This window comes from Erwinia sp. MMLR14_017, assembly GCF_033657285.1.
Classification (GTDB): domain Bacteria; phylum Pseudomonadota; class Gammaproteobacteria; order Enterobacterales; family Enterobacteriaceae; genus Erwinia.
In genome coordinates this window covers 57,166-170,948 of the sequence record NZ_JAWVWP010000004.1, presented here as the reverse complement: position 1 = coordinate 170,948, position 113,783 = coordinate 57,166, and the positions used below count along the sequence as shown (strand labels likewise).

Below are 113,783 nucleotides of genomic sequence, written 5' to 3'. Positions count from 1 at the left end.
TCACTCTGTTTAGCGCTGGGACGCCCCAGGGCGATATTATTGGCAATCGTATCTGAGAAGAGAAATGGTGTCTGGCTCACTACCGCCAGCCGACTGCGCCAGCTATCCAGGCGAAGCTGCGTCAGCGGAATGCCGTGATAGCGGATATCCCCCTGTGCAATGTCGAAATGGCGCTGGATCAGGCTCAGCAGCGTGCTCTTTCCGGAACCTGTTGGTCCGCAAAGGCCGAGCATCTGGCCCGGCTTCAGGCTGACATTAACGTGGCGAAGGGAAGGATGCTGAGCGCCAGGATAACAGAACTCCCGGATAGCGATCTGCAGCGGGCCGCGCGCTTCAGGCAGCACTTTCGTGCCATCCTCAACGGCAGGCGCTTCAGAGAGCAGGGAACGGATCCGGCTCCAGGCTGCGCTGCCGCGCTCGACAATATTAAACATCCAGGCCAGCGCCAGCATTGGCCAGATCATCAGGCCAAGGTACATCACAAAGCTGGTCAGCTGGCCCAGCGTCATCTGATCGTGCCAGACCAGCCAGCTGCCGCCGCCAATCGCCAGCAGGTTTGACATGCCAATAGCGATATAGATAGTGGGATCGAAACGGGCATCCACTCTCGCCACCCGCAGATTTTTTTTGCCGGTATCGCGGGCGATGCTGGCGAACTGACCTGACTGATGATCTTCCAGGCCAAACGCTTTAATCATGCGGATGCTGGTCAGGCTTTCCTGAGCCTGATCGTTCAAAGAGGAGAAAGCCGCCTGGGCAACCTTGAAGCGGCTATGCAGCTGGTCGCCATAACGTTTGATAACCAGCGCCATAATGGGCATCGGCAGCAGCGCCAGCAGGGTTAACTGCCAGCTGATCTGCGTACTCATCACAAACAGCACAACCAGCCCCATCACCAGCGAGTCCACCAGTGTCAGCACGCCCTCTCCGGCGGCAAAAACCACGCGGTCAACATCGTTGGTCGCGCGCGCTATCAGGTCGCCGGTACGGTGACGAAGGTAAAACTCAGGGTGCTGGCGGCTGAGCTGACGATAGAAATCCTGCCGCAGCTCCACCGCAAGCTGGTATGAGGCGCCGAACAGCAGTACGCGCCAGACGTAACGCAGCAGATAAACCACCACGGCTGTCAGCAGCATTACGCCAACCCATATCATCAGCTGTGAGGTGCTCATTTGCTGCCGGGAAAAACCGTCAACGATCGTGCCGACCACTTTTGGCGGCACCAGTTGTAAAACAGCAATGACGATTAACAGGAAAACCGCCCCAAGGTAGCGGCGCCACTCGCGAATAAAATACCAGCTTAATTGGCTAAACAGTCGCACTGAAAACGTCCCGGTTATGATTGAGCAAGGTCAAAGCAGGCGTCCACCTCATTTCAACGGCAGCGCAGTAGTGTACTTTATCTCTTCCATCGCAAAGCTCGAAGTGACATCCAGTAAACCTGGAACCCCGTTCACTAAACGTTTATAGAAAGCGTCATAGGTTTTCATATCTGCGACCTGAAGGCGTAAAAGATAATCATATTCTCCCGCCATGCGGTAACAGCCCATCACTTCCGGCATTGCCTGCACCACCTCAACGAACTGTTGATACCAGTTGCTGCTGTGCTGTTGGGTTTTGATCAGCATAAACGCCGTCAGTGACAGATCAAGTTTATCGGCGTCCAGCAGCGCAACACGGGCGCGAATATAGCCCTCATCCTCCAGCCTTTTCAACCGTTTCCAGCAGGGTGTGGTGGTGAGGTGCACTGCATCTGCCAGCGCCTGAAGTGACAGGGTGCAATCCTGCTGCAGTAAAGCCAGCAGTTTCAGGTCTGTTTTATCTGTCATTACTCGCTCCGGGAGAAAATCATTCTCTTATTCAGCCATTTTACAGGAAAGAGAGTAAGCCTTTTTTCCGATTAATGCCGTACTCTTAACCAAATTTTGCCGGGGAAACACTATGTCAGATCCATGGGTATCACATGCCATTGCAGAGATTAACGCCGATATACAGCGATCGGCAGACACGCATCTTATTCGCCTGCCGCTGAAAGCGTTTCCGGGCATCTGGCTCTACCTGAAAGATGAGAGCACGCATCCCAGCGGCAGCCTCAAGCACCGCCTGGCAAGATCGCTGTTTCTTTACGGCTTATGCAATGGCTGGATTAAAGAGGGAACGCCAATTATTGAAGCGTCTTCCGGCAGTACCGCCGTTTCAGAAGCCTACTTTGCCCGTTTACTGGGGCTGCCTTTTATTGCGGTGATGCCTGCCACCACGGCAAAACGCAAAGTCGAACAGATCGCCCTCTATGGCGGACGCTGTCATTTTGTCGCCGATCCCTGTCAGATGTATGCAGAGTCTGAACGGCTCGCCCGTGAACTGAACGGCCATTTTATGGATCAGTTTACTTTTGCTGAGCGGGCGACAGACTGGCGTGGCAACAATAATATTGCGGACAGTATTTTTCAGCAGATGAAAAATGAACCGTTCCCGGTGCCTGAAAGCATCGTCATGAGTGCCGGCACCGGCGGTACATCAGCGACTATTGGGCGCTACCTGCGCTATCAGGGCTATGCCACAAGGCTTACGGTGGTCGATCCGGAAAACTCAGTCTTCTATGACTACTGGCATCAGCGGGATAAGTCGCTGCGCAATACGCGTGGCGGGAAAATTGAAGGCATTGGCCGTCCCCGCGTAGAGCCTTCGTTTATCGCCGATGTGGTTGATGAAATCATTCAGGTACCGGATGCGGCAAGCATCGCCACCATGCTCTGGCTGGAAAAACAGCTTGGCCGTAAGCCTGGCGCGTCAACAGGAACCAACGTCTGGGGGGCTTTGCAGGTTGCCAAAAGAATGGTGGAAGAGAAACGGTCGGGTGCGATTGTAACGTTGCTCTGCGACAGTGGAGAACGCTATCTGGAGAGTTACTACCATCCTGAATGGGTCGCTGAACAGATTGGCGATATCACGCCCTGGCAGCAGATGCTGGAATAAAATGCCGGACCATCCTGTCCGGCAGACTGCAAAAAGCAGCAGTATCCAAACGCCGGGCTTCCTGCCCGGCACTAAGGCCTCAATATTCGGGGGAATAGTCGAGGTGGGGGGTGGTAAGCCAGTGATTCAGATAGTGCGAAACGCCCTGCGTCTCGCAATGGCCGATAACAGGTAAATGAGGCAACAGCGACTTCAGCTGATTCATCGCATTTCCCATGATGAAGCCCCGACCTACGGTTTCAAGCATTTCGCGGTCATTCATCGCATCACCAAACGCCATGCACTCCGCCAGCGTAAAGCCCAGTGAAATGGCTAATGAATCAAGAGCCGTGCCTTTGTTACAGCCCGGCGGCAGCACTTCCAGACAGTCCCGGGCAGAAAAACAGAGATGAGCACGGTCGCCCAGCGCATCCCTGAGTTCACCCTGAAGCCGGCACAGCTCGTTGTGCTCAGCTATAAAACAGATCTTGGTCACCTGATGGGCAGGAATACGCTTGAGATCGGTCAGCGTATAGCGAAACCCACTCATCTGATGTGCCTGAAGAATATGCGGTACGTCCTGCCCCGTCAGCCAGCCCTGATCGTTAAAAACGTGCAGGCTTGCCGTCGTGTTCCAACGGGTATGGATTACCTCTTCAGCCACCTGGGGAGAGAGATCGCTTGCCGCCAGCAGGTTCCCCTGCTGGTCATGTACGCGGGTGCCGTTACCGGAGATAAGCCAGGCACTCAATTGGAAATCGGCAATCAGCGGCTGCATCTCCAGCCAGTGCCGGCCGGTGGCAAAGGTCAGCAGTACGCCTTTCTCGTTTAGCGCCCGCAAGGCGGTAACCGTTTTCTCACCAAGCTGATGATTGGGCATCAGCAAAGTGCCATCCATATCAAATGCCGCCAGACGTGCCATGATCTCTCCAGTGCCTGTTTTTTCGTCAGGTCAGAGTATCACCTGGTATTTACGGAACTAATAGTGAATACTTTTGCAAAACTATTCCGGGTTTAGAGATGCGCCAGCTTAACCGACTCAATCAGTATCAACGACTCTGGCAGGCCAGCATGGGTGAGAAGCAGCTGACCAACGTGGCAGAAATTGCGTTGCGCTGTATTTGCAGTGAACGCCATGTCCGGACGTTAATGAATCAGTGGCAGCAGTTGGGTTGGCTGAGCTGGCAGGCAGAGTCGGGCCGGGGAAAACGGGGAGAACTTATCTTTTTACAGACGCCGGCCCAGCTCAGGGCGGCGTTGCTTCAGCAGCAGCTGGAGCAGGGGCTTTCCCATCAGGCGCTGGAACTGGTCCAGCTCGCTCCGGATCAGCTCAACCATCTGCTAAAGCCCTATATGGGCGGACAGTGGCTGGATGACCGTCCCACGCTGCGTATTCCTTATTATCGCCCGCTTGAAGGCCTGAACCCGCTTGAACTGCCCGGAAGAGCGGAGCAGCATCTTGCAAGCCAGATATTTTCCGGCCTCACCCGCTTCAAAGATGATCGGGTGTTACCCGATCTTGCTCACCACTGGCAGTGCAGTGCCGACGGCCTGAGCTGGTTCTTCTTTCTGCGTCCACAGCTTTTCTGGCATGACGGCGAACGCGTCTCTTCGTTACAGTTGATGAAAAGTCTGCAACGTATTGTGGCAAGCCCGGCAGGAGAACGACTGCTTGCCAGCGTGAAGTCGGTGTCGCTGCCACAGGCTCTCTGCCTGCGAATCGATCTGCATCAGCCTGACTACTGGCTTAGCTGGCGCCTCGCCACCGTTCCCTGTCTGTTAACCCATCCGGACGATCCCCACTCCGGGACCGGGCCGTGGCGGCTGAGCCACTGGTCAGCAGAGCTGGTCAGGCTGGAAAATCATGTGCGTTATCATGGCGTGCAGCCTTTGATGCAGATGATTGAGTACTGGATAACCCCGCAGCTTTTTGACAAAACCCTGGGAACCAGCTGCCGGCATCCGGTACAGATAGCCATTGGCGAACAGCATGAGTTTGCCCTGCTGCGCCCGGTAAGCCGGAGAATTAGCCTGGGTTTTTGTTATCTGGCCCTGAAGCATGACGCCCTCTCCTCTCCTCAGGCCGAAAAAATAGTGGCATTAATCCGCAGTAAAAAGCTTATTGAGGAGCTACCCCTCGATGAAGGGCTGATTACGCCAAGCCAGGGGATGCTGCCGGAATGGCCCGTACCAGAGGCTAAAGAGCGGCAGGATGTCACACTACCCGCCACCTTGAATCTCCATTATCACCTGCCGGTTGAACTGCATGCCATGGCAGAGAAATTGCGTGAGATGCTGGCCGGAGAAAGTTGCCAGCTTACTCTGCATTTTCATCCGGCTAAAAACTGGCTGGGTTACACGGCGCTTGATAAGGCTGACATTATTATGGGCGATCGTCTGATTGGCGAAGCGCCTGAGTTTACGTTGGAAAGCTGGATAAGGCTGGACCCCTTATGGCCCACGGTGTTAGGGAAGGAGGCCTGGTCGCTGCTACTGAATGAGCTTGACCGCATCCAGCGTTACAGCGAAGAGAGCAAACGTTCAGCAGGACTTCAGGAAACGTTTCATCAACTTATGGCGCAGCCTGCCATTACGCCCCTGTTTAATTATCGCTATCAGGTGAGCGCACCGCCGGATGTGGAAGGCATCACGCTGAATGCCTGGGGATGGTTCGATTTTTCCCGAGCGTGGATCCCTCCTCCCCTGCCGCTTGCCTGAGCAGAACTACCTTTCTGCCACCGCAGGCAGTACCATAGGTTGTAACAGATCAATAAGGTGAAAAAATGAAACGTGCAGTGGTGGTTTTCAGCGGTGGACAGGATTCAACAACCTGTCTGATTCAGGCTTTGCAACAGTATGATGAGGTGCATTGCGTCACCTTCGATTATGGTCAACGCCATCGTGCAGAAATCGATATTGCCCGGCAGCTCGCCCTTTCTCTTGGCGCCCGCGCGCATAAAGTGCTGGACGTGACGATGCTCAATGAGCTGGCCGTCAGTAGTCTGACCAGAGACAGTATTCCGGTTCCGGCGTACGATCCCGAAGCCAGCGGCCTGCCCAGCACTTTTGTGCCGGGACGCAATATTCTGTTCCTGACGCTGGCCTCCGTTTACGCTTATCAGGTTGAAGCGGAAGCAGTGATCACTGGCGTATGTGAAACCGATTTTTCTGGCTACCCCGACTGCCGCGATGAGTTTGTTAAGGCTCTGAATCATGCAGTGAGCCTTGGAATGGCGCGGGAAGTCCGTTTCGAAACGCCGCTAATGTGGCTGAATAAAGCGGAAACCTGGGCGCTGGCTGACTACTGGCAGCAGTTGCCACTGGTACGCAATGAGACGCTGACCTGCTATAACGGCATCAAAGGGGACGGCTGTGGCGAATGCGCTGCCTGCCATCTTCGTGCCAATGGCCTTAACGACTATCAGGCTGACACTGCCCGCGTGATGGCTGAAATGCAGCGCAAGACCGGATTACGCTGACGCGACTCTTCTGCTTAAAAGCGCGGGTCAGGCTGACAGCATCTCCTCCATCCGGCTTTTAAGCTCTCCTTCCATCGGCTGCGCCTTTTGCGTGCGTAGATCGATACAGACAAAGGTCAGCGTGGCATCGGCAATGGCTTCTCCGCCGGGAGCCAGCGTCACCGTCTGACCTATCACGCCACTTTTTCCGCCCAACTGCACCAGACTGCTGTGAACATTCAGCACATCCCCCATTACCGCTGGTCGTCGGTAATTAATATTGATGTTAACCACCACAAACGCCAGATGATTCTCTTTCATCCAGTCGAACGACGGCAGCCGCTCTAACCATTCCCACCGCGCCTCCTCCAGAAACTCCAGATAGCGGGCATTATTCACGTGCTGATAAACATCCAGATGGTAGCCACGGACCTTGATAGTAGTGAACATAACGGCATTGCCCCTTAAAGTGAGAGGTCACACCAACTGGTATGACCTCTACAGGTTAGCAGCGGTTATTGCCCTGAGGCGATCAACGACTCAAACTCGCGAAGGCAGTCACAATTTGAGCCTTGAAAGATTCCGCTCCACCAGCGCATTGCCAATGCCGGGGACCTCCTTTAGCTGCTCTATCTCCGTAAAATCGCCGTACTGTTCCCGGTAGCTGACAATCGCTTCCGCTTTTTTTATGCCAACACCATTGAGTGCCGCAGCTAACTCTTCCGCGCTGGCCTGATTAAGGCTGACTTGCGCAGCCGCCTCTTTATCCGCAGTGATGGCAACCTGTGCCGCAGCGGGGGCAGGTTCGGCTGACTTCACCGGCAGTGCAGCCAGGGTGCCTGCACTCATTATCATCGTGAAACATAATGCTTTAAGTTTATTTTGCATGCTGTAATCCTCCATGTGTTTGACAGCATGGCTACCCTACTGCAGAGAGAAAAAGGAGACAAAGGGAGGAATACAAAACTGGAAAAGGCCGCATAAGCGGCCTTTCGGGATGCAAATCGTTGCAGGATTTTTGCGAGGCTTACTGAGCCTGTGCAGCTGCACCATATTTGATTTTAGCTTCTTTACGCAGGTTGCTCAGCAGCGCTTCAAAAGCAATTTGCGCGTTATTCTGCGTCACGCCCTGGACCATCGCTTTTTTCTGCGCATCCGGCAGGGTGCCACTGCGAACTTCATCAAGCGCCAGCAGCAGCACGTTACCTTCACCATCTTCACTGATGCCATAAGAAGGTTTGCCCTTCGCAGGCTGGCTCAGGGTAAAGGCCGCCTGTGTTGCGGCATCCTGGCCGTTACGCGTCAGCGTCTTCTGGCTACCGAAGCTCAGATTAGCGGCTTTCATCGCCTCATCTTTGCCCGCTTTCAGATCGGCCAGCAGTTTTTCAGCCTGTGCTTTGGCTTGCTGCTGCGCCTTCTGCATTTTCAGCGTATCGGTAATCTGTGCCGTCACTTCATCCTGCGGCTTGACGGCTTCAGGTTTGTGAGCGCTGACGCGCAGTACAAAGGCCCGATCGCCATCAACGGTAATGATGTCCGAGTTATTGCCCGGCGCGCCGTTCTCACCCACTAAACCGCCGTTGAAAATAGCCTGCTCAACCTGCTTAAAATTAAGCTCGGCTGGCGGGTTATCATGGCTGAACCAGCCCGTTTCTACCGCTTTCACGCCAGCAGCCTGTTCAGCGCCAACCAGTGATTCGTTGTCGTTGCTCGCTGCATCGCTGACTTTCTGCTGCAGTTTGTAGTAAGCATCAACGGCTTTTTCCTGCTTCACTTTCGCAGCAATATCATCATGCACAGTAGCCAGAGGTTTTATCTGCTGCGGCTGAACATCATCCAGACGAGCAACCAGGAAACCAACGGAAGATTTGATTACGCCAGAGAGCTGACCTTTCTCCTTCAGCCCGGCATTTTTCAACTCGTCCGGCGTGGTGTCCGGCTCCAGCCAGCCCATGTCGCCGCCATGACGGGCAGAGATAGGATCGACAGACTTCGCTTTGGCCAGTGCGGTAAAATCTCCGCCTTTTTTCAGCGCATCCAGAACAGCCTGCGCATCCGCTTCCGTTTTGGTCTGAATGATGCTGTAACGGCTGCGCTGAGGTTGGGTGTAATCTCCCTGATGCTGATCGTACCAGCTCTGAATATCCCCTTCGCTCACCGTTTCCTGCATGGATGCGGCATCCAGTTTGATGTAGCTCACGCGGAACTGCTCAGGCGACATAAAACTGTTTTTATTTTGTTCGTAGTAGTTTTTGATCTCTTCCGGAGTGACGCTCTGCTTAGCAGCCAGGGCAGCGACGTTGATCGTAGCCTGACGAACCAGACGCTCCTGAGAAACCAGAGCAGCCAGCGAATCCGTTTCACCGCTGAGCATAAAGTCAGTGCCTGTTACGGCTGCAATCAGCTGCTGGGTCGTCAACTGCTTACGCAGAGCTTCGGCATACTGATCGGCAGAAAAGCCCATCTGATTAATCAGGCCAAGGTATTTAGCATTATCAAATTTACCGTTGGTCTGGAAAGCAGGCTGGCTGAAGATGGCCTGTTTGATTTGGTCGTCACTGATAGCCAGTTTCAGATCTTTGGCATAGCCCGTCAGCAGCGCTTCATCAACCAGCTGAGAGAGCGCCTGCTGGCGGATTTGCTGCATCCAGGCAGGGTTGCCAGCGAGCTGTGAGAACTGCTCACCTAACTGCTGCTGTTGACGTGACCGTTCGTTAGAGAAGGCGTTCTCGAGCTGTGCCCGGCTGATTTCCTGTCCGTTAACCTTGGCGGCATAATCTCCGTTTCCCCCAATCAGGTAGTTGCCCACCCCGGTTAACACGAAAGACAGAATGATCAAAGCCAATATAATTTTGAGCACGACATGGTTCGACGCCGCGCGTAAATTGTCCATCATGGTGTGACAACACTCCGCTGTAGTATGAATGTAAACCTTTGCGCTTTCATCCCCATTTCCCGGGAACATTATACGCCTGCGTTGCAAACCGCACGCCGTTAACCGCAACTCGCAAATGCCATTGAAACATAAAAAAAGGCACATCTGTAGTGATGTGCCCCGTATGGTACATGAGAACGCTCAGACAATCCTCACTCCACCGAAGAAATTGCCGCGGTGGAAGCATACCGCCCTTAGTTTACGGCGTCTTTCAGCGCTTTACCGGCACGGAAGCCTGGTACTTTACCCGCTGGGATAGTGATCTCTTTACCGGTTTGTGGGTTGCGACCGGTACGCTCAGAACGCTCGCGCACGGAGAACGTGCCAAAGCCAACCAATGCCACTTCATCGCCTTCTTTCAGTGAATCTGACACCGAGCCCATAAAAGCATCAAGTACACGTCCCGCTGCTGCTTTAGAAATATCGGCGTTTGCAGCAATTTTGTCGATCAACTGTGACTTATTCACTCAATAATCCCCTATTTTATTATTCACCTCGTAACCGGGCTTCCCACCCGATACGAACGCGCATCAATTATCTGGATTCAGTCTTGTCACGCCTTACACGGCAGAGCCGTCACTGGCTTAACAGCACTCTAAATTAACGGCACAAAAAAAAGCTGGCAAGTCCCAATTTACCTGCCAGCTCTGGTTTTGGCGTCTTTTTGTCTTATATCACTATTTTGCGGTGGCTACCTGCATCCCGTAAGGGGCATTTTGCAGCGCAAGCGTCAGCACTTCCTCGATGCGCTTCACCGGATGAATATCCAGATCGGCAATCACGTTATCCGGGATCTCTTCCAGATCGCGCTTGTTTTCATCAGGGATCAACACCGTTTTAATACCACCACGGTGGGCTGCCAGCAGCTTCTCTTTAAGACCGCCGATTGGCAGAACCTGGCCGCGCAGGGTGATCTCACCCGTCATTGCCACGTCTGCACGCACCGGGTTACCGGTCAGGCAGGAAACCAGGGCAGTACACATAGCGATACCCGCACTTGGGCCATCTTTCGGCGTAGCGCCTTCCGGAACGTGAACGTGAATATCACGTTTTTCGTAGAAGTCACCATTGATGCCCAGCTTCTCTGCACGGGCGCGCACAACGGTCAGTGCCGCCTGGATAGATTCCTGCATCACTTCGCCCAGCGAACCGGTATAAGTGAGCTTGCCTTTACCCGGCACGCAGGCGGTTTCAATGGTCAGCAGATCGCCACCCACTTCCGTCCACGCCAGCCCCGTTACCTGACCTACGCGGTTTTCGTTATCAGCGCGACCGTAGTCGTAGCGCTGCACGCCGAGATAATCCTTCAGGTTATCGGCGTTGATCACGATATGCTTGACGGTTTTATCCATCAGCAGCGTTTTGACCGCTTTACGGCACAGCTTGGAGAGCTCACGCTCAAGGCTACGCACACCCGCTTCACGCGTATAGTAACGAATGATACTGACAATCGCGCTGTCTTCAACAGTGATTTCATTGTCTTTCAATGCGTTACGCTCAATTTGCTTGGAGAGCAGGTGCTGCTTGGCAATGTTAAGCTTTTCATCTTCGGTGTAACCAGAAAGACGAATTACTTCCATACGATCCAGCAGTGGCGCAGGGATGTTCATGGAGTTAGAGGTCGCCACGAACATTACGTCGGAGAGATCGTAATCCACTTCCAGGTAATGGTCGTTAAAGGCGATATTCTGTTCCGGGTCCAGCACTTCCAGCAGCGCTGAAGCGGGATCGCCACGCATGTCAGAAGACATTTTGTCAATTTCATCCAGCAGGAACAGCGGGTTTTTTACGCCTACTTTTGCCATTTTCTGGATCAGTTTGCCCGGCATAGAGCCGATGTAAGTCCGGCGGTGACCACGGATTTCCGCTTCATCACGCACGCCGCCCAGCGCCATACGGACATATTTACGTCCGGTCGCTTTAGCGATGGACTGTCCCAGCGAGGTTTTACCCACGCCTGGCGGTCCTACCAGACACAGGATAGGGCCTTTGATTTTGCTTACACGGCTCTGGACTGCCAAATATTCCAGGATGCGGTCTTTAACGCGTTCCAGACCAAAGTGGTCGGTATCCAGGGTTTCCTGCGCTTTCACCAGATCTTTCTTGACCTTGCTACGCGCGTTCCACGGAACCTGAACCATCCAGTCGATATAGCCACGCACCACGGTTGCTTCTGCCGACATCGGGGACATCATCTTCAGCTTCTGTAGCTCAGCTTCCGTTTTGTCGCGCGCCTCTTTCGGCATTTTCGCCGCATCAATTTTGCGTTTCAGCGCTTCGTTTTCGTCAGGCGCATCGTCCATTTCGCCCAGCTCTTTCTGAATCGCCTTCATTTGCTCGTTCAGATAGTATTCGCGCTGACTCTTTTCCATCTGTTTTTTAACGCGATTGCGGATACGCTTTTCCACCTGGAGCAGATCAATCTCTGACTCCATCATCGCCATCAAATACTCGAGACGTTCGTTGACGTCTGACATCTCCAGCACAGACTGCTTGTCCGCCAGCTTCAGCGGCATATGCGCCGCAACGGTATCAGCCAGACGCGCAGCATCTTCAATGCTGTTCAGCGAGGTCAGGACTTCAGGCGGGATCTTTTTGTTCAGCTTGATATAGCCTTCAAACTGATTGATCGCGGTACGCACCAGCACTTCCTGCTCGCGCTCATCAATATCAGGTGAAGCCAGGTATTCCGCCTGGGCAGTAAAATGATCGCCATTGTCCGCAAGCGTCGTGATATGCGCACGCTGCAGGCCTTCTACCAGCACTTTTACCGTACCGTCCGGCAGCTTCAGCATTTGCAGAATAGAGGCCACAGTGCCTACAGAGAAGAGATCGTTAATGCCTGGCTCATCCGTTGAAGCTTCTTTCTGAGCGACCAGCATGATTTTTTTATCATGATCCATGGCGGCTTCAAGGCAGCGAATCGATTTCTCACGACCGACGAACAACGGAATTACCATGTGCGGATAAACCACTACGTCACGCAACGGCAACACAGGGATTTCAATGCGTTCAGAACGCTCAGGATTCATAGAGCTCTCTCTTAGTTTAATTTCCGCCAGGGTGATGGGAACCGCAACAGGCGAGTAGCAGTTTTACCCACAGGTAGTTGAGTATATGGGGATGAATGTAAGAGATTCAATGTTATCTGCGAGAGAAAAACAAAAGGGGGAATAAATTCCCCCTTTTAATGTTAACTGACTGGAAAGATGTGGTTATTTATTCACCAGAAGCCTGTTGCGCTTCCTGTTTTCCGTAGATCAGCATCGGTTCGGTTTGACCGTCGATCACTGAATCGTCAATCACCACTTTTTCCACATCATCCATGGAAGGAAGGTCGTACATGGTATTCAGCAGCGCGCCTTCAACGATAGAACGCAGGCCACGGGCACCCGTTTTACGTGACATCGCTTTTTTGGCAATCGCCGTCAATGCTTCGTCACGGAACTCCAGGTCTACCCCTTCCAGATTGAACAACGCCTGATATTGCTTGGTCAGGGCGTTTTTCGGCTCGCGTAAGATCTGGATCAGCGCTTCTTCACTCAATTCGTTCAGCGTTGCCACAACGGGCAGACGGCCGATGAACTCAGGGATCAGGCCAAACTTGATCAGATCTTCTGGCTCAACCTGCTCCAGCAGCTGACCTTCGGTGGCCTTCTCTGCCTTGCCCTTCACCGTGGCACCAAAACCGATACCCGATCCGGTTTCAACGCGCTGAGAAATAACCTTGTCCAGTCCGGCAAACGCTCCCCCACAGATAAACAGGATCTTGGAGGTATCAACCTGCAGGAATTCCTGCTGCGGATGCTTACGTCCACCCTGCGGAGGCACAGCCGCCACGGTCCCTTCAATCAGCTTCAGCAAAGCCTGCTGAACGCCTTCGCCCGACACATCACGGGTGATGGATGGGTTATCGGACTTACGAGAAATCTTATCAATTTCATCGATATAGACGATGCCGCGCTGCGCTTTTTGCACATCATAATCACATTTTTGCAGCAGCTTTTGAATGATGTTTTCAACATCTTCACCCACATAACCCGCTTCGGTCAGCGTGGTGGCATCTGCCATTGTAAACGGCACGTCCAGCAGGCGAGCCAGCGTTTCCGCCAGCAATGTTTTACCGCTACCGGTTGGACCGATCAGCAAGATGTTACTTTTGCCCAGTTCAATACCGTTGCTGGTATCGCCATTGCGCAGGCGCTTGTAGTGGTTATAAACCGCCACGGCGAGCACCTTTTTCGCCCTCTCCTGGCCGATTACATAATCGTCGAGGTGATGGCGGATTTCATGCGGCGTCGGCAGTGCGCTACGCTCACGATGCGGGGCGACTTCTTTAATCTCTTCGCGAATAATGTCATTGCATAAATCGACACACTCATCGCAGATATACACTGACGGGCCGGCGATCAGCTTGCGCACTTCATGCTGGCTTTTGCCGCAGAAAGAGCAGTACAGCAGCTTTCCTGAACCGTCTTTGCGCTTATCTGTCATCAGTTAACCTCTTCTATTATCTTCGTCCGCACTCTGTTGCGGCGATGATGCCGCCTTGCGGCACCCTCATTCGTAGCTCAATCCCATCCTTTACTATAGACGACGGATGGGCATCGGGCTTACGTGCGATGCGTCAGGATGGAATCTACCAGCCCATACTCTACAGCTTCGCTCGCAGACAGGAAACGATCGCGTTCCGTGTCTCTCTCTATTTCTTCAAGAGTTTTGCCCGTATGCTCAGCCATCAGCTCATTCATACGCTGCTTCACTTTAAGAATTTCACGCGCGTGGATTTCGATATCCGTCGCCTGGCCCTGATAGCCACCCAGCGGCTGGTGAATCATCACGCGGGAGTTCGGCAGGCAGTAACGCTTACCTTTGGCGCCCGCCGTTAGCAGGAACGCACCCATTGAGCACGCCTGGCCCATACAGATAGTGCTGACGTCTGGCTTGATAAACTTCATGGTGTCGTAAATCGACATTCCTGCGGTGATCACGCCACCAGGAGAGTTGATATAAAGGTGAATATCTTTTTCCGGGTTCTCAGCTTCCAGAAACAGCATCTGAGCGACGATCAGGTTCGCCATATGATCCTCGACCTGGCCGGTCAGGAAAATAATACGCTCTTTAAGCAGGCGAGAAAAAATGTCGTAAGAACGCTCTCCGCGAGAGGTTTGTTCGACCACCATCGGCACTAAAGCCATATGAGGTGCAGTTTGTTCACGTTCGCCACTGTAGGACATTACCTTCTCCTGGGTTTTTCATTAGGCAACACTCCGTACCAATTCTACTTGAGTGCGATCCGGAACACTATGTTTCCATTACACTCCCCCACTTTTTAGGGGGACATTCAAGACAGAGGCTGATACGCCATAACGTTCTATTTGGGGATGCTGCCCCGCTGATTCAAGCATAACAACGTTTTAAGCAACTGCTAACCAGGAAAAATAGCTTAGTCGATATTTTGCCGGTTTAATGAGCGAACAGACGTCAAATGGCACATCCGGGCAACGGATAAAATAGAAAAGCCCGCGGTCATGATGAGCGCGGGCTTGCAATTAACTTTCAGGCTCAGTAAATCAGGCTGGTTGCGCCTGGTTCATCAGTTCCTGGAAGTTAGTGGCTTTTTCGGTCACTTTGGCTTTCTCCAGCACGGCTTCAACAGCCTGCTCTTCCAGCGCAACGTTACGCATGTTGTTCATCAGCTCATTGTTCTTGCTGTAGAACTCAACCACTTCTGACGGATCTTCGTAAGCGGAAGCCATCTCTTCGATCAGCTCTTTTACGCGATCTTCGTCAGCTTTCAGTTCGTGGGTACGAATAACTTCGCCCAGCAGAAGGCCAACTACCACACGGCGCTTAGCCTGCTCTTCGAACAGCTCACGAGGCAGCTCTAAAGCCTGCTTCTCGTTGCCGCCAAAGCGCTGTGCAGCCTGACGACGCAGTACGTCGATTTCGCCGTCGATCAGTGCCGCTGGCACATCGATGTCGTTAGCGCTGACCAGGCCGTCAATAGCCTGAGTCTTCACACGGTTACGCACGGCGCCTTTCAGCTCGCGCTCCATGTTTTTACGCACTTCGGCACGCAGACCCGCAACCGAACCATCTTCCACGCCGAAACGCTTGATAAACTCTTCGGTGAATTCTGGCAGCTCACGCTCTTCCACTTTCTTCAGAACGATTTCAAACTTCGCTGCTTTCCCTTTCAGGTTTTCAGCGTGGTAATCGTCCGGGAAGTTAACGTCGATAGTGAAGGTCTCGCCCGCTTTGTGGCCGACAACACCCTCTTCGAAGCCTGGGATCATACGACCCTGGCCCATAGCCAGTACGAAGTCAGACGCTTTGCCGCCTTCGAACTCTTCACCGTCTACAGAACCGTTGAAATCGATAGTGATACGGTCTTCTGCTTCTGCTGCGCGGTCAGTCTCTTTCCAGGTGGCCTGCTGCTTGCGCAGGGTATCCAGCATGGTGTCAACGTCGGCGTCAGTCACTTCTACAACCGGTTTTTCAACTTCGATTGCGTCCAGACCTTTCAGCTCAACTTCCGGGTACACTTCAAACTCAACCGTAAAGGTAAAGTCTTCACCCACTTTGTATTCGCCTGGCATGTAGCTTGGTGCGCCAGCCGGATTAATTTTCTCTTTGATGATGGCGTCAACGAAGTTGCGCTGCATCAGGTCGCCCAGAACGTCCTGGCGAACAGAGGCACCGTAGCGCTGAGCTACGACAGTCATCGGCACTTTCCCTTTGCGGAAACCGTCGATACGTACCTTTTTCGATACGTTGACCAGCTCACTTTTCACCGCATTTTCAATCACGTCTTTATCAACGGTAATCGTAACGCGACGGCCCAGGCCCTGAGTTGTTTCTACTGAAGCTTGCATCTTATTACCTCAAAAAATCACGTGCTCGGTCAACTTCAGACCCTCCCTGCTCCGCAAGAAACAGGGTAGAGACTAAGAACCGGGACGGCTTCTGATGCCAGAACCGCATTCCCTGTTACCAAAAGCGTCCCGAAGACATTCCGGAAAAATAGACGCAGCATTATAGCGGCATCATCAGGGCTAGTCGAGGCTGCTTACCTCCGACATTTCGTCTGGTTCACACCTTTTAGCGGATTAACGGCAGAAAAGTGGATGCCTGGGATGATTTGCCCTAAAAATGACAAAGCGGCCCGCAGGCCGCTTCAGGTGAAAATTGTGCCTCAGGCCAGCATTCCTGCTCCACGGCAGTTTGGCGATGAAGGAACGGTATCCTGCAATCCTTCCCACTCCTTGACGGTGTAGGTATGTAAAGCCAGCGCGTGCACGCTTCCAGCCAGCTCATCCGCCAGAGCACTATAAATAGTACGATGACGCATAAGAAAGCGCTGGTTGATAAAGCTATCGCTGACAATAATCACTTTAAAGTGGCTTTCTGCACCCGCTGGGACGTTATGACGATAGCTTTCGTCATGCACTTCCAGATGAACAGGCGTAAACGCCATTCTTAACTTTTCTTCTATTTCTTCGCGGATCATATCTGGACTCCTTTGCGACCATGAGCTTTGCCCCATCCCACTAAATATTAGCTGGTTTATTATCTTTTCCGACACATTTTGATAAAAATAACCCGCACCGGATCTCCGTTACCCTGCATTTTCACCCCCTCAATAGCAACTGCGGATGTCGTCTGGCGCTAACATTTTTTGCCGGGCTGGCGTAAAAAAAGTGCAAGGCGATGAATTTACGCGCTATCAGGGCTTCCTCTTGATACAGGCGATGATATGATGACCGCAGTTTTGTCAGCATCACACCTTTTGTCATCGAGAAAATAAGCATGTTAAAAAAAATAATTTTCCCTCTGCTGGCCCTGTTTGTTCTGGCTGGCTGTGCAAGCAACAGCAATACAATCACCGTTTCCCCTAAAATCCAGCTTCCGCAGCAGGACCCAAGCCTGACTGGCATCACCGTCAGCATCAACGGCGCCGATCAGCGCAGCGATCAGGCGCTGGCAAAAGTTAACCGTGACGGTCAGTTAGTAACCCTGACGCCTTCCCGCGACCTGCGCTTCTTGTTACAGGAAGTGCTGGAGAAGCAAATGGGCGCTCGCGGTTATATGATTGGGCCGAATGGCGCAGTTGATCTGCAGATCATCGTTAATAACCTCTATGCCGACGTGACGCAGGGCAGCGTGCGCTACAGCATTACGACCAAAGCTGATATCTCTATCGTCGCTACGGCTAAGAACGGTAATAAGCAGGTGAAGAACTACCGTCAGACCTACAGTGTTGAAGGCGCTTTTTCAGCAACCAACGCGAAAATCACCAACGCGGTTAATTCAACCGTTAGCGACGTGATTGCCGATATGGCTCAGGACACCAGTATTCACGAGTTTATCAAGCAAAACGCCCGTTAATTGGCCTGTGCCCGTCGGCATCCCGGCGGGCTATGTTTTAAGGTTTGTATGCCCAGCCACTACCTCCAGATCTTTACCCAACGTAATGCCGCCCTTCTTCTTATTCTTGGCTTCGCATCCGGTTTACCGCTGGCGCTCACCTCCGGCACGTTGCAGGCCTGGATGGCAGTTGAAAATGTTGATATCAAAACAATAGGTTTCTTCTCGCTGGTCGGTCAGGCTTACGTCTTCAAATTCCTCTGGTCTCCGCTGATGGACCGCTACACGCCCCCATTTTTGGGACGTCGCCGCGGCTGGCTGCTGATCACCCAGATTCTGCTGATCGTTGGCATCGCTTTAATGGGCTTTATGCAGCCTTCTGAAGATCTGACGCTGCTGGCGGCCCTGGCGGTGCTTGTTGCATTCTGTTCCGCTTCGCAGGATATCGTTTTTGACGCGTGGAAAACGGATGTGCTGCCTGCGGAAGAGCGGGGAAGCGGCGCGGCGGTGAGCGTCCTGGGTTACCGTCTGGCGATGCTGGTTTCAGGTGGGCTGGCACTCTGGCTGGCCGATCGGTATCTGGGCTGGCAGGCGATCTGGTGGCTGATGGCTGCCATGATGCTTCCTGGCGTGATAGCTACGCTGTTAGCGAAAGAGCCTTCTGATGCGCTCAACCGGCCGCACACTCTGGAGGAAGCGGTAATCGCCCCGCTTCGCGACTTTTTCAACCGCAATAACGCATGGCTTATTCTCTCTCTGATCGTTCTTTATAAGCTTGGCGATGCCTTTGCCGCCAGTCTGACCACGATCTTCCTGATTCGGGGAGTGGGGTTTGATGCCGGCGACGTAGGCCTGGTCAACAAAACGCTGGGGTTAATCGCTACGATCATTGGTGCCCTCTACGGCGGTATAGTGATGCAGCGCCTGAGTCTGTTCAGAGCGTTAATGCTGTTTGGTATTTTGCAGGCCATTTCCAATCTCGGCTACTGGATACTGGCCGTAACGGATAAACATCTCTACAGCATGGCGGCAGCCGTATTTGTGGAGAATCTTTGCGGCGGTATGGGGACCGCAGCGTTTGTGGCGCTGTTGATGACGCTCTGCAATAAGTCTTTCTCCGCAACTCAGTTTGCCCTGCTCTCTGCACTCTCAGCCGTTGGCCGCGTCTATGTCGGACCGGTAGCCGGCTGGTTTGTTGAGGGATGGGGATGGCCAACTTTTTACGCGTTTTCCGTCGTGGCGGCATTGCCTGGGCTACTTCTCCTTGCGGGCTGCCGCAGAACACTGGAGCATGCGCAAACGCATCAATCCTTCCTGCCGCGTACCCGTTTCGAGGCAGGTTATCGTTGGGCATTAAGGGCGTTAAAATCCGGGGCCGTTCTGCTTATCTCCGGGCTGCTTCTGTTGGCTTTACGCGCAATAAATGTGCTGGATGCAGGTGCACTCATTAGCGTTCTGCTTGAATCAGGTACTTTTTTGGCCCTGTCAGGGATTGTGGCCGGAAGCCTGCTGGACTTTTTAGCGCAGCGAAACGGGGAGCAGGAAAATTAAAATTATTTTTTGTCACCCATTAAAATTATCCCGCTACGTAAGCACAATTTTTTAACAATCGCATCCTTTAACAGCCCTGAAAAAACGGCGTTCGCGCACGATATACCGCCGTTTTTTAACAATCAGCCGATTGCACATTTACACCTTTTTCATTATTTCCCTGAACGTTTTCATCTTTACATTAGAATCTCTGTCTATATTAAAAACCGGTGCGTTATTAGTATTGTTTAAAGTAAATCTCACAAATGATGCACAGATGTTAAATATTTGAATGACAGATTCGCTGTTTATAGCAGAGGCCATGGCAAATACGGGGTTATCATTGTTTTTTGTTATATTGGCAGCAAACCCTTGCCAGGATTCATAATTTGTCACCTCCAGCAACATCTGTGACAGTGTTTGCAAAAGGTGTCAACACGGCGCTGACACAAGATGTTGCTGGTTTACAGTACTGAAACGTTCCCGTAAAATGCCGCCACACTTAAACGACAATAGAGCCCTTGTCATTGAGGTCGTTAAATGAGACTCATGAAATACAATAAAAGTTTGGGGATTTTGTCATTAATTGCAGGCACTTTATTGTTAAGTGGCTGTGATAGTGCGTTATTGAATCCCAAAGGACAGATTGCACTGGAGCAACGCTCGCTGATCCTGACAGCCTTCGGCTTGATGATGATCGTCGTTATTCCCGCAGTCTTAATGGCCGTGGTGTTCGCCTGGAAATATCGGGCATCCAATACCAATGCAAAATACAGCCCTAACTGGTCACACTCGAATAAAGTGGAAGCCGTGGTCTGGACTGTTCCCATCTTAATTATTCTTTTCCTGGCTATCCTGACGTGGAAATCTACCCACGCGCTGGAACCGGGTAAGCCTCTGGCCTCCGATGTGAAGCCGATTGAGATTGATGTGGTTGCACTGGACTGGAAGTGGTTGTTCATTTACCCGGAACAGGGTATTGCAACCGTGAACCAGATCGCCTTCCCGGCCAACACGCCGGTGAGCTTCAAGATCACGTCTAACTCCGTAATGAACTCCTTCTTCATTCCAACCCTTGGTAGCCAGATTTACGCTATGGCGGGGATGCAGACTAAACTGCACCTGATTGCGAATGAACCAGGTACGTTTGACGGCATTTCCTCCAACTTCAGTGGTCGCGGCTTCTCTGGTATGAAGTTCAAAGCGATTGCTACCCCTGACAATGCCGCTTTTGAGCAGTGGGTAGCGAAAGCAAAACAATCACCTAACACGCTGACGACTATGGATGATTTCGAGAAACTGGCAGCGCCAAGCGAAAACCATCCGGTGCAGTTCTTCTCAACGGCGAATCCTGAATTGTTCAAGCAAGTGATTGGCAAATTCAAAATGAGCCACGGGAAAATGGACATGTCTGAACATGAAGGCATGGACATGAGCGAAGCTTCTAAAGCGGGAGCTGAGGAATAATACGATGCTGGGAAAATTAACCCTTGATGCAGTACCGTATCACGAGCCGATTCTCGTGGTCACCATTGCAGCCATCCTTCTTGGTGGTATGGCATTGGTCGGAGCAATCACTTACTTCGGTAAGTGGAAATATCTGTGGTCAGAATGGCTGACGTCTGTTGACCACAAAAGACTCGGTATCATGTATATCATTGTGGCTTTCGTCATGTTGCTGCGCGGCTTTGCCGATGCGGTGATGATGCGTAGCCAACAGGTGCTGGCTTCGGCTGGCGAGGCCGGATTCTTACCGCCCCATCACTACGACCAGATCTTCACCGCCCACGGCGTGATCATGATCTTCTTCGTGGCGATGCCGTTTGTTATTGGTCTGATGAACATTGCTGTTCCTCTGCAGATCGGTGCACGCGATGTGGCCTTCCCGTTCCTGAACAACCTGAGCTTCTGGTTCACGGCTGTGGGTGTGGTGCTGGTTAACCTGTCACTGGGCGTGGGCGAATTTGCTCAGACCGGCTGGCTGGCCTATCCGCCACTTTCCGGCGCGGAATACAGTCCGGGGGTCGGCGTTGACTACTGGATATGGAGTCTGCAGCTTTCGGGTATTGGTACGACATTAACTGGTATTAACTTCTTCGTTACTATCCTGAGAATGCGTGCGCCTGGCATGACCATGTTCAAAATGCCGGTGTTCACCTGGGCTTCGCTTTGTACGAACGTGCTGATCATTGTCTCCTTCCCGGTTCTGACCGTGACGCTGGCACTGTTGACTCTGGATCGTTATCTGGGCTTCCATTTCTTCACCAATGAAATGGGCGGCAACATGATGATGTACGTAAACCTGATTTGGGTTTGGGGACATCCGGAAGTATACATCCTGGTTCTGCCAGTCTTCGGTGTCTTCTCCGAAGTGGTGGCTACCTTCTCTAAAAAGCGTCTGTTTGGTTATACCTCACTGGTATGGGCGACGGTTGTTATTACCGTTCTCTCCTTTGTGGTCTGGCTGCACCACTTCTTCACCATGGGCGCCGGTGCGAACGTTAACGCCTTCTTCGGTATCATGACGATGATTATCGCCATCCCGACCGGTGTTAAAATCTTCAACTGGCTGTTCACCATGTACCAGGGCCGCATTCAGATGCACTCTGCTATGTTGTGGACCGTAGGCTTCCTGGTCACCTTCTCTGTAGGTGGTATGACCGGTGTTCTGCTGGCGGTGCCGGGTGCGGACTTCGTGCTGCACAACAGTCTGTTCCTGATTGCACACTTCCATAACGTGATTATCGGTGGTGTGGTGTTTGGTTGCTTCGCTGGTGTGACTTACTGGTTCCCGAAAGCGTTCGGCTTCTGCCTGAACGAAAAATGGGGTATCCGTGCCTTCTGGTTCTGGATTATTGGTTTCTTCGTTGCCTTTATGCCGCTGTACGCACTGGGCTTCATGGGGATGACCCGTCGTCTTAGCCAGGATATCGATCCACAGTTCCACGCTCTGCTGGTGGTTGCTGCGGGCGGTGCCGCGCTGATTGCTTGTGGTGTGCTGTGCCAGATTACGCAGTTCTGGGTCTCTGTACGTGACCGTGAGCAGCTGCGTGATGTGACCGGTGACCCATGGGGCGGTCGTACGCTGGAGTGGGCAACCTCTTCACCACCACCGTTCTATAACTTTGCTAAAGTGCCTGTCATTCACGAGCGCGATGCGTTCTGGGAAATGAAAGAGAAAGGCGAAGCGTACAAACAGCCTGAGCGTTACGAAGAGATCCACATGCCGAAAAACAGCGGCGCTGGTGTGGTTATCGGGGCCTTCAGCCTGGTGTTTGGTTTCGCGGCTATCTGGCACATCTGGTGGCTGGTAGGTCTGACGTTCCTCGGTATGATCTTAACCTGGATCATCAAGAGCTTTGACGAAGACGTTGACTACTACGTTCCCGTTGCCGAGATCGAAAAAATCGAGAATCAGCACTTTGATGAAATTAGCAAAGCAGGTCTGAAAAATGTCGACTGAAACTCTGACTAAACACCACGACGCCCATGCGGAGCATGGGCATCACGATGCAGGAGCCAATAAACTCTTTGGCTTCTGGATCTACCTGATGAGCGACTGCATTATCTTCGCAACGCTGTTTGCGACCTATGCAGTGATGGTCAACAGCACAGCTGGCGGCCCTGCAGGTAAAGATATCTTTGAGTTACCGTTTGTTTTGGGCGAAACAGCGCTGCTGCTGTTCAGCTCCATCACCTACGGGTTTGCCGTAATCAGCATGGAAAAAGGCACCAAATCAACCGTACTGGGTTGGCTGGCGGTGACCTTCCTGCTGGGTGCAGGCTTTATCTCAATGGAAATCTATGAGTTCCATCATCTGATTACCGAAGGCTTCGGTCCACAGCGTAGCGGCTTCCTTTCAGGATTCTTTACGCTGGTAGGTACGCACGGTCTGCACGTGACCTGCGGTTTGATCTGGATGCTGGTACTGATGTATCAGGTTGCCACTAAAGGTCTGACCTCTACCAACCATACGCGCGTGATGTGCCTGAGCATGTTCTGGCACTTCCTGGACGTTGTCTGGATTTGTGTATTCACCATCGTATATCTGCTGGGGGCCATGTAATGAGCAAGACATTAAGCGATCATGGTACCTCGCACGGTAGCGTGAAGACCTACATGATCGGTTTTATTCTGTCGATCATTCTGACTGCTATTCCTTTCTGGATGGTCATGAGCGGCGGCGCGTCTAAGGGAACTATCCTGGCCGTTGTCATCGTGACGGCAGTCATTCAGGTGCTGGTGCATCTTTATTACTTCCTGCACCTCAGCACCTCTACCGACCAGCGTTGGAATCTGGTGGCAATTGTCTTCTCTGCCGTCATCATTCTGATCGTTGTAGTGGGCTCTATATGGATTATGTGGAACCTCAATTACAACATGATGGTCCACTAAAGAGCTGCCCGTGATGATGAAGCAATACCTGCAAGTAACGAAACCAGGAATTATTTTCGGAAATTTAATTTCTGTAATCGGGGGATTTCTGCTGGCCTCTAAAGGCAGTATCGACTATCCCCTGTTTCTCTCCACCTTGGTTGGTGTCTCGTTGGTGGTCGCATCAGGTTGTGTCTATAACAACTTTATCGACCGTGACATCGACGTAAAAATGGAGAGGACCAGAAATCGAGTGCTGGTAAAAGGCCTCATTTCTCCGACAGTCTCTCTGGTTTATGCAACCGTTCTGGGTATTGCTGGATTCGCGTTGCTGTATTTCGGAGCAAATCCGCTGGCCATGTGGCTGGCGGTGATGGGCTTTGTGGTTTATGTGGGCGTTTACAGCCTCTATATGAAGCGCAAGTCTGTGTATGGCACGTTGATTGGTAGTCTTTCCGGCGCTGCGCCGCCAGTCATTGGCTACTGTGCTGTCACCAACCAGTTTGATGCTGGCGCATTAATCCTGCTGGCTATCTTTAGCCTGTGGCAGATGCCGCATTCCTATGCGATTGCTATCTTCCGCTTTAAAGATTACCAGGCCGCGAATATCCCGGTTCTGCCGGTGGTAAAAGGTATTTCGGTAGCAAAAAATCATATTACGCTCTATATCCTGGCGTTTATGATTGCCACCCTGATGCTGACGCTGGGGGGATATGCGGGCTACAAATATCTGATTGTTGCTGCAGCGGTTAGCGTGTGGTGGTTGGGCATGGCGCTTTCGGGCTATAAAACGCAGAATGACCGCGTTTGGGCTCGTAAGCTGTTTGTCTTCTCCATTGTGGCCATCACGGCGCTCAGCGTCATGATGTCAGTAGACTTTATGGCTCCGGCCTCGAAAGACCTGCTGACGATGGTCAGATAGCACAGACCTCATCACAAAGGGCGCGATTATCGCGCCCTTTCTTTTTGTTACCACTTCGCGATAAGTATTATTTTACCCGCCCTGCCCCGCCGCCTAAAATACGTCGACCAGATAAACTGAGGTAGTAATGAACGATAATAAAATGACTCCAGTCGAGCTGCGTGCGACATGGGGTTTGGGGACGGTCTTTTCCCTGCGCATGCTGGGCATGTTTATGGTGCTGCCGGTCCTGACGACTTATGGCATGGCATTACAGGGAGCAACAGAAGCATTAATTGGACTCGCGATTGGCATCTACGGTTTAACGCAGGCCGTATTCCAGATCCCCTTTGGGCTGTTATCGGACCGTATTGGCCGTAAGCCTCTTATTGTTGGTGGATTACTTATTTTCGTTCTCGGCAGCGTGATTGCCGCCTGCACCACCTCCATCTGGGGCGTCATTCTGGGCAGAGCCTTGCAGGGATCGGGCGCTATCGCTGCGGCGGTAATGGCTTTGCTCTCCGATCTGACCAGGGAGCAGAATCGCACTAAAGCGATGGCATTTATTGGCATCAGCTTCGGCGTGACCTTCGCCATCGCTATGGTGTTGGGGCCGATCATCACCCACGCTTTAGGTCTGCATGCGCTGTTCTGGATGATTGCGATTCTGGCGAGCTGTGGGATCGTTATCACGCTTCTGGTGGTACCTGCTGCGCCGAATCATATTCTTAACCGTGAATCGGGCATGGTTAAAGGTTCTATCAAAGATGTGCTGGCAAACAGCCGTCTGGTAAAACTGAACTTCGGCATTATGTGCCTGCATATTTTATTGATGTCGAGCTTTGTTGCCCTGCCGGGCGAGTTCGAACGGGCCGGCTTCCCGGCAGAGCAACACTGGAAAGTTTATCTGGTCACCATGCTTGTCGCCTTCTGCGGCGTTATCCCGTTTATTATTTATGCCGAAGTGAAGCGTCGCATGAAGCGGGTATTTGTCTGCTGCGTGGCGCTGATGCTGATTGCTGAAATTGTCCTCTGGGGCGCAGGCAACCACTTCTGGACGCTGGTGGTTGGCGTGCAGCTCTTCTTTATTGGTTTCAATTTGATGGAAGCTATTCTGCCTTCATTAGTGAGTAAGGAATCCCCTCCGGGTTATAAAGGCACCGCGATGGGGCTCTATTCCACCAGCCAGTTTATTGGTGTGGCCATCGGCGGCAGCATGGGCGGTTGGGTCTTTGGTCATTTTGACGCGCAGAGTGTGTTCCTGGTGGGCACCCTGGTCGCGGCGCTCTGGCTGATCGTTAGCTGTACGATGAAAGAGCCGCCTTATGTCAGCAGCCTGCGAATCATGCTGAATAACAGTCCGCTGGAAAAAGCGGAGCTTGAACAGCGTATTAAAGCGCAACCGGGCGTGGCCGCAGTGTTTATCGTACCGGAAGAGAAAAGCGCCTATGTGAAGATCGACAGCAAGGTGACTAACCGGGCGGAGATCGAGAAGCTGGTGGCTGACGCGGTTTAATAGTTAATGTGAGTAAGGGATTACTCAAGAGCGACTTATCCGGGTGTTGTTATACACTGCCCGGTCAAAATCGGGTGCGATGGCAAGGTGTCCCGATATTGCTCCTTTTCAGTATGTTGTAATTAAACTCCCTGTCAGAAGCGGGTTCGGTGACATGGCGTCAATATGGGACTCGTTATCCGAGACGTTGTGAATCCATCCCTGCGGCAGACACTTGGCTAATGTGCTCTTGGGTGTCATCCAGGAGATTCGTCGTTGTCTTTGATTTCAGCGCTTGCACAGGTTAAGACCGGCTGCGGTGCAAAGGCACCCCCGTTAAATTCTGTATTGTTGATTGGCTTAGTGTCTACACAGGTCCAAACCAGCTTTGCTGCTGGGTTTGGAAGTTGGTTTTGGCTTTATCTGACAGGCGACACCAGTACTGAGGGGAAGGGAGAGGAGGCTGCTAAGCAAAAACTAAGCGGCATGGACGCCGCTTCGCAGCCCCCACGGAGGGGTTTACGGCGTTTTTGTGTTCAGCCCCCTCTTCCTGAGCAGATTAATCATTCCGCAAACGACGCGCCCTTCCCACTGCGTGAAGTGAGCAGCGAATCTGCAAAAAACGCCCCTTTCCTCTGCCTGTCTGGAGTCGCGAATTTTCAGACAATAAATCTTTCACTGACCCGAAGTACTAATCTTCAGAGAGCATGCCCTTGTGCTTCTGCTGATTGCACACGTCAATCAGTCGCGGAAGTTCTTAAACTGGAAAGGCTGACCCAAATCACCGCCGCGCACCAGCGCCATTGCGCCCTGCAGATCATCGCGTGATTTACCCGTTACCCGGATTTCATCGCCCTGAATCTGCGTCTGCACTTTCATTTTGCTCTCTTTGATAAGCTTAATCAGCTTCTTCGCCACGTCAGCGGGAATACCTTTTTTCATTTTAGCTTCCACGCTCCAGGTCTTGCCGCTGTGCTCAATCTCTTCCGGGATCTCCAGCGCTGCGCCTTCAATGCCACGCTTAAGCAGTTTTTCACGCAGAATATCTACCAGCTGCTTAACCTGAAAATCAGATTCGCTGAGCACCTTGATCGACTCATTGTTTTCAATCAGCTCGTAGCTGGCCGTTACGTTACGGAAATCGAAGCGCGTGGCCAGTTCACGGTTGGCATTTTCTACCGCATTTCGAACTTCCTGCATGTCAATTTCTGAAACGATATCGAAAGATGGCATGATGTATTCTCCTGATCGTAAAGTGACATGCATAATACCCACTTAGGCCCGGTAAAAAAACCATCGTTGATGAAAGCTATAATAAGAATATCGGCCTGCGGGTTTCCAGTAAAAGTCGGCAGCCTGGTTGAACTCACGCAACCCGTAAGCGGGGAGGATGAATGAAAATTACCGTATTGGGATGCGGTGCATTAGGGCAAATCTGGTTAGCTGCCCTCGACGCTCAGGGCCACGAGGTCCAGGGGTGGTTGCGTGTCCCCCAGCCCTATTGTTCGGTAAACGTCATCGACCTGAGTGGCACCGTCATTAATAAGACCTGCATTGCCAACGATCCGAAATTTCTCGCCGAAAGTGATCTGCTGCTTGTGACGCTGAAAGCCTGGCAGGTGTCAGAAGCAGTGAAAAACCTGCAGGGTACGATGCGCGATGAGTGTCCGGTCCTGCTGCTGCACAACGGAATGGGCACGCTGGATGAGCTAAAAGCGCTTCCTCAACCTTTACTCAGGGGCATCACCACACATGCCGCCAAACGTGATGGCACGGTTATCGTGCATGTTGCAGCAGGCATCACCCATATTGGCCCCACCTCCCCTGCTGCGGCTGCTCTTACCGATTTTGCAGAGGTGCTTCAGCACGCGTTACCGGATGTGGCCTGGCATAACAATGTGGCCTCAGCGGCATGGCAGAAACTGGCGGTAAACTGCGTGATTAACCCGCTAACCGTCGTGTACGACTGCCCCAACGGCGAGCTGCTAAACCATCTACCGGAAGTGTCCGCTTTGTGCAGTGAACTGGCAATGGTGATGGAGCGGGAGGGCCAGCACACTTCACTTGAGGCGCTGCTCGACTATGTGCTGGACGTGATCAACAGCACCGCCGCTAACACTTCTTCCATGCTGCAGGATATTCGCTCCGAACGCAGGACAGAGATTGATTACATCACGGGCTACGTGATCCGCCGGGCGCGGGCACAGGGTCTGGCGACGCCTGAAAACAACCGGCTTTACGAAATGATTAAGCGAAAGGAACAAGATTATGAGCGAGAACGTATCGGTACTGGTTTGCCTGGCACCTGGGAGTGAAGAGACTGAGGCCGTCACCACTATCGATCTGTTGGTACGCGCAGGAATAGAGGTCACAACCGCCAGCGTCACTGACGATGGCAGCCGCGAGATCCGCTGCTCACGCGGCGTACGGCTTCTGGCCGATGCGCCATTAGTTGCCGTAGCCGATAATGATTTTGCCGCTATCGTGTTGCCGGGTGGTCTGAAAGGCGCAGAAGCCTTCCGGGATAGTCCCTTACTGATTGAAACCGTGCGTCAGTTCCATCTTTCTGGAAGAATTGTTGCGGCGATTTGCGCCGCCCCTGGCACTGTACTCATCCCGCACAATCTGTTTCCCGTAGGGAACATGACCGGCTTTCCCGGCCTGAAAGAGACAATTCCCGCAGAAAAATGGATGGATAAACGCGTGGTCTGGGACCCGCGTGTGAATTTACTGACCAGTCAGGCACCCGGCACCTCTGTCGACTTCGCGCTGAAGCTGATAGATCTGATCCTGGGTAAGGATAAAGCGCATGAGGTGGCAAAAGAGCTGGTACTGGCAGCGGGAATTTATGATTACCGGGAGTGGATTGAATAAGCTGGAACATTCGGGGCGTTTCACTCGCCTTAGTGAGTCCGTACAAACAGGATATGTTGCCAGGGCCACTAAAAAATAGCCGCTGACAACTAAAAGGTTTGCACAAGAAATTGTGCAAACCCTCTCAAGCTAGGGGCGATAAACTTTGACGTTTTTAAAGCCCTGCTCGTGCAGATAGAGCGCCTGCAACCGGCTCATTACGCCACGCTCGCAGTAGAGCAGCCAGGTTTTGCTCTGGTCCAGATTGCCAAACTGTGTGCTCAGCTTGTAGAACGGCAACCCTTTGACCTCCACGCCTTCGAGATCAAGCGGACGATCGTCCTGCTCATCTGGCGAACGGATATCCAGCACCACATCATTCTCAGCGAAAGAGACCACCGTCTCTACTTCCACCACTTCCTGCTCGGTTTCTTCCGCAATCTGGCGAATATCAACGTTAGTGGCTTCAGCTATCATCTGGTCCAGGATAGCGAAATCGAAGTTCTGCTCTTCCGCTTCAATTTTCGCTTTCACCGCTTTCACGGTCGGGCTTTTTGAAATCACGCCGCAATATTCCGGCATGGTGCGGGCAAAATCTTCCGTGCCGATATGGCGCGCCAGATTGATGATGTGCTCTTTATCATGGGAAATCAGCGGACGCAGGATCAGCGTATCGCTGGCATTATCGATCAGACGCAGGTTGGTCAGCGTCTGGCTGGATACCTGCCCCAGCGCTTCACCTGTGACCAGCGCCTGTACGTCGTAACGCTCGGCAATTCTGGAGGCGGCACGCACCATCATCCGCTTCAGCACCACGCCCATCTGGCCATCTTCCACCTTCTCCAGGATCTCGCCGACTACTGGCTCGAAATTGATCGCCACAAAACGTACTTTGTGCGAGCGGCCAAAGCGGTTCCAGAGATAGTGCGCGACCTGACGCACGCCAATTTCATGCGCCGCGCCGCCCAGATTAAAGAAGCAGTAGTGCACGCGGCAGCCGCGACGCATCAGCATATAACTGGAAACGCCGGAATCAAAGCCGCCGGAAATCAGCGAGAGCACATCTTCCTGCGTGCCAATCGGGAAACCGCCAATGCCTTCATAGCGTCCGGTAACCAGAATCAGACGATCGTCTTCAATCTCCAGATTCACCGTTACCTGCGGGTGGTTAAGCTTCACCTGGGCGCTTTCAACGTGTTGGTTTAACCCGCCGCCCACATAACGCTCAACGTCCTGAGAGCTGAAATCATGCTTTCCACGACGCTTCACGCGTACGGAGAAGGTTTTCCCTGCAATACGATCGCGGTTCAGCTCCAGCGTCTGCTCAAAGATATTGTGCATATCCGTGTAGACGCGATCTTCCACCGCCAGCACGTGGTGAATGCCGGGGATGCGCTGCAGCTCGTCGACAATCACGGCTCGCTTGCTTTCATCCTTTGAACGCACTTCGATATGATCCCAATGACGTACAACGGCCAGCGTTTCGTCGCTATACTTGAGGACATTACGGATGTTCGTCGTCAGGATTTTGATAAAGCGCAGGCGAACGCTCTGGCTTTTGATAGTAATTTCGGGGAATAACTTAATGATAAACTTCATGGCGGCATGGGTTCGTTGAGCAATTAAGTGCTGAAATGAAGCGCACTTAGCTGGTAAAATCATCGTATTGCAAAGCAGCCTTCGCCCCTTTACATCCAGGGCTGGAGTGTATCACATCTGTCCGGTGACTGCTTCTTCATCCGTTAGCAGCATCATTATTTTGCTAATCATTTCGAGTCGGCTACCATGAGCGACTACATGGTAAAAACCGACTGAGCAGAAAGCCATTATGCCAAAAAAAGCCGAACCGCCAGCCAGCTTCGAAACCTCCCTTGCGCAGCTGGAACAGATTGTTTCCCGTCTTGAAAGCGGCGACCTGCCGCTGGAAGAGGCGCTCAATGAATTTGAACGCGGCGTGCAGCTGGCACGCGCAGGCCAGCAGAAATTGCAGGCTGCGGAGCAGCGTGTGCAGATCCTGTTAAGCGACGATAAAGAAGCTGAGCTGCAGCCCTTCACGCCGGAAAATGATTAATGGATTTTAGCGCCCTTCTCACCGCCCACCATGCGCGGGTAAACCAGGCTTTACAACGATTTATCGCGCCGCTGCCGTTTCAGAATTCCCCGCTGGTGGAAGCGATGGCATATGGGGCATTATTAGGGGGTAAACGCCTGCGTCCTTTCCTGGTATACGCCACCGGCGAAATGCTCCGTGCCAATAACGAGGCGCTGGATGCCCCAGCGGCGGCGGTGGAATGTATTCACGCCTATTCACTGATCCATGACGATCTGCCCGCAATGGATGATGATAGTCTGCGCCGCGGCCAGCCGACCTGCCATATTAAGTTTGGTGAGGATACGGCTATTTTAGCGGGTGATGCGTTACAAACGCTGGCCTTCTCTATACTGGCTGATACGCCAATGCCGGGCGTAAGCGCTGAATACCGCGTTGCGATGATTTCTGAACTGGCGCAGGCCAGCGGCGTAGCGGGCATGTGCGGCGGCCAGGCGCTTGATCTCGCGGCGGAAGGCCAGCAGGTTAACCTTGCGGCGCTGGAACAGATCCACCGTCATAAAACAGGGGCATTAATCCGCTCCGCCGTGCGCCTTGGTGCGCTGGCAGCGGGTGAACGCGGCCGTGAAGCATTACCTGCGCTGGATCGCTATGCCAATGCAATAGGATTGGCGTTTCAGGTTCAGGACGATATTCTTGACGTGGTAGGCGATACCGCCATCCTCGGCAAACGGCAGGGAGCCGATCAGGATTTAGGCAAGAGCACCTACCCGGCCCTGATGGGACTTGAGAGTGCGCGGGCCAAAGCGTGGGACCTCTATCAGGAGTCACTCAGCGCATTAGATACACTTGCAGCGCAATCCTTTACTACAACATCACTACAAGCGCTTGCAAGTTACATAATTGAACGCAATAAATAACTTTCACAATGAGTCTCTGATGAGTTTTGATACTGCAAAATATCCGACGCTGGCGCTTGCCAGCACGGTAAAAGAATTACGTTCGCTTCCCAAAGAGAGCCTGCCGACACTTTGTGATGAACTACGCCAGTATTTACTCGACAGCGTAAGCCGCTCCAGCGGCCACTTTGCCTCCGGGCTGGGCGTGGTGGAACTCACCGTCGCGCTGCATTATGTCTATAACACGCCATTTGATCATCTGGTGTGGGATGTGGGCCATCAGGCCTACCCTCATAAGATCCTGACCGGACGTCGTGACCGCATTGGTACCATTCGCCAGAAAAATGGACTGCACCCGTTTCCGTGGCGCGATGAGAGCGAGTTTGATGTGTTGAACGTCGGGCACTCCTCCACCTCAATCAGCGCCGGTCTGGGCATGGCTGTTGCCGCAGATAAAGAAGGAAAAGGTCGCCGTACCGCCTGTGTGATTGGCGATGGCGCGATCACCGCCGGAATGGCGTTTGAGGCGATGAACCACGCCGGTGATATCAAATCCGATCTGCTGGTGGTGCTGAATGACAATGAAATGTCGATTTCCGAAAACGTCGGCGCGCTGAACAATCGCCTGGCGCAGATCCTGTCGGGCAAAACCTATTCGCGCCTGCGTGAAGGGGGCAAAAAAGTGCTCGGTGGTCTGCCTCCTATCAAAGAGCTGGTGAAAAGAACGGAAGAGCACCTGAAAGGGATGGTTGTTCCCGGCACGCTGTTTGAAGAGCTTGGCTTTAACTATATCGGCCCGGTTGATGGCCATGATGTGCTCTCTCTGGTGCATACGCTGAAAAATATGCGCGACCTGAAAGGGCCGCAGTTCCTGCATATCATGACCAAAAAGGGCAAAGGTTACGCCCCGGCTGAAAAGGATCCTATTGCCTGGCACGCCGTTCCTAAATTTGATGCCGCCAGCGGCCTGTTGCCGAAAGCCGTTGAGGGTCTGCCGAGCTACTCCAAGGTGTTTGGTCAGTGGCTGAGCGAAACGGCGAAAGATGACGCTAAGCTGATGGCCGTCACGCCCGCTATGCGCGAAGGTTCGGGCATGGTGAGCTTCTCACGCGACTATCCGGCACAATATTTTGACGTGGCGATTGCCGAGCAACATGCTGTGACGTTTGCCGCAGGTCTGGCAATTGGCGGCTATAAGCCTGTGGTTGCCATCTACTCCACCTTCCTGCAGCGCGCCTACGATCAGTTGATCCACGATGTGGCTATCCAGAAGCTGCCGGTGCTGTTCGCTATCGATCGTGGTGGCATTGTTGGCGCTGACGGACAGACGCATCAGGGCGCTTTTGATATCTCCTTCCTGCGCTGCATCCCCAATATGGTGATCATGACGCCAAGTGATGAGAACGAGTGCCGTCAGATGCTCTATACCGGCTATCACTACTCGCAGGGGCCGAGCGCGGTGCGCTACCCTCGCGGAACAGGGACAGGTGCAGAACTGAAGCCGCTCTCCTCGCTGCCGTTAGGTAAAGGCGTGGTGAAACGTGAAGGTGAGAAGCTGGCGATCCTGAACTTCGGCACTCTGCTGCCAGAAGCGGCAGCAGTAGCCGACGCCCTTAATGCCACGCTGGTTGATATGCGATTTGTGAAGCCGCTGGACGAGGCGCTTATCGTCGAACTGGCCGCCAGCCACGAAGCCTTGATTACCCTGGAAGAGGGCGCCATCAAAGGCGGCGCGGGCAGCGGCGTTATCGAATTACTGATGGCGAAGCGGGTGCTGGTTCCGGTGCTGAATATCGGTCTGCCCGATGAGTTTATTCCGCAGGGCACTCAGGATGAGATCCGCCATGATTATCAGCTGGATGCTGAAGGAATCGAACAGCAAATCAGCCGCTGGCTTGCGTAGTAATACCGCACAATGCTCCCCGTCCGGGGAGCTTTTCTCCTGCTATGCTTAATTCTCTTAACCGGCTGGAAAGCCGTTAACCGACTGGCAGGAGCGCTTATGAAGACCACTCAACTGGGAACCACGGATCTTACCGTTTCCCGCCTTTGCCTCGGCTGTATGACGTTCGGTGAGCCAGATCGCGGCCGTCACGCCTGGACGTTACCCGAAGAGAGTAGTCGCCCGCTGATAAAGCAGGCGCTGGAAGCTGGCATCAACTTTTTTGATACGGCTAATAGCTACTCCGACGGCAGTAGCGAAGAGATCGTAGGCCGCGCGCTGAAAGAGTTCGCCCGCCGCGATGAAATTGTCGTCGCTACCAAAGTCTATTTCCCGATGAGCAATCTTTCCGGCGGCCTGTCGCGCGCCAACATTATGCAGTCCATCGATGACAGTCTGGGCCGTCTGGGTATGGATCATGTTGATCTGCTGCAAATCCACCGCTGGGATTACAACACGCCGCTGGAAGAGACGCTGGAAGCGCTGCATGACGTGGTGAAGTCTGGCAAGGCGCGTTACATCGGCGCGTCATCTATGTTCGCCTGGCAGTTCGCTAAAGCGCTCTATACCGCGGATAAACATGGCTGGACGCGCTTTGTCAGCATGCAGGATCAGTACAACCTGATCCAGCGTGAAGAGGAGCGTGAGATGCACCCGCTGTGTCAGGCTGAAAATATCGCCGTTCTGCCGTGGAGCCCGCTGGCGCGCGGCCGTCTGACTCGTCCATGGGGTGAAACCACGGCGCGTTCCGTTTCAGATGAGTTTGGCAGCACGCTGTATGACAAAACGGAAGAGAATGATGGCGCAATAGCGGCACGCGTGGCCGCTATTGCAGAAGATAAAGGCGTCAGCCGGGCGCAGATTGCCCTCGCCTGGATGCTGGCGAAACCGGCCGTTACCGCGCCGATTATTGGGGCATCGCGAGCTGAACAGCTGAACGACCTGGTAAAAGCCACTGAAGTTACGCTGACCCAGGAAGAGATTATCGAACTGGAGAGCGCCTATCAGCCGCATGCAGTGGTAGGATTTGAATAGCTGAAGAGTGCTGTTTACATAAAAAAGGGCGACCTGCGTCGCCCTGATTATCGCTTCCCGTCCGGCAGATAAAGCCCGATGATAATCAGGCTTACTCTCTGCGAAGCTACATGCAACGCCGCTACCACGCCATATGATGCCCGACATAGTAGAGAATACCGGCTGAAAGGATACCGGCAATAATATCATCCACCATGATCCCCATGCCGCCATGCACGTTGCGGTCAAACCAGCGGATTGGCCACGGCTTCCACATATCCAGAATACGGAAGATAACAAACCCTGCCAGCACCCACTGCCAGCTGTTCACCGGGATTGCCATCAGCGTTATCCACATGCCGATAAATTCGTCCCAGACGATGCTGCCATGATCGTGTACGCCCATATCCTTCGCAGTACGATGACAGAGATAGACGCCAATACAGATACCGAACATCACCAGCAGCGAGTAAATATCCTGCGGCAAAAAGGTCATCAGGTACCAGAAAGGAATAGCCGCCAGCGATCCCATCGTTCCCGGCACATAAGGGCTTAACCCACTGCCAAAACCCGTTGCCAGCAGATGCCAGGGATTGCTCATTTTCAGGCGACTTTTCGCCACGTCTTTATTTCGCGTCAAAATGATCAAATCCTTTCAGGCTGTTCTCCACGGGCTTGCCGTCCTGCAACAGCATCAGCCCTTCCGACTGGGGCGCCATCTGTCCGATGCAGGTAAACGGCACGCCGTAGTGGCCCAGCGCCACATCCAGCGCGCCGCGGTTAATTTCCGGCACCGTGAAGCAGAGTTCATAGTCTTCACCACCGCTCAGCGCCCATTTCAGCGCCTGCTCTGGCGCAAAATTGAGTTTCATCACTTCTGAAAGCGGGAGCGCATCCAGATTCAGCCGTGCCCCGCAGTCGCTCGCCTTGAGGATATGGCTCAGGTCGGAGATCAACCCGTCAGAGAGATCGATCGCCGCGCTGGCGAGATCGCGCAGCGCCTGTCCCTGCAAAATACGCGGCATCGGGCGCAGATGACGTTTGATCAACATCTCATGGGCCACAGGGTCGTTAATCTTCATGTGGTGCTGTAACAGGGCTAAACCGGCAGCGCTGTCGCCAAGCGTGCCGGTAACGTATATCCAGTCGCCGGGACGGGCGCCAGAGCGCTTCAGCGCCCTGCCCTGCGGCACCAGACCGTGGATGCCAAGCGTCAGGCTGAGCGGCCCGCGCGTGGTATCCCCCCCGATCAGCTGCATATCGTAGTAGTCCAGCAGCTCAAACAGGCTGTCGCTGAATGCCTTCAGCCAGGCTTCATCCACCGTGGGGAGCGTAATCGCCAGCGTCAGCCACGCCGGATCGGCACCCATGGCTGCCAGGTCGCTGAGGTTAACCGCCAGTGCTTTATAGCCGAGATCGGCAGGATGGATATCACGAAGGAAATGAACGCCTTCCACCAGCGTGTCGGTGCTGATAGCCAGGGTCTGTTTTTCAGAGAGCGCCAGTAGTGCGCAGTCATCGCCGATGCCCTTTTCCACATCGCGACGGGAGCTGGTCACACGATCAAAATAGCGTGTGATAAGTTCAAATTCGCCACATGCCATACTATGCATTCCGGGTTTGAAAAAAAAGAAGGCCGGAAAAACCGGCCTGGGAGGATTACTTCTTGTTGGGGCGGATATAGGGAGCGGCTTTATCCAGTACGCCGTTGACAAATTTATGGCTGTCTTCGGCACCAAATATTTTCGCCAGCTCGATGCCCTCATTGATGGCCACCTTGTAGGGAACATCGGCACGCTTGCTCAGTTCATATAAAGAAATGCGCAGGATAGCCCTTTCTACCTGGCCCAGCTCTTCCAGCTGACGGGACAGGTAAGGCTTCATCAGGCCGTCGAGATACGCGCTGTTGGTTGCAACGCCGCCCAGCAGCTCGCGGAAATAGCTGATATCGACGTCCTTGACGTCTTGCTCCGCCAGAAACTGGTATTCGACATCAGCGATGTCGTTTTTAGACAACTGCCAGGAGTAAAGCGCCTGGACAGCACATTCACGGGCGCGGCGACGAGCAGCAGGTTTCACGAAATTCCCCTTAAAATCAGGCTTTGATGGCTTTCAATACGTTAATCATTTCAAGTGCGGTCAGGGCAGCTTCTGCGCCTTTGTTTCCCGCTTTGGTACCGGCACGTTCGATGGCCTGTTCGATGTTTTCTGTCGTCAGGACACCAAATGCAACCGGGATATCGCTGTTCATAGCGACACTGGCCAGGCCAGAGCTGGCTTCGCCAGCCACATATTCGAAGTGGGCAGTTCCGCCACGAATAACGGTTCCCAGAGCGACAACGGCATCATGCTTACCGGCTTTCGCCAGCGCACGAGCGGTCATTGGCATTTCATAAGCGCCCGGTACCCAAACCACGGTGATGTTTTCATCTTTCACCTGGCCGATGCGTTTTAACGCATCCAGGGCACCGCTCAGCAGGCTGTCGTTGATAAAGTTGTTGAAGCGCGCAATGACAATGGCAACACGCGCATCAGGAGTAGCAACAGCAGCTTCAATAACGTTCATAATCTTCCTTTCAGGGTTCAGTTATGGCCCCGCAGGGGGGCGGATTCTATCATACTCTTTCCGGGTCTGCTCCGCTTTTAAGCAGCCCCTTGCTTCACGCCGCGCATTGCCGTCAGGCTGCATCCTCCCGACATGAAGGAGAAAAAATTAAGCTTTAAGCGTCAGGCGTAAATCAGGCCCAACCTGACGAATATCGCTGAAGGTGAAGGCTGGCGCTTCAGCAAGTTGTGCTATGCCGGGTAAATGACACAAACCACGCGCCGCATCACCCAGCAATTTTGGCGCAAGGTAGAGAATAAGTTCATCAACCACGCCAGCCGCCAGCAGCGCGCCGGCAAGCGTCGCACCCGCTTCAACCCAGACGCTGTTAATCTGCTTACGTCCCAGCAGCATCATCAGTGAGACCAGATCCGCCTGGCCCTTATGCCGGGGAACAGTAAACTGCTCTACATTCTCTGGCCACTTCAGGCTGTCGGCCTGCTGACGAGCCAGCCAGGTAACGCCAGGCTGTGAAATCAAACGATGATCCGGAGTCACCTGATTATGGCTGTCGATAATTACCCGTACCGGCTGACGCAACGCCTCCTGGGGATACGCCGCCTGGGTATCCGCATCAAGTTCCTGCCAGCGAACGGTAAGAGAAGGATCGTCCGCCAGCACAGTGGCGCTGCTGCTCAAAATAGCGGAACTTTGCGCCCGCAGCCGCTGCACATCGCGGCGCGCTTCAGGCGAGGTGATCCACTGGCTCTCTCCGCTGGCCATTGCCGTGCGGCCATCCAGAGAGGCGCCCATTTTCAGCTGCACCCACGGGAAACCAGTGCGCATCCGTTTTAAAAAGCCCCGGTTGAGCGCTTCCGCTTCCTGCATCATCAACCCGTGGCTGACTTCAATCCCAGCCTGCTGCAAACGGTACAAGCCGCGCCCGGCGACTTCAGGATTAGGGTCCTGCATGGCTGCCACGACACGGCTTACGCCGGCAGCAATTAACGCATCGCAGCAGGGCGGCGTGCGGCCATGATGACTACAAGGCTCAAGGGTGACGTAGGCCGTTGCGCCTTTCGCCTTTTCGCCCGCCATGCGCAGGGCATGAACTTCAGCGTGCGGTTCGCCTGCACGGAAATGATACCCTTCACCTACCATTTTCCCGTCGCGGACAATGACGCAGCCTACCTCAGGATTGGGCGTAGTGGTAAAGCGCCCACGTCGCGCAAGCTCAAGCGCACGCGCCATCCAGATTTCATCAACCATGATTTAGTCCTGTAAACGGGCGATCTCTTCGCCAAACTCACGAATATCTTCAAAGCTGCGGTAAACCGATGCAAAGCGAATGTAGGCTACTTTATCCAGCTTTTTCAGCTCATCCATCACCAGGTTGCCGATCATCTTGCTGGGAACCTCACGCTCGCCCGTCGAGCGAAGCTGGCTTTTGATATGACTGATGGCCGTTTCCACATCATCTGAACTAACCGGACGCTTCTCCAGCGCTTTCATCAGCCCGCGACAGAGTTTGTCTTCATTAAAGGGTTCCCTGACATCATTGCTTTTCACCACTCTGGGCATTACCAGCTCAGCCACTTCAAAAGTGGTAAAGCGCTCGTGGCAGACCAGACACTGGCGACGACGGCGCACCGAAGTTCCCTCCCCGACCAGGCGGGAGTCAATGACTTTGGTATCCACTGCAGAACAGAACGGGCAATGCATGATGCTTCCTGATAAGTCTGGAAATTGATTCACAGTGTAGCGCGAAGTGGCGGGCAACAAAATATCGCGTTGCCCATTTGGCCGCCTTTATGGCTTTTCCCCCTCTGGCGTGATTAAACCGGGTTCGTAACAGTAAAAATCGACTTAAGCGCTATAATCAGGAGGCAGTTAAGCGAAATTTTTTCTTTAAACAAGGATTAACCGGAGGATATATGGGTTTGTTTAACTTTGTGAAAGAAGCGGGCGAAAAGCTGTGGGACTCCGTGACCGGTGGCGATGGCGATGACCAGAGTAAAAAGCTGAAAGAGTATATCGATAAGCTGGGTCTGCCGGGCAGCGATAAGGTTGATGTCAACGTGAAAGATGGCAAAGCCAGCATCAGCGGCGACACTCTCTCACAAGAGCTGAAAGAAAAAATCCTGGTCGCGGCGGGTAACGTTGCTGGCATCACGGCGGTGGAAGATAACGTCAAAGTGCAGCAGGCGGCTACAGAATCAAAATTCTATACCGTAAAGAAAGGCGACACGCTCAGCGCCATTTCCAAAGAAGTATATGGCGATGCCGGCAAGTACAACAAAATATTTGAAGCTAACAAGCCTATGCTCAGCCATCCGGACAAAATTTATCCGGGTCAGACACTGCGCATCCCTGAGTAAAAGGCGGGCAAGGAGCTGCATCAGATATGGCAATTAAAGTGAAGATGAAACCGCTGTGGGTCATGGTAGCGGTGATGCTGGCAGGCTGTACGGCTCCGGCACAGCAGCCTGAGCTGAACAAGCTGCATAATCAGGTAGGCAAGCTAAATAGCGAAATGCGTCAGCTGACGACGCAGGCGGCCAGCCTTGAACAGCAGAACATGCTGAACAGCAGCTCGGAAAACGGTGCCTGGCTGTTGCCTGCCACCAATACCGCAGTGCCCCTAAAGAGCCAGCTGGGCGAGGTTCGTCTTTCCCTGAGTCATGTTGAAAGTGAAGCGAACGGCACGCGGGCTATGCTGCATATCCGTTCAGCTGCGGAGAACACCCTGCCCGCCTTCAGTTTCCAGGTTGAGTGGGGAGAGATGGACGCCACTACCGGTAAACCGCTTCAGGCAGCCAGCCAGAGCCAGGCAATCAGCATTGCTGACTCTCTGCTGCCACGCAGCGAAATTACCGTGCCTTTACGTCTCAGTAATATCAGCCCCGAGCAGTTGGGCTACCTCAGAGTGCATGACATTGTGGCAAAAAACGCGCCACCTGCCTCAGCACCATAAAAAAAGGGCCGCTTTCGCGGCCCTTTTTACCCACTTTCACCATTAAGGCAGAATGGAAGGCTGATCTGCACCCTCTTTTTCCACTTTTTGCTGGATCATGTGTTCACGCTTCATCCCCAGTTTCAGCGCCAGCGCTGAAGCGACGTAAATAGATGAAACCGTACCGATAGAGACACCGATAAGCATGGTCAGCGAGAAGCCTTCCAGCAGCGCGCCGCCGAAGATAAACAGCATCAGTACCACCACCAGCGTAGTCGCGGAGGTCATGATGGTTCGGCTCAGCGTCTGCGTCAGCGAAACGTTAACGATATCGTAAGGCGTACCGCGACGGATCTTGCGGAAGTTCTCACGGATACGGTCCGAAACCACAATACTGTCGTTCAGCGAGTAGCCGATAACCGACATCAGCGACGCCACAATGGTCAGATCGATCTCAATATGGAACAGAGAAAGAATGCCCATGGTGATGATTACGTCGTGCGCCAGAGCCAGTACCGCCCCCAGCGCCAGTCGCCACTCAAAGCGGAAACCGACGTAGATCAGGATCGCAATCAGCGCCACCAGCAGCGCCATGCCGCCAGCCTGCGCCAGATCGCTCCCCACGCTTGGGCCGACAAACTCAATACGCTTGACCGTGGCGTTCTGCTGGCTGGCCTGGTTGATGATGGTCACCACCTTGTTGCCCAGCTCCTGGCCCGCATTACCCTCGTTAGGGGACATACGTACCAGCACGTCACGGCTGCTGCCGAAGTTCTGCACCTGAGGGTCCACGAAGCCGGACTTCTCCAGCGCACCGCGCAGGCTGTCCAGTTCCGCTGGTTTCTCCAGGGTGATTTCAATGACGGTACCGCCGGTGAAATCCAGACCCCAGTTAAACCCTTTTACGCCCATCACCAGAAAAGAGGCGATCAGCAACAGGCCAGAAAGAGTAAAAGCCAGTTTGTCCCAGCGCATAAAGTCATGAACTTTACGCCCGTAGTTTAGTTGTTCAACGCTATAGTCCTGTGCCACAACGCACTCCTCAGATAGACAGCTTGTTGATGCGTTTGCCGCCGTACAACAGGTTGACGATGGCACGGGTACCGACGATGGCGGTAAACATAGAAGTCACAACGCCAATAGCGGTGGTGATAGCAAAGCCTTTGATCGAACCGGTGCCTACCGCATAGAGAATGATTGCGGTAATCAGCGTGGTGACGTTGGCGTCGATAATACTGGAGAACGCGCCTTTATAGCCCTCATGGATAGCCTGCTGAACAGAACGTCCATTCTTCAGCTCCTCCTTGATACGTTCATTAATCAGTACGTTCGCATCCACCGCAACCGCAAGCGTCAGGACGATACCGGCAATTCCCGGCATGGTCAGCGTGGCGCCAGGCAGCAGCGACATGATGCCGACAATCATCACCAGGTTAGCCACCAGCGCCGTGGTCGCAATCACCCCGAACTTACGGTAGTAAACCACCATAAATACGATAGAGGCGATCAGTCCCCACAGGCAGGCTTCCAGGCCCTGAGTAATGTTTTGCTGACCCATTGTCGGGCCAATTGTCCGCTCTTCCACGATCTGGATAGGGGCAATCAGCGCACCGGCACGCAGCAGCAGAGAGAGCTGGCGGGCTTCATTCGGGTTGTTGATACCGGTGATACGGAAGCTGTTACCCAGACGAGACTGGATATTTGCAACGTTTATCACCTCTTCCTGCTTCGCCAGGATCGCCCGGCCGTTGGCATCTTTCTTGCCGCTGTCTTTATATTCGACAAACAGCGTAGCCATCGGCTTACCGATATTATCCTTGGTGAAGTTGGACATGATGTTGCCACCCGCGCTGTCCAGCGAGATGTTCACCTGTGCCTGGTTGTACTCATCCTGGCTCGACGTGGAGTCCGTGATATGGTCACCCGTCAGGATCACTCGCTTGTACAAGGTGACAGGCTGACCATCACGGGTATTTTTCACTTCTGAATCACCCGGAACGCGACCATTAGCCGCCGCAGTAGGATCGACCGTGGTGTTCACCAGACGGAATTCCAGCGTGGCCGTTGCACCCAGAATCTCTTTCGCACGGGCCGTATCCTGAATACCAGGCAGTTCAACCACAATGCGATCTGAACCCTGGCGCTGAACCAGCGGTTCCGCAACGCCGAGTTGATTAACGCGGTTACGCAGGATATTGATGTTCTGCTGAACCGCGTATTCACGGGCTTCACGCAGACGCTCATCAGTCATCACCGCTCGCAGGGCCGTGTCGCCGGTGCCGTTAATGACCAGATCGCGATGGCGCCCTGACAGATAACTGACGGCATCATCGCGCGCTGCGGCATCACGGAAACGAATTTCCATACCGTAGTTGTCGGTTTTGCGAACGTTAGTATAAGGAATATTTTTGTCACGCAGATCGCTTCTGAGGTTATCGATGTTCTGCTCCTGGAGTTTACCCAGAGCGGTATCCATATCGACTTCCATCAGGAAGTGTACGCCGCCACGCAAATCAAGACCGAGTTTCATCGGCTCTGCGGCCAGCATGCTCAGCCAGCCTGGGGTGGCCGGGGCAAGGTTAAGCGCCACGACGTAATCTTCGCCAAGCACTTTTGTTATGGCATCACGGGCGCGTAACTGCACGTCACCGTTAGCAAAGCGCGCCATAATAGCGCCATTTTCCAGAGCAATTGATTTGCTCTGAATATTCTCTTGTTTCAAGGCATTTTGGATCTGAACCAGCGTCTGCTCACTGGCGGCGCTTCCGCGCGCGCCAGTGATCTGAACAGCCGGATCCTCACCATAAAGGTTGGGAAGCGCGTACAGCAGACCGACGAGTAATACGACGATCAGCATGATGTACTTCCACAAAGGATAACGGTTTAACACGGCAGTTCCCTTAGGGAAAACAAAAAATTAAAGCGCCTTCATCGTACCTTTCGGCAGAACGGCAGCCACGAAATCACGTTTAACCACAACTTCCGTTGTGTCGTTCAGCGCGATAGCTACGTAGCCAGTTTCAGCCACTTTAGTGACGCGACCTACCAGGCCGCCCGTGGTCAGCACTTCATCACCTTTGGAAATGGAATCCATCAGTTTTTTGTGCTCTTTAGCGCGTTTCTGCTGTGGACGCAGGATCATGAAGTAGAAAATCAGACCAAAAACCACCAGCATAATGACCAGTGAATAGGGGCTTCCCTGAGATGGCGCCGCTGCTGCCACTGCGTCAGAAATGAACAAGCTCATTAAATTTCCCTCATTGTTTAATTATCAGACGTTTAACGGCGGTACCGCCTTGCCCGTCCGTTCATAGAATTCCGTCACAAACTGCTCTAATTTACCTTCTTCGATAGCCTGGCGTAAACCGGCCATCAGTCGCTGGTAATAGCGCAGATTATGAATAGTGTTCAGACGTGCACCCAGTATTTCGTTACAACGGTCGAGATGATGCAAGTAAGCACGGCTGTAATTGCGACAGGTGTAGCAATCACACTCCGCATCCAGCGTTGCGGTGTCATCTTTATACTTCGCGTTGCGGATTTTCACGACGCCGTCCGTGACAAAAAGATGGCCATTACGGGCGTTACGGGTTGGCATCACGCAGTCAAACATATCGATGCCGCGACGTACCCCTTCAACCAGATCCTGAGGTTTCCCCACGCCCATCAGGTAACGCGGTTTGTCCTCCGGGATCTGCGGGCAGACGTGCTCCAGAATACGGTGCATATCTTCTTTCGGCTCGCCGACCGCCAGGCCGCCCACAGCGTAACCATCAAAGCCGATCTCTACCAGTCCTTTTACCGAGACATCTCGTAAATCTTCGTAAACCCCACCCTGGATAATGCCGAAAAGCGCATTTTTATTCTCAAGGGAATCAAAGCGATCGCGGCTACGCTGCGCCCAGCGCAGCGACATCTCCATCGAGCGTTTGGCGTAATCCCAGTCCGCCGGGTAAGGCGTACATTCGTCGAAGATCATCACGATATCGGAGCCCAGGTCATACTGGATCTCCATCGATTTTTCCGGGTCCAGGAAGATCGCATCGCCGTTGATCGGGTTGCGGAAGTGAACGCCCGCTTCGGTGATCTTACGAATGTCGCCCAGGCTGAACACCTGGAAGCCGCCGGAGTCAGTCAGAATGGGACCTTTCCAGTTCATAAAATCATGCAAGTCGCCATGCAGCTTCATAATCTCCTGGCCCGGACGCAGCCAGAGATGGAAGGTGTTGCCCAGAATGATCTGCGCGCCGGTATCGATAACTTCTTCCGGCGTCATGCCCTTCACGGTGCCATAGGTGCCCACAGGCATAAACGCAGGCGTTTCAACCACGCCGCGATCGAAGATCAGGCGGCCACGACGTGCGCGCCCATCAGTAGTGTCTAATTCGAACTTCACAATGCCTCCACCAGAGATACAGTCTGATGTTAAGTGTTAACAGCCGCACACCATGTGCGGCCGCGTTTCAGCAGGCCCATGGGCCAACGGAAAAAATTATTCGCCCACTTTCTCGCTGACAGCTTCCGGATTATGGGTGATGAACATCGCATCCCCGTAGCTGAAGAAGCGGTACTGCTCTGCTACCGCCTGCTGGTAGGCGTGCATCGTATTACGATAGCCAGCAAAGGCGGAGACCAGCATGATTAGCGTCGATTCCGGCAGGTGGAAATTGGTGACCAGCGCATCAATTACCTGATAGTGATAGCCCGGATAGATAAAGATTTTGGTATCGTCAAAAAACGGGGCGATAAGCGCCTCTTTTGCCGCCTGGGCCGCGCTTTCCAGCGATCGCACCGATGTTGTGCCCACGGCCACAACACGATTACCACGCGCTTTACAGGCGAGCACCGCATCCACAACCTCCTGCGGCACTTCCGCATATTCGGCGTGCATAATATGATCTTCAATGCTTTCAACCCTGACCGGCTGGAAAGTCCCTGCGCCGACATGCAGCGTGACGAAAGCCGTCTCGATGCCTTTTGCCCGCAGCGCAGCCAGCAGCGGCTCGTCGAAGTGCAGCCCGGCAGTTGGCGCGGCAACGGCGCCAGGCTTCTCGCTATAAACCGTTTGATAGAGTTCGCGGTCAGCATCCTCATCCGGGCGATCGATATAAGGCGGCAGCGGCATATGCCCTACGGCGTTAAGAATGTCCAGCACGGCGCGCTCGTCCTCAAAACGCAGCTCAAACAGCGCGTCATGACGAGCGACCATGGTGGCCTTTACGCTTTCGTCGTCCCCCAGCAGCAGTTCTGCGCCAGGTTTGGGTGCTTTTGAGGCGCGAACATGCGCCAGCACACGGTGCTCATCCAGCATACGTTCGACCAGCACTTCAATCTTGCCACCGCTGACTTTGCGGCCAAATATGCGAGCCGGGATCACCCGCGTATTGTTGAAGACCAGCAGATCGCCCGGATTGAGTTTCTCCAACAAATCAGTAAAGACCCCGTGCGACAGCGCCCCATCCGGCCCGTTAAGGGAAAGAAGGCGGCATCCGCTACGCTGAGCTTGCGGATAGTGGGCAATCAAAGATTCGGGCAACTCAAAAGTAAAATCGGCAACGCGCATGGTCATTCACAGTCAGGGAAATCAGGGCGCACATTCTAGCTGAAAACCGCCCATAGCTAAACAACTCCCCGCAATAATGGATAAGACGATATACTGCACTTATGAATTTTCTTGCGCATTTACACCTGGCCTCGCTGGCCCAAAGCTCCCTTCTGGGTAACCTGATGGCCGATTTCGTGCGGGGGAATCCGCACAATGAGTGGCCTGCAACGGTTGCAGAAGGCATTCTGCATCATCGACGCATTGACGTGATGACCGACTCCCTGCCTGAAGTGCGCGCGGCAAGGGACTTTTTCCGTCCCGAAACCCGTCGCGTTTCCCCCATAACCCTTGATGTGATTTGGGATCATTTTTTGTCACGACACTGGGGGAGTATTCAGCCGGAAATTTCTCTGCCAACTTTTCTGGCACAGGCAAAATCTGTGATCGAACCCGATTTAGCCTCTACCCCGGAGCGGTTCCAGAATCTTAACCGTTATTTATGGAGTGAGCGTTGGATGGAGAAGTATGCCGAGGCGGATTATCTGCAACCGGTGCTGCGCGGCATGGCAAGCCGCCGTCCTCGTCTGGCGGCGCTGGAGGACTCCTGGCAGGATTTCATCACAAACTATCAGCAATTTAACGACTTTTTCTGGCAGTTCTATCCGGTTATGATGGAAAAGGCTTCACGTCAGGCGCTTTGATAGCGCCAGCGGCAATACCGCTTGTCCTTTTGCTGAAAAGGGCTATTGTATGGAGCTGCTTTAGTAATTTTAATTTTTTGATAGGTTTAACCTATCTGAATAATCGGCGTATAACGCTGGTGCCTCTACAGGCATCGCTTTTATACTCCGCGTTGTCTCTTTAATCTAACTACTTCTACAGGAGTGAACATGGTCCTGGTAACTCGTCAAGCCCCAGATTTTACCGCTGCAGCCGTACTGGGCAACGGTGAAATTGTTGAGAACTTCAACTTCAAAAAACACACTGCTGGTAAAGCTACCGTTGTGTTCTTCTGGCCAATGGACTTCACCTTCGTTTGCCCTTCTGAACTGATTGCCTTCGACAAGCGTTACGAAGAGTTCCAGAAGCGCGGCGTGGAAGTTGTCGGCGTATCTTTCGATTCTGAGTTTGTGCATAACGCATGGCGCAAAACCCCAATCGAAAAAGGCGGCATCGGCGAAGTGAAATATGCCATGGTTGCTGATATCAAGCGTGAAGTGCAGAAAGCTTACGGTATTGAACATCCGGATGCAGGCGTTGCGCTGCGTGGTTCATTCCTGATCGACAAAGCCGGTGTGGTTCGCCACCAGGTTGTTAACGACCTGCCACTGGGTCGTAACGTTGACGAAATGCTGCGCATGGTTGACGCGCTGCAGTTCCACGAAGAGCACGGCGAAGTGTGCCCGGCTCAGTGGGAAAAAGGTAAAGAAGGTATGGGCGCATCGCCAGACGGCGTGGCTAAGTACCTCTCTGAGAACGCGGCTAAGCTGTAACAGCCCCGATTCTGAAAGGCTCGCTTCGGCGGGCCTTTTTTATTTATATCTTATTTCACCGCGCCCTTCTTTTCAGGTCCATTTATTTCTATTATTTATTCTCCTCACGAAGATATATGGTTATTGCCCTCTGAGAATAATCCTTGCGGATCTTCCGTTTTATCTATTTTTGTATTGGAAAAGTTCGCTTCCCCTATTACTCTGTCAAAAATACCTTCCCGCAGCGTTGGCAGTGATTAAGGTTCTTTCTCAGCAGAAGGCGTTGAGAGGATTTTACCGTTGCCTTGCAATTTTCACCTGTTACGCATTACGGAAAGAGTCACTATGTCTCAAATTCACGCATTCTCTTATCGCAAAGATATTGATGGCCTACGTGCTCTCGCTATTTTGTTGGTGGTGCTTTTCCATTCCGGTGTGGCTGAGTTAAGCGGCGGCTTTATCGGGGTAGATGTTTTTTTCGTTATCTCCGGTTTTTTGATTGGCAGCATTATCTCTCGCGAGATCGGTAATAATACCTTTACCTTTCAACAATTTTACGTCCGCCGTATTCGTCGTATTGCCCCTGCGCTGTTTTTTATGTTGTTTTGCATCACTGCATTAAGCTACAGCATTCTTTCTCCGCTGGAATTTCGCGATCTGGCAAAATATATCACCTCGGTGCTGCTGTTTGTTCCCAATGTGATGTTATTAAAAGGCATTGATTATTTTAATCCGAATGCCGATCTCAACCCGATGCTGATGACCTGGTCGCTGGGTATTGAAGAGCAGTTCTATTTCGTGCTGCCTGCTTTAATGATTCTGGCCCACAAACTGCGCTTCTCCCCTAAAGCTGTGATTACGGTACTGAGTCTCGCCTCGCTGGCAGCGGGTATATTCATCACCCCGATTAACGGCAACAGCGCCTTCTACCTCTTGCATACGCGGGCCTGGGAGTTAGGCGCAGGCGTGCTGCTGGCTCTCTGGCGCAGCCAGCCGCTCACGGGTGGCAGAAGCCTGCCGCTGGCAGTGGCGGGGCTTCTGCTGATACTGATCCCCGTATTTCTGCTGGATAAAGAGAGCGCGTTTCCTGGCTATCTTGCGCTGTTGCCCGTAGCGGGTGCCGTACTGCTTATTTTGACCCACACTCCGTTGCACCAGCGGCTGCTGGAAAATCGTGTGATGGTCTTTATCGGCAAGGTTTCATACTCATGGTATCTCTGGCACTGGCCATTACTCAGCCTCGCCCGCATCAGTGCAGATGCTCCATTGACCGCCATACAGGGGCTTGCTATCAGTGCAGGTGCGCTGGTTATCGCCACGCTCTCCTGGTATTTCGTGGAAAAACCGTTTCGCCGCCCTGCTCAGCCAAAACAACGGATCATCACCTCTTATACCATCCTGTGCGTAGTGGGCATTTTCTCCTTTGTCTCTATCTATATGGCCGGTGGACTCAAGTATCGCGTCGACGATCTGGTCAATAACGGCGAGCTGTTTAAAGTTGAGGCGGAAAAAAATCCCTGCCTGATGACCTACGGGGAAAACCTGCCCTCCTCCAACAGCCTCTGTATGCCGAAAATGGCCGTTCCGGCGGTAGCGCTAATAGGCGACAGCCATGCTGCTGCGCTGCGCGCTGCCGTTGCCCAATATGCTTTAAGAAAGCAGAAGCCGATGTTTGAACTGACGAAATCATCCTGCCCTTTCTTAGTTGGCGTCAGCCGTTATATGGTTGAGCACCCGCAACAGGGGGAGCAATGTACTGCCTTTAATAAAGAAGTGATGAAAACGTTACTTAGCGATAAAGTGGATGAAGTGATTATTACTGCCTTCTGGTCTTCAGGTTTTTCGTTAGTTCCGGGTTATGGCTATCGCTCTGTTGATGGCAAGGTCACGGATAATTACTTGGCGCTGAATGCTGGCATGAGTAACGTAGTAAAAGAATTACTCGCTGCGAATAAAAAGGTGGCGTTAATTGAAGATGCCCCCAGTCTTGATATAGATCCTCTGAGATTCAATAATACGCAGCACATCCCTCTGCGTAAAAAGATTAATGCGTGGCTCAGCGACAGCAGCCAGACCGTTGCAGACCGTACCCTGCGCTTTCATCTGACGGAAGATAAGGTGAATACGATCCTGGCGAGCTTTGCCCAGCCTGGCGTTAAGGTTATTCGCCTGAGAGATAATTTATGCAGTCAGCAAGGCTGCCTGATCGCCAGTAAAGGCTTACCGCTCTATTACGATAAGCACCATCTGACCGATCTCGGCAGCACTATCGCTCTTGGCAATAATTTGTAATGCACTCCTCTGATCCTGGCGGTTTCATTGCCGCCAGGATTACGTTACTGTCTGGGAAACGGGAGCCGTCAGGTTTCGCCCCGCACGTTATTCAAGGCAATAAAAGAACATGGATGCAAGAGTGCCCTTTCTCACCGCGCTGTTAATGCTGTTTCTCTCCCTGCCCTTCAGCCACCCTACACAAGCTGCTCAACCTGATTACACGCTGGAAAAGGTGGTGGAAATCAGCCGTCATGGCGTGCGTGCGCCGACCGCTGGCGATCGTAAGCTGATTGAAGCCGGAAGCCAGCGCGCCTGGCCTCGCTGGCTGACAGAGGAGGGCAGGTTAACCGGACATGGCTACACCGCTGCCTGGCTGAAGGCCCGCTATGAAAGCCAGCGTTATCGTCAGCTTGGGCTACTCCCTTCTGGCTGCCCTGGCCCGCAGGATGTTTATCTTCGTGCCAGCACGCTGCAACGTACCCAGGCTACCGCAGAAGCCTGGTCTGCCGCTGCCTTTCCTGGCTGCGGCGTGCCGGTTTATGCGCTGAGCCATGAAGATCCGCTCTTTTCTTTCCCTGCCGGTAAAGCAACCAGGGCAGAAAAAGAGCATAACAGGCAGGAGGCGCTGGCTGCATTGGGCGGGGATTTACAGCAGGCCGAAAAGCGTTTGCAGCCGCAGATTGCCGCGCTAAAAAAAGCAGTTTGCCGCGAAAATCAGCCCTGCCCGGTTTTTGAACAACCCTGGGCGCTTAAGGTCTGGTCAAACGGCGGCGTGGCGATAGAGGGGCTGGATACGCTGGCCGCGATGGCAGAAACGCTCAGGCTGGCCTGGAACGAAAACCAGCCTGCCGCCCTTGTTGCATTTGACCACGCCCACTCTTCTGCTGAACTCAGTCAGCTCCTGCCGTTACTGACGGCTAAATATGACTACACCAACGATTTACCTGCCGCCGCACGCAAGGGAGGATCGGTGCTGCTGGACCAGATTGTGAAGGCGCTGAAGCGGGAGGGTCAGCCAGCTTCAGCTAACGGCCAGCATCAGGCAGCCGTCCTGCCACCAGATGTTCGCTGGCTGCTGTATGTGGCGAGCGATATCAACATCGCTTATCTGCGTACCCTGATCAACTTCAGCTGGCAGCAGGGAGAGTACCCGCGCGGAAACATACCGCCCGCCAGTAGCCTGGTGTTTGAACGCTGGCGGAGCAGTAATGGCGAGCGCTTTCTCAGGATCTACTTTCAGTCACAAAGTCTCGATCAAATTCGTCAGCTGACGCCGCCTTCCCCGACTGAGCCGCTTTCGGTAACCGAGTGGCAGGGTAAAGGCTGTCGCGTTACCTCAGTGGGAACCCTCTGTCCGTTTGACACAGCGCTGCAACTTATTGAGAAGAATATAGATCCGCCAAAGGTAGCAGTCAGCTATCCGCACAGTTAAAGCGGGCTATGACTTGTACATCTGACTCGCTCAGCCTGAACCGGCCTTTGTCATGAAGTAAGCCGGATGAAAAAGAATGATCGTGTGGCTGAAGCTGGCTCTATCGTTACGGGCAAAAGCCAGTTGCCAGGCATAAAAAAGCCGCCCGCCAGGGTCAACCTGAAGGGCGGCTCTTTTCACAGTGAAGCCGTTAAGCGCTGGCGATCTTCTTTTTCACAAATCCCCAGCTCACCAACAGCAGCACTATCCAGCCGGCTCCCACATACAGCGAGATGCGGGTATCGGGGAAGTAGCCAATCAGACCGATGATAAAGATCAGGAACAGAATGCCCACCAGCGCGGTAAAAACGCCGCCTGGCATGGCAAACTTCAGGGCCTTAGCCTGCTCTTTGCTCAAGGTGCGGCGGAAACCAATCTGCGCGAAGAGGATCATTATCCACACCCAGACGGTGGCAAAGGTCGCCAGCGAAGCGATCACCAGGAACACTTTTTCCGGCATCAGGTAGTTAAGGTAAACCGCGACCAGCATTGCCGCCATCATCACCAGCACCGTCACCCACGGAATACCTCGACGTGAAACAGTGGCAAACATTTTTGGTGCGTGTCCCTGCTCCGCCATACCGTGCAGCATGCGCCCTACGCCAAAGACATCGCTGTTGATAGCGGAGAGGGAGGCGGTGATCACCACAAAATTAAGGATAGTAGCTGCTGCCGCAATGCCCATATGCTGGAAGGTCAGCACAAACGGGCTGCCGTTGGTGCCTACCTGGTTCCACGGGTAAACAGACATAATCACAAACAGCGTGCCGACGTAAAACACCAGAATACGCAGAGGTACGGTGTTAATGGCTTTCGGAATAGAGGTTTCCGGATCTTTTGCTTCCCCGGCGGTAATACCGATAATCTCAATGCCGCCATAGGCAAACATCACGATTTGCAGTGACAGCACCATGCCAACCACGCCGTGGGCAAAGAAGCCGCCGTTGGTCCACAGATTATGGATGCCGGTTGGCTGGCCGCCATTGCCGATACCCCAGAAGATGATACCGATGCCGGCTACGATCATAATGATAATAGTCGCGACTTTAAACAGAGAGAGCCAGAACTCCACTTCGCCAAACACCTTCACCGTGGCCATATTGATGGCACCGATGATCAGCACCACGCTGAGCACCCAGATCCAGTGCGGGACATCCGGGAACCAGACGCCCATATAGATGCCGAATGCAGTGACGTCCGCGATTGCGACAATCAGAATTTCGAAACAGTAAGTCCAGCCGGTAATGTAACCCGCCAGTGGGCCAAGATAGTCCTGTGCATAGCGGGAAAAAGAGCTGGCCTGAGGGTTATTGACCGACATTTCCCCCAGCGCACGCATAATGATATAGGCGATAGCGCCGCCGATAATATAGGCGAGGATCACGCTCGGCCCGGCCATTTTCATGGCATCTGCCGAACCGTAAAAAAGCCCGGTGCCGATAGCCGAGCCGAGTGCCATAAAGCGGATGTGGCGGGTACTCAGTCCCTTTTTGAGCGTATTTTTTGTCATTTTCTACTTCTGTTTTTACTCTGTCGGCCTTCTCTGCCGCGTGGCAGAGAAGGCGTGCTGAAAGGTTACTCTCCAGGCTTACTGCTGATGCGCATTCACCTGCTGACGGGCATAAACGCGGTCACAGATCGCCACCAGCACCAGCATCGCCAGAGAAGGCGGCAGCCAGGCCAGACCCTGCTCTGCCAGCGGCAGATGCTGAGTGAAAGCGGGCAGCGATGTTTTCCAGTCGGTAGTTTTCACCGCATCAATCATACCAAACAGCAGGCTGACCAGCATGGTGGGGGCAATAATGCGGCTGCTTTTCTTCCACCAGCTCAGCGTAAAGCTCAGCAGGATCAGCACAATGCAAGGTGGATAAATAGCCGTCAGAACCGGGATTGAGATTTGAATCAGGTGGCTCAGTCCAAGGTTAGAAACCAGCATGGAGAACAGGCCCAGCACAAATACCAGCTGGCGGTAAGAGAGCGGCAGATACTGTTCAAAGAACTCTGCACAGGCGCAAGTCAGGCCGACCGCCGTCACCATGCAGGCGACGAAAATCAGCGCGGCCAGGAAGAGGCTGCCCATACCGCCAAAGGTCTGCTGCACATAGGCATGCAAAATGGCTGCGCCATTGGCATTTTGATCCACGATAGAGGAGCTGTCTGAACCCAGTTTAAACAGCGCCAGGTAGACCAGCGTCAGCCCCACGCCGGCAATTAATCCCGCCAGCACGGTATAGCGGGTAAGCAGTTTCGCATCGCTGACCCCGCGTGAACGAGCTGCATTGACAATAACAATACCAAAGACCAGCGCCCCTAATGTATCCATGGTCAGATAGCCATTAACGAAGCCGCTGGAGAAGGCTGCATGCTGATACGCTTCGGTGGCGGGTGCCAGGCCGCCAGCAGGCCAGATCAGTGCCGCCACGCCCAGTACGGCCAGCGCAATAATTTTCAGCGGCGCAAGGAAATGACCGACGGTGTCCAGCAGTTTGCCCGGATAGAGAGAGATGCCGATCACCAGTGAAAAGTAGACCAGGCTGTAAATAAGCAGCGGCAGAGGGCCGTCACCCGTTAAAGGGGCGAGGCCAACTTCAAAAGAGACGGTGGCCGTACGTGGCGTGGCGAAGAGCGGGCCGACGGCAAGGTAACAGACGGTCGCCAGCACAATACCGGCAGCTTTGCCGACTGGCGTGCTCAGCGCATCAATACCGCCGCCAACGCGCGCCAGAGCAATCACGGTAATAACCGGCAGGCCGACCGCAGTAATCAGAAAGCCCAGCGCGGCAATCCACACGTGTTCGCCAGACTGAATGCCCACCATTGGAGGGAAAATAATATTGCCTGCACCCACAAACAGCGCAAAGGTCATAAAGCCCAGCGCAAGGATGTCTTTGGAAGTTAAACGATTAGTCATAAGCAGAAAATTAACCCGTACTGGTGTTCAGTGAAGTCGCGATGTCAGCTTTATCACCCTGCCCGCACTAAAAACGCCAGAATCGCCGCGTGATACGGAGAAATGTTTTTCCTGCTGTCGTTCTGGTAGCGGATTTGCGCTGGTTTTTGATCTTTTAACAGGGGGATAACGTAAAAACGGCGCTAAGTAAACCGTTTATAGGGGAGAAAGGCAAGGTGCGATCGGAAAAGCAGAGTGATATGTTGTAAAAATTACTGCATCCAGTGATTCACTTCAGTTTATCCGCTGGATGCCTTACATGATTTGTATTTTTTTTGCGCGACGCGGGGTTATTTTCTGCATAGATGGGACTAAAGATGCACGAAAGGCGCGAATAGTCGCGCCTTTTGCACATTCTGACGCAGCGTTACCAGACTTCTTTAGCGATATCCACTACCAGACGCAGCTTCGCCCACTGCTGTTCTTCACTCAGGCTGTTGCCCTCTTCCGTTGAGGCGAAACCACACTGAGGACTGAGGCAGATCTGATCAAGACTGACATACTGCGCCGCTTCAGCAATACGCTGCTTCACGGTTTCAGGGTTTTCCAGCTCGCCGTTTTTGGTAGTGATCAGACCCAATACCACCTGCTGTTTGCCAGGCTTGATGAAACGCAACGGTTCGAAACCGCCAGAACGCTCGTTATCATATTCCAGGAAGAAGGCATCAATGTTAACGGTGCCAAACAGAATTTCCGCTACAGGCTCATAGCCGCCTTCAGAGATCCAGGTGGAACGGAAGTTGCCGCGGCAGACATGGAGCCCAATAGTCAGATCGTCCGGCTTCCCTTCGATCGCTTTGTTCAGCACCTGGGCATAGATATGCGCCAGCTCTTGCGGATCCTCGCCACGTTCGCGGATCTGGTTTTTCTGATCTTCCGAGCAGAGATAGGCCCAGACGGTATCATCCAGCTGCAGATAGCGGCACCCTGCGGCGTAAAAGGCCTGAATGGCGTCGCGGTAAGTCTGCGCCAGATCGTCAAAATAGAGGTTAAGATCGGGATAAACGTTAGCGTCGATAGCTTTACGTCCGCCACGGAAGTGCAGCACGCTTGGGCTGGGAATGGTCATTTTCGGCACGGCGTCGCCGCTGATGCTTTTCAGGTAACGGAAATCTTGCAGCATTGGATGATCGCCAAACCCGAGTTTGCCAGTGACGCGGATGCTGTGCGCTTTGGTCTGCACACCGTTGAACTGAATGCCCTGCTCAGACTCGTAGCGCTCCACCCCTTGCAGGCCGTCGAAGAAGTCGAAGTGCCACCAGGCGCGGCGGAATTCACCGTCCGTTACCACTTTCAGCCCGCAGGCGCGCTGGTGCGTGACCACATCACGAATGGCTTCGTCTTCGATGCGCTTAAGCGCAACAGCATCTATCTCACCGGCCTGGAACTGCTCGCGAGCCTGTTTGATGGCCGCAGGACGAAGGAAGCTGCCGACCACTTCGGCACGATACTGGGCTGAATCTCTCTGCATGGTATGTCACTCCTGGCCGCCGATTGTAATTTACCGGCGAAATTATCACAATTCGTTATATACAGACTTCCGGATGTCTATATGGCTGTGAACAGAGTGTCATGAGAAAGATTCAGCTGCAACCGAGGAAATTTCATCAGGCATGAAGAAATTTCATGTTAGTGCTTACTCAGCCATTATTCAGCAGCAGACGGGCTTGTTGGCGCTGCTCTTCAGAGAGAGGCAGATAACCAGCCTGGGTTACCCACGCCTGGCCCCGATCAGACAACACATGCCGCAGGAAAACGGCAGTGAGCGGTTCCAGCGGTTTACCCGGTGGTTTATTAACATAGAGATAGAGTTTACGCGCATAGGGATAGCTGCCGCTGCGAATCGTCTCTGCATTGGGTGGGACCCACGCCGTTCCGTCCCGGGAAACGGGCAGCGTTTTCACGCCCGAGAGGTGGCTCCCCATACTGGCATAACCAATGGCATTAAGCGTGTCGGCCACGGCCTGCACTACGGCGGAAGAGCCGGGATATTCGCTTACATCATTGCGAAAATCCCCGTTACAGAGCGCCTGCTGCTTGAAGAACCCCCAGGTGCCAGAAGCGGAATTACGGCCAAAACGTTGCAGAGGACGCCCAGGCCAGCCGGGTTGTGTCAGGTTAAGATCGCCCCAGTGGTTTACGGCGGCAACGGCTCCGCAGCGGCGGGTCACGGAGAAAATAGCATCAAGCTGTCTGGTGTTCAGCCCCTGTAGCGGATTGTCCTGATTAACTACCACCACCAGCGCATCCATAGCCACCGGCACGGCCAGCGGTGGATAACCATATCGGGCTTCAAACAACTGACGTTCCACAGCCTGCATGGGACGGCTCATTGCGCCGATTTGTGCTGCGCCTGCGGCCAGTGCCGTAGGCGCAGTAGAGGAGCCGGCCGCCTGAACCTGCACATTCACGCCGGGATATTGTCGGTTGAAACTTTCGCCCCACAGCGTCATCAGATTGCCGAGCGTATCGGAGCCGACGCTGGTGAGATTCCCGGCCAGCATCCCCTCTTTGGCCTGCGCCATCAGGCTGAAACAGGTCAGGGCGATCAGAAACAGCTTTTTCATCTCAGGTATCCGGTTCGATCAACGAACCGCATTCTGTGCCAACTCGCGGCTGACAATCAACCTTGGCGGCAGGATGAAGCTGAAACAGGTCGCCACGCCCGGCTCGCTGGTGATATCCAGACGGGCGTTATGATGGCTCAACGCATGCTTCACTATCGCCAGGCCCAGTCCGCTCCCGCCGGTCTGCCTTGAGCGCGCTTTATCCACGCGATAAAAACGTTCTGTCAGGCGGGGAATATGTTCAGGCGAAATGCCCGGACCATTATCCTTTACCTTAAACAGCGCGCCCTGTGCGGTTTCCTGCCAGCTGATATCAATGCGCGTGCCGGGCGGCGTGTGGTTAACCGAGTTATAAACGAGGTTGGAGATGGCGCTTCGCAACTGCTCGTCGTTGCCGAAAACCCGCAGATGCTGGTCGCTGTGGAAATGAATTTCGTGCCGTCCCTGACTCAAGGTTTCCGCTTCACGCTGTAACAGCTTCAGCATTAACGGCACCTCGACTTTTTCCTGCAGATCGAGCGCTGGCGCGGCTTCAATGCGTGACAGCGTCAGCAGTTGTTTCACCAGTCCATCCATACGACGGGTCTGCTCCTGCATCGTATGCAGCGCTTTATCCCGCAGCGGCCCTTCCATTCCGGAATCATTCATCATTTCCAGATAACCCTGCAGCACCGTTAACGGCGTGCGCAGCTCATGGCTGACGTTAGCGAAAAAGTTACGGCGGGCGCCTTCCAGCTGATGCATCTGCGTCACGTCACGCGCCACCAGCAGCCATTGTCCTTCTGAATAAGGCATTACGCGGAATTCCAGATGGCGATGGCTGTTATGCACCAGGGTCAATGGCCGGGAAAAATCCCGCTGGCGAAGATAGCGGGTAAATTCCGGGTAACGAAGCAGGTTAAGGATGTTCTGACCATTATCCTCCGGCCAGCGCAGCCCCAGCATCTGTTGCGCCAGGCCGTTGCACCAGAAGATGGTTCCCTCTTCTGTGGTAAGTACCACGGCATCGGGCAGGGACTCCGCTCCGCTCCGAAAACGCTTAATCAGGTGGCCAAGCTCGCGCCGACGCCGACGATTTCTCGCCTGCATCTGGTAAAGGCCATAAAAGAGAGGCTCCCAACTGCCGCGACCGGCCGGTGGTGTCATACTGCGATCGATCCAGAGCCAGTGGGATAAACGCAGTAAATTAGCGAAGTGCCAGCCCATTACGGCCAACACGGCGATCAGCAGCAGCCAGGGCAGGTAGCCGACCAGTAGCCCCAAAATCAGGGCAGGCAGGCAGGCCAGCACCAGCTCCAGCAGCAGTCTCTTCCAGGAGAGGCGTTCCAACACGGTAGAGGCTCCAGTGCGAACGATCAGTAACGTGCAGAGAAACGGTAACCTGTTCCGCGAACCGTCTGCACCATGCGATCGTGCCCGGTCAGTTCCAGCGCCTTGCGTAAGCGGCGAATATGAACGTCAACGGTACGATCTTCGACGTACACGTTAGTGCCCCACACATGATTAAGCAACTGCTCACGGCTGTAGACCCGCTCCGGGTGCGTCATAAAGAAGTGCAGCAGCTTATACTCTGTTGGCCCCATTTCCAGCGGCTGAGTCTCAGACATCACGCGGTGTGAAGAGGGATCGAGGCTCAATCCCTGCATCTCAATAACCTCCTCCACCGCCATTGGCGAGATGCGGCGCATCACCGCTTTAATCCGCGCCACCAGCTCTTTCGGCGAAAATGGCTTGGTAATATAGTCGTCAGCGCCCACTTCCAGACCGCGAACGCGATCCTCTTCTTCGCCACGCGCCGTGAGCATCATCACCGGGATATCCCTGGTCATCGCTTCACGCTTCAGGTGCTTGATAAACTGAATGCCCGATCCCCCCGGTAGCATCCAGTCCAGCAGGATCAAATCAGGCCAGGGTTCGATGAGCATACTGACCGCACTGTCATAATCTTCCGCTTCTATGGGTTGATAGTCATTTTGCTCCAGCACGAAACACAACATCTCACGGATTGGGGCTTCATCTTCGACTACCAGAATGCGCTTAGCCATTATTGCTCCTGCTACTGTGACGGAATGTCACTGGATATGCGGCGCCATTATGCGTCAGTTTTATGACAGTTTTATGAAAAAAACTGACCCCAGCCCGCCGATTTATAACACTTTTATGAAGGTAGCGGTCAATGTGTCTGGGGTTTTGCCTCTGGCTGTTTATAATCGTCGGCACTGCTTTGCGCCTCAGAGGGACCCCATGCGAATACTCCACACGTCAGACTGGCACCTGGGCCAGTTCTTTTACACCAAAAGCCGTGCTGCGGAACATCAGGCTTTTATTGACTGGCTGCTGGAACAGGCGGTGGAAAAGCAGGTAGATGCCATTATCGTGGCGGGTGATATCTTCGATACGGGATCGCCGCCCAGCTATGCGCGTGAACTCTACAACCGCTTTGTGGTGAAGCTACAGCAAACCCGCTGTGAACTGGTGGTGCTGGGTGGAAATCATGACTCCGTTGCCACGCTGAACGAGTCTCGCGAGCTGCTTGCCTGTCTGAATACCCGGGTCATTGCCGCAGCCAGCGACGATCCTGCGCAACAGGTGCTGCTGCTCAACACGCGCGAAGGTAAACCCGGCGCGCTGCTCTGTGCTATCCCTTTCCTGCGTCCTCGCGATATTACCCTCAGCAAGGCGGGCCAGTCAGGCCGGGAGAAACAGCTGACGCTGCTGGAAGCGATAACCCAGCACTACCAGCGCTGCTGGCAGGCGGCGCTGGTAGCGCGTGAACGCCATAATCTGCCGCTCCCCATCATCGCCACCGGCCATTTAACCACCGTCGGCGTCACTAAAAGTGACGCGGTGAGGGACATCTACATCGGCACGCTTGATGCTTTTCCGGCGCAGGCTTTTCCGCCAGCAGATTATATTGCGCTGGGGCATATCCATCGTGCGCAGCGCATTGCCAATAGCGACCATATCCGCTACAGCGGCTCCCCTATTCCGCTCAGCTTTGATGAGCTTGGCAAGGAGAAAAGCGTCTTCCTGGTCGATTTTGCTGAAGGCAGGCTCAGTAAGATTGAAACGCTGCCGATCCCGCTATTTCAGCCCATGCAGATGATTAAAGGTTCGCTGGAAGAGATTGAGCAGCAGCTTGCGGCTATCCTCCCGCGTGAAGATGGCAAAACCGTGTGGCTCGATATCGAAATTTCTACCCATGCCTGGCTGAACGATCTCCAGCGGCGTATTCAGGAGCTGACGGAGAAGCTGCCTGTGGAAGTGGTGTTACTGCGACGCAGCCGGGAGCAGCGTGAACAGGGCATCAACCGCCAGAATAAAGAGACGCTCAGCGAGCTTAGCGTGCAGGAGGTATTCAGTCGTCGCCTGGCCCTTGAGGAACATGAAGAGCCGGAACGGCTGGCTCGAGCCACCACGCTGTTTAAACAGACGCTGAATGAGATTGATGACGAGGAGCAGGCATGAAGATCCTGACGCTGCGGTTTAAAAACCTCAACTCCCTGAAGGGTGAATGGAAGATCGATTTCACTGCCGAACCTTTTGCCAGCAATGGCTTGTTTGCCATTACCGGGCCTACGGGCGCGGGCAAAACTACGCTGCTCGACGCCATCTGCCTGGCGCTTTATCACGAAACCTCAAGGCTGGGTAAGCTTTCACAGACGCAGAACGATCTGATGACGCGTGATACCTCAGAATGTCTGGCAGAGGTGGAATTTGAGGTAAAAGGGGTGGCCTGGCGGGCATTCTGGAGCCAGAACCGGGCGCGTGGAGCAGTAGAGGGTAACCTGCAGGCTCCCCGCGTAGAGCTGGCCCGCTGCGAAGACAATAAAATCGTTGCCGATAAGGTCAAGGATAAGCTGGAGATGCTGACCGCCCTGACCGGCCTGGATTTTGAGCGTTTTACCAAGTCGATGATGCTGTCACAGGGAGAGTTTGCGGCGTTTCTGAACGCTGACGCCAACAGCCGCGCGGAGCTGCTTGAAGAGCTGACCGGCACCGAAATTTATGGCCGTCTCTCTGCCAGCGTGTTTGAACGCCATAAAACGGCGAAAGCGGCGCTGGATACCCTGCGCGCGCAGGTCAGCGGTATGGCGTTGCTGGAGGATGAGCAGCTTATACACCTTACAACCCGCCTGGAAGAGCTGGTAACAGCGGAGCAGGCGCTTACTTCCCAACATCAGCGGCACCATTTTTTATGGCAGTGGCAGCAGCAGCATCGCGCCGCCCTGCAGGCGGTTAAAGAAGCGGAGCACGCCAGCCAGCAGGCAGAAATCGCCTGGCAGCAGGATAGCGCGGAGCTGACCCGTCTGACCCAGGCAGAACCAGCGGAAAAGTTACGTCCGCTCTGGCAACAGCGCGAGCAGTATCAGCAGGAGTGGCACGAGCTGAACAGGCAGCAACAGCAGCTTTCGCAGCAAAAAGCGCTGGCGCAGCAACAGCTTGAGGAGTGTACGCAACAACTGAAGGCCGCCGATGAAGCGCGTCAACAGCATGAGGCGTATCGCCTGCAGCAGGAGACGCTGATTGCCGATACGCTCCTGCCGCTGGATAACCGCATCGCCTCGCTGACCCAGCAAACAGAGGGGCTGGCTAAAGAAGTAAGTGATTACCAACAATCCCTCAAACGCCGTCAGGGCGCGCTGCAACAAAATCAGCAGGCGCAGAGTGATAAACAGGCACAGCAGCAGCTCAACCGCGAATGGCAGCAAAAGCATCCGCATTTTGCCCGCCGGGGAGAATCTCTGCCGCTGTGGCGTGTTCGCTTTGAACAACAGCAGCAGAGTGAACAGGCGCTGAAAGCCCGGCAGACGCGCATGGAAGAGCAGCGAAAAGCCGTTCTTCAGCTCCAGCAACAGCTTCAGCAGGCAGAGCAACAGGCCAGACCGCAGCAACAGCTGCTGGAGCAGGCCCAGGCCCGACTCACCGAAGCTGAGAAGCGCGCCGCCGCGCAGCGGCAGCAGCATGCCGAAAGCGAGCTGGAGCAGTCGCTGGCACGGCTCAACCAGCAGCGCTCACAACGGCAACAGCTGGCTCTGCTCTCGGCGCAGTGGCAACAGCTGGCGGCCCGCTCGGCACGCCAGCAGGCAGGCCAGCAAGAGAGCCTGAAGCTGCAACAGCAGGAAACGCTGCAGCTGGAAGCGCTGCGCAGCAGCTGGAAAGAGAAATATCAGCATCTTCAGGATCTGGAGAAGCGCTGTGAACTGGAGAAGCGGATCGCCAGCCTGGAGCAGCAGCGTGCCCTGCTTGAAGCGGGAGAGCCCTGTCCGCTCTGCGGCTCCTGCGAGCATCCGGCGGTGGCGGATTATCAGGCGCTTGAACCCTCTGAAAACCAGCAGCGTCTGGCCAGGTTGAGAAGCGAAGTTGAGCAGCTAAAAGATCGGGGCACGGCGAAGCGGGAGCAGTTGAAAAACCTGCTCGCGCTGGCGGAAAAAGAGCAGCAGGCGGCGGATGAGGATCAACGGGAAGCCGCGCAGTTGCGCGCGCAGTGGCAGACGGTTATCTCCGCCCTCTCCCTTACGCTGACGCCAGAACACGCTGAACAAGTGCAGGCGTGGCTGGCAGAACAGGAGCGGCTGGAAACAGAGCAGCAATCCATACTGCAAAGCCTGCAGCAAAGCGCGCGCGAGCTGCAACAGCATAAGGACGCCGTTACGCAACAGCAGAATTCGTTACTGACTTTGCAGCAGCAGCAGCAGTTGATGGGTCAGCAACTGCTTACTACGCAACAGGCGCTGGAAGAGCAGGAGAACCTGCTGGCGCAGGAGCAGCAGAGCGTTAACCAGCAGCGCGACCTGTTGCAGGCCTCTCTCAATGAAGCAGGGTTAGCGCTGCCGCAATCGGGCCAGCAGGAGATGTGGCTTGCAGATCGTGAGAATGAGTGGCAGCAATGGTTACAAACGGAGCAGGCGCTAACTGACCTCCTCCCTCAGCTCACCACGCTGGTCACCCAGCATCAGGCGCTGACGGAAGAGACAGCCAGCGAACAGAGCCGACTGACGCTGCTGGAACAGCGCCTTAAAACCGATCGCGAATCGCTGGAAAAACTCAGGGAAGAACGCTTTAAGCTGTTTGGTGAACGGGCCATCGTGGAGGTCCAGCAACAGTTCCGCGCCGACTCAAAACAGCATGCGGAGAGCAGCGAAACCTGCCTTAAGCAGTGGCAGACGCTACAGAACCAGTTAAATACCCTGAACGGACAGCATAATTCACTGAATGAGCACGCTGTGGTGCTATCTCAACGCCTGAAGAGGGCTGAGCACTCGCTAACCGAAGCGCTGTCAGCCAGCCCCTTCCCGGATGAAGCGGCCTTTATCGGAGCGCTGCTTGATGAGCAACAGATGCTACGGCTGCGGGCGTTACAGAAAGAGCATGACCAGCGGCGTCAGCAAACTGCCGTGCTGCTGCGCCAGGCGCAACAGACGCTGGAAAACCTCCTGCAGGCAAAACCAGAGGATATGCCGGAAGAGGCAGAGGGATTAAGTGAAGTTGTTGCCAGCCTGTCGCAGCAGCTGCGGGAAAATGCCCGTCAACAGGGTGAGACGCGCCAGCAGCTCAACAGCGATGCCGCCCGCCGTCAGCAGCAGCAGGATCTGCTTGCTCAGATAGCCGAAAATGAAAAACAGGTTGAAGAGTGGGGCTACCTGAACCAGCTGATTGGCTCGCGCGACGGCGATAAGTTCCGTAAATTCGCCCAGGGGCTGACGCTGGATCATCTGGTCTGGCTGGCGAACAACCAGCTTAACCGCCTGCATGGCCGTTACCTCTTGCAGCGTAAATCACAGGAGGCGCTGGAACTTCAGGTCGTCGATACCTGGCAGGCAGATTCGCTGCGCGATACCCGTACGCTTTCCGGCGGCGAAAGCTTCCTGGTCAGCCTGGCGCTCGCCCTGGCGCTCTCCGATCTGGTCAGCCATAAAACCAGAATAGAATCGCTGTTTCTGGATGAGGGTTTCGGCACGCTGGATGCTGACACGCTGGACAGCGCGCTGGATGCGCTGGATGCGCTCAATGCCAGCGGCAAAACCATTGGCGTGATCAGTCACGTTGAAGCGATGAAAGAACGCATCCCGGTGCAGATTAAGGTCAGGAAAGTTAACGGCCTGGGTTACAGCAAGCTGGAGACGCCAACGGCGTAAGCAGGATAAACCGGCAGAGTGGCTCGCCGTTTTCAGCACCGGCAGCCTTCACAGGGCCACAGCCCGTTTGCCTGCATCCTGTTGAAGGCTCGGCCTGCCAAAGAGCAATAAGGGCGCCGTAAAGGCGCCCTGTGGATCAGATTTTTGCTGCCTTCGCACGCGGGCCAGGCAAGATGCCGCCGTTGCTGTTAGCGGTCAGTAATCTGTTGCTGGTGACGAAAGCAATTTTATGCGCACTGTCGCTGACGTTACTGGCTATCTGCTTCACCGCAGCGGCGATCAGTATCCCGATGACGCCCTGGTTACTATTATTCTGCTCGTTGTCGGTAGCGGTGGCCAGGCCACTCCAAATCTGCTTCCCGGTACGAAGATCCACCAGTCTGGCGGTTGCCGACACCTGCGTCACGCTGTCGACCACAATATATTTTGTGCCGTAATCGGTGATATCAATATAGAGTGCCGCGTCCGCATTAAAGATGCTGCGAAGCTTCGCCGCGCTCACGGAACGGATATCCGTGGCGTTGTCTAATCCGTTCTGCTTAAAGGTCTCTTCTACCACCGCTACCGGGAAAACATAGTAGCCCGACTCTGCCAGAGGCTGGGTGACCAGCGAGGTAAAACTATGTGCGGCGTTGATATCGGGCGTGTGGTTTTCAGCAGGCAGCACCAGAATAGAAGCGGGCTTGCTTTCGCGGAAAGCCGAATAGTCATAAGGCGTTTTTTTGGCGCAGCCGGTAAGCGTAACCACCGCCAGCAGGGCGGCAATTGCTAAGATTTTCTTCATTGTTGTGCTCCTTGCTTGTTACGCATCAGGAAATCCATATAGCCCGCGGATTCAGGAAAAGCGGTTTTTTCAGCGTTGAACTGCTGGAAAGCCAGGTCAGGATGGCCGGTATCCACATAGAGTAACCCCAGCTGGGCATGCAGCCCTGGCGCCACGGGTTTATTTTTGGCGTGCGCCTGATGAATAACAGCATTCAGCGTTTCAATCTCTTTTTCCGGCGCTGCCGTATGTTGGTAATAGCTGTACAGAGAGGGCTGGTAATCGCCCCAGTAATAGGTGGTAGTCGATTTTCCGGCGCAGGCCGTTAATAACAGCGCCGTAGCCGCTGCCAGAGTATATTTAATAACGCGCATCTCTTTCTCCCTCTGTTATTTAACCGCGCGCCAGGCGCCGGATTCAATTCCGCTGACCAGATGATTTACCGCTTCGCGGATCGCCAGATCCATTACTTTGCCATTCAGCGTAGAGTCGTAGCTGGCAGTGCCGCCGAAACCGATCACTTCGCGATTGGAAAGCGCATATTCCCCTGCGCCCTGAACCGAATAAACCACTTCAGAGGTGGTGACATCGACAATATTCAGGTTCACTTTGGCGTAAGCGACCTGTGTTTTTCCGCGACCCAGGATCCCCCACAGCTGCTGGTCGCCTGTCTCTTTGCGGCCAAACTCGGTGATATCACCGGTGACGACGTAGTTGGCGCCTTTAATAGACTGTGCGCTGCCTTTGTAGCCCGCTTCCGCCTTAAGTTCCTCAAGGTTGGCGCGGTCCAGCACGTTAAAGCGGCCGGTCTGCTGCAGATGAGTAATAAGAATGGTTTTAGACTGATTGCCCAGACGATCCACGCCATCGGAAAAAATACCGTTCATATAAGAGGAGCGGTTATCAAACTTGCCTACGGCGATCGGGCTTTTCACTCCCTGATAAGCAGGCTGGCTGGCGGCAGTGACCTGCGGAGCCTCTATAGCGCGGGAAGATTCGGTGGCGCAGCCGCTGAGAACAGCGCTGCTGAGTAACGTCAAAGCAACAAGGTGATAATGGCTTTTCATTTCTTATCCATGAATTAAGTAAAAACAATCCTGCACTCATTTTAAAATTTCGGCAGCCCGCAAACCCAGCGGCAGAAATAGAACAAACTTCTTGTTATTAACTTCATCATTCATCCTGCCCGAAAATATAGTTTATTTCCGTTACTAAGTAATCTGTTCTATTATGGCAACTGCTCAATGGCGATGTGGGCGAACAATAAATAGCCGGCGAGTGCTGGAATAATCTGTCAGCGGGAAGCTAACTCAGTAAACTATCGGCTGACATTAAATAATCTTTAGTAATATGGATAATAAAATGCGTTCAGGTAAAGGGCAAAAGAGGCTGTTCAGAGGCGGGATAAGCGTGCTGATACTGGTTCTTGCCAGCTGCCAGACGCCATACCCTGGCAATCACCCTAAGCCGCCTCCCGCCGGGGAGGAGGAGATGCGGGCATATGCGGAGAAAGTCTGCGTCAAGCCAGAAGCGGGATTCAGCTATTCTGACTGTATTTATCTCTCTGAGTTGCAGTACGGCATTCAGCGCAATTTTTACGGCTCAAAGCAGTATGCGGGGCGCGAATGCACCCTGACCATTCGTTACAACGAAAAGGGGCGCTACGATGTCCAGAGCACCGCAGGCGATGAACTGCTGTGCAAGAAAGCCTGGAGCGTGGTCAGCTCGGCAGAAAATTTGCCGCCGCCGCCACAAAGCATACCAAAAAGTATGGTGCTGATTTTCAAACCAGCCGGTTAACCGGCTTTTCATCCTGACGCCACTGTCGCGGACTGATGCCAAACCAGCGGCGGAAAGCGCGGGAAAAGGCGCTGACTTCTGAATAGCCCAGCAGCAGCGCCATTTCAGAGATCGGCAGCTGACGCTGCTGCAGATAGTGCGTTGCCATCTCGCAGCGAACGTTATCCACCAGCGCGGTAAAACTCAGGTTCTCGTCGCGCAGACGGCGTTGCAGTGACCAGCTCGACAGCCCCATTTTCTCCGCTACCTCTTCCAGTACCGGTTCACCTTTCAGCAACACCAGATGGACCTGAGCGCGCGCCTGATCGACGATATTTTGCTGTGAGGTGGCGCTGTTCAGGCGACGAATGGCATCCTGCATCACCATCAGCAGCATAGGATCGCTCTCCGGCATGGCCCGCATCAGATCGCGTTTAGGGATAATCAGCGAATTAAAAGGTTGATCAAAATAAACCGGCGCATCAAACACTTTGCAGTGTTCATGCCATTGAGAAGGTCGCGGGTGTTCAAAATGCACTTCACGCGGCGCCCAGTTTTTTCCGGTGACGTGGCGGATCAGATTCATAAACATGCCCAGCGTCAGCTCAGCATCCTGACGCCGACAGAGGATAGCGCCGTGACGCACCTGATAGTCGAGTCGCCAGCAGTCGCCTTTATCTACCAGGCGGGTCAGCGTGTCGTGCTGATGCCAGGGAAAAGCGTTAACCACGTTATGTAACGCCTGCTCCAGCGTCTCTGAACAGAGGCCAACGTAGCCGATCAGACCTAATGACTGCGGTTTAAACTGCTTGCCGTAATGTAAACCGAAGTTATCACAACCTGAACAGCGTGCCGCTTCTTCCATCACGCGGCAATAGTTGATCAACCCCAGGCTCAGGGTGGGGCTGGAGAGCCGCTCAGGATCGATGCCGCTTACCCCGAAAATACGATCGACATCGCCACCTTTGTCACTGATAAAATCACTTAAGCCGCTGGCCGCAGCGGCCAGCACGCCACGGTTGCTGGCAGCGCTGGCCTGCAGCGCCGACGCCATATCAGGCTGTTTGATCACACCGGTTTGCATCATTATCGCCTCGGCAGGGGAACACATCCTGCTTATGCAGCAATAATCATACCAATCAGGCTCCCACGGGCAGGTCGCTGGTGTCCAGATAGCGGCGGCAGAGGCGCACGGAGTGATCGGCCCAGTGAGGTCCCAGGCTCTGCGCCATCTCCGTCTCCGCGTGCGATCCCACCCAGGCCAGCAGCTGGATCCGCCGCTGGATCAACAGTGTGGGCACCATTTCCATCTCCTTATCACTGATATGCGCCACCTGCTCATAGCCCCTGATCCAGTGATCGATCCATTCGGCTGCACGGGGATGGTGCTCCACAAAACTGATCGCTGCCGCAAGATCGTGCAGATACCAGCCCATTCCGCAGTCATCGAAGTCGATCACCCGCGTCTCCCCCTTATGCAGCAGCAGGTTGGTCAGACGCAAATCGGCATGGATCAGGCCATAACGGGCAGACTCTTTGCCGAACGTCTGCAGATCTTCCCCCACGCGGCCAATAACTTCTTCTACTACCGGACGATCCTCAGGGCGTAAATTGGGCGCATCCCGCCAGTCTCCCCAGTGGCTCTGCGGGCTGACCATGCTGTGATGATCCCAGATAATACGCTGGAAACCGGCAGGCTTCTGCCAGCTTCTGCTGTGCTGATGCAGTCGGGCGGTAATATGGCCCAGTTGCTGAAACGCGCGAGGATCAACATCGGTGGTGGGCATCTCTCCCTCAATCCAGTGAAACAGGACAGCGTGGCGCTTGCTGCCATCCGCCAGCAGGAGCGTCTGAACGGTTTGCCCCTCTTTATCCGTTACCGCTTCAGGGACAACGATCCCCGTTTCCCGCAGCGCATCCAGCCAGTGCAGCTCGCTTTCGATATCCGCCCGCGCATGGTAATTGTCCCGATGCAGCCGCAGCGCATAGCGTTTGTCTCCTGCCACCAGCAGAAACGTGGCGTTCTCTGAGCGACAAAGCAGGCTCAGCCTTCCCTGTAGCGAAGCGGGATAGCGGGCGACCGCTTGCTGTGCAAGGTTAAGCAGCGCGGTGTTATCCAGGTTGTCATATTGTGTGACACTCATAATCTGGCTCCTGAGAGGTTAGCGGCCGGTTGTGTTACCAGCATGGCGTCGCCAGGTCTGCACCGCCTGACCGCAGACGACCCTCTTTTGACTGTAGCGTGCATCCACCACTTTTCTTGCTGCTGAGTTGACAGCAGAGCACAAAATTCCTTACGCCAGCGTCAAGTTTCCCCCCGGTACCGGCTGCATTATCGACTGACCATAAAAAACATCACGGGGATATCACTATGACAGGCAAGCTGAAGCCCACCCTGGGCACAATACATCTGTGGGGCATTGCGGTAGGTCTGGTCATTTCCGGCGAATATTTTGGCTGGAGCTATGGCTGGGGCGTGGCGGGTACGCTGGGTTTTCTGGTGACCACCGCGCTGATCGCCACCATGTACACCTGCTTTATCTTTAGCTTTACCGAACTGACTACGGCAATCCCCCATGCCGGTGGGCCTTTTGCCTACAGCCGTCGCGCGTTTGGCGAGACTGGTGGCCTGATTGCCGGTATGGCAACCTTGATTGAATTCGTTTTTGCCCCTCCCGCTATCGCCATGGCTATCGGCGCTTATCTCAACGTGCAGTTTCCTGAACTCAACCCCAAATATTCTGCCGTAGGCGCCTATGTCATCTTTATGACGCTGAATATCCTGGGGGTAAAACTGGCAGCGATGTTTGAACTGGTCGTAACGGTGCTGGCCGTGCTTGAGCTTCTGGTGTTTATGGGCGTGGTGGCGCCGGGGTTCAGCGTGGCGAACTTCGCCGCCAACGGCTGGTCGGGCGGCGAACACTTCGGTCTGCCTGCCCTCTCCGGTATTTTTGCCGCCATCCCGTTTGCTATCTGGTTCTTCCTGGCGATTGAAGGGGCGGCGATGGCGGCGGAAGAGGCGAAAGATCCGAAACGCACCATCCCCAGGGCCTATATCACTGGTATTCTGACGCTGGTGATCCTGGCTATCGGCGTGATGCTGCTGGCGGGCGGCGCGGGCGACTGGCGCAAACTCTCAGATATCAACGATCCTCTGCCTCAGGCCATGAAAATGGTAGTGGGTGAAAACTCTGGCTGGATGCATATGCTGGTCTGGATCGGCCTGTTCGGCCTGGTTGCCAGCTTCCACGGCATTATCCTCGGCTATTCCCGCCAGTTCTTTGCCCTCTCCCGCGCGGGCTATTTGCCTGCGGGCCTGGCAAAACTCTCCCGCTACCAGACGCCGCACCGGGCGATTATTGCCGGCGGGCTGATTGGCATAGCGGCGATCTTCAGCGACAGCTGGATTAATCTGCAGGGTATGACGCTGACGGCAGCAATGATTACCATGGCAGTATTTGGTGCCATCGTGATGTATCTGATGAGTATGCTAAGCCTGTTCAGGCTTCGCCGCATCGCACCGGAGATGGAACGCAGCTTCCGCGCGCCGGGCTACCCGATGGTGCCGGGAATTGCGCTGGCACTGGCGCTGGTATGTCTGATTGCGATGCTGTGGTTCAATCCGGTCATCGGCGCGCTGTTTGTGGCCTTTATGGTGGCTGGCTATATTTATTTCCTGATGACCAGAAACCAGCGTGCCAGCGCCCCACGTGATGCCATGTTGACAGGTGAGTAAGGTAACGGGCGACAGCGATGCCGCCTTTAATGAAAACGTCTGGTGGATAAATGAGGACTCCAGGGGAGCGGCCGCTCAATACACACTATACAGAGCGGCTTTTCCAGAGGAGCCGCCGCTTTTACCAAAGATGAACCGTCCGGGCTATAGCTGAGGGATCACCCCTGCGGCCAGAGCCAGGCGGCACCGCGAACGCCGCTGGAATCGCCATGGAGAGCCTTAAGCAGGGGCGTTTCGCACTCTCCACCAAACACCCATTTTTTCATCAGCTGCGGTACCGTCTGGTAAAGACGGTCGTTATTGCTCATGCCGCCCCCCATCACAATCACATCGGGGTCGAGAAGATTTACCACCTGTGCCAGCGCTTTCGCCAGGCGCAGTTCATAACGGCTCATCGCCAGCTCGGCTATTGGATCCTGCTGCTCAAGCAGCCTGATGATCTCCGCGCCCTTCAGCTCCACGCCGCTCAGACGATGATAATCGATGGCGAAGCCGGTACCGGAGATAAAGGTTTCGGTACAGCCCTGTTTGCCGCAATAGCAGGGAACCTCTTCACGGTAGCGCAGCTCATCTTCATCCATCCAGGGTAGGGGATTATGCCCCCACTCGCCCGCATTGCCGTTGCCGCCAATATGCGCCTGCCCCTGCAACGCTATCCCTGCACCGCAGCCGGTACCGATAATCACCGCAAATACCGTCTGCTGGCCTGCGGCTGCGCCATCAATGGCTTCCGAGACAGCCAGGCAATTGGCATCGTTGGCGATACGTACTTCGCGGTTGAGCAGCTTGTGCAGATCTTTATCCAGCGGCTGACCATTCAGCCATGTTGAGTTGGCGTTTTTCACCCGTTGGGTAAAGGGTGACAGCGTGCCGGGTATACCTATACCCACGCTGCCCTGCTCGCCCGTTTTCTCTTCCGCCAGCTTCACGAGATCGGCAATCGCTTTTATCGTCTGCTGATAATCATCGCGCGGCGTGGCAACACGGTGGCGAAACAGCGTCTCTCCTGATTCCGCAAGCGCGATCACTTCAACTTTCGTTCCACCTAAATCAATCCCGATACGCACTTGTTATTCCTCATTATTTAACGGTCTCTCTTTTACCTTAGAAGGCCAGAGGCGGAAAGGCAATGAAACGCCGCCGCCGATTCGCTATCATGCGCGCTGACTTAAAATTAGCGCGCCTGATGCGCGCCAGAGAGGGAAAGCATAATGCTGTGGTTTAAGAATTTAATGGTCTATCGTCTGAATCGCGAAATCCCACTGGCGGTGGATGAGATGGAAAAACAGCTTGAGGCATTCACTTTCACTCCCTGTGGCAGCCAGGATATGGCGAAAACCGGTTGGGTGTCGCCGATGGGGCCGCGTGGCGATGCGCTGACCCATGTTAATAATGGTCAGATCCTGATTTGCGCACGTAAGGAAGAGAAGATCCTGCCTTCGCCGGTAATTAAACAGGCGCTGGAAGCCAAAATCAGCAAGCTGGAAGCCGAGCAGCAGCGCAAGCTGAAAAAAACCGAGAAAGACTCGCTGAAAGATGAAGTGCTGCACAGTCTGCTGCCGCGCGCCTTCAGCCGCTTTAACCAGACTTTCCTGTGGATCGATACCGTCAATAATCTGATCATGGTTGACTGCGCCAGCGCTAAAAAAGCGGAAGACACGCTGGCGCTGTTGCGTAAAAGCCTGGGTTCGCTGCCGGTGGTGCCACTGACGCTGGAAAGTCCCATCGAGCTGACAATGACCGAATGGGTTCGCTCGGGTGAAACGCCTGCGGGCTTTACGCTGATGGATGAAGCAGAGTTGAAAGCCCTGCTGGAAGATGGCGGTGTGATCCGCTGCAAGAAGCAGGATCTGGTTTGCGATGAGATAGCCAACCATATTGAAGCGGGCAAGCTGGTGACCAAACTGGCGCTGGACTGGCAGGAACGTGTTCAGCTGCTGCTCTCTGATGATGGCTCGCTGAAGCGCCTGAAGTTTGCCGACACGCTGCGTGAACAGAATGATGATATCGATCGCGACGATGTGCAGGCGCGCTTTGATGCAGACTTTATTCTGATGACCAGCGAACTGGCAGCGCTGGTGAGCAATACAGTTGAAGCATTAGGTGGTGAAGCGCAGCGATAATCTGCTGCGTCATGCAATGCATTAACGACCCGGCTACAGCATGGTAGCCGGGGTTGCTACCAGGCAAAAAAGGTCATTAATCTTTCAGGTAACGGCAAAGATAGGATGACGGCTCCGCCACCTGCAGATGGAATTCACTGTGACCCGGCACGTTAAAGATCTGGCCCGGTTCATAGAGCTTCCATTCCGTTTCCCCGTGAAGCAACACCTTCAGCGACCCGCTGACCACCGTCATCTCTTCCGGCTGACCCGTGCCAAACGTATATTCGCCTTCCATCATCACGCCTACGCTGGCGCGCCCGGTACTGGCACTGTCGAAACCAATTGATTTCACTTTTCCGTCGAAGTACTCACTGACGTTGAGCATATAAACATCCTTAAATTCAGAGAAAACAGAACAGTGTAAAGTGCCGAGAAGGTCTCGTTTACACAAGCAGTTCCGCTGCCAGTTTGGCTATCAGCACATTGGACAGCAGCACGGGGATTCCCAACAATTTCTGTAAAAAATCACGGTGCCGCTGATGGTAGCCTAAGCAGTCCAGTACCACGACATCTGCGCCCTGCTCCTGCAGCAGCAGCGCGGCATCTATCAGCTCATCATCGCTGTTGTGCCACGGGCTGGCCACGGCAAAATGGGGCTGCTGCGCCAGGCTTTTCCATTTGCGTGCCTGCTCAGCAATATACTCCTCTCTGGCCACCACAATGCCAACCTGATGCCCGTCGGTTATCGCCTCGACCAGCGGCGGCAGAATACGGTAAGGTTCCAGCAGAACAGCGCGCTCGGTAAAGAGGTTGCTGTACTGCCCGCTGCACAGCATCAGAATAGTCTCGAAGCCCTGTCGTTCAAGCTCGCGGATCTGATTTTGCAGCGCCGCTTCAACTTTTTCAGCCGAAAGCACCACATGCGTGCCATCGTCAAGACGCGTCATAACCACTTTTTCATTTTCTGCCGCCGCATAGTGCCGGGCGATATCCTCTGTCGTCAGCCCATCAAGCAGGCCAACGTGCTTAATCTGTTCTTCGGGCAGGTGTTCAAGTAACAGGGGGTGGAGATCGCTGCGTGCTGCATGGCCCAATGTGAGCGTTGCAAGTGCGTGTTTCATGGTTTTACTTTCCCCGTAAGTCGATTTTTCAGCGGGTGAAACCGCTGGCTCCTTACCGATGCCAGAGCCTGAAAGCACGGACAGAGAAGGCATATCAGCTCTGTCTGAAAGGGCTGATGGCGCCGTGGGTGAAAGGGTATTTTTCAGGAAATCTGTCACGAATCTGTCCAGTTCAGGCTAAGGAAGAGCTAAAGGTTTATTCTTCGGGAATTAACGCTTAATAGAGTGAAAAAAATATGATGATGCAGCTATGGGGTCAAGCAAAAATCGCAGGCAATCCTGACTGGCTTCCCTGCCAGACCGGGATCACTCTTTTTCCTGATCCTCATACCGGGCTTTAGCATCCTGCGCTTCCTGCTCCGTTTCATGCTCGCTGATAAGGGTATCCGTTCTCGGATGGTCGGCACGTAGTTCATACCGGGTCACAGTTTCTTCAGTGGTGCCTTTTTTTACCGGAACAATTCGAGCTTCGCGTGGATACGGCGGACGACCTGCCATAAATTTCTCCTCAGTCAGAATGAAACAATCTGCCCAGCGGAAACGCCCGGACAAGCTGGTGTAACACTAAGTATAGACAAAGACAGGAGAAACCTCAGGAAGTCTGGTGCGCTTTGCAGAGGCTTTAGCTGGCGCGGGCGAGAGAAAGCATCGTAATGATATCTTCCACTACCCTTTCCGGAGACTGCATGGCGTTGATCACATAGTGTGCGGCTTGCTGGTAAAGCGCATCACGCGCTGCCAGCACGTCCACCATTTCATCGGCGATTGGCCGGCCTGTCAGCGTTGGCCGCTGTGCCTGCTCAGGATAGGCCTGCAGCCGCGCGGCCAGCACGTTGGCTTCCGCATGCAGATAGATCACCCGCCCGTGCTCACGCATAAACTTTCTGTTTTCCGCAGCCAGGATCATGCCTCCTCCGGTCGCAATCACCGTGCCGGATGCCGTCACGGCTTTTAATGAAAGCGTTTCACGCTGGCGGAATCCTTCCCAACCTTCAGTCGAAACGATTTCAGCCACGCTACGCTGGGTGATCTCCTGAAGGTAACGGTCGGTATCACTAAAGGCGTAACCCAGCGCGTCAGCCAGTGCCTGGCCAACGGTTGTTTTTCCGCAGCCACGTGCGCCAATCAGATAAAGGGGTAACGACATAACCTGCAGGTCCTCAGCCTTCACGTCGCGGGCAGTTTCCACGGCGACTGGCAGATAGTGATTAACTTTGCGTCGCATCATACCGATAATTTTATCCCGCCACCAGTAGTCAATTTTTCTTTACACCTTACACCAGCCACAACCGATTAAATCGGTTACTTTTCATGTAATTATATGGCGTAATACTTTCTTTACGCCACCAGCAAAAGCGGAAGATGTTTGCAACATTTCCTTACCCGAAGCGCGTTTACTTTCCTGCGGCTGGCCTCAATATAGTAGCTATCATCCCTGTTGGAGAAAGCCCCATGCAGAACCAGGAACAACAATTAATTGAAAGTCTGTTCAGCCGTTTAAAACAGGCGGAAACGCAGTCTGGCCCTCGTGATGCGGCGGCGGAGAAACTGATTCAGCAGCAGCTTCAGGCGCAACCGGGAGCGCCCTACTATATGGCGCAATCTATTCTGATTCAGGAGGCAGCCCTGAAGCAGCTGAACAACCGGGTGAGCGAGCTGGAAGCCAGGCTGGCAGAGTCGCAGCAGCCTCAGCAGAGCAGCGGCGGTTTCCTCTCTAACCTGTTTGGCGGTGGCAATCAGCGGCAGCAACAGCCTGCCCAGCCGCAGCAGTCAGCGTGGAACAGCGCTCCGCCGCAACAGCAGCCAGCTTATGCTCCTCCTCCGCAGGCCGCCGCGCCTTCAGCTGGGCGTGGTTTCCTGGGTGGCGCACTGCAAACCGCCGTCGGCGTTGCCGGTGGAGTGGTGATGGCAGATATGCTGACCAGCATGTTCCATCACTCTCAGCCGGAAGAGATCGTCAATATCATCAATGAGCCAATGCCGCAGGAAAGCTTTGATAATAATCTCGATACTTTCAACGGCAATGATGGCCAGTTTGCCGGTCAGGATGCGGGTTTCCAGCAGGAAAGCGGCAATGATTTTGATGGCTTTGGCACGGATGGTTTTGACAACGATGATTTTGGCGACGACGACAGTTTTCTGTAAGTCGTAAAACGGGTGGGGCTTCCCACCCGTTTGCTCTACTTCTTTTTCTGGTTCTGCAGCCACTTATCCAGTTCATTAGCAAACTGCTGCCGGTCACGCTGATTCAGCGTGGCGGGCCCCCCGGTTTGTATACCGCTGGCGCGCATCGTATCCATAAAGTCACGCATCGTCAGTCTTTCGCGAATCGTGGCTTCGCTGTAGCGTTCACCGCGAGGATTCAGCGCAACAGCGCCCTTCTCCATCACTTCCGCCGCCAGCGGAATGTCCGCCGTGATCACCAGATCGCCCGCTGCGGCACGCCGTACAATTTCATTGTCCGCCACATCAAAGCCAGCGGGGACACGCAGAGTGGTGATAAACCGCGAGGGCGGCACGCTGAGCGGCTGATTAGCCACCAGCGTGACGGTCATCTGCTCACGATCGGCAGCGCGATAGAGCACTTCTTTGATTACTTTCGGGCACGCATCGGCATCCACCCAGATTGGCATCGCCATTTTCCTTATTCATCGGCTACGGGAATGATGGAGATCTTGCCGTTCTTTTCCAGAATGGCAAATTTAATCTGATCCAGCCGTTCCAGCCCGCCTGAACTACGTGCGGAATTCATGATGTCATCTTGCGAAATCCCCGCTTTTCTCGCTCTTTCCGGTAAAAAACGCCCGTTCTCAACCAGAATCAGCGGAATACCGTCAATCAGCATATCGAGCCGGGGAAAACGGGACTTCAGTATGCCAAACAGGATATCCACTACGATCAGCGTAATAATAGTCAGTGAGGCGCCGGTAACAGAGAAGTCATTGCCCAGCAGTGCCTGTTGGGTAGCCTCGCTGATAATTAACAGTAAAATCAGATCAAAGGAGGTCATCTCCAGCAGCGTTCGCCGTCCGGCTATCTTCAGGACTACCATCAGCACCAGGTACATACTGACCGCGCGTAATACCGTCTCCATGTTGTCTCCTTAAGGATAAATCCAGTGGGTAAAATGCACGCTGGTATCGTCGTCAAGCGTGACCGTAACGGGGTAGCGCCCAAATTGCTGCGCCTGAGATCCAATCCAGACGGTTGCGCCGTCCCTGAAGCTTGATGATGAATAGATCAGCACCAGGCTGTTACTTTTACTCACCGCCTGCTGCGGCTGCGGCTGCAGAGACTGGATCTGGAAGTTATCCATCTCTTCGCCGCTCAGCGTCAGCGTGAAGCGATCGTGATGAGCGGGTCTGACCCGGATGGCCATGGCGATATCGCTGTCCCGCAGGCCGAAACGCTCATACTCAACGCGCAACGCGCCGTCTGAAGAAGTGACCACGCCATCGCTCAGAAAGCCTTTCGAAAAGAGCCCACAGGCACCGAGTACCACCAGTGCCAACAGCAGGGCGCCGCCAATTTTCTGGATGCGCCACTCCACGCGCTGCCAGTACATATTTTCCTGGATCGGATAGTCACGACTTCGTTCTTCATCTTGCTTATCAGGATTCATACACCCTCTCTCCTTATTCCTTTAGTCGCTTAAGCTTAGCTGAAGGTGGATTACGGTGGGGAATGACGTAAGCTAGAACCCAATGAAAAACTGACAGAAAAGGGAACGCTACCGTGGAAAAGAAAATCGGCTTCATTGGCTGCGGCAATATGTCCAAAGCCATTATTGGCGGGTTGGTCTCAGCCGGAGAGGTTAAGCCTGAAAACATCTGGGTGTTTGACCGGAAGCCCGAGACAAACCAGGCGATGCAGGAGAAGTACGGCATCACGCCGGGTTCCAGCGCCGAAGAGGTGGCTAAGCAGGCGGATATTCTGTTTGGTGCGGTAAAACCTAATGTGATTTTGAACGTGCTGAAAGAGGTTTCGGGCAGCCTGAATAAAGAGACGGTGGTGGTGTCGATTGCCGCTGGCGTCACGCTGGAGTCGCTGGCAGCGGTGCTGGGCCACGACAGGAAACTGGTGCGGGTAATGCCGAACACGCCAGCCCTGGTAAACCAGGGCATGACGTCGGTCACGCCAAACGTGCTGGTGACCAAAGAAGAAGCGGATGAGATCGTCACCATCTTCCGCGGATTCGGCAAGGCAGAGCTGGTACCGGAATATATGATCCACGCGGTGGTTGGCGTGAGTGGTTCAGCACCAGCCTATGTATTTATGTTTATTGAGGCGATGGCTGATGCGGCCGTGCTGGGTGGCATGCCCAGGGCGCAGGCGTACCAGTTTGCGGCTCAGGCCGTAAAAGGGTCGGCCCAGATGGTGCTTGAGACCGGCAAGCATCCGGCAGAACTCAAAGATATGGTCTGCTCTCCCGGCGGCACGACGATTGAAGCGGTAAAAGTGCTGGAGGAGAAAGGATTTCGTGCGGCGATAATGGAAGCGATGCAGCAATGTATGGCGAAATCGGAACGAATGAGTAAAAACTGACGCGCGTCGGCGGTCGGGCCAGCTGTTGCCAGGGGAGGTAATCCTCCCCACTGCTGGAATTGTGGCGGGAGGGCCCGCTTCGCTCCTGCCCACAACCTTAATTTGGGCGATTCAGACCTCCCCAATGCCGTCAGTAAAGGGCTTTTTCCACCAGCGCTGCTGCTTCCGCCAGGGTCATTGGCTTCTGCATTCTCAGCACCAACTCTGCGGTAAAGGTGTACATGCCACAGGAGGTGACCGCAGCCAGCTGCCCTTTCTGCCCGTAAAGCGCCACAAATTTCTTCTCCTGCAACGAGCCAAACAGCTGATAGTCATCCCACTCCCCTGCGTGCCCAACATACTCATAGCGCGTACCAAACTGAGTTGTCCAGAAGAACGGCACCCGATCCCAGGGATCGTTCTCTCCCAGCATATTTTTCGCCGCAACTCGCCCTTGCTGTTCCGCGACGCGAAAATGTTCAATCCGCAGCGTGCCAGTAGCGGTGGGGAAAGTAGCAATATCCCCGGCGGCCCAGACATCGTCAGCCACCTTCAGCGTCTCGCTGGTGGTCAGACTGCCATCCTCATTCAGTGGAATATCATGAATAAATGCTGTGCCTGGCGCGATGCCGGTGGCCAACAGTACGATATCAGCCGGTACGATCTGCCCATCCTTGAGTTCAACGGCGGTAACATGTCCGTTGCTCTCTTTAAGCGAGGCGATCTCCCCTTCCGTAAATTTCACGCCGTTCTCTTGATGAAGCTCGCGGAAATAGCGCGCAATCTGCTCGCCAAACTGCTTTTTAAAGGGAAGCGGGTCGCGTGCAATCACCTGAACTTCAATCTCCTGCGCTCGCAGGGCCGAGGCCAGCTCCATGCCGATAAAACTGTTGCCAATAATCACCAGCCGCCTGGTTTTATCGACCTCTTTCAGCAACGTGTCGGCCTGTTCTGTGCTGCGCAGCACATGGACGCCAAACAGCGCTTTGCCCTCAAAACCTGGGCGCTGCGGGATGCCGCCAGTGGCGATCAGCAGTTTGTCGTAACTTAAGGTTGCGCCATCGGCAAAATAAAGCAGCCGCTTTGCGGTATCCAGTCGTTCCACATCCGCCTGAATACGTTCAGCAAAGGGAGCAAAGTCCTCCTGAAGCAGAGGCGGCACCTCACTGATTTTCATCTTGCCTGAGGGAACAAATTTAGTCAGAACGGTGCGGTCATAGGGCGCCTCGCTTTCACGATCCACCAGCATCAGCTTGCCCGTGAAACCTTCACGGCGCAGTGTCCAGGCCGCTGCCGCCCCCGCAGCGCCCGTTCCCAGAATCACATAGACAGGCTGCTGCTGGTCGGCGGCAAATGAGACGAGCGGCGGCAGCGGTTCGGGGTCAACCTGCACCATGCCATTCTCCACTCTGACGGGATAGCGCTTGAGATCGCTCAGCGCCAGCGGCTCACACATGCTGCCATCTGCCAGACTGAAATTCGCTTTGTGCCAGGGGCAGACCAGTCTTCCCTCATAAATTGCGCCTTCTTCAAGTGGCGCGCCAGCGTGCGGGCAGTTGCTCTGAAAAGCTTTTACGGTTTGCTGCTCACGAATCAGAATAATTCCCGTTTCGCCAATCGGCACTCGTACCGGCTTAAGCTCGGGTAAATCCTGTAATACGATGGCATTTTGATAGCTCACGACAGTTCTCCCTTCTTTATTTTTATTTATCATCACGGCTAATAAGCCTGGCATTTACAGGGAGAGTGACCAGCAGGAAAAATAACGGAACCGTAAAACAGGAAATAACCCCATGTTTTATATTGAGTTTAAATATTTAAGAAAATATTAACAGCAGCGTAAAGCTGACGGACAGACCAACAGAGGAAATAATTATTAATAGCAGGTTAACCCGTCACTGCTTACTGCCAGGTGACGGGCCGGAGAAACTTACTGGCGGGGATGAAGCAAAAGGCGCTGAATATAGTTTTCCAGCAAAGTGGTATCTTCGGGACTGACCGCTGGGGTATGTGAGGCCGTTTCCAGCGCTGAGGTAATACTCTGCGTCATTTCCTGAAACTGTTGGCTATCCAGTTTACGCACCAGCGCCGTAACGACAATTTCTAACGCTTCAACCTGGGCTACCAGCTCTTTGGATTCAGCTTCTTTTTCCGCCAGCTTAACCAAAAGTTCTGCAATAAGATTTTTCATGCGAACGTCTCAGCGAGATAAAGCATGAAGTTATCATTGTGCTTAAAAAAAGAAAACTGATAATCGTGAGATATTTTCATCACTTAAGTACTTAAAGGCTATCATTTTTCGGTTTTGTGAAACGCCGCGCGCTTTACTGTAATCGAAACGTTTTGCTGGCGTTTTGTACCATTCGTGACGCCTCTGAGCAGAATAAACCAGAGGCTACTGACCTCCGGTTCAGGCAGTTAATAGCCCTGGCTGAAGCCACCACGAGGGCCGCCGCCATGCCCCCAGCCGCCACCGTGCGGAGGCGGGAAGATACAGCCGCTCAACGCGGTGACCAGTGCAACAATACTTACAGCTTTAATGACTCGACTCATCGTTATTTCCTCATGGTAACGTTGGCGCTGATAGTAAGCCTGGTCTCGCGCCCCTTCAATGCGGAATCATCCTGTTCAGGGCCAGTTTTACCGCCGGAAACCACGCTTAACGCTTTCCTGTCAGAACCCTGCATCAATGCTTAAAAAGCTCAGCATGCGTATGCCTGTTAAAGCGATCTGCTTCGCATGATACTGACGAATCTCTTTACATCAGCCTGAACTCAGCGCAATGTGAGCGCATAACATTTCAGGGGATCGTTGATGAAAACAGCCGCTTTACCTGGCCTGCAGCAGCAGCTCTTACGACGCGAGTGGGAAAATCCTAACGTTACGCAGCTCAATCGCCTGCCCATGCATCCGCCTTTTTCAAGCTGGCGTACTACCGAAGCGGCCAGAAAAGATATCTCCAGCGCCAGTCGGCGCTGTCTGAATGGAAACTGGACGTTCAGCTATTTCACTCAGCCAGAGCAGGTACCCGATAGCTGGCTGTGGCAAGATTTGGCTGATGCCACTTCTCTGCAAGTCCCCTCCAACTGGCAGCTGGCAGGGTTTGACGCCCCCATCTATACCAACGTGCAGTATCCGATCCCCGTTACCCCTCCCGTGGTGCCCAGGGAAAATCCTACCGGATGCTATTCGCTGAGGTTCCAGTGCGATCCCAACTGGCTGCTCAGTGGCCAGACGCGTATTCAGTTTGAAGGGGTGAACTCGGCCTTTTATCTCTGGTGCAACGGTCAGTTTGTCGGTTATTCCCAGGACAGCCGGCTTCCGGCCGAATTTGATTTAACCCCAGTGCTGGCTGCCGGAGATAACCGGCTGGCAGTGATGGTGCTGCGCTGGAGCGACGGCAGCTACCTGGAAGATCAGGATATGTGGCGAATGAGCGGCATCTTTCGTGACGTCAGCTTGCTCCATAAACCTCTGGCACACTTAACGGACGTGCAGATTGAAACGCACCTGAGCGCGGAATATCACTCAGCGCAGCTACAGGTTCTTGCCATCTGTTCCGCCGCCACATCCCCGGCCAGTAAAATAGAAGTGCAGCTCTGGCGTCAGGGTGACCTGGTGGGAAGTGTTTGTCAGCCGCTGGGTAGCCGCATCATTGATGAGCGGGGGCGGTATACTGACCGCACAACGCTGGCGCTTAAGGTAGAGCGCCCTGATTTATGGAGTGCCGAAACGCCGCACCTTTATCGCGTTACCGTGGCGCTGCTGAATGCAGAGGGAGCGCTTATCGAAGCGGAAGCTTTTGACGTCGGTTTCCGCAAGATTGCGATTGATGGCGGCCTGCTGAAACTCAACGGTAAACCTTTGCTCATCCGGGGAACCAACCGTCACGAGCATCATCCGGAGCGGGGCCAGGTGATGGATGAAGCGACGATGATCCACGACATCAAGCTGATGAAACAGCATAATTTCAACGCCGTGCGCTGTTCCCACTATCCGAACCATCCGCTCTGGTACCGGTTGTGCGATCGTTACGGCCTCTATGTGGTGGATGAAGCCAATATCGAGACGCACGGCATGCAGCCGATGAACCGGCTCTCTGACGATCCGCTCTGGTTCAATGCGTTCAGCGAACGCGTAACCCGAATGGTTCAGCGCGATCGTAATCATCCCTGCATTATTATCTGGTCACTGGGTAACGAGTCTGGTCACGGCAGCACGCATGATGCTCTGTGGCGCTGGGTAAAAAGCAGCGATCCCACCCGTCCCGTACAGTATGAGGGTGGCGGTGCAGATACCTCCGCCACCGACATTATCTGCCCGATGTATGCCAGGGTCGATCAGGATCAACCTTTTGAGGCGGTGCCGAAATGGTCACTGAAAAAATGGATTGGCCTGCCGGAAGAGAACCGTCCGCTGATCCTTTGCGAATATGCGCACGCGATGGGCAACAGCCTGGGCGGGTTTGCGAAATACTGGCGCGCTTTTCGTGAATTCCCCCGACTACAGGGTGGGTTTGTCTGGGACTGGGTCGACCAGAGCCTGACCCGTTACGACAGTCAGGGCAATCCCTGGCAGGCCTACGGGGGCGATTTTGGCGATACGCCTAACGACCGGCAATTCTGTATGAACGGCCTGGTTTTTGCAGATCGAACTCCCCACCCTTCGCTTTTCGAGGCGCAGCATGCACAGCAATTTTTCCAGTTTTCGCTGCTAAGCACCGAGCCGCTGAAATTCCTTATCCGGAGCGAGTATCTGTTCCGCCACAGCGATAACGAAATCCTGCGCTGGACCCTTGAGCATAACGGCGTAAAAATTGCTGGCGGTGAGCAGGAGCTGGCTCTTTCGCCGGAAGGCAGTCTGATCGTCGATGCCGGAGAGAGACCGGATCTGAGCGGAGAAGTGTGGCTGAATGTTGAAGTTATTCAGCCACAGGCAACCGACTGGTCAGCAGAAAATCATCGCGTGGCGTGGGATCAGTGGAAACTTCCGTCACGTCTGGCCCCTCCGTCGCCAGCGCTGCAACCTGTTACGCCAACGCTTGAGCACAGGGAAGATCTCATTCTCATCCGGCATCTTAACCAGGTCTGGCACTTCTGCCGCCGTAGCGGTGAACTGACACAATGGCTGATTGACGAAGAGCCGCAGCTGCTTACCCCTCTGCGTGACTGCTTTATCCGGGCGCCGCTGGATAACGATATCGGCATCAGCGAAGTCAGCAAACCCGATCCGAATGCCTGGGTTGAGCGCTGGCAACGGGCTGGTTTTAATCAGCTTGCAAGCGAGCTGCTCGATCTGCAAGCCGACAGGCTCAGTCGGGGTGTCCAGCTGACTTCGGTTCATGCGTGGCAGGTCCATGGCGAGCTGAAGTTTCTGAGCAGAAAAACTTTTCTCATTGATGAGTCAGGCCAGATGCATATCTCGGTAAAAGTTTCCCTGGCTGATGGCGTGCCGCCTCCGGCCAGGATTGGCCTTCGCTGCCAACTCGCTGAAGAGGTTAAGGAAATAAGCTGGCTGGGAATGGGGCCGCATGAAAATTATCCCGACCGCCAGAGTGCTGCCCAGTTTTCCCGCTGGACAAGGCCACAGGCGGATCTCTACACCCCTTACATCTTCCCTGGTGAAAACGGGTTGCGCAGTGGTACTAAAACCCTGGATGCCGGTAACATAAACGTCACTGGGGATTTCCACTTTTCACTAAGCCGCTACAGCCTGGAACAACTACGGGAAGCGACCCATCGCCATCTGTTACGAAAAGAGAAAGGGTGCTGGTTACATCTGGATGGCTACCATATGGGCGTGGGCGGAGATGACTCCTGGAGCCCAAGCGTCAGCCCCGAATTTTTGCTCTCCGCCAGCCATTATGCTTACGAGCTGACCCTGAAACCACGCTAAACAGGGGGTGACCTGGCGGGTAATCCGTCAGGTCTGGTTAGCCCCTACCCTTTTGCGATTGCGCCAGCTTACAATAAGCTGAACGGTGTTAATAAACACCACGGCCGCCGTTGCGGCGAAGACCCAACGAAAGCCGCCTATCGCCGAGACGCCAGAGCCAATCAGCGGCCCGACCACATTTCCCAGATACATAAACGACTGGTTATAGCCGAAAATACGTCCGGTTACCCGATCGCTGGAGTAACGCAGCAGCATCGTCTGTACCGCTGGCATCATCGCGCCCTCTGCAAAGCCGAGCAGAAAACGTAATACCCCCAGTTGAAAAGCGCTGTCTGCCCAGGACATTGCCATAAACAGCACAAAGGTCAGCATCAGCGCCGCAAAAAGAATACGTTCCGCTCCAATGCGATCGCCCAGTTTACCCAGCTTAGGCGCTGAAACGAGCGCCGAGACGCCGGGGATGGCGGCCACTACACCGCTGATAAAGGCGATGTTTTGCACATCGGGTTCCAGCTGGCGGACAAAAAGCGTCAGAATCGGGCTGATGGAGCCGTTACAAAGCTGGATCACCAGCGTGGTCAGGAACAGGCTGATAATCAGGCCAGGATTGCCCAGCGTCCGGAACACCATGCTGCCGGTCATGTTGTCCTCTTTTTTAACCCGCGGCTGGCCGCCCTCTTTAATCAGGAACAGGGTAATCAGGAAACTGGTGAGCAGTAGCGCAGAGGTGATCAGGAATACGGCGCGCAATCCTACCCAGTCCGCAAGAAAGCCTCCCATCATCGGCCCCATGATCACCCCGCAAATCTGCGCGGTGGTGACCATACTCATCGCCCAGCCGCTGCGCTCCCTTGGCACCTGAGTCGCCACCATCGCCATGGCATTAGGAATATAGCCTGAGGTCAGCCCCATCAGCGCCCGCAGCAAAAACAGTTGCCAGACATCGGTCACGAAAGCCTGCAGAAAGATCACCACGCCCATGCCGAGCGAGGCGCGCAGCAGCATCAGCTTACGACCTTTGCGATCGGCAAGGCTGCCCCACATCGGCGCAACGATAGCAGAGACTAAAAAGGTGACGCTGAAGATAAGCCCGGACCAGAGCGTCAGGGCGCTGGGATCGGTTACCCCCAGTTGCTCAACATAGAGGGGCAGAAAGGGAATGATTTGGCTGATAGCCAGGCCGGTAAAGAGGCAGCCGAACCAGACTGAGATGAGGTTAACCTTCCAGGATTCCATCTTGTTGTACAAAAAGCCTTATGGCAAAAGTGCGAAAGCAAAGTGTAACAAGGAGGTTTTAGCGATGAGTGGCAAATAACGCGGTAAAGATAACTTTGAAGTTTTAACCTGGGATAGCGGCGACTGAAGCAGACGATCCCCTCAGTAGCAGGCGAATTATGCGGGTAACGCCCTATTTCTTGCTGGCGTATCGGGCATCAGGCGCTGCAGAGCAGGAAGCAGAAACGCAAAAAACCCGCCACGGGGGCGGGTTTTCGTATTCTCACCAGTCAGCTCAGGCAACCTGGCCGCTGGCGAAAAGTTCTCGAATTACAGTGCAGTTACGTTAGCAGCTGCTGGGCCTTTCTGGCCGTTTTCGATAGAGAACTCAACTTTCTGACCTTCTTCCAGCGTTTTGAAGCCGCCGTTCTGGATTGCAGAGAAGTGTACGAATACGTCTTTGCTGCCGTCGGTTGGGGAGATGAAGCCGAAACCTTTCTCAGCGTTGAACCATTTTACTAAACCAGTCATTTTGTTAGACATTTGTCTTTCCTTCAATAAGTATTAAGCCGCAAAGGGCACGGGGTTTGTCAACAGGGTGGACTTATGAGGCACTTAAGAAGGAAGTCAGGAAGAAGAGATATCAAAGATAACGCTTTAACTGAAAACTGCTTTACTAAAATTGCTCGCATACGTTGTCTGTTTCAAAACCGACGATGCATTTACTCATAACAGAGGATGCAGTACAAGCCCTGATGCACAAATAAAAGCAAATTATTCATAACATGTTGTTTTTTATGATAAATTATTTTAGCGCTATTTTTGAGCGGATGGAAATTAACAACCAGAACTACAGTTTCATTACAGTTAACTAACCATTTCGCCCCTTTTCCGCCTCCCAACCTGCCGTCAGGGCAGCCATTTTCAGCGCAGGCTACGCAATCAAGCCAGGTTGAGGCATGATGATTTCCTGACAATCTGGCATCAGGGAAAAAAGCATGTTTGAGCTTTTCAAAGCGATTGGTCTTGGTTTAGTGGTTCTTCTGCCGCTGGCAAATCCGTTAACCACCGTTGCGCTGTTTTTAGGGCTGGCGGGTGATATGAATTATCGCGAACGGAATCGCCAGGCACTACAGGCCTCCGTTTACGTCTTTATTATCATGACCGTGGCCTACTATGCGGGAAATGCCGTGATGAATACCTTTGGCATTTCCATTCCAGGCTTGCGTATGGCTGGCGGGCTAATCGTGGCATTTATCGGCTTTCGCATGCTGTTTCCCCAGCAGCAGGCTGGCCATTCCATGGAGGCTGAACATAAGCTGGATGAGATCACGGAACGTAAGGTGGTGAATATTGCCTTTGTTCCTCTCGCCATGCCAAGCACCGCAGGTCCGGGGACGCTGGCGATGATCATCAGTGCTGCCTCTACCGTCCATCATGGCAATACTTTCTCTCCCTGGGTTATTACCGTAGCGCCAGTATTAATTTTTCTGAGCGTCAGCGTTATCCTCTGGATAAGTCTGCGCAGCTCCGGCGCCATTATGCGCCTGGTCGGTAAAGGAGGAATTGAAGCTATTTCTCGCCTGATGGGATTCCTGCTGGTCTGTATGGGAGTGCAGTTCCTGATCAATGGGGTAACTGAAGTGATCCTTAACTGGCCAGGGCAGGGATAATTCTCTCTTTTATCACCGACTGGAGAGAGAGCGGGCCGCGGTTGGCCTGCTCGCTGTGCTGATAAAAAAGCATAATGAAAAATATTTCTGATTGTTACTGGATTTCCTGTGGCCGCCATCTAGAGTAATTAAAACCCCCGCCTGATTATTATTCAGGCTAAGTAGCGAATGCCTGTTCTGGCAAATCGGACCGAATTTAAGAAAAGTTTAATTTCCTGATCACATCGGATAGCCGCGGGGCTGTCGATGGCGCTATTCCGGAGGTTTACTATGGCACATTACTCGCCAGGCGCAGGCCGGGCAATTACCGACTATTTCAACAGTCCGGCCTTTCACGCGCCCAAAGAGAGTGAACTTCTGGCGGCTATAATGACCGAATTAATGCGTCATGGCAGGCCAACTAACAGCAAAGTGATTATTGCCACGGTAATAGCCAAACTTGAGGGCGAAGTGGATGAAGCGATGCTGCAAGGCTATCGTAATTTGCTGACCCAGTTGTTAGAAGAGAAAGAGCCTTAAGCGGCCCCAACGCACTTTTCTCTAATTCACAGCAAAAAAAACCCGCACAAGGCGGGAATAAGACGAGCATTGCATCTGTTTCGCAGTGACCAGAGATCACTTTTATCTGCTGCTACCCTACGTAATGCTTATTGCATTCGTGTGACACGCTAATCCCCTTTCCTGTAATAACTTTTATCTACAGGCAGGATTGAGGCCACGAGTCATGCATTCTTCAATCCCTGGCGTACGGGCGCGGCGACAATCAGGCAGCTTTATCCGCAATAGGCGCGAGTAATGTTGCCCTGTGAATCACCCATAAAGTTCAGCCGGTTGAGGTTGAAATCCATGGTGACGGCAGAGTTATAAGGAATGGCCCGGACAGGATGCTCAAAACGAAGGCCGTCTATTGAGGAGAGAGGCTTACCCACATAGCGCTGATAGTCAGAGGCGCCACAACGATCCGCTTCCGGGTCCACCGAAGCTGAACTCCCCCCTTTTTGTGCCGCTGTCTGGCAGCCTGACAAGGCAACAAGCGCAGCGATAACGGCTAATTTTCCATATAACTTCATGATTTCTCTCCTGTGCGTTTAGTTCTTAACTCTGCAAAGCCTAACAGAGCCCGGCGACGGATGATAATCGCATTTTTCAGCAGCGGTTTGTTTCTGTGATCCGGGTCGAAATGGCACAAACTGCGCCTTTTTTCACCGTTACCCAGCGCTATAATTTAAGAATAATCTCAGAAAGGAGGAAATATGGAACTGACAATATTTGTCCTTTTCGCGGTCGTTATGACCTTTGTAGCGGTTCGTGTCCGCTAAGTAAAAAAGCCCGTTTTCTGAACTGCTCCCCAAAAGTCGGACACCTGACTGATTAAGGTGCAGTTCAGTGAGCAGTCCTAAGTTCTCCCTTGAATTACGGCTCGCCGTTGTCCCTCATTATCTCAACGGCACGGATGGCTATCGTGAGACGGCCACCCGTTTTGGCGTGGGCCGCCCAGCGGTTCGCCGCTGGGTTTCCGCATGGCAGCAGCACGGCATTGACGGGCTGACATGGAAAACGGGTGACTACACTCCCGAGTTCCGGCTGAAGGTTGTCCACGCCGCCATCGATGATAAAATTTCGCTCCGCGATGCCACAGCTAAATTTAACCTTCTCAATGAGAGCACCGTTTATCAGTGGATTAAACGGTTTCAGGCGTCCGGGGCCGGGGCGCTCTCTGGCCTGAAACGCGGAAGACCGAAAAAGCCGGATCCCATGCATAAGGACATCACCTCCCCGCCAGTACCACGCGATAATTCCCCTGATGCTCAGGCCGAGCTGCGCTACCTTCGCGCCGAGGTTGCCCCATTAATCACAAGGCGGTTCAGCGCCTGATGGGCGAGCTATCGCTCCGCGCCGTTATCCGCGTCAGAAAATACTGCTCATGGAAAGGTCAGGTGGTGAAAATCGCCCCCAACCGCCTGCAACGCGACTTCACGGCCAGCGGTGCCAACGAGAAGCGGGTGAGTGACGTGACGGAGTTCGCCGTTAACGGCGAAAAGCTTTACCTCTCCCCGGTGATTGACGCCTTCAACAGCGAGGTTATCGCGTACAGCCTGTCGGGAAGGCCCGTGCTGGTACTGGTTGATACGATGCTGGATAAAGCATTTACGAGGCTGACGCCGGGGGATGCGCCCGTGCTGCACACCGACCAGGGCTGGCAGTACCAGATGACAGCTTATCAGGACAGGCTCCGGGCGGCAGGCGTGGTACAGAGCATATTGAGAAAGGGCAACTGCCTTGATAACGCGATGGCAGAAAGCTTTTTCGGCACGCTTAAATCCGAATGCTTCTATCTGGAGGAGTTCAGCAGTATTCCTGCGCTGAGAGAGGCCATTGACGCCTGTATCCACTACTACAATCATGAACGAATCAGCCTGCGACTCAATGGCCTCAGCCCGGTTGAGTTCCGCTTACTTCAACAGGTGGCGGCCTGAGCGCAGAGAGCACGAGTCGAAGCCTGACTGGGGCTGGAAAAATGTACATTTTCTTGATTTATATCAACAAACCTTCAGGCAACATTTCATCATGACAGGTTGGACAGAAGATAATCTTCCGCTCAACTAATAAGGGAATTTATTCAATGGCTATTCCGGTTTACTTATGGCTCGAAGATGATGGTGGATCGCCAATAAAGGGCAGTGTTGATGTTAATGGTCGAGAAGGAACCATAGAAGTTAGTGAACTAATGCACTCTGTAGAACAGCCCACTGATTTTCTGACTGGGAAAGCGATCGCAAAGCGCTTGCATAGCTCATATGCTTTCATGAAAGGCATCGATAACTCATCGTCTTATCTGTACAAAGCATTGTCTACAGGTCAGACCCTAAAAAGGGCTGTATTTAAGTTCTATCGCATCAACCACAACGGATTCGAGGAAGAGTATTTCAGGACTACGCTGGAGAACGTGAAAGTAACAGAAATAGAACCGTTCATGATGGATATAAAAAATCCTCAATGGGAAAGGCATGCTCATCTTGAATACGTTGATTTAGCTTACGAGAAGATCACATGGCATTACCTTGATGGCAATATAATTCATTCTGACTCATGGAAAGGACGGCTACATAATGGCGTGGGTATATGATGTAAAAACACACACCTTCACCCGTAATGGTGAAAAGTACACCGCTGACTATGCCGGAGCGACTGGATATAAAAACGATAGCTCCCAGGAATGTGTGAGCGGGAAAGGCCCTCTTCCCAGAGGGACTTATACAATTGGCTCCCCTCACAATTCTCCTCACACGGGGAAATACACACTAAACCTTACCCCGAACCTGAGCAATGCAATGTGCGGACGCTCAGCTTTTCGCATACATGGCGCGAGCAAGAGGCATCCACTGGACTCATCCGAAGGATGTATTATAGCCTCCATCAGCGTCAGAAAGAGCATTTGGGCGAGTGGTGACCGGGAGCTAAAGGTGAAATGAAATATATTGCTATTGTCCTTGCTGTAATGGCTTCTCCTGCCGCTATATCTATGCAAATGGAGGGGTTTGGTGCTAACTACTACCAGGATGATGCATCCGTTCCTGAATACGATACTAACAAGGATTTATCGCCTCACGTTATTATTGACGATAACATGTTTTTAATGGAATACAGCACCCTTGCAGACATAGCGAAAACTACTGACGTAACCATTAACAAAGGAGATCAAGCCTCATGGCTTTGCCTGAACTCAAAAGGCGTGAACTATTGGTTTATTTCAGATAACGAGATGGGACAAGGCGATTTAACATCTATTGCAGTAGCCAGAAATGAGAGGCCTAAAGGATGTTATTCTTATTCGGGTGATTTAGGAGTAACAATCAAGGGGATTCTTTTATTGAATATGACATTGAAAAAGATTTCATCTTCGTTTTCTAACACTCCAGATGCAAATGTGTTTAGATATTGCAATGACACCAAGACTTATGGTGATTTCACACAGATGAACTGCCTTCAATACAATCTTAAAGACAAGAATGTAGAGGGTGTGATAATTAGTCAAGTTACGTCTAATTAAACTTGCATGGGACTATTAAGTCCAAAACTGCCTGTTCGCAACTTTGTAGATGATTAATGGGACATGTAAGCGATGTAGTCCTGTTTGTCCTATGAAGTCCCCTGACCATCTGCTTGTGGTCAGGGGACGGCTCCTAAAAAACTGAGTCCAACATTACGGGGTCAGTTCAATTACGCGGGCTTTTTTATTGCTGCGCGTTGCCATCAAACCGTCAGTACTGGCTCTTCCTGTAGTAGCAACTGGAAACGTTCCAGCGGCATCGGTCTGCCCAGATAGTAGCCCTGCCCTTCCTGACAGGCGATCGCCTGCAGCTCTTTCAACTGTTCCCGGGTTTCAATCCCTTCAGCCGTCACCGTCAGAGAGAACGCTTTGCCCAGCCCGATAATCCCTTCTACGATAGAGAACGCCTGCGGTGAATGGGGGAAATCGTTCATATAAGAGCGATCCATTTTCATGCCGTCAAACGGGAAGGTTTTCAGGTAGCTCAGCGAAGCATAGCCTGCGCCGAAATCATCCACCGTCAGCCTGACACCGAGTTTTTTCAGCGCCTGCATCACTTCCAGCGCGCTTTGTGGATTTTCCAGCGTAATGTTCTCAGTAATCTCCAGCTCAAGCCGATCCGGCGCCAGGCCGCTGGTGTTAAGCGCATTTGCCACGCGAGCCGCGAGCTGACCGCTACGAAACTCAACGGGAGAGATATTCACCGATACATACATCGGCGCAGGCCAGTTCATGGCATCGTTACAGGCACGGTTAAGCACCCAGTCACTGATATCAATAATCAGGCCGGTCTCTTCTGCCAGCGGAATAAAGCCGTCCGGCATAATCATCCCTGTTGCCGGATGCTGCCAGCGAATCAACGCTTCTCCGCCTTCCAGCCGCCCTTTTTTCAGATCGTAGCGAGGCTGATAAAATAGTTTAAGCTCGTCCCCGCTGATGGCCTTGCGTAAGTTGCACTCCAGCTCCCGGCGGTTACTCAGTTGTTCAGCCATTTCCGCCGTGTACCAGGTCCAGCGATTTCGTCCTTCACGCTTGGATTTATAGAGGGCAATATCGGCCAGGCGCAGCAGCTCTTCTGCCTGCATCGCGTCCTTTGGTGCCAGCGCAATGCCAAGACTGGCACCGATAAAGATCTCGTGCTGCCCCAGCCAGAAAGGGCGCTGAATTTCATCCAGCAGCTGGCGACAACAGTGAGCAATCTCCTCTTCGCCCTGAAGATTGGATACGATCAGGATAAACTCATCGCCTCCCTGGCGGGAGACCAAATCCCCGGCCTTCAGCACGCTCCGCAGACGGTGCGAGACCTCGTTCAGGACACAATCCCCGGCAGCGTGTCCCCAGGTATCATTGATCGGCTTGAAATTATCCAGATCAAGGCTTATCAGCACCAGAGGGCGCTCTTGAGTAGGCTGCGCCTGTAACCGGCTGAGTAAAAACTCACTCATGTAAAGCCGGTTAGGTAAACCTGTCAGCGCGTCATGCTGTGAAAGATAATGGACCCTGGCCTGGGCCTCCACTTCACGCGTCACATCCGAAACCGTGCCGCGATAGCCCACAATCTGCCCGTTAAGCTCTACGGGATTGGCGATCAGATTGCATAACCGGGTTACGCCCAGCGCCGTGATCGAAAAGCAGCGCAGCACGTGTCGCTGCCCATCCGCACGCTGCTGGAAAATCCACTCTGATACGGCCTGGTCATCATGTTGCAGGATCTTATCAATAGAGTGTCCCAGCAGGTGAGAAACATCATAATGCGTGACGGCGGCAAATCGCTTCGACAGGTAGATCAGGACTCCCTGGGCATTCGTTTCCCAAATCCAGTCGGAGGCCGTTTCCGCCACGTCCCGAAAGCGCGCCTCACTGGCTGCCAGTTCAAGCTGGCTTTGTACCAGCTGGTCAAAGCGGTCATCGGAAAGCGCGGCATTGTGCATTGCATGATTAATGACGCGGCGAGCCACCAGCCCGATAATCACGACCGTTATAAAGAGCATCGGCAATAAAAACAGCAGCAGGCTGCCGCCTGGCTCGCTGGAGTCCCAACGAATCACAAGGGGATTATCATCCGCGATCTCTTCATTCAGCAAAGGCGGTAAAAAAAAGTCCTGTGTATTATTGGGAACGCGGGCATTAAGCACACCGACGCTGGTACCAAACGCTTTTAGTTTTTCAGGCGTGAAACGATTGACGAAGACCATTACCGAAGGCGGGCCTTTTTTCATTTCAAGACCCGGCACTTTACCCGTGGTAATAGGCGCAGCAGCCACGATGGCTGGCGTGGAGCCGACCAACGCGTTTTGCGTCAGCGCGCTTTGCTCCTCTGCCAGCGCACGTGCGCTGCGGATTAGGGGCGCAGTATGGATCCCCAGCCAGCTTTCCAGCTGAATGTCCGTGAGCTGGCCGTTGACTACTGCATAACTGGTCCTGCCCTCACCATCAACAACAAAAACCCCTTCATAGTGATATTCAGTAAACAGGCCGGGACCGAAGTTTTGCTCATCAAATGCCCAGGTGCGATTGACTTTCAGATGCAGGTTATTCCAGGCTTCGCCCCAGAAAGCGTAATCACGTATATCTGTCAGTATGCTCTGGCGGCTCTCCTTCCAGGCATTCTGCAACAGGAATGTCTCCTGCTTCACGGCATCTTCGTTCTGACGCCATGCAATGCCCACCACCATCAGCATGGAAAGCAGCAGCACGCTGCTTAACAACAGCGTCAACGACATCAATAATCGTCGGGTAAAAAGGGTCGTTTTCTGCCCGTCTGCGGCGGGCAGCGGGCTAAGTACAGAGGGGTATTTCATTAACTCGGGACCTTATCAAGCAGGCTACTCAACCCTCCATGTTGGTAAGTGCCGTATGGCGTAAAAGAAATCGCTGGTCCTCTCGTCCTCCAGACGCGATCGTCTAATCACTATCGGCCTGGAAGAGCAACAATTTAGGACGTTTTTGCAGGAATGCGGGCATCTCGACAGCTTTGCCGACGCTTGTTACCATCCCCCGATAGCCGTCAGAGAAAGAGTGCAATGAACAATCATGCCGACAAAGTGACATGCACCTTACTCTGCATGGGAATGTGCCTTGTCTGGTACACCCTTACCCTTATCGTGAGTGCGTTACCGGGCTATTCCGCTTTGGCAGCAACAGGCATGTTAATGCCGCTGCTTTGCGTGGTGGAGTTTTCTGCATTAGTGCCGCTTTATCGCTGGTATACCAGGCATTATGCCAATATCCCGTTAGGCACCCTTTCATGGCGCCAGGCGGCGCTATTCAGCCTGCTGCTGCTCGGCCTGATCGCTTCGCAATCCTTTTATCTGCCGCAGGAAAGTTGGACGGGCGGTCAGTTTGGTGAAGGGCGGAGCAAAGTGCTCCTTTTCTCTCTGGCCGTGGTGTTGCTGGCTCCGGTGTTTGAGGAGATCTTATTTCGCGGATTCCTGATGCAGGGACTTCTGCTCTGGGCGCCCAGGCAACGTCTGGCCTGTGCTCTGCTGACTTCCATCGGTTTTGCTGCTATGCATACGCAGTACACCCATTTTCAGACGCTGATTGCGCTGATCGTCCTCTCTCTGCTGCTCTGTTATGCCAGACTGTTATCAGGCGGACTCAGGCTTCCCATTTTTCTGCATATGTTGAATAACTTTATCGGCGTCTCACCCTGGCTCTGGATAACGTTGACGCAGTAGAGCCTTACCTGGGTTGGGCGAATATAACCATTCCGGTTTATTTATAACTTTTTCATCTATCGATAGCGGATAATCTACTATTTGTCCTGGCAATGGGTACTCTACACTCGCGAACAACTTAAAGGTAAGGAAGCGTCATGAAAACTCTAATTCCATCTGTTATCGCCCTTGCGCTGGCCGGTTCGTTTGCCGTGCAGGCGGCAACGCCACCCGATACGCTGGTGATTGCCCAGTCAATCGATGATGCCAGCAGCTTTGATCCGGCAGAAGGCTTTGAGCTGACTTCCGTGCAGGCTTTCACTAACCTTTATCAGCGTCTGGTGCAGTCCGACCCGCAAAATCCTACCGATCTGAAACCCACGCTGGCGACAGCCTGGCAGCCCGGCAGCGATAACCGCAGCATGACATTTACGCTGCGTGACGGAGCGAAATTTGCTTCCGGTAATCCGCTGCGTCCTGAGGATGTGATCTTCTCGCTGAGCCGCGTGGTGAAGCTGAATCTGGACCCCTCTTTTATCCTGACCCAGTTGGGCTGGACTAAAGAGAACGTGGATGCGCAGCTCGTTAAAGTGGATGAGACGCATGTCAAAATCAGCTGGACGGCTGACGTCAGTCCTACCTATGTTCTGAGCCTGCTGGCCGCGCCAGTCTCCTCCATCGTTGATGAAAAAACCGCGATGGCGAATGCCAAAAACAATGACTTTGGCAACAAATGGCTGGCCGCTCACTCAGCGGGAAGCGGTCCTTTCCAGATCCGTAAATATATTCCCCATGAAGTGGTGCTGCTCTCCGCTAACCCGACCTCGCCCGGCGGCGCCCCTAAGCTGAAAAACGTGCTGATTAAAAATGTGCCAGAGCCTGCCGCCCGCCGTCTGCTGCTTGAGCAGGGGGATGCAGATATCGCCCGTAACCTGGGCGCTGACCAGATGGCCGCGTTGAAAAACAAAGCGGGCGTGAAGCCGATGGCAATCCCGATGGCTTCGCTCTATTACATGCAGTTTAATATTGACGCTAATCCGGCACTGAAAAATCCTGCATTGTGGGAAGCTTCGCGCTACCTGTTTGATTATCACGGTATCGCCGACGATCTGTTGAAAGGTCAGTTCCAGGTGCATCAGGCGTTCCTGCCGGAAGGCTTCCTGGGCGCGCTGAACGACAATCCTTACACTTTTGATCCTGACAAAGCTAAAGCCATTCTGAAAAAGGCTGGTCTGAGCAACGTCAGCTTTAAGCTCAGCGTCAGCAACCAGCCGCCCTACCTGGATATTGCTCAGGCTCTGCAGGCCAGTTTCGCCAAAGGCGGCATTAAAGTTGAGCTGATCCCAGGCCTCAGCAGCGAAATCGCCACCTCTGTTAAGGCGCACAAATATGAAGCCACGCTGAATGCCTGGGGAGCGGACTATTTTGATCCCAACACCAACGCGGCCGCCTTTGCCTATAACCCGGAAGATGGCAGTAAAACGCTGGCATGGCGTTCAAACTGGCATATCCCTGAACTGAACAAGCAAACGCTGGCAGCTACCGCAGAGAGCGATAAGGCGAAACGCGTTGAGCTTTACCAGAACATGCAGCGTGAAGTACAAAAAAATTCGCCTTATGTGGTGGGTCTGCAGGCGCGTAACCTGATTGCGCTGCGCGATAACCTGAAAGGCTACGTTCAGGGGATCAACCCGGATATGGTTTACTACAGCCAGGTCAGCAAGTAATGACGGCTTCTGTTTCTCAAGCCGGGTCCGCCCGGCTTTTCTGGTTGCGAAGTGGACGCCTGTTCACCGGTCTGGCTTCTCTGGCAGTAACGCTGCTGGGCCTGCTGGCGTTCACCTTTATGCTCTCTCACCTGTCGCCGGTTGATCCTGTTTTGCAGATTGCCGGCGATCACGCCAGTGAATCTACCTATGCACAGGTTCGTCACGATTTAGGTCTGGATGAATCGTTGCCAATGCAGTTCTGGCATTACGTCACCCATCTGGCCACGGGCGATCTGGGGATTTCACGCCTGACCAACCAGGCGGTGAGCAGCGATTTGCTGCGCACCTTCCCGGCCACCATTGAACTGGCTACCTGTGCAATGATCTTTGGCGCGCTATCTGGCATCCTGCTGGCGCTGCTGGCCGCATGGAAACCCGGTAGCCTGGTAGATAATCTTGCCCGCCTGATCTCGCTGTTAGGCTATTCCGTGCCGGTGTTCTGGCTCGGGCTGCTGGGGCTGCTGCTGTTTTATGCCGTGCTGCACTGGTCAGCCGGACCAGGACGCCTGGACGATATCTGGATCTACACGCTGGAACCCAAAACCGGGCTGGTGCTGGTAGACAGTTGGCTTTCCGGTGACCCGGAAATGTTCCGCAATGCGGTCGCCCACCTCTGGCTACCGGTAGTGGTGCTGGGCCTGCTGGCCATGGCCGGGATCACCCGCCTGCTGCGTGCGGCGCTGCTGGAAGAGAGCGGAAAAGAGTATGTTACCCTGGCGCGCGCCAAAGGCGCAGGCCGTGGGCGCATTCTGCTGCTGCACGTTTTCCCTAACGTGCGTGGCACGCTGATTACCGTGCTGGCTCTCTCCTATGCCACGCTGCTGGAGGGATCGGTATTAACCGAGACGGTCTTTGCCTGGCCGGGAGTGGGACGCTATATGACCACTGCCCTCTTCGCTTCCGATACGCCTGCCATTCTGGGTTCAACCTTGCTGATTGGCGGCTGTTTTATCACGCTGAATGCGCTGGCGGATGCTTTAACCTGGCTTACAGACCCGAGAACCCGATGACGCAAAATCTTACCGACCTTGAGGTCGCCGCACCTGTACGCCAACGTCGTCCCCGCATGACTTCGCTGGCTATTGGCGGCACGCTGGTAGCCGTGCTGCTGCTGGCAGCGCTGCTGGCCCCGCTGCTTGCGCCTTACGATCCTGATGCGCAGATGATGTCGGCACGCCTGCTGCCACCCTCTGCTGCCCACTGGTTTGGGACCGATGGCTTTGGCCGTGACCTCTTTTCCCGTGTGATTTACGGTTCGCGCCCTACGTTGCTGCTGGTATCGCTGATCCTGGTCCTCACCATCCCGGTGGGGATGCTGATTGGCATCAGCGCCGGTTATCTGGGCGGCTGGACGGAACGCGTGCTGATGCGCATTACCGATATCTTCCTGTCGCTGCCTAACCTGGTGATCGCTCTCGCGCTGGTTGCCATGCTGGGTCCGGGACTGATGAACGGCGCACTGGCGCTGGCGCTGACCAGCTGGCCGCCGTTTGCCCGCCAGGCGCGGGCCGAAACGCTCGCTTTGCGCCGCAGTGATTATCTGGCCGCCGCCCGAATGCAGGGCATTAATGGCCTGCGGCTGATGTTCGGCCATATTCTGCCGCTTTGCATGCCTTCCGCGGTGGTACGCGCCGCGCTGAGCCTGGGCGGGATTATTCTCTCTGCTGCCGGACTGGGCTTCCTGGGTATGGGCGTTCAGCCGCCTACCGCAGAATGGGGATCGATGGTAGCTGAGGGCAGTAAGGTGATATTCGACCAGTGGTGGGTAGCGGCTGCACCTGGCGGCGCTATTTTGTTTGCCAGCCTGGCCTTTAACCTGACGGGCGATGGCCTGCGTGACCGACTGGATACCCGAAATGGCAACTGAAACCTCTCCTCTTATCGTGGCCGACAACCTGCGGATTGCCAGTGCATCTGGCCAGCCGTTGGTGAAAAATATCAGCTTTACGCTGGGCCGCGAGCGCGTGGCGCTGGTGGGCGAGTCCGGTTCGGGCAAGTCGCTGACGGCGCGCAGCCTGATGGGCTTACTCTCGCCGGGTCTTGACCTGCAGGCCACCACGCTGAACGTAGCGGGCGAAAATGCCCTGACCCTGAGCGAACGCCGCTGGAGCCAGCTCAGAGGCAGCAGTATGGCGATGGTGATGCAGGACCCCAAATACGCGCTTAATCCTATGCGCACTATCGGCTGGCAGGTTGCCGAGCCGCTGAAGCTGCATACCCGACTGAGCCGCGCGGAGATCAAAGAGAAAGTCTGTGACATGCTGGATGCGGTAGGGTTACCGGAACCCAGGCAGCTGATGCAGCGCTATCCTCACCAGCTTTCTGGCGGGATGGGTCAGCGCGTAATGCTGGCGATAGCGCTGATTGCCGATCCGCACTGTCTGATTGCCGATGAACCAACTTCCGCACTCGATCACGCTATGCGCGATCAGGTGCTGGCGCTGATCCGTCGTCTGGTGGAGCAACGCAATATGGGGTTACTGCTGATCAGCCACGATCTGCAACAGGTCTCTGAACATTGTGAGCGGGTAATGGTGATGTATCAGGGCGAAATCCTGGATACGCTGCCCGCCGCAGATCTGCCACGGGCAACCCATCCCTATACCAGCACATTATGGTCCTGCCGCCCGAGTAAAGCGACGCAGGGTCAGACATTACCGGTACTGGACCGCACTGCGCTGGAGGCCTGGCGTGAACATGATTGAACTGGCTGAAGTCAGCGTTTCCCATCGTCAGGGATATGAACAACGCACCGTGGTGCATGACGTTACGCTCAGTGTAAAACCTGGCGAATGTTTTGGTCTGGTAGGCCCTTCCGGCTGCGGCAAGTCTTCGCTGCTGTGGGTGCTTGCCGGGCTGAACCCCAACTGGCAGGGCGCGATGTCGCTGGCTGGTCATGTGGTGAAACCCGGAAAAGCCTTTACCGGCCAGCTGCGTCAGGATGTGCAGATGGTCTTTCAGGACCCTTATGCCTCGCTGCATCCCCGTCATCGTCTGCGTCGCACCCTGGCGGAGCCGTTGAAGCTGCTGAAAGTGGCCGATATCAACGACCGTATCGATCAGGGGTTCCGGCACGTAGGGCTGGAGCCTGCGCTGGCCGACCGCTACCCGCATCAGCTCTCTGGCGGCCAGCGTCAGCGCGTGGCGATTGTGCGGGCGCTGCTGCTGCAGCCAAAAATCCTGCTGCTGGATGAACCCACCTCTGCGCTGGATATGTCAGTCCAGGCTGAAATTCTTAATTTACTGAACAGCCTGAAGGCGCAGGATAATCTGACCATGGTGCTGGTGAGTCACGATCCCGATGTGATCGATCATATGTGCGATCGCGCAGTGCGGATGGAGAAAGGGTTTATCCTGGGTTAACGCCTTGTGGCTGGCCGCTGCTGCCAGCCACAACTCGCTGATTTTACAAATAACTTATCCAGATAACCGTTGCCGGAATGGGTATTTCCTCCCGCTTCCCTTCTCGCTATAGTCCTGATAACACACCGTTTACAGGACGCTTTCATGCAAAAATTCCTGCCTTTTACCCTGGCTTTAGCGCTGGGTCTGACTGCCCCCTCTTATGCCGCTACGCCTGCCGACACGCTGATCGTGGCGATCCCGCTTGATGGCATTATCAGCTTCGATCCGGCTGAAAGTTTTGAAACTGTCAGCACCAGTAGCCTGACCAACCTTTATCAAAAACTGGTTGATGCCGATCGAACGGATCCGCGCAAGCTGGTGCCACAGTTGGCCGCGAGCTGGCAGCCGGGGAGCACGGCTCACAGCCTGATTGTCACGCTGCAGCCTGGGGTGAAATTTGCCAGCGGCAACCCGTTTACCGCCGACGATGTGATCTACTCGCTGACACGCGGTGTCAGACTCAACAAGACGCCAGCCTTCATCCTTAACGAATTTGGCTGGACGCCACAAAACATTGAGCAACAACTGGTGCGCCTGAGCGATAACCAGCTGGAGATACGCTGGAGCTCACCTGTTGGTCGCGATCTGGCTTTACGCCTGCTTAGCGCGCCGGTCGCTTCCATTGTTGACAGTAAGCTGGCAGAGCAGCATGCCAGTGAGGGTGACTTCGGCAACAGCTGGTTACGCACGCACTCCGCAGGCAGTGCCGCCTATACCATCAAAAATTATGTCCCGCAGCAGGCGCTGGTTCTGGAGCAAAACGCCTTTGCCGCCGTTGCGCCTCACCTTAAACGCATTATTTTGAAAGGGGTGGCTGAGCCTGGCTCGCGCCGCCTGCTGCTTGAGCAGGGCGACGTGGATGTCGCCTACGATCTGGGCGCAGATCAGTTCGATGCGCTGAAGAAAGTGCCTTCTGTCCGCGTCGCCAGCTTTCCCTCCAGCCTGATCTATTATCTGGGGTTCAATACGCAGTCCAGCCAGCAGCCAGTGCTGGGTAACCCGGCACTGTGGCAGGCGGCTCGCTGGCTAATCGACTACAAAAGCCTTTCGCAAGAATTGCTCAAGGGACAATATCAGGTTCACCAGGCTTTTCTGCCGGAAGGCTTTGATGGCGCTCTGGATAATCAGCCTTTTCATTACGATCTGGCGAAAGCCAGAGCGATCCTGCAAAAAGGCGGCATCAGGCCAGGTACGCAATTTTCACTGACTATTGTAAATCAGCCGCCTTACACCGATGTGGCGCAGGCGCTACAGGCCAGCTTTGCTAAAGCGGATATTCAGATAACGATTCAGCCGGTAGCAGAAGCGGAACTCTGGGCGAAAATGCGCAGCAGAAATTTCCAGTCAATTTTCATTTACTGGGGAGCGGATTACGTCGATCCCAATACCAACGCCAGCACCTTTGCTTATAACATCCCTGGTGGCCCTAAAACGCTGGCGTGGCGCATGGGCTGGACTATTCCGCAGCTTAGCGCACAAACCAAAGCGGCAGCGGCAGAGAGCGATCTGCGCAAGCGTCAGGCGCTGTATCAGCAGTTACAGCTTGAGGTTCAGCAGAACTCGCCATATGTGGTGGCTTTACAGGGGCAGAAACTGGTTGGGTTGCGCAGTAACGTGCAGGGCGCCCGGCAGGGGATTGGCAGCAGCATGCTCTATTACGACGGGGTGAGCAAAGAGTGAAACGGGCGGCAAAGTGCCGCCCTGGTTTTGCAGAAGATGGCGGTTCTTCCGGAAATTAAAGCTCCTCAGGAAATTGCGGAGTCTGAAGCGTGCTTATGCTTATCAGCCTCGAAATGCGCTTTGAACTGTTCGTAAATAGAGATCATATTTGCCGCGTCACCCTGCATTGGGCTGAGCTTACCGGCACGTACCAGTTCAATTACCAGTTGCAGTGCAGCCTGCTTTGGGCTGCTGGCAGGATGGGAGATTTCAGTTGTCATCGTGGCTTCCATGAAAAGGAGTAAAAAGTAATTTTAACAAGATTCCTCCATTCCGGTTAATTTTTTCCAGCCCTCAGGCGGGCTGGTTTAGTGTTGTCAGCGACCTTTGCACAGTAATAACTTCGGCTATGGCGCTACTTCTCTGATTGGTTACTTTCTGTGCACTAACTACTGTGTCAGAGCAGTCTCTGTAGCAAGGCTGTAATAACCTCGTTCAGCAGGCTGCTTTTACTCAGCGACCTCTGCCATAAGGCGTTTCCGTTTAGTAAGCAATGTTAATTTATTTAACCAGATTTTGCCGTACTACAGCTCAATTTTCAAAGTTGTACAATTTTCGAAATAAACTTGTACAACGTACAAAAAACGACTACCTTTCTACGCTGTAATGAATTATGCATTTGCATAACCTTGGGAAGTGATCGTGGGTTTCCCACTTCCCGAGGCAGTTTTTTGCTGAAAATAATAAATCGATCGTTCAGAAACTATTACTGCATCCGGCCGTCGTCCCGGCAGGTTATTTGGAGAGAAAGTGATGCATGCAGAATTACCGTCTTCCCCACATGAATTAATGGACTATTTTAAAGCTGAAATGCAGGAAGCCGAAAGCGAAGTGGCTATTCTCGGTTCGATTGTTATTGAAATTTTGCAAAGCGGTAAGCCCGTCACCAATAAAACGATCATTGCGCAATTGCTTCACCGTCTGGAAACCACCAGCGATGTTGTTTCGCTGGATACTTACCGGCATGTGCTTGAGATGGTCGTGCATCAGACCGAAGATGACTTTATTGGGTAATCTCTGCCGCTGCAGCAGGCGCTCACCTCTGCAGCGGCTTTACTACTTAACTCAAATCGTCTTTTGCTGAAAAAACTACGCTGTAAGCTGGTCCTCTTCTCCGCCTTTCTTCCCTGCTTTATTCACAGTATCGATTTTTTTCACCTTATTAATCAGCCTGTCACTCCGGAACGCCCACCCGATTACATGAGCAAAATCAAGGCCAGGTAAAATAAGAGTTCTCTGCTGGCGCGCCCCCAGGCTTCGTCCGATATTGTCCACCTGTACTTGCAGTCAGCCCTGCGGTAATGCCAGGGTCAATAACGCTGACAACCTTTCCCCGCAAAGAGTGTCAGTCAGGGTAACCTCTTTTAAACTTTTTCTGGCTCTCTGAGATGAATGGATTAACCAAAATTGTTCTGGCCTTCGCGTTTAGCGGCGCTTTAGCACAGGCTGAGCCCGTTACGCTGACTCTTTCGCAGGAGCAGGATGGCGGCGACGCCGGACGCGCCTGTATCTATATTCACCAGGGGAGAGCGGAATACCGTCTGGTACAGCCTCAGCAAGCCTGCCCTTCCACCCTGACCCTGGACGCATCGGGCACCCATACCTGATAACGGGCACTTTTTTTCTTGTCTGGAGATACGTCCGGCTCAGGGAATATGTTACCTTTAGCCGGATGGCGATAATCTGAGTCTTATTCTCAGATTATGCTTTTTGACAAGGAGTTAGGCATTGAAAACGATCAATATTAAGCTGCTAACTCTGGTGGCAACATTTTTCGTCATTTTGTTGCATACTGCAGCGCTGCCGTTTGCCCACTTTCACACCGGCTGGTCCGTAGCGGTAATGTATGAAACGTTGGGTCGTATTGCTTTTCCACTTTTCCTGCTGATAGCGGGCTACATCTCACTCAATAAAAATGAGTCTTTGCTCAGCACGCTCAAGACCCGCGTGCTGGATCTGGTGATCCCACTGATTGCCTGGTCAGCCATTTATCTGGTTTACAGCGACCTGGTCCACGCTAATAAAACCCCCGTCAGCCTGCTGGAGCTGTTCAGTACCCCCGCTTATCCGCATATGTGGTTCATTTATACAATGATCCTGCTCTATCTGGTCACGCCGCTGCTTAATACGTTTATTACCTACGGCAGCCAGCAACGGGTAAATTACACGCTTACGGTCTGGTTTGTTCTCGCTTCGGTCTACGTGCTGCTGGATAACGTCAAAGCCAGCCTGCTGGAAAACCACACGCTCCCTATGCCAAGCAATATTGACATGGTGGTTTATCTCTCCGGTTTTTATATTCTTGGTGGGGTGGTTCGCCGTTTTAATATCGCTCCTAAGGTCACTATTTCTGCCATTATCTTCGTGCTGGCTGCGGTACTGACCGCCGTAATGGCCTACTCGTTTTCCAAAAGCATCTACAGGCCAAACGATCTCTTCCTGTTCTATTCAGCGCCAACAATGGTCGTCATCTCGCTGGGCTGCTTTTTCATGCTGTTGAACGCCTCGTTCCGCTATAACCGGCCTGTTATTAAAGCGCTGCGGGTTCTGTCACGGCTGAGTCTGGGGATCTTCTTTGTTCATGCCATAGTACTGGAAGGTCTGGTAGCGTTACTGGATCTCGATTTCACCGGTTACTCCTCTATCATTACCATTCCTCTGGTCGCGCTGGCCTGCTTTGTAATCTCTGCGGGCATTATCTTTCTGCTGCAGCGCATCCCTTATGTGCGGCGCGTCACCTGACCCAGACAAAAACGGCCGCTCAGTTGAGCGGCCGTTTTTTCGGCAAAGAGCCGGGTTGCCACCTGCCATCAATAAACTGATGAGGCAAATCTGTGTGGCTGGTTGATCGCTTTCCGCGCAATCCAGTACAGCAAAATACGTTCTTCATCGCCATCCTGATCTGCCATCGCCAACAATTTTAGTGCCAGCGTAGCCTTGTTAACCGGTTGTCCTGTGATGCTCAGGTCAACCACCGCTTTACCTATGATATTACAGACTTCATCTTCACTTGAGGTTGTCAGATCGCTATCAGTATTCATTCTCTCCTCCTGTTGTGGGTAAACAGTAAGCCTGGCAGAGACCGCAGAGATTGCCATCTCATGGACACGCTCTCTTCATATAACTGTGCTAAGCCCTGCCGAACCCGGCATTTTTTTGCGGTAAATTATCCAGCGAATGGCAGCTGTACACCCATGCAGGCGGCAAATTACACAGCACGCGGGTCCGGTTCCAGGCAAAATATTCAGAAATGAGCGGCTCTGACAATGAGGTGTACTGGAACTGAACAAAAACGCCTTGCGGACTCAGCAACGAGGCTGCGCGCTCCAGGATGCCGTGACGCACCGCTTTGGGCAGGGACAAGAGCGGTAATCCTGAAAAGATAGCGTCATACTCTTCATTCAGGGCTTCGGCAGAGGCGCCGGTCACCCTCAGCCTTTCGTCCTGAAGAGAAGCCAGCTTAGGATGAAAACGGCTGTTAGTTTCAAAGGCCAGCAGTTCCGCATCTGGCCGCATCCGCGTCAGCAGATGTCGCGTTAACACACCATCCCCTGCGCCAAGCTCGGCAATACGTTGGCACTGGTTCCAGTCAACGGCATCTGACATCGTTTTGCACAGAGCCAGAGAAGAAGGTGCAATGGTGCCCGTTTTCCGCGGATCGGAAATGAATTCCTGTAAATAACCGGTTTTATCTTTGATATAAGAAAACGCAGATAACAACATAGTTGAGCCTCTGGCTAAAGGGTGACATGCAGTAGGCCACAATAAGCCTGGCGAGTGCTTAAAACTCTTCGCTTCCGCTATAAAACCAGGAGTAATCGCATAAATTTTTCCCCTTTTATTTCAGTCTGTTTATACCTGGCAACAGTTGAAAATATCGGCACACATCATATTCATCTGATAATGAATTTGAGTTAAGAAAAAACAGAGGAAAAAACGGAAAAAAATGTACTGGTATTTATTCTTAAAACAGCAGGAATAATAAAGCCTGAAATGGCTGCGTATTATGTCCATCCTGACCTGATATTTCGTCCCGTTAGCGGCGGCGGCTTCTGAGATAATTCTGTCTTTATAAAAAACTATTCGCTTCTCAGAGGCGATGCCAGAAAAATGCCGTTTTTCCTACTGAACGGCACTCTTAAAAGCAACGGACCTGTTTCTGTAACACCTTAATCAGAATGATAATATTCCCTTCTCAGTCGGGATCTGTTCAACCCTGAACTTTAAAATTATGCTCTGACTCCTGATCCCTGACGCCTTCCTGAGGAGCGATAAAATGAAAAAAATGAACGCGCTTGCGCTATTACTGATGATGGCCACCAGCGCCAGCGTTTATGCTGCACCCACTACTGGCGCAGCGGCAGGAAGTGAAGCGACTGCGATGTCTGATGGTAACTCCAATGCGGTAGGTATCGGCGCTGTGGGTGCATTATTGGGTATTGCTCTGGCCACCATGGGCGGCGGCGGCGATGGCTCTAACACCGGCACCACCACCACAACCACCGGCACCCAGGCGCACTAAAGCGCACTGCCTGTCTCCTTTACCGGTTTCCGGCGAGAGAGACAGGCTTTCCCCCTCCTCTGCCTTCGGGTTATACGCTCTTCAGTTCACGAAGCACCGCTTCCACCTTACGACACTCCTCCGCGCTGAGCGGCAACAGTGGTCGCGGTAAGATGGGCGAACAGATACCCAAAATCTCCACTGCGCAATACATAACGCGCAGGCTGCTGAACGTTTTAAATAATGTCCACATTGGCTGCAGTTCCGCATTCAGCAGCGCAAGCCGATCGCCATCCCCCTTACGTGCAGCTAATGCCAGCGACATCGCCTGCGCGGGCAGTAAACCGCCCAACACGCTATACCAGGCATCGCCTCCGGCTAACATCGCTTCAGGTGCATGCCAGTCCACGCTGAACCCCAGAGCAAAATCTTCAGGAAAATCTGCTCTTAATGAGGAGATAAAGGCGGCATCGGTCCGCTCTGAAGAGGGGTACTTCAGCGCTTTAACGCCAGGCAGGCTGGCAAGCCGGGCCAGTAAAGCGGGCGTAAAGGTAAAGTGTGTGGTTCCGGGGTTGTTATAGATACAGAGGGGTAATGAGGTGCTCTCAGAGACCGCAACGAAATGCTGAAAGACCTCCTCATCAGTTAACGGTGTGTAGGAAACAGGGGCCAGCAGCAGTGCATCGGCGCCTGCCTCTTCCGCATCCTGTGCCAGAGTGATCGCCTCATCCGTGCGCAGTGCCCCCGCGCTGACCATAACAGGCACGCTGCCTTGCAGGCAATTTACCGCCGCCTCAATCGCCCTGCGCTTTTCTTCCCGGCGAAGAAAGGCATAGAGTCCCGTGCTGCCAAGAAGTCCTACTGAATCGACATTAGCCTGCCTGAGCCGCAGAAGGATTTTTTCAAGCGCTACAACATCAACCTCGCCCACCGCGTTAACAGGCGTGACAGGGAAAGCAGAAAGCCCACGAAATTGCATTAATCATCTCCCGGATGGATAGAGACGTTTGTTATATCACCTCTTCTTAAGAGGGGAAACGTACGGCTGATAGCCTATACTTACCGCTGGGTCTGTTTCATCACAGGAGCGAGCTATGTTGATTGGATTTGTACTACTTGTCAGCGCCTGTGGTTACGATGCCTGCGATGCGCTGCCTGTGTCAGAGCATATTTTCCCTACTCAGCTGGCCTGCGAGCAAATGGCCGAACGTATTCATCAGCGGCGCCCTGCTGCGGTGCTGCTGTGTGGTGAGGTACAGCGTCATGAGGGTAGCGAGATGACCGTAGTGAAGGGAGAGAAATAACTTTCACTACGGTCAGGTAAGCAAGCGCTAAATTATCAGCAGAGTGGTCTGCGGGGCATGCCAGACCAGCAGAGCTTCAGGCAGGCGTTAACGCCCCAAATTCGCGTCGAAAGTGTGCCAGCAGTCAGTTAAATCAATGACCATTTTCGCCTTACGGGCTTCATCAATTTTGATTGCCGTCAGGCCAGCTTCCAGGGCGTCAATAACTGAGACTTTTAGCGGCGTACCCGTCTTGATGTGCTTCACAATTTCAGCCGCCATCAGGGCATCTGCACCGTAGTGGCCGTCGTAAGCGTTACCTTCATAGGTGGTGGACACTGTTTCTTCACCCGTGCGCGCATCGTGAACACGGAAATAGTTGCGAACAAAGTCCCCTTCAGCCATGCCATCGGTACCCATTACGCAGAAGCGGCGGAACTCATCAGGGACATTAAGATTGGCGTGAAACGCCATTGTCGCTCCCCCCTGGTACTCTATGATTGCCGTCTGATAGTCGACAATATCCGCATCACTTTCAAATACAGCGTCCGTGCTGGACCAGCCACTTGGCTTGATATGGTATAGCTCCGAGTCTGTAGTAATCGCCCCCTTTGGAGCATGTTCAGGGGTAAAGGATTTACGGCCGCCGAAGCTGGCTACCCTGATGGGGCGTTCCCCCAGTAGGCCCTGATAGAGATCGATATCATGGCAGCATTTTTCAAGAATATAGGGACCGGCATAACGCTCATAGCGTCGCCAGTCGCGCATAAAGAAGGCCCCGTGATAAGGCTTGATATGCTCTGTGGCTTCAATGGAGGTGATTTCTCCCAGCCGGTTCTCTGCTCTGGCTTGCAGTAAATCGTGGTAAAGCGGCGAATACCGCAGCACCAGCCCCACCAGAATATTTTCCTGGCCATACTGGCGGACCAATTTTGCCAGCGCCATGGTCTGCGCTTCGTTGATCACCACCGGCTTCTCGGTGAAGACCCGTTTTCCCGCTTTCAGCCCCGCTTCTATATGTTCAAGATGCAGATAATTTGGTGAACCGACCATCAGCAGATCAAACTCCCCTGCTGTAAGCATTTCATCAAGCGAAGCAAAAGCCCTGCCGGCGGGAATACCAAACTTCTCCAGATTGGGCAATCCGGCAGGAGAGGGATCGACATAGCCGACAATACTGAAATCGGGGTCGGATTTGTTGAACTCATTCACTACGTTGGAGAGACGAAAGCCCAGGCCTGTAATCGCTACTTTCATGTTGAACCCTGCCCATATTGGTCACGGAGAGTTGAAATGCTTCCCGAAGGCAGCTTGCAGTACCGGCGTTCAGGATCGCGCAATTGTCAGACACCAACTTATTACGACAGAAAAAGTAATGTCAACTACAGCAACAGCGAAAAACTTTGCATTAAAATATAATACCTTGATTAATATCAATTAATTGATTTTAAATTTATCCATATTTATTTGTTATTGCGATTTAAGTTTTTTTATTTTATCGTTTTGCTGAAAATAGCCAGTCGTTTGTCGCGACACAGTGGGTCAATACCGGTCACGGGAGGATCATGCAATCAGAATATTTGCTCGGAGTCGATGGCGGTGGTACCCATTGCCGCAGTCGGCTCACGACGCCTGATGGCACGGTTTTGTCAGAATGCACAGGCAGTGCCGCCAACGTCTATTCTGATTATGAAGGCGCGCTGAAAAATGTTAACCATTTGATTGACAATACATTTCATGCCGCCAGGCTCTCCCCCTCTTTACGCTGTCAGACTCATGCCGTCTGGGGGCTGGCAGGCGCAAACGTACCTTCAACAGCAAAGCGACTTCAGCAGCTGCCCTCCTCTTTTGCCAGCTTCTCCTTGCTGTCGGATGTGGATATCGCCTGTGCGGGCGCCCATCAGGGGAAACCGGGTGCGGTTTTGATTGTGGGCACCGGCAGCCAGGGCGCGGCCTGGGATGGCAGCCGTTTCCACCGCGTAGGGGGATGGGGGCTGACTCTGGCCGATCAGGGTTCCGGCGCGCAACTTGGACTGCGGGCGCTGCGAAAAGCACTGCTGGCGCATGAGGGCGTTATCGCCGCTACCTCATTGACTGACGCCATTTTGCAGCATTTTAGCCACTCACCGGAGGCGCTACTTGCCTGGAGCAAAACCGCTACGCCGGGAGAGTGGGGCCAGTTTGCCCCCTGGGTTTTTTCTGCCTCCCGCCAGGGCGATGAGCTGGCCTCTTCGCTGCTGGCCGAAACCAGTGCTGAAATCACCTTATTAACAGATGCCCTGGCAAGGATCAGCCCCGGAGCCATTTCACTGATGGGCGGGTTGGCAGAGCCTCTCCAGCCCTGGCTCTCTGCTGCCACGCGACAGAAAATTGTGCCTGCCCAGCAGGATGCGCTGGCAGGAGCGCTGCTGCTTGCCCGCCGCTGAATTTTTAACCAGGCTGGCAGGCCGTCCTGTTTCTGGCCGGTCAGCCAGCCACTTTACCGATGAGATCGCCACTTTTTATGATCGCACCGAACGTTACGTCACGCATTTTGCGGCTTATTGTCGAAAATTCTCCCATCAGCCAATCCGATCTGAAAGTCCGGAGCGGGCTGAGCATGTCTACCGTCTCTCAGGCCGCCAACCGGCTGCTGGGCCGCGGCATTATTATCGAAAAGGGGTTACGCCGCGTATCAATGGGGCGCCCTAAAACGCTGCTTGGATTAAACCCAGATTACGCTACGGTGATCGGTATCCAGCTTAATGCCGAGCGTAACCTGATTGTGTTGACCGACATGACTGGCAATTTAATCGGCGAGCAGCAGATGCCTTCCGGAGAACTGACGCCCAGGCAGCTTAGCGATGCCTTAGCCAGATTCCTGAAAACGGTTGAAGATAAACGGGTTGCCGCCATCGGGCTGGCACTGGCCGGGCTGGTCGATCCGGTCAGCGGTCACTGCATTCGTTCTACCGTGCTGGACTGGACGCACGTCGCCATCACTGCACTGCTGGAAGAGCGTTTTAACATTCCCGTATTTATAGAGAACGATGCTAATGCGCTGGCGCTCGCCACTCTGGTCTTTGGTCAGCTGGGTTCGGCTCAGTCGGCCATTATTGCTACCTACGGCAAAGGGATTGGCGCAGGCGTGATCCTTGACCGGACATTATACCGGGGGCGCACAGGAACGGCAGGTGAGATTGGCAATGCCCTGTTAAACGATGGCTCCAGATGCACGCTTGAAGAGAAAGCGTCGTCTAAAGCCATCCTCAGAATACTGCAAGAGGCGGGCGAAAATGTACCGACAAATCTGCTGGCGCTGGACCGTCATCCTTCGCCGCTGGCGCTGGAAACGCTTGCTAGCGCTGGGCAGCATCTGGGCTTATCTCTGGCGAACCTCGCGGTGGCTTACGATCCTGACGTGATCTGTCTGGCAATGGAGCCGCAAATGGCCTCGCGGATCTTGCTGGATCATATCAGCCAGAGTTTCCAGGAATATCGTCTCAAGCTCACGCCACAGCTGACGCCGCTGCAATTTCTTACCGAATCTAACAGGATGTGGGCTTTGGGCGCCGCTGGCTTTACGGTGAACCGTTTGATTGATGTGCTTTCCGCTCAGGCTGAAGAAGAGAGCTAACGGCCAGGGGATGAACCTTAACCGGGTCAGGATCCCTGTCAGGGCGAGCGGATCAACCGTTCGCCCCGAGGGCCTTAGCGAATACGTTTTCCCTCTTCCGAGAAAAGCAGGCAGTGTCTGGGGTCCAGCGCCAGATTAACCTCTTCCCCCAGCTCCACCTCTTCCATTTTACGTGCTTCAATCACCAACAGATTTTCCCGCCCGATATCGAGATAAAGGTAGTTGGTGTGGCCTAATTTTTCGGCAAAGGAGAGTGCGGCAGAGAACGACCAGTCACGATTTTCATTTTCGGCGCTGGCAAAATGCTCAGGGCGAATTCCCAGCGTCAACCGCTGCCCTTCAGCAAGCGCTGAATGCACGGGCAAGGTCACAGAGGCGAGTTTCAGCTCCGGCAGCGCCAGGCTGACCAGCCCCGGCTGAACGGAGAGGACCCGCGCCGACAGGAAATTCATTTTTGGTGAGCCGATAAAGCCCGCAACGAAGATGTTGTCCGGATCGTGATAGAGATCCAGCGGCGCACCAACCTGCTCTATACGTCCCTGACGCAATACCACAATACGGTCTGCCAGCGTCATCGCTTCCAGCTGATCGTGCGTCACATAAATCATGGTATTACCCAGGGACTCATGCAGTCTGGCAATTTCAATGCGCATCTGCAGGCGCAGCTCCGCATCCAGGTTAGAGAGCGGCTCATCAAACAGAAAGATCCGCGGCTGGCGAATGATAGCCCGACCAATGGCCACACGCTGACGCTGCCCGCCGGAGAGCGCACGGGGCAAGCGGTCCAGCAGCTCTGTCAGATGGAGCTTTTCCGCCGTTTTCGCTATCTCTTCGGCAATCCGCGACCTGGGTAGTTTGGCCACTTCCAGAGGGTAAGCCAGATTACCTCTTACGGTCATATTGGGGTAAAGCGCATAGGACTGAAATACCATGGCAATCCCGCGCTCGGTGGCGGACTGCTGTGTCATATCCTGCTCATCAATAAACAGCTCCCCGCTGCTGATCTCCTCCAGTCCGGCGATCATTCTGAGCAGCGTTGACTTACCGCAGCCGGAAGGGCCGACAAAAACGATAAACTCTCCATTATCAATTTTCAGGTCAATACCGTGGATGACGTTGACGTGCTCGTAAGATTTTTTGACGTTGCTTAACTGCAGAGTAGCCATTGCATCCTCACTTCAGTTCCTGACCCATATAAATCGCGTTACTTCTGAACAGCGGCTGAAATCCCAACTGCTGATAGAAATGGGTAACCGGTTCATTTTGCAGACTGATGCCCACATAAACCCCTTTTACGCCAGCCTTTTTCAGCGCGACGAGTTCATGTTCCACCAGCTTTTTCCCCCATCCCCCACGCTGCCCTTCCGGCAGAATGTTGATATGCAGATGAGCGGGATAAGGTGCAGTCAGCGCCGCCGAAGCCGTTTCAGGCTGCATAAGAGCGTCAAGGATCTTACTGTCAAGCGGCTTCACCGGCTGGCGTCCCGCAAAGCGCTTCTGCTGCAACGGCCACCACTCCTGGGCCAGCTGCTGTTCGAATGCCACCGTATCAGGTGTGGCAACGACATAGCCCACCACTTTCCCGGCTATCTCCAGCACAAAGGCAAAGTCCGGCGCATAGCGTGCGTAGGGAACAGAAAAGCGTGTACCGGGATAATGGGGATCGGCATAGAGATCGCTGGCATCCTTTCCCGCATCTGCGGTTTTCAGGCAGATCTCATACAGGGCGTCAGTGTCATCCGCGGTCGCGGGGCGAATCTGGCCGTCAGAAAAAGTCATAGTCCACGCTCATACTGTCGGTGAGGAAGGATCACCACGTTAATTAAACCCGACTTAGTTTTCAAGAGAAAATAATTAGCTGAGTCTGGTGATACTCCGCTGAGTTTATGCTGTGGATCACACTCTCCAACATTCACTCTCTTTTCCTGATGCGCGGATAGCGTGTATTGGGGCCGATCGCCTTTACAGCCCCGTTCTTTGCCGTTCCGTAAGAGGAACAGGGCTGGAAATATACTATTTTCATATGACCTTTCATGGGGTTATAACAGCAACATGCCTGCAAGAGATAATATTTCATTGCGCAGTTCAACCCCGCATTTACTCACTATTCATTCAATTTTCCAGTTTTTAAGCCTGAATAATAATGAAAGTTCAGATTTTACGATCTGCCTCACCTTTCACTAAGCAGAAGAGGCAGGCGTTTGACTTTATTTAATCATTAAAGTAAGTATGAGATAAGGCGACAGAGTAAGCAGCTGATGCCCCCAAGCAACCTGCGGGAGAGTCGGTTGCCATCATGAAAGGATGCTTCATTGATGTTGGAGAAACAGATCCATGTTTACTGCTTCCAGGCTTATGCGCATTTCCCGCACTGCCCCTTCACGTCCGGCGATGTCGCTGCTGGCCGTGGGGCTGATTACCGCGTTCTTACAGCCTACTGCCCAGGCAGCCACCGCCCTGGCAGAATGGGACATCTATAACTACCCCGCACAGACTGAAGCTATTGATCAGGCGATCAATGAGTTCACTGCGCAAAACCCCGGCGTGACGATCGATCGCTCAGTGCACTCTTTTGACGACACGCGTATTCCTCTTAAGCTCTCCCTCAACTCTGGCGACGGCCCGCAGATTGCCCAGGTCAACCAGGGCGGAGGTGACATGGGCGCACTGGTAAAAGAGAACTTGTTGATCCCCCTGGATGGCTACGCTAAGCAGTACGGCTGGACCACCCGCTTTCCCGACTCAATTCTGAAGCGTAACCGCTGGTCTGCTAAGCAGGAGTTTGGCAGTGGGGATCTGTACGGCGTTGCCAGCCTGGGTGAAATGGTCGGGTTGTATTACAACAAAGCGCTGTTGGACAAAGTGGGTATTGCCGTGCCAAAGACGCTGGCGGAATTTGAAACCGCAATGGCAAAGCTTAAAACGCAGGGGACAGCCCCTCTGATGCTGGGCATTCTCGACGGTGCGGCGGGTCAACAGATGCTGACCACCCTCTGGCAGGATCAAATTAGCAGCAGCGACCGTAAAGGCATGGATGACCTGATTTATGATATCGGTGGCACATTTAAAGATACGAAGCTGCAAAAGGCCGCCAGCCTGATGCAGGAGTGGAATAAAAAGGAGTACTTCTTCCCCGGCTTTCAGGGCATAGGCAAAGATGATGCGGCCACGCTGTTCCAGAACGGCCAGGCGGCATTTTTTGTCAGCGGAACCTGGTATATGGGGCAATTCAAAGAGAATAAAGATATTCACTTTGTCGCTTTCCCCCAGTTTGCA

At 53.7% G+C, this 113,783-nt stretch carries 109 protein-coding genes and 1 pseudogene (2 of these 110 only partly in view); 52 read left to right on the top strand and 58 right to left on the bottom strand.

The window, feature by feature from the left end:
- On the bottom strand, positions 1-1,322 hold the 5' portion of the coding sequence (locus SD961_RS08390) for a SmdA family multidrug ABC transporter permease/ATP-binding protein (RefSeq protein ID WP_318789928.1). The gene continues 448 nt to the left of window position 1, outside the view; 1,322 of the gene's 1,770 nt are visible here — the first part of the coding sequence; it begins with the start codon at positions 1,320-1,322; its stop codon lies off the left edge, out of view.
- Between the two features lie 48 nt (positions 1,323-1,370).
- The gene (locus SD961_RS08385; protein ID WP_318789927.1) at positions 1,371-1,829 is read right to left on the bottom strand and encodes an Lrp/AsnC family transcriptional regulator; all 459 of its coding nucleotides are present in this window, start codon (positions 1,827-1,829) and stop codon (positions 1,371-1,373) included.
- A 112-nt stretch (positions 1,830-1,941) separates the two neighbouring features.
- On the opposite strand from SD961_RS08385, the gene SD961_RS08380 reads away from it, so the two are divergent.
- Positions 1,942-2,976 (top strand): PLP-dependent cysteine synthase family protein, encoded by a 1,035-nt coding sequence (locus SD961_RS08380; RefSeq protein WP_318789926.1) that lies wholly within the window; start codon positions 1,942-1,944, stop codon positions 2,974-2,976.
- A gap of 79 nt (positions 2,977-3,055) precedes the next feature.
- Here SD961_RS08380 and cof read toward each other — a convergent pair whose 3' ends face one another.
- Positions 3,056-3,877 carry an HMP-PP phosphatase gene (gene cof / locus SD961_RS08375; protein ID WP_318789925.1) on the bottom strand — a complete coding sequence of 274 codons (822 nt, stop codon included), beginning with the start codon at positions 3,875-3,877 and terminating at the stop codon, positions 3,056-3,058.
- A gap of 98 nt (positions 3,878-3,975) precedes the next feature.
- Between cof and SD961_RS08370 the strand changes: the two genes are divergently transcribed.
- Both SD961_RS08370 and queC read left to right on the top strand, forming a co-directional pair.
- Positions 3,976-5,673 (top strand): SgrR family transcriptional regulator, encoded by a 1,698-nt coding sequence (locus SD961_RS08370; RefSeq protein WP_318789924.1) that lies wholly within the window; start codon positions 3,976-3,978, stop codon positions 5,671-5,673.
- A 65-nt stretch (positions 5,674-5,738) separates the two neighbouring features.
- The gene (queC, locus tag SD961_RS08365) at positions 5,739-6,434 is read left to right on the top strand and encodes a 7-cyano-7-deazaguanine synthase QueC (protein WP_318789923.1); all 696 of its coding nucleotides are present in this window, start codon (positions 5,739-5,741) and stop codon (positions 6,432-6,434) included.
- 27 nt (positions 6,435-6,461) lie between these two features.
- Here the strand turns inward: queC and SD961_RS08360 are convergent, their stop codons facing one another.
- The 9 genes from SD961_RS08360 to bolA all read right to left on the bottom strand — a co-directional run bounded on the left by SD961_RS08360 (position 6,462) and on the right by bolA (position 16,861).
- A complete protein-coding gene (locus SD961_RS08360; RefSeq protein WP_318789922.1) occupies positions 6,462-6,863 on the bottom strand; it encodes a YbgC/FadM family acyl-CoA thioesterase in 402 nt (133 codons plus the stop codon).
- A 108-nt stretch (positions 6,864-6,971) separates the two neighbouring features.
- Positions 6,972-7,301 carry a helix-hairpin-helix domain-containing protein gene (locus SD961_RS08355; RefSeq protein WP_318789921.1) on the bottom strand — a complete coding sequence of 110 codons (330 nt, stop codon included), beginning with the start codon at positions 7,299-7,301 and terminating at the stop codon, positions 6,972-6,974.
- Positions 7,302-7,440: 139 nt separating this feature from the next.
- The gene (gene ppiD / locus SD961_RS08350) at positions 7,441-9,309 is read right to left on the bottom strand and encodes a peptidylprolyl isomerase (RefSeq protein ID WP_318789920.1); all 1,869 of its coding nucleotides are present in this window, start codon (positions 9,307-9,309) and stop codon (positions 7,441-7,443) included.
- 233 nt (positions 9,310-9,542) lie between these two features.
- Positions 9,543-9,815 carry a nucleoid-associated protein HU-beta gene (gene hupB / locus SD961_RS08345; protein ID WP_306207427.1) on the bottom strand — a complete coding sequence of 91 codons (273 nt, stop codon included), beginning with the start codon at positions 9,813-9,815 and terminating at the stop codon, positions 9,543-9,545.
- Between the two features lie 210 nt (positions 9,816-10,025).
- Complete coding sequence (lon, locus tag SD961_RS08340) at positions 10,026-12,380, bottom strand: endopeptidase La (protein WP_306207429.1); 2,355 nt, start codon at positions 12,378-12,380, stop codon at positions 10,026-10,028.
- Positions 12,381-12,567: 187 nt separating this feature from the next.
- On the bottom strand, positions 12,568-13,842 hold the full coding sequence (gene clpX / locus SD961_RS08335) for an ATP-dependent protease ATP-binding subunit ClpX (protein ID WP_306207430.1): 1,275 nt from the start codon (positions 13,840-13,842) through the stop codon (positions 12,568-12,570).
- Between the two features lie 119 nt (positions 13,843-13,961).
- A complete protein-coding gene (gene clpP, locus SD961_RS08330; RefSeq protein WP_024967267.1) occupies positions 13,962-14,585 on the bottom strand; it encodes an ATP-dependent Clp endopeptidase proteolytic subunit ClpP in 624 nt (207 codons plus the stop codon).
- 336 nt (positions 14,586-14,921) lie between these two features.
- Positions 14,922-16,226 carry a trigger factor gene (gene tig, locus SD961_RS08325; protein WP_318789919.1) on the bottom strand — a complete coding sequence of 435 codons (1,305 nt, stop codon included), beginning with the start codon at positions 16,224-16,226 and terminating at the stop codon, positions 14,922-14,924.
- Between the two features lie 320 nt (positions 16,227-16,546).
- A complete protein-coding gene (bolA, locus tag SD961_RS08320) occupies positions 16,547-16,861 on the bottom strand; it encodes a transcriptional regulator BolA (RefSeq protein WP_318789918.1) in 315 nt (104 codons plus the stop codon).
- Between the two features lie 299 nt (positions 16,862-17,160).
- On the opposite strand from bolA, the gene SD961_RS08315 reads away from it, so the two are divergent.
- From SD961_RS08315 to SD961_RS08280, 8 genes are all read left to right on the top strand, one after another.
- Complete coding sequence (locus tag SD961_RS08315) at positions 17,161-17,739, top strand: lipoprotein (protein ID WP_318789917.1); 579 nt, start codon at positions 17,161-17,163, stop codon at positions 17,737-17,739.
- A gap of 48 nt (positions 17,740-17,787) precedes the next feature.
- Positions 17,788-19,269, top strand: coding sequence for a muropeptide MFS transporter AmpG (ampG, locus tag SD961_RS08310; RefSeq protein ID WP_318789916.1), 1,482 nt, complete (start codon positions 17,788-17,790; stop codon positions 19,267-19,269).
- 519 nt (positions 19,270-19,788) lie between these two features.
- On the top strand, positions 19,789-20,715 hold the full coding sequence (gene cyoA / locus SD961_RS08305; RefSeq protein WP_318789915.1) for a cytochrome o ubiquinol oxidase subunit II: 927 nt from the start codon (positions 19,789-19,791) through the stop codon (positions 20,713-20,715).
- 4 nt (positions 20,716-20,719) lie between these two features.
- Positions 20,720-22,711: a cytochrome o ubiquinol oxidase subunit I gene (cyoB, locus tag SD961_RS08300; RefSeq protein WP_318789914.1), complete on the top strand. Its 1,992-nt coding sequence runs from the start codon at positions 20,720-20,722 to the stop codon at positions 22,709-22,711.
- Entirely contained in the window at positions 22,701-23,315 is a 615-nt protein-coding gene (locus tag SD961_RS08295) for a cytochrome o ubiquinol oxidase subunit III (protein WP_318789913.1), read from the top strand. The genes cyoB and SD961_RS08295 overlap by 11 nt, the downstream gene beginning before the upstream one ends.
- Entirely contained in the window at positions 23,315-23,644 is a 330-nt protein-coding gene (locus SD961_RS08290) for a cytochrome o ubiquinol oxidase subunit IV (RefSeq protein ID WP_318789912.1), read from the top strand. The genes SD961_RS08295 and SD961_RS08290 overlap by 1 nt, the downstream gene beginning before the upstream one ends.
- 13 nt (positions 23,645-23,657) lie before the next feature.
- Positions 23,658-24,545 (top strand): heme o synthase, encoded by an 888-nt coding sequence (gene cyoE, locus SD961_RS08285; protein ID WP_306207452.1) that lies wholly within the window; start codon positions 23,658-23,660, stop codon positions 24,543-24,545.
- A gap of 127 nt (positions 24,546-24,672) precedes the next feature.
- Positions 24,673-26,040, top strand: coding sequence for an MFS transporter (locus SD961_RS08280; RefSeq protein WP_318789911.1), 1,368 nt, complete (start codon positions 24,673-24,675; stop codon positions 26,038-26,040).
- 720 nt (positions 26,041-26,760) lie between these two features.
- Here SD961_RS08280 and SD961_RS08275 read toward each other — a convergent pair.
- A complete protein-coding gene (locus SD961_RS08275) occupies positions 26,761-27,252 on the bottom strand; it encodes a YajQ family cyclic di-GMP-binding protein (RefSeq protein WP_318789910.1) in 492 nt (163 codons plus the stop codon).
- A gap of 161 nt (positions 27,253-27,413) precedes the next feature.
- On the opposite strand from SD961_RS08275, the gene panE reads away from it, so the two are divergent.
- Positions 27,414-28,334 (top strand): 2-dehydropantoate 2-reductase, encoded by a 921-nt coding sequence (gene panE, locus SD961_RS08270; protein ID WP_318789909.1) that lies wholly within the window; start codon positions 27,414-27,416, stop codon positions 28,332-28,334.
- A complete protein-coding gene (yajL, locus tag SD961_RS08265; RefSeq protein ID WP_318789908.1) occupies positions 28,288-28,893 on the top strand; it encodes a protein deglycase YajL in 606 nt (201 codons plus the stop codon). The genes panE and yajL overlap by 47 nt, the downstream gene beginning before the upstream one ends.
- Before the next feature lie 129 nt (positions 28,894-29,022).
- On the opposite strand, the gene thiI is transcribed toward yajL, so the two are convergent.
- Entirely contained in the window at positions 29,023-30,471 is a 1,449-nt protein-coding gene (gene thiI / locus SD961_RS08260) for a tRNA uracil 4-sulfurtransferase ThiI (protein ID WP_318789907.1), read from the bottom strand.
- Positions 30,472-30,700: 229 nt separating this feature from the next.
- On the opposite strand from thiI, the gene xseB reads away from it, so the two are divergent.
- The 4 genes from xseB to SD961_RS08240 all read left to right on the top strand — a co-directional run bounded on the left by xseB (position 30,701) and on the right by SD961_RS08240 (position 34,798).
- Positions 30,701-30,943: an exodeoxyribonuclease VII small subunit gene (xseB, locus tag SD961_RS08255; protein ID WP_318789906.1), complete on the top strand. Its 243-nt coding sequence runs from the start codon at positions 30,701-30,703 to the stop codon at positions 30,941-30,943.
- Entirely contained in the window at positions 30,943-31,842 is a 900-nt protein-coding gene (gene ispA, locus SD961_RS08250; protein WP_318789905.1) for a (2E,6E)-farnesyl diphosphate synthase, read from the top strand. Before xseB ends, ispA begins: the two co-directional genes overlap by 1 nt.
- A 19-nt stretch (positions 31,843-31,861) precedes the next feature.
- Entirely contained in the window at positions 31,862-33,724 is a 1,863-nt protein-coding gene (gene dxs / locus SD961_RS08245) for a 1-deoxy-D-xylulose-5-phosphate synthase (protein ID WP_318789904.1), read from the top strand.
- Positions 33,725-33,823: 99 nt separating this feature from the next.
- Complete coding sequence (locus tag SD961_RS08240) at positions 33,824-34,798, top strand: aldo/keto reductase (RefSeq protein WP_318789903.1); 975 nt, start codon at positions 33,824-33,826, stop codon at positions 34,796-34,798.
- Between the two features lie 121 nt (positions 34,799-34,919).
- On the opposite strand, the gene pgpA is transcribed toward SD961_RS08240, so the two are convergent.
- From pgpA to nrdR, 6 genes are all read right to left on the bottom strand, one after another.
- Positions 34,920-35,426 carry a phosphatidylglycerophosphatase A gene (pgpA, locus tag SD961_RS08235; RefSeq protein WP_318789902.1) on the bottom strand — a complete coding sequence of 169 codons (507 nt, stop codon included), beginning with the start codon at positions 35,424-35,426 and terminating at the stop codon, positions 34,920-34,922.
- Positions 35,404-36,381, bottom strand: a complete 978-nt coding sequence (thiL, locus tag SD961_RS08230) for a thiamine-phosphate kinase (RefSeq protein WP_318789901.1) — start codon at positions 36,379-36,381, stop codon at positions 35,404-35,406. Before thiL ends, pgpA begins: the two co-directional genes overlap by 23 nt.
- Positions 36,382-36,436: 55 nt before the next feature.
- Positions 36,437-36,856 (bottom strand): transcription antitermination factor NusB, encoded by a 420-nt coding sequence (nusB, locus tag SD961_RS08225; protein ID WP_318789900.1) that lies wholly within the window; start codon positions 36,854-36,856, stop codon positions 36,437-36,439.
- A gap of 16 nt (positions 36,857-36,872) precedes the next feature.
- Positions 36,873-37,343, bottom strand: coding sequence for a 6,7-dimethyl-8-ribityllumazine synthase (ribE, locus tag SD961_RS08220; protein ID WP_034889697.1), 471 nt, complete (start codon positions 37,341-37,343; stop codon positions 36,873-36,875).
- Between the two features lie 147 nt (positions 37,344-37,490).
- Complete coding sequence (gene ribD, locus SD961_RS08215) at positions 37,491-38,591, bottom strand: bifunctional diaminohydroxyphosphoribosylaminopyrimidine deaminase/5-amino-6-(5-phosphoribosylamino)uracil reductase RibD (RefSeq protein WP_318789899.1); 1,101 nt, start codon at positions 38,589-38,591, stop codon at positions 37,491-37,493.
- 3 nt (positions 38,592-38,594) lie between these two features.
- Entirely contained in the window at positions 38,595-39,044 is a 450-nt protein-coding gene (gene nrdR, locus SD961_RS08210; protein ID WP_306207486.1) for a transcriptional regulator NrdR, read from the bottom strand.
- A gap of 212 nt (positions 39,045-39,256) precedes the next feature.
- Between nrdR and lysM the strand changes: the two genes are divergently transcribed.
- Positions 39,257-39,700: a peptidoglycan-binding protein LysM gene (gene lysM / locus SD961_RS08205; protein WP_318789898.1), complete on the top strand. Its 444-nt coding sequence runs from the start codon at positions 39,257-39,259 to the stop codon at positions 39,698-39,700.
- 26 nt (positions 39,701-39,726) lie between these two features.
- Positions 39,727-40,296 carry a DUF3251 domain-containing protein gene (locus SD961_RS08200; protein ID WP_318789897.1) on the top strand — a complete coding sequence of 190 codons (570 nt, stop codon included), beginning with the start codon at positions 39,727-39,729 and terminating at the stop codon, positions 40,294-40,296.
- 42 nt (positions 40,297-40,338) lie between these two features.
- On the opposite strand, the gene secF is transcribed toward SD961_RS08200, so the two are convergent.
- From secF to queA, 5 genes are all read right to left on the bottom strand, one after another.
- Positions 40,339-41,307 (bottom strand): protein translocase subunit SecF, encoded by a 969-nt coding sequence (secF, locus tag SD961_RS08195; RefSeq protein WP_318789896.1) that lies wholly within the window; start codon positions 41,305-41,307, stop codon positions 40,339-40,341.
- A 10-nt stretch (positions 41,308-41,317) separates the two neighbouring features.
- Positions 41,318-43,165 carry a protein translocase subunit SecD gene (gene secD, locus SD961_RS08190; RefSeq protein ID WP_318789894.1) on the bottom strand — a complete coding sequence of 616 codons (1,848 nt, stop codon included), beginning with the start codon at positions 43,163-43,165 and terminating at the stop codon, positions 41,318-41,320.
- 27 nt (positions 43,166-43,192) lie between these two features.
- Entirely contained in the window at positions 43,193-43,522 is a 330-nt protein-coding gene (gene yajC / locus SD961_RS08185; protein WP_306207496.1) for a preprotein translocase subunit YajC, read from the bottom strand.
- Positions 43,523-43,546: 24 nt separating this feature from the next.
- The gene (gene tgt / locus SD961_RS08180) at positions 43,547-44,671 is read right to left on the bottom strand and encodes a tRNA guanosine(34) transglycosylase Tgt (RefSeq protein WP_318789893.1); all 1,125 of its coding nucleotides are present in this window, start codon (positions 44,669-44,671) and stop codon (positions 43,547-43,549) included.
- 96 nt (positions 44,672-44,767) lie between these two features.
- Entirely contained in the window at positions 44,768-45,838 is a 1,071-nt protein-coding gene (queA, locus tag SD961_RS08175; RefSeq protein WP_318790164.1) for a tRNA preQ1(34) S-adenosylmethionine ribosyltransferase-isomerase QueA, read from the bottom strand.
- Positions 45,839-45,939: 101 nt separating this feature from the next.
- On the opposite strand from queA, the gene SD961_RS08170 reads away from it, so the two are divergent.
- The 4 genes from SD961_RS08170 to SD961_RS08155 all read left to right on the top strand — a co-directional run bounded on the left by SD961_RS08170 (position 45,940) and on the right by SD961_RS08155 (position 50,998).
- The gene (locus SD961_RS08170; protein ID WP_318789892.1) at positions 45,940-46,521 is read left to right on the top strand and encodes an ACP phosphodiesterase; all 582 of its coding nucleotides are present in this window, start codon (positions 45,940-45,942) and stop codon (positions 46,519-46,521) included.
- Positions 46,522-46,710: 189 nt separating this feature from the next.
- Positions 46,711-47,313: a peroxiredoxin C gene (locus SD961_RS08165; RefSeq protein WP_318789891.1), complete on the top strand. Its 603-nt coding sequence runs from the start codon at positions 46,711-46,713 to the stop codon at positions 47,311-47,313.
- A 324-nt stretch (positions 47,314-47,637) separates the two neighbouring features.
- Positions 47,638-49,584, top strand: coding sequence for an acyltransferase family protein (locus tag SD961_RS08160; protein WP_318789890.1), 1,947 nt, complete (start codon positions 47,638-47,640; stop codon positions 49,582-49,584).
- 109 nt (positions 49,585-49,693) lie between these two features.
- Positions 49,694-50,998, top strand: a complete 1,305-nt coding sequence (locus tag SD961_RS08155) for a histidine-type phosphatase (RefSeq protein WP_318789889.1) — start codon at positions 49,694-49,696, stop codon at positions 50,996-50,998.
- Between the two features lie 190 nt (positions 50,999-51,188).
- Here the strand turns inward: SD961_RS08155 and proY are convergent, their stop codons facing one another.
- From proY to phoB, 6 genes are all read right to left on the bottom strand, one after another.
- Positions 51,189-52,547, bottom strand: a complete 1,359-nt coding sequence (gene proY, locus SD961_RS08150) for a proline-specific permease ProY (protein WP_318789887.1) — start codon at positions 52,545-52,547, stop codon at positions 51,189-51,191.
- Positions 52,548-52,625: 78 nt separating this feature from the next.
- Entirely contained in the window at positions 52,626-53,948 is a 1,323-nt protein-coding gene (brnQ, locus tag SD961_RS08145) for a branched-chain amino acid transport system II carrier protein (RefSeq protein ID WP_318789886.1), read from the bottom strand.
- A 406-nt stretch (positions 53,949-54,354) separates the two neighbouring features.
- Entirely contained in the window at positions 54,355-55,458 is a 1,104-nt protein-coding gene (locus SD961_RS08140) for a cobalamin-independent methionine synthase II family protein (RefSeq protein WP_318789885.1), read from the bottom strand.
- Between the two features lie 169 nt (positions 55,459-55,627).
- Complete coding sequence (locus SD961_RS08135) at positions 55,628-56,554, bottom strand: PstS family phosphate ABC transporter substrate-binding protein (protein ID WP_318789884.1); 927 nt, start codon at positions 56,552-56,554, stop codon at positions 55,628-55,630.
- 18 nt (positions 56,555-56,572) lie between these two features.
- On the bottom strand, positions 56,573-57,886 hold the full coding sequence (gene phoR / locus SD961_RS08130) for a phosphate regulon sensor histidine kinase PhoR (protein WP_318789883.1): 1,314 nt from the start codon (positions 57,884-57,886) through the stop codon (positions 56,573-56,575).
- Positions 57,887-57,909: 23 nt separating this feature from the next.
- A complete protein-coding gene (gene phoB / locus SD961_RS08125; RefSeq protein WP_318789882.1) occupies positions 57,910-58,599 on the bottom strand; it encodes a phosphate response regulator transcription factor PhoB in 690 nt (229 codons plus the stop codon).
- A gap of 199 nt (positions 58,600-58,798) precedes the next feature.
- On the opposite strand from phoB, the gene sbcD reads away from it, so the two are divergent.
- Positions 58,799-60,022: an exonuclease subunit SbcD gene (gene sbcD, locus SD961_RS08120; RefSeq protein ID WP_318789881.1), complete on the top strand. Its 1,224-nt coding sequence runs from the start codon at positions 58,799-58,801 to the stop codon at positions 60,020-60,022.
- The gene (locus SD961_RS08115; RefSeq protein ID WP_318789880.1) at positions 60,019-63,693 is read left to right on the top strand and encodes an AAA family ATPase; all 3,675 of its coding nucleotides are present in this window, start codon (positions 60,019-60,021) and stop codon (positions 63,691-63,693) included. Before sbcD ends, SD961_RS08115 begins: the two co-directional genes overlap by 4 nt.
- A 136-nt stretch (positions 63,694-63,829) precedes the next feature.
- Here SD961_RS08115 and SD961_RS08110 read toward each other — a convergent pair whose 3' ends face one another.
- Genes SD961_RS08110 through SD961_RS08100 form a run of 3 tightly spaced genes read right to left on the bottom strand, consistent with a single transcriptional unit; the run spans position 63,830 to position 65,523 of the window.
- Positions 63,830-64,477, bottom strand: coding sequence for a DUF799 domain-containing protein (locus SD961_RS08110; RefSeq protein ID WP_318789879.1), 648 nt, complete (start codon positions 64,475-64,477; stop codon positions 63,830-63,832).
- Complete coding sequence (locus tag SD961_RS08105) at positions 64,474-64,830, bottom strand: DUF4810 domain-containing protein (RefSeq protein ID WP_318789878.1); 357 nt, start codon at positions 64,828-64,830, stop codon at positions 64,474-64,476. The genes SD961_RS08110 and SD961_RS08105 overlap by 4 nt, the downstream gene beginning before the upstream one ends.
- Before the next feature lie 15 nt (positions 64,831-64,845).
- The gene (locus SD961_RS08100; protein WP_318789877.1) at positions 64,846-65,523 is read right to left on the bottom strand and encodes a CsgG/HfaB family protein; all 678 of its coding nucleotides are present in this window, start codon (positions 65,521-65,523) and stop codon (positions 64,846-64,848) included.
- Positions 65,524-65,818: 295 nt separating this feature from the next.
- Between SD961_RS08100 and SD961_RS08095 the strand changes: the two genes are divergently transcribed.
- Positions 65,819-66,256, top strand: a complete 438-nt coding sequence (locus SD961_RS08095; protein WP_318789876.1) for a cell envelope integrity TolA C-terminal domain-containing protein — start codon at positions 65,819-65,821, stop codon at positions 66,254-66,256.
- Here the strand turns inward: SD961_RS08095 and SD961_RS08090 are convergent.
- Both SD961_RS08090 and SD961_RS08085 read right to left on the bottom strand, forming a co-directional pair.
- Positions 66,240-67,319, bottom strand: a complete 1,080-nt coding sequence (locus SD961_RS08090; protein ID WP_412916670.1) for an AraC family transcriptional regulator — start codon at positions 67,317-67,319, stop codon at positions 66,240-66,242. The genes SD961_RS08095 and SD961_RS08090 overlap by 17 nt on opposite strands.
- A gap of 55 nt (positions 67,320-67,374) precedes the next feature.
- Positions 67,375-68,379, bottom strand: a complete 1,005-nt coding sequence (locus tag SD961_RS08085) for a phosphotransferase enzyme family protein (protein WP_318789875.1) — start codon at positions 68,377-68,379, stop codon at positions 67,375-67,377.
- Positions 68,380-68,606: 227 nt separating this feature from the next.
- On the opposite strand from SD961_RS08085, the gene eat reads away from it, so the two are divergent.
- Positions 68,607-69,971 carry an ethanolamine permease gene (gene eat, locus SD961_RS08080; protein ID WP_318789874.1) on the top strand — a complete coding sequence of 455 codons (1,365 nt, stop codon included), beginning with the start codon at positions 68,607-68,609 and terminating at the stop codon, positions 69,969-69,971.
- A 158-nt stretch (positions 69,972-70,129) separates the two neighbouring features.
- Here eat and mak read toward each other — a convergent pair whose 3' ends face one another.
- Complete coding sequence (gene mak, locus SD961_RS08075) at positions 70,130-71,038, bottom strand: fructokinase (protein ID WP_318789873.1); 909 nt, start codon at positions 71,036-71,038, stop codon at positions 70,130-70,132.
- A gap of 144 nt (positions 71,039-71,182) precedes the next feature.
- Here mak and rdgC point away from each other — a divergent pair, with 144 nt between their 5' ends.
- Positions 71,183-72,094 carry a recombination-associated protein RdgC gene (gene rdgC, locus SD961_RS08070; RefSeq protein WP_318789872.1) on the top strand — a complete coding sequence of 304 codons (912 nt, stop codon included), beginning with the start codon at positions 71,183-71,185 and terminating at the stop codon, positions 72,092-72,094.
- A gap of 76 nt (positions 72,095-72,170) precedes the next feature.
- On the opposite strand, the gene ppnP is transcribed toward rdgC, so the two are convergent.
- From ppnP to aroL, 4 genes are all read right to left on the bottom strand, one after another.
- On the bottom strand, positions 72,171-72,461 hold the full coding sequence (ppnP, locus tag SD961_RS08065) for a pyrimidine/purine nucleoside phosphorylase (protein WP_318789871.1): 291 nt from the start codon (positions 72,459-72,461) through the stop codon (positions 72,171-72,173).
- 58 nt (positions 72,462-72,519) lie between these two features.
- Positions 72,520-73,197 (bottom strand): AroM family protein, encoded by a 678-nt coding sequence (locus SD961_RS08060; protein WP_318789870.1) that lies wholly within the window; start codon positions 73,195-73,197, stop codon positions 72,520-72,522.
- Between the two features lie 306 nt (positions 73,198-73,503).
- The gene (locus SD961_RS08055) at positions 73,504-73,695 is read right to left on the bottom strand and encodes a YaiA family protein (RefSeq protein ID WP_306207541.1); all 192 of its coding nucleotides are present in this window, start codon (positions 73,693-73,695) and stop codon (positions 73,504-73,506) included.
- Between the two features lie 124 nt (positions 73,696-73,819).
- Positions 73,820-74,344: a shikimate kinase AroL gene (gene aroL, locus SD961_RS08050; RefSeq protein WP_318790162.1), complete on the bottom strand. Its 525-nt coding sequence runs from the start codon at positions 74,342-74,344 to the stop codon at positions 73,820-73,822.
- A gap of 305 nt (positions 74,345-74,649) precedes the next feature.
- Between aroL and SD961_RS08045 the strand changes: the two genes are divergently transcribed.
- Positions 74,650-75,342, top strand: coding sequence for a DUF2076 domain-containing protein (locus tag SD961_RS08045; RefSeq protein ID WP_318789869.1), 693 nt, complete (start codon positions 74,650-74,652; stop codon positions 75,340-75,342).
- Positions 75,343-75,377: 35 nt separating this feature from the next.
- Here the strand turns inward: SD961_RS08045 and SD961_RS08040 are convergent, their stop codons facing one another.
- Genes SD961_RS08040 through SD961_RS08030 form a run of 3 tightly spaced genes read right to left on the bottom strand, consistent with a single transcriptional unit; the run spans position 75,378 to position 76,819 of the window.
- On the bottom strand, positions 75,378-75,830 hold the full coding sequence (locus tag SD961_RS08040; protein ID WP_318789867.1) for a YaiI/YqxD family protein: 453 nt from the start codon (positions 75,828-75,830) through the stop codon (positions 75,378-75,380).
- Between the two features lie 11 nt (positions 75,831-75,841).
- On the bottom strand, positions 75,842-76,291 hold the full coding sequence (locus tag SD961_RS08035; protein ID WP_318789866.1) for a DUF421 domain-containing protein: 450 nt from the start codon (positions 76,289-76,291) through the stop codon (positions 75,842-75,844).
- A gap of 9 nt (positions 76,292-76,300) precedes the next feature.
- On the bottom strand, positions 76,301-76,819 hold the full coding sequence (locus tag SD961_RS08030; protein WP_318789865.1) for a hypothetical protein: 519 nt from the start codon (positions 76,817-76,819) through the stop codon (positions 76,301-76,303).
- 113 nt (positions 76,820-76,932) lie between these two features.
- Here SD961_RS08030 and proC point away from each other — a divergent pair, with 113 nt between their 5' ends.
- Complete coding sequence (gene proC / locus SD961_RS08025; RefSeq protein WP_318789864.1) at positions 76,933-77,742, top strand: pyrroline-5-carboxylate reductase; 810 nt, start codon at positions 76,933-76,935, stop codon at positions 77,740-77,742.
- 130 nt (positions 77,743-77,872) lie between these two features.
- On the opposite strand, the gene SD961_RS08020 is transcribed toward proC, so the two are convergent.
- The 3 genes from SD961_RS08020 to SD961_RS08010 all read right to left on the bottom strand — a co-directional run bounded on the left by SD961_RS08020 (position 77,873) and on the right by SD961_RS08010 (position 80,274).
- Positions 77,873-79,402 (bottom strand): FAD-dependent oxidoreductase, encoded by a 1,530-nt coding sequence (locus SD961_RS08020; protein ID WP_318789863.1) that lies wholly within the window; start codon positions 79,400-79,402, stop codon positions 77,873-77,875.
- Positions 79,403-79,651: 249 nt separating this feature from the next.
- Entirely contained in the window at positions 79,652-79,912 is a 261-nt protein-coding gene (iraP, locus tag SD961_RS08015) for an anti-adapter protein IraP (RefSeq protein WP_318789862.1), read from the bottom strand.
- A gap of 227 nt (positions 79,913-80,139) precedes the next feature.
- Positions 80,140-80,274, bottom strand: a complete 135-nt coding sequence (locus SD961_RS08010) for a hypothetical protein (RefSeq protein WP_318789861.1) — start codon at positions 80,272-80,274, stop codon at positions 80,140-80,142.
- A 261-nt stretch (positions 80,275-80,535) separates the two neighbouring features.
- Between SD961_RS08010 and SD961_RS08005 the strand changes: the two genes are divergently transcribed.
- Positions 80,536-83,616 carry a beta-galactosidase gene (locus tag SD961_RS08005; protein ID WP_318789860.1) on the top strand — a complete coding sequence of 1,027 codons (3,081 nt, stop codon included), beginning with the start codon at positions 80,536-80,538 and terminating at the stop codon, positions 83,614-83,616.
- 27 nt (positions 83,617-83,643) lie between these two features.
- Here the strand turns inward: SD961_RS08005 and SD961_RS08000 are convergent, their stop codons facing one another.
- The gene (locus tag SD961_RS08000) at positions 83,644-84,852 is read right to left on the bottom strand and encodes a multidrug efflux MFS transporter (protein WP_318789859.1); all 1,209 of its coding nucleotides are present in this window, start codon (positions 84,850-84,852) and stop codon (positions 83,644-83,646) included.
- Between the two features lie 309 nt (positions 84,853-85,161).
- Positions 85,162-85,374 (bottom strand): RNA chaperone/antiterminator CspA, encoded by a 213-nt coding sequence (gene cspA / locus SD961_RS07995; protein WP_013200976.1) that lies wholly within the window; start codon positions 85,372-85,374, stop codon positions 85,162-85,164.
- A 455-nt stretch (positions 85,375-85,829) separates the two neighbouring features.
- On the opposite strand from cspA, the gene SD961_RS07990 reads away from it, so the two are divergent.
- The gene (locus tag SD961_RS07990) at positions 85,830-86,504 is read left to right on the top strand and encodes a MarC family NAAT transporter (RefSeq protein WP_318789858.1); all 675 of its coding nucleotides are present in this window, start codon (positions 85,830-85,832) and stop codon (positions 86,502-86,504) included.
- 270 nt (positions 86,505-86,774) lie between these two features.
- The gene (locus SD961_RS07985) at positions 86,775-87,023 is read left to right on the top strand and encodes a biofilm development regulator YmgB/AriR family protein (RefSeq protein ID WP_306207571.1); all 249 of its coding nucleotides are present in this window, start codon (positions 86,775-86,777) and stop codon (positions 87,021-87,023) included.
- 254 nt (positions 87,024-87,277) lie between these two features.
- Here SD961_RS07985 and SD961_RS07980 read toward each other — a convergent pair whose 3' ends face one another.
- Entirely contained in the window at positions 87,278-87,574 is a 297-nt protein-coding gene (locus tag SD961_RS07980) for an I78 family peptidase inhibitor (protein ID WP_318789857.1), read from the bottom strand.
- Between the two features lie 316 nt (positions 87,575-87,890).
- Between SD961_RS07980 and SD961_RS07975 the strand changes: the two are divergent.
- The 4 genes and pseudogenes from SD961_RS07975 to SD961_RS07960 all read left to right on the top strand — a co-directional run bounded on the left by SD961_RS07975 (position 87,891) and on the right by SD961_RS07960 (position 90,555).
- Positions 87,891-88,981, top strand: a pseudogene (locus SD961_RS07975) (IS3 family transposase).
- 146 nt (positions 88,982-89,127) lie between these two features.
- Entirely contained in the window at positions 89,128-89,631 is a 504-nt protein-coding gene (gene tssD / locus SD961_RS07970) for a type VI secretion system tube protein TssD (protein ID WP_318789856.1), read from the top strand.
- Complete coding sequence (locus tag SD961_RS07965; protein ID WP_318789855.1) at positions 89,615-89,977, top strand: tlde1 domain-containing protein; 363 nt, start codon at positions 89,615-89,617, stop codon at positions 89,975-89,977. The genes tssD and SD961_RS07965 overlap by 17 nt, the downstream gene beginning before the upstream one ends.
- Positions 89,974-90,555, top strand: coding sequence for a hypothetical protein (locus SD961_RS07960; RefSeq protein WP_318789854.1), 582 nt, complete (start codon positions 89,974-89,976; stop codon positions 90,553-90,555). The genes SD961_RS07965 and SD961_RS07960 overlap by 4 nt, the downstream gene beginning before the upstream one ends.
- A gap of 203 nt (positions 90,556-90,758) precedes the next feature.
- Here the strand turns inward: SD961_RS07960 and SD961_RS07955 are convergent, their stop codons facing one another.
- Entirely contained in the window at positions 90,759-93,356 is a 2,598-nt protein-coding gene (locus SD961_RS07955; protein ID WP_318789853.1) for an EAL domain-containing protein, read from the bottom strand.
- A 222-nt stretch (positions 93,357-93,578) separates the two neighbouring features.
- Between SD961_RS07955 and SD961_RS07950 the strand changes: the two genes are divergently transcribed.
- The 7 genes from SD961_RS07950 (at position 93,579) to SD961_RS07920 (ending at position 101,068) form a co-directional block, all read left to right on the top strand.
- Complete coding sequence (locus tag SD961_RS07950) at positions 93,579-94,235, top strand: CPBP family intramembrane glutamic endopeptidase (RefSeq protein WP_318789852.1); 657 nt, start codon at positions 93,579-93,581, stop codon at positions 94,233-94,235.
- A gap of 137 nt (positions 94,236-94,372) precedes the next feature.
- Complete coding sequence (locus SD961_RS07945) at positions 94,373-95,941, top strand: ABC transporter substrate-binding protein (RefSeq protein ID WP_318789851.1); 1,569 nt, start codon at positions 94,373-94,375, stop codon at positions 95,939-95,941.
- The gene (locus SD961_RS07940; RefSeq protein WP_318789850.1) at positions 95,941-96,993 is read left to right on the top strand and encodes an ABC transporter permease; all 1,053 of its coding nucleotides are present in this window, start codon (positions 95,941-95,943) and stop codon (positions 96,991-96,993) included. Before SD961_RS07945 ends, SD961_RS07940 begins: the two co-directional genes overlap by 1 nt.
- Positions 96,990-97,850 (top strand): ABC transporter permease, encoded by an 861-nt coding sequence (locus tag SD961_RS07935; RefSeq protein ID WP_318789849.1) that lies wholly within the window; start codon positions 96,990-96,992, stop codon positions 97,848-97,850. The genes SD961_RS07940 and SD961_RS07935 overlap by 4 nt, the downstream gene beginning before the upstream one ends.
- Positions 97,840-98,688, top strand: a complete 849-nt coding sequence (locus tag SD961_RS07930) for an ABC transporter ATP-binding protein (protein ID WP_412916664.1) — start codon at positions 97,840-97,842, stop codon at positions 98,686-98,688. Before SD961_RS07935 ends, SD961_RS07930 begins: the two co-directional genes overlap by 11 nt.
- Positions 98,681-99,346 (top strand): ABC transporter ATP-binding protein, encoded by a 666-nt coding sequence (locus SD961_RS07925; protein WP_318790161.1) that lies wholly within the window; start codon positions 98,681-98,683, stop codon positions 99,344-99,346. Before SD961_RS07930 ends, SD961_RS07925 begins: the two co-directional genes overlap by 8 nt.
- A gap of 144 nt (positions 99,347-99,490) precedes the next feature.
- Complete coding sequence (locus tag SD961_RS07920) at positions 99,491-101,068, top strand: ABC transporter substrate-binding protein (protein WP_318789847.1); 1,578 nt, start codon at positions 99,491-99,493, stop codon at positions 101,066-101,068.
- 65 nt (positions 101,069-101,133) lie between these two features.
- On the opposite strand, the gene SD961_RS07915 is transcribed toward SD961_RS07920, so the two are convergent.
- Positions 101,134-101,328, bottom strand: coding sequence for a hypothetical protein (locus SD961_RS07915; protein WP_318789846.1), 195 nt, complete (start codon positions 101,326-101,328; stop codon positions 101,134-101,136).
- Between the two features lie 568 nt (positions 101,329-101,896).
- Here SD961_RS07915 and SD961_RS07910 point away from each other — a divergent pair.
- The 3 genes from SD961_RS07910 (at position 101,897) to SD961_RS07900 (ending at position 103,849) form a co-directional block, all read left to right on the top strand.
- On the top strand, positions 101,897-102,121 hold the full coding sequence (locus tag SD961_RS07910) for a biofilm/acid-resistance regulator YmgB/AriR (RefSeq protein WP_318789845.1): 225 nt from the start codon (positions 101,897-101,899) through the stop codon (positions 102,119-102,121).
- A gap of 374 nt (positions 102,122-102,495) precedes the next feature.
- Positions 102,496-102,714 carry a hypothetical protein gene (locus SD961_RS07905; RefSeq protein ID WP_318789844.1) on the top strand — a complete coding sequence of 73 codons (219 nt, stop codon included), beginning with the start codon at positions 102,496-102,498 and terminating at the stop codon, positions 102,712-102,714.
- Between the two features lie 121 nt (positions 102,715-102,835).
- Positions 102,836-103,849 carry an acyltransferase gene (locus tag SD961_RS07900; RefSeq protein WP_318789843.1) on the top strand — a complete coding sequence of 338 codons (1,014 nt, stop codon included), beginning with the start codon at positions 102,836-102,838 and terminating at the stop codon, positions 103,847-103,849.
- A gap of 68 nt (positions 103,850-103,917) precedes the next feature.
- Here SD961_RS07900 and SD961_RS07895 read toward each other — a convergent pair whose 3' ends face one another.
- Both SD961_RS07895 and SD961_RS07890 read right to left on the bottom strand, forming a co-directional pair.
- Complete coding sequence (locus SD961_RS07895) at positions 103,918-104,148, bottom strand: hypothetical protein (RefSeq protein WP_318789842.1); 231 nt, start codon at positions 104,146-104,148, stop codon at positions 103,918-103,920.
- Between the two features lie 88 nt (positions 104,149-104,236).
- The gene (locus SD961_RS07890) at positions 104,237-104,830 is read right to left on the bottom strand and encodes a methyltransferase (protein WP_318789841.1); all 594 of its coding nucleotides are present in this window, start codon (positions 104,828-104,830) and stop codon (positions 104,237-104,239) included.
- Between the two features lie 553 nt (positions 104,831-105,383).
- On the opposite strand from SD961_RS07890, the gene yjbE reads away from it, so the two are divergent.
- Complete coding sequence (gene yjbE / locus SD961_RS07885; RefSeq protein ID WP_318789840.1) at positions 105,384-105,629, top strand: exopolysaccharide production protein YjbE; 246 nt, start codon at positions 105,384-105,386, stop codon at positions 105,627-105,629.
- 70 nt (positions 105,630-105,699) lie between these two features.
- Here the strand turns inward: yjbE and SD961_RS07880 are convergent, their stop codons facing one another.
- Complete coding sequence (locus tag SD961_RS07880; RefSeq protein ID WP_318789839.1) at positions 105,700-106,587, bottom strand: dihydrodipicolinate synthase family protein; 888 nt, start codon at positions 106,585-106,587, stop codon at positions 105,700-105,702.
- Positions 106,588-106,702: 115 nt separating this feature from the next.
- Between SD961_RS07880 and SD961_RS07875 the strand changes: the two genes are divergently transcribed.
- The gene (locus SD961_RS07875) at positions 106,703-106,912 is read left to right on the top strand and encodes a hypothetical protein (protein WP_318789838.1); all 210 of its coding nucleotides are present in this window, start codon (positions 106,703-106,705) and stop codon (positions 106,910-106,912) included.
- A gap of 87 nt (positions 106,913-106,999) precedes the next feature.
- On the opposite strand, the gene SD961_RS07870 is transcribed toward SD961_RS07875, so the two are convergent.
- Positions 107,000-108,148, bottom strand: a complete 1,149-nt coding sequence (locus SD961_RS07870; protein ID WP_318789837.1) for a Gfo/Idh/MocA family oxidoreductase — start codon at positions 108,146-108,148, stop codon at positions 107,000-107,002.
- Between the two features lie 308 nt (positions 108,149-108,456).
- Here SD961_RS07870 and SD961_RS07865 point away from each other — a divergent pair, with 308 nt between their 5' ends.
- Both SD961_RS07865 and SD961_RS07860 read left to right on the top strand, forming a co-directional pair.
- Positions 108,457-109,317: a BadF/BadG/BcrA/BcrD ATPase family protein gene (locus SD961_RS07865; protein ID WP_318789836.1), complete on the top strand. Its 861-nt coding sequence runs from the start codon at positions 108,457-108,459 to the stop codon at positions 109,315-109,317.
- A gap of 77 nt (positions 109,318-109,394) precedes the next feature.
- A complete protein-coding gene (locus SD961_RS07860; RefSeq protein ID WP_318789835.1) occupies positions 109,395-110,507 on the top strand; it encodes an ROK family transcriptional regulator in 1,113 nt (370 codons plus the stop codon).
- A 74-nt stretch (positions 110,508-110,581) separates the two neighbouring features.
- On the opposite strand, the gene SD961_RS07855 is transcribed toward SD961_RS07860, so the two are convergent.
- Both SD961_RS07855 and SD961_RS07850 read right to left on the bottom strand, forming a co-directional pair.
- A complete protein-coding gene (locus SD961_RS07855) occupies positions 110,582-111,673 on the bottom strand; it encodes a sn-glycerol-3-phosphate ABC transporter ATP-binding protein UgpC (protein ID WP_318789834.1) in 1,092 nt (363 codons plus the stop codon).
- 7 nt (positions 111,674-111,680) lie between these two features.
- Entirely contained in the window at positions 111,681-112,286 is a 606-nt protein-coding gene (locus SD961_RS07850; RefSeq protein WP_318789833.1) for a GNAT family N-acetyltransferase, read from the bottom strand.
- A 576-nt stretch (positions 112,287-112,862) separates the two neighbouring features.
- Between SD961_RS07850 and SD961_RS07845 the strand changes: the two genes are divergently transcribed.
- Positions 112,863-113,783 carry the 5' portion of an extracellular solute-binding protein gene (locus SD961_RS07845; RefSeq protein ID WP_412916669.1) on the top strand. It continues 405 nt past the right edge of the window, so 921 of the gene's 1,326 nt are visible here — the first part of the coding sequence; the start codon lies at positions 112,863-112,865; the stop codon falls past the right edge of the window.

Excerpts from the sequence above, each read along its gene's own strand:
- ppiD (WP_318789920.1), bottom strand. The coding sequence starts at position 9,309 with ATGATGGACAATTTACGCGCGGCGTCGAACCATGTCGTGCTCAAAATT.
- cyoA (WP_318789915.1), top strand. The coding sequence starts at position 19,789 with ATGAGACTCATGAAATACAATAAAAGTTTGGGGATTTTGTCATTAATT.
- SD961_RS08110 (WP_318789879.1), bottom strand. The coding sequence starts at position 64,477 with ATGAAGAAAATCTTAGCAATTGCCGCCCTGCTGGCGGTGGTTACGCTT.
- SD961_RS08275 (WP_318789910.1), bottom strand. The coding sequence starts at position 27,252 with ATGCCATCTTTCGATATCGTTTCAGAAATTGACATGCAGGAAGTTCGA.
- SD961_RS08095 (WP_318789876.1), top strand. The coding sequence starts at position 65,819 with ATGCGTTCAGGTAAAGGGCAAAAGAGGCTGTTCAGAGGCGGGATAAGC.
- lon (WP_306207429.1), bottom strand. The coding sequence starts at position 12,380 with ATGAATCCTGAGCGTTCTGAACGCATTGAAATCCCTGTGTTGCCGTTG.
- SD961_RS08045 (WP_318789869.1), top strand. The coding sequence starts at position 74,650 with ATGCAGAACCAGGAACAACAATTAATTGAAAGTCTGTTCAGCCGTTTA.
- SD961_RS08000 (WP_318789859.1), bottom strand. The coding sequence starts at position 84,852 with ATGGAATCCTGGAAGGTTAACCTCATCTCAGTCTGGTTCGGCTGCCTC.
- SD961_RS08010 (WP_318789861.1), bottom strand. The coding sequence starts at position 80,274 with ATGAGTCGAGTCATTAAAGCTGTAAGTATTGTTGCACTGGTCACCGCG.
- SD961_RS07890 (WP_318789841.1), bottom strand. The coding sequence starts at position 104,830 with ATGTTGTTATCTGCGTTTTCTTATATCAAAGATAAAACCGGTTATTTA.
- SD961_RS08370 (WP_318789924.1), top strand. The coding sequence starts at position 3,976 with ATGCGCCAGCTTAACCGACTCAATCAGTATCAACGACTCTGGCAGGCC.
- thiL (WP_318789901.1), bottom strand. The coding sequence starts at position 36,381 with ATGGCATGTGGCGAATTTGAACTTATCACACGCTATTTTGATCGTGTG.
- SD961_RS07875 (WP_318789838.1), top strand. The coding sequence starts at position 106,703 with ATGTTGATTGGATTTGTACTACTTGTCAGCGCCTGTGGTTACGATGCC.
- yajC (WP_306207496.1), bottom strand. The coding sequence starts at position 43,522 with ATGAGCTTGTTCATTTCTGACGCAGTGGCAGCAGCGGCGCCATCTCAG.
- SD961_RS08030 (WP_318789865.1), bottom strand. The coding sequence starts at position 76,819 with ATGAATCCTGATAAGCAAGATGAAGAACGAAGTCGTGACTATCCGATC.
- SD961_RS07990 (WP_318789858.1), top strand. The coding sequence starts at position 85,830 with ATGTTTGAGCTTTTCAAAGCGATTGGTCTTGGTTTAGTGGTTCTTCTG.
- SD961_RS08295 (WP_318789913.1), top strand. The coding sequence starts at position 22,701 with ATGTCGACTGAAACTCTGACTAAACACCACGACGCCCATGCGGAGCAT.
- clpX (WP_306207430.1), bottom strand. The coding sequence starts at position 13,842 with ATGACAGATAAGCGCAAAGACGGTTCAGGAAAGCTGCTGTACTGCTCT.
- SD961_RS08170 (WP_318789892.1), top strand. The coding sequence starts at position 45,940 with ATGAATTTTCTTGCGCATTTACACCTGGCCTCGCTGGCCCAAAGCTCC.
- nrdR (WP_306207486.1), bottom strand. The coding sequence starts at position 39,044 with ATGCATTGCCCGTTCTGTTCTGCAGTGGATACCAAAGTCATTGACTCC.
- SD961_RS08100 (WP_318789877.1), bottom strand. The coding sequence starts at position 65,523 with ATGAAAAGCCATTATCACCTTGTTGCTTTGACGTTACTCAGCAGCGCT.
- bolA (WP_318789918.1), bottom strand. The coding sequence starts at position 16,861 with ATGATCCGCGAAGAAATAGAAGAAAAGTTAAGAATGGCGTTTACGCCT.
- queC (WP_318789923.1), top strand. The coding sequence starts at position 5,739 with ATGAAACGTGCAGTGGTGGTTTTCAGCGGTGGACAGGATTCAACAACC.
- SD961_RS07940 (WP_318789850.1), top strand. The coding sequence starts at position 95,941 with ATGACGGCTTCTGTTTCTCAAGCCGGGTCCGCCCGGCTTTTCTGGTTG.
- SD961_RS07920 (WP_318789847.1), top strand. The coding sequence starts at position 99,491 with ATGCAAAAATTCCTGCCTTTTACCCTGGCTTTAGCGCTGGGTCTGACT.
- SD961_RS08085 (WP_318789875.1), bottom strand. The coding sequence starts at position 68,379 with ATGAGTGTCACACAATATGACAACCTGGATAACACCGCGCTGCTTAAC.
- phoB (WP_318789882.1), bottom strand. The coding sequence starts at position 58,599 with ATGGCTAAGCGCATTCTGGTAGTCGAAGATGAAGCCCCAATCCGTGAG.
- SD961_RS08135 (WP_318789884.1), bottom strand. The coding sequence starts at position 56,554 with ATGAAAAAGCTGTTTCTGATCGCCCTGACCTGTTTCAGCCTGATGGCG.
- SD961_RS08200 (WP_318789897.1), top strand. The coding sequence starts at position 39,727 with ATGGCAATTAAAGTGAAGATGAAACCGCTGTGGGTCATGGTAGCGGTG.
- clpP (WP_024967267.1), bottom strand. The coding sequence starts at position 14,585 with ATGTCCTACAGTGGCGAACGTGAACAAACTGCACCTCATATGGCTTTA.
- SD961_RS08380 (WP_318789926.1), top strand. The coding sequence starts at position 1,942 with ATGTCAGATCCATGGGTATCACATGCCATTGCAGAGATTAACGCCGAT.
- SD961_RS07850 (WP_318789833.1), bottom strand. The coding sequence starts at position 112,286 with ATGACTTTTTCTGACGGCCAGATTCGCCCCGCGACCGCGGATGACACT.
- SD961_RS08355 (WP_318789921.1), bottom strand. The coding sequence starts at position 7,301 with ATGCAAAATAAACTTAAAGCATTATGTTTCACGATGATAATGAGTGCA.
- rdgC (WP_318789872.1), top strand. The coding sequence starts at position 71,183 with ATGCTGTGGTTTAAGAATTTAATGGTCTATCGTCTGAATCGCGAAATC.
- SD961_RS07935 (WP_318789849.1), top strand. The coding sequence starts at position 96,990 with ATGACGCAAAATCTTACCGACCTTGAGGTCGCCGCACCTGTACGCCAA.
- ispA (WP_318789905.1), top strand. The coding sequence starts at position 30,943 with ATGGATTTTAGCGCCCTTCTCACCGCCCACCATGCGCGGGTAAACCAG.
- SD961_RS08115 (WP_318789880.1), top strand. The coding sequence starts at position 60,019 with ATGAAGATCCTGACGCTGCGGTTTAAAAACCTCAACTCCCTGAAGGGT.
- tssD (WP_318789856.1), top strand. The coding sequence starts at position 89,128 with ATGGCTATTCCGGTTTACTTATGGCTCGAAGATGATGGTGGATCGCCA.
- iraP (WP_318789862.1), bottom strand. The coding sequence starts at position 79,912 with ATGAAAAATCTTATTGCAGAACTTTTGGTTAAGCTGGCGGAAAAAGAA.
- SD961_RS07865 (WP_318789836.1), top strand. The coding sequence starts at position 108,457 with ATGCAATCAGAATATTTGCTCGGAGTCGATGGCGGTGGTACCCATTGC.
- SD961_RS07915 (WP_318789846.1), bottom strand. The coding sequence starts at position 101,328 with ATGACAACTGAAATCTCCCATCCTGCCAGCAGCCCAAAGCAGGCTGCA.
- SD961_RS08155 (WP_318789889.1), top strand. The coding sequence starts at position 49,694 with ATGGATGCAAGAGTGCCCTTTCTCACCGCGCTGTTAATGCTGTTTCTC.
- SD961_RS08105 (WP_318789878.1), bottom strand. The coding sequence starts at position 64,830 with ATGCGCGTTATTAAATATACTCTGGCAGCGGCTACGGCGCTGTTATTA.
- SD961_RS07925 (WP_318790161.1), top strand. The coding sequence starts at position 98,681 with ATGATTGAACTGGCTGAAGTCAGCGTTTCCCATCGTCAGGGATATGAA.
- SD961_RS08140 (WP_318789885.1), bottom strand. The coding sequence starts at position 55,458 with ATGCAGAGAGATTCAGCCCAGTATCGTGCCGAAGTGGTCGGCAGCTTC.
- yjbE (WP_318789840.1), top strand. The coding sequence starts at position 105,384 with ATGAAAAAAATGAACGCGCTTGCGCTATTACTGATGATGGCCACCAGC.
- SD961_RS08315 (WP_318789917.1), top strand. The coding sequence starts at position 17,161 with ATGTTAAAAAAAATAATTTTCCCTCTGCTGGCCCTGTTTGTTCTGGCT.
- SD961_RS07870 (WP_318789837.1), bottom strand. The coding sequence starts at position 108,148 with ATGAAAGTAGCGATTACAGGCCTGGGCTTTCGTCTCTCCAACGTAGTG.
- sbcD (WP_318789881.1), top strand. The coding sequence starts at position 58,799 with ATGCGAATACTCCACACGTCAGACTGGCACCTGGGCCAGTTCTTTTAC.
- SD961_RS07965 (WP_318789855.1), top strand. The coding sequence starts at position 89,615 with ATGGCGTGGGTATATGATGTAAAAACACACACCTTCACCCGTAATGGT.
- tig (WP_318789919.1), bottom strand. The coding sequence starts at position 16,226 with ATGCAAGCTTCAGTAGAAACAACTCAGGGCCTGGGCCGTCGCGTTACG.
- SD961_RS08160 (WP_318789890.1), top strand. The coding sequence starts at position 47,638 with ATGTCTCAAATTCACGCATTCTCTTATCGCAAAGATATTGATGGCCTA.
- SD961_RS08360 (WP_318789922.1), bottom strand. The coding sequence starts at position 6,863 with ATGTTCACTACTATCAAGGTCCGTGGCTACCATCTGGATGTTTATCAG.
- ribE (WP_034889697.1), bottom strand. The coding sequence starts at position 37,343 with ATGAACGTTATTGAAGCTGCTGTTGCTACTCCTGATGCGCGTGTTGCC.
- queA (WP_318790164.1), bottom strand. The coding sequence starts at position 45,838 with ATGCGCGTTGCCGATTTTACTTTTGAGTTGCCCGAATCTTTGATTGCC.
- ampG (WP_318789916.1), top strand. The coding sequence starts at position 17,788 with ATGCCCAGCCACTACCTCCAGATCTTTACCCAACGTAATGCCGCCCTT.
- SD961_RS08090 (WP_412916670.1), bottom strand. The coding sequence starts at position 67,319 with ATGCAAACCGGTGTGATCAAACAGCCTGATATGGCGTCGGCGCTGCAG.
- SD961_RS08165 (WP_318789891.1), top strand. The coding sequence starts at position 46,711 with ATGGTCCTGGTAACTCGTCAAGCCCCAGATTTTACCGCTGCAGCCGTA.
- SD961_RS08055 (WP_306207541.1), bottom strand. The coding sequence starts at position 73,695 with ATGGCAGGTCGTCCGCCGTATCCACGCGAAGCTCGAATTGTTCCGGTA.
- lysM (WP_318789898.1), top strand. The coding sequence starts at position 39,257 with ATGGGTTTGTTTAACTTTGTGAAAGAAGCGGGCGAAAAGCTGTGGGAC.
- cspA (WP_013200976.1), bottom strand. The coding sequence starts at position 85,374 with ATGTCTAACAAAATGACTGGTTTAGTAAAATGGTTCAACGCTGAGAAA.
- SD961_RS07855 (WP_318789834.1), bottom strand. The coding sequence starts at position 111,673 with ATGGCTACTCTGCAGTTAAGCAACGTCAAAAAATCTTACGAGCACGTC.
- cyoE (WP_306207452.1), top strand. The coding sequence starts at position 23,658 with ATGATGAAGCAATACCTGCAAGTAACGAAACCAGGAATTATTTTCGGA.
- SD961_RS07945 (WP_318789851.1), top strand. The coding sequence starts at position 94,373 with ATGAAAACTCTAATTCCATCTGTTATCGCCCTTGCGCTGGCCGGTTCG.
- cyoB (WP_318789914.1), top strand. The coding sequence starts at position 20,720 with ATGCTGGGAAAATTAACCCTTGATGCAGTACCGTATCACGAGCCGATT.
- SD961_RS07880 (WP_318789839.1), bottom strand. The coding sequence starts at position 106,587 with ATGCAATTTCGTGGGCTTTCTGCTTTCCCTGTCACGCCTGTTAACGCG.
- SD961_RS07985 (WP_306207571.1), top strand. The coding sequence starts at position 86,775 with ATGGCACATTACTCGCCAGGCGCAGGCCGGGCAATTACCGACTATTTC.
- SD961_RS07955 (WP_318789853.1), bottom strand. The coding sequence starts at position 93,356 with ATGAAATACCCCTCTGTACTTAGCCCGCTGCCCGCCGCAGACGGGCAG.
- SD961_RS08280 (WP_318789911.1), top strand. The coding sequence starts at position 24,673 with ATGAACGATAATAAAATGACTCCAGTCGAGCTGCGTGCGACATGGGGT.
- xseB (WP_318789906.1), top strand. The coding sequence starts at position 30,701 with ATGCCAAAAAAAGCCGAACCGCCAGCCAGCTTCGAAACCTCCCTTGCG.
- panE (WP_318789909.1), top strand. The coding sequence starts at position 27,414 with ATGAAAATTACCGTATTGGGATGCGGTGCATTAGGGCAAATCTGGTTA.
- ribD (WP_318789899.1), bottom strand. The coding sequence starts at position 38,591 with ATGGTTGATGAAATCTGGATGGCGCGTGCGCTTGAGCTTGCGCGACGT.
- ppnP (WP_318789871.1), bottom strand. The coding sequence starts at position 72,461 with ATGCTCAACGTCAGTGAGTACTTCGACGGAAAAGTGAAATCAATTGGT.
- SD961_RS08240 (WP_318789903.1), top strand. The coding sequence starts at position 33,824 with ATGAAGACCACTCAACTGGGAACCACGGATCTTACCGTTTCCCGCCTT.
- SD961_RS08385 (WP_318789927.1), bottom strand. The coding sequence starts at position 1,829 with ATGACAGATAAAACAGACCTGAAACTGCTGGCTTTACTGCAGCAGGAT.
- dxs (WP_318789904.1), top strand. The coding sequence starts at position 31,862 with ATGAGTTTTGATACTGCAAAATATCCGACGCTGGCGCTTGCCAGCACG.
- aroL (WP_318790162.1), bottom strand. The coding sequence starts at position 74,344 with ATGTCGTTACCCCTTTATCTGATTGGCGCACGTGGCTGCGGAAAAACA.
- SD961_RS07930 (WP_412916664.1), top strand. The coding sequence starts at position 97,840 with ATGGCAACTGAAACCTCTCCTCTTATCGTGGCCGACAACCTGCGGATT.
- SD961_RS07980 (WP_318789857.1), bottom strand. The coding sequence starts at position 87,574 with ATGAAGTTATATGGAAAATTAGCCGTTATCGCTGCGCTTGTTGCCTTG.
- SD961_RS07860 (WP_318789835.1), top strand. The coding sequence starts at position 109,395 with ATGATCGCACCGAACGTTACGTCACGCATTTTGCGGCTTATTGTCGAA.
- cof (WP_318789925.1), bottom strand. The coding sequence starts at position 3,877 with ATGGCACGTCTGGCGGCATTTGATATGGATGGCACTTTGCTGATGCCC.
- SD961_RS08005 (WP_318789860.1), top strand. The coding sequence starts at position 80,536 with ATGAAAACAGCCGCTTTACCTGGCCTGCAGCAGCAGCTCTTACGACGC.
- SD961_RS08035 (WP_318789866.1), bottom strand. The coding sequence starts at position 76,291 with ATGGAGACGGTATTACGCGCGGTCAGTATGTACCTGGTGCTGATGGTA.
- yajL (WP_318789908.1), top strand. The coding sequence starts at position 28,288 with ATGAGCGAGAACGTATCGGTACTGGTTTGCCTGGCACCTGGGAGTGAA.
- SD961_RS07895 (WP_318789842.1), bottom strand. The coding sequence starts at position 104,148 with ATGAATACTGATAGCGATCTGACAACCTCAAGTGAAGATGAAGTCTGT.
- thiI (WP_318789907.1), bottom strand. The coding sequence starts at position 30,471 with ATGAAGTTTATCATTAAGTTATTCCCCGAAATTACTATCAAAAGCCAG.
- SD961_RS08040 (WP_318789867.1), bottom strand. The coding sequence starts at position 75,830 with ATGCCAATCTGGGTGGATGCCGATGCGTGCCCGAAAGTAATCAAAGAA.
- SD961_RS07905 (WP_318789844.1), top strand. The coding sequence starts at position 102,496 with ATGAATGGATTAACCAAAATTGTTCTGGCCTTCGCGTTTAGCGGCGCT.
- SD961_RS07960 (WP_318789854.1), top strand. The coding sequence starts at position 89,974 with ATGAAATATATTGCTATTGTCCTTGCTGTAATGGCTTCTCCTGCCGCT.
- SD961_RS07950 (WP_318789852.1), top strand. The coding sequence starts at position 93,579 with ATGAACAATCATGCCGACAAAGTGACATGCACCTTACTCTGCATGGGA.
- eat (WP_318789874.1), top strand. The coding sequence starts at position 68,607 with ATGACAGGCAAGCTGAAGCCCACCCTGGGCACAATACATCTGTGGGGC.
- SD961_RS08290 (WP_318789912.1), top strand. The coding sequence starts at position 23,315 with ATGAGCAAGACATTAAGCGATCATGGTACCTCGCACGGTAGCGTGAAG.
- brnQ (WP_318789886.1), bottom strand. The coding sequence starts at position 53,948 with ATGACTAATCGTTTAACTTCCAAAGACATCCTTGCGCTGGGCTTTATG.
- SD961_RS08060 (WP_318789870.1), bottom strand. The coding sequence starts at position 73,197 with ATGAAACACGCACTTGCAACGCTCACATTGGGCCATGCAGCACGCAGC.
- proY (WP_318789887.1), bottom strand. The coding sequence starts at position 52,547 with ATGACAAAAAATACGCTCAAAAAGGGACTGAGTACCCGCCACATCCGC.
- SD961_RS07910 (WP_318789845.1), top strand. The coding sequence starts at position 101,897 with ATGGACTATTTTAAAGCTGAAATGCAGGAAGCCGAAAGCGAAGTGGCT.